The 115,343-nt window shown below is 62.1% G+C and carries 106 protein-coding genes and 1 riboswitch (2 of these 107 cut by a window edge); of the genes, 33 read left to right on the top strand and 73 right to left on the bottom strand.

The annotated features are described in order from the left end of the window. The 20 genes from hypF to BDB13_RS15380 form a co-directional block, all read right to left on the bottom strand. Positions 1 to 269, bottom strand: partial view of a carbamoyltransferase HypF gene (gene hypF / locus BDB13_RS15465; protein ID WP_094272416.1) — the beginning only. Its footprint begins 2,035 nt before the window's first position; 269 of the gene's 2,304 nt are visible here — the first part of the coding sequence; its start codon is at positions 267 to 269; the stop codon falls past the left edge of the window. Next, on the bottom strand, positions 266 to 523 hold the full coding sequence (locus tag BDB13_RS15460; protein WP_094272415.1) for a HypC/HybG/HupF family hydrogenase formation chaperone: 258 nt from the start codon (positions 521 to 523) through the stop codon (positions 266 to 268). Before BDB13_RS15460 ends, hypF begins: the two co-directional genes overlap by 4 nt. Before the next feature lie 3 nt (positions 524 to 526). Then, positions 527 to 1,015, bottom strand: a complete 489-nt coding sequence (locus tag BDB13_RS15455; RefSeq protein WP_094272414.1) for a hydrogenase maturation protease — start codon at positions 1,013 to 1,015, stop codon at positions 527 to 529. A gap of 6 nt (positions 1,016 to 1,021) precedes the next feature. Next, complete coding sequence (locus BDB13_RS33805) at positions 1,022 to 1,141, bottom strand: DUF6893 family small protein (RefSeq protein ID WP_371851312.1); 120 nt, start codon at positions 1,139 to 1,141, stop codon at positions 1,022 to 1,024. Further along, positions 1,138 to 2,538 (bottom strand): hypothetical protein, encoded by a 1,401-nt coding sequence (locus BDB13_RS15450; protein WP_094272413.1) that lies wholly within the window; start codon positions 2,536 to 2,538, stop codon positions 1,138 to 1,140. Before BDB13_RS15450 ends, BDB13_RS33805 begins: the two co-directional genes overlap by 4 nt. Next, positions 2,535 to 3,173, bottom strand: a complete 639-nt coding sequence (locus tag BDB13_RS15445; protein WP_094272412.1) for a DUF6084 family protein — start codon at positions 3,171 to 3,173, stop codon at positions 2,535 to 2,537. The genes BDB13_RS15450 and BDB13_RS15445 overlap by 4 nt, the downstream gene beginning before the upstream one ends. Then, the gene (locus BDB13_RS15440) at positions 3,170 to 3,814 is read right to left on the bottom strand and encodes a DUF5947 family protein (protein WP_094274944.1); all 645 of its coding nucleotides are present in this window, start codon (positions 3,812 to 3,814) and stop codon (positions 3,170 to 3,172) included. Before BDB13_RS15440 ends, BDB13_RS15445 begins: the two co-directional genes overlap by 4 nt. A 14-nt stretch (positions 3,815 to 3,828) precedes the next feature. Beyond that, positions 3,829 to 4,758, bottom strand: coding sequence for a NifU family protein (locus BDB13_RS15435; protein WP_094272411.1), 930 nt, complete (start codon positions 4,756 to 4,758; stop codon positions 3,829 to 3,831). 3 nt (positions 4,759 to 4,761) lie between these two features. Continuing rightward, complete coding sequence (locus BDB13_RS15430) at positions 4,762 to 6,555, bottom strand: nickel-dependent hydrogenase large subunit (RefSeq protein WP_094272410.1); 1,794 nt, start codon at positions 6,553 to 6,555, stop codon at positions 4,762 to 4,764. 51 nt (positions 6,556 to 6,606) lie between these two features. After that, positions 6,607 to 7,680, bottom strand: coding sequence for a hydrogenase expression protein HypE (locus tag BDB13_RS15425; protein WP_094274943.1), 1,074 nt, complete (start codon positions 7,678 to 7,680; stop codon positions 6,607 to 6,609). A gap of 148 nt (positions 7,681 to 7,828) precedes the next feature. Continuing rightward, positions 7,829 to 8,617 carry a hydrogenase nickel incorporation protein HypB gene (gene hypB / locus BDB13_RS15420; protein WP_094272409.1) on the bottom strand — a complete coding sequence of 263 codons (789 nt, stop codon included), beginning with the start codon at positions 8,615 to 8,617 and terminating at the stop codon, positions 7,829 to 7,831. Positions 8,618 to 8,619: 2 nt separating this feature from the next. After that, positions 8,620 to 8,949, bottom strand: a complete 330-nt coding sequence (locus tag BDB13_RS15415; RefSeq protein ID WP_169633401.1) for a hydrogenase maturation nickel metallochaperone HypA/HybF — start codon at positions 8,947 to 8,949, stop codon at positions 8,620 to 8,622. Between the two features lie 138 nt (positions 8,950 to 9,087). Then, positions 9,088 to 10,803, bottom strand: a complete 1,716-nt coding sequence (locus BDB13_RS15410; protein ID WP_094272407.1) for a cutinase family protein — start codon at positions 10,801 to 10,803, stop codon at positions 9,088 to 9,090. Between the two features lie 299 nt (positions 10,804 to 11,102). Further along, on the bottom strand, positions 11,103 to 11,831 hold the full coding sequence (locus BDB13_RS15405) for an IclR family transcriptional regulator (protein WP_254922825.1): 729 nt from the start codon (positions 11,829 to 11,831) through the stop codon (positions 11,103 to 11,105). 129 nt (positions 11,832 to 11,960) lie between these two features. Beyond that, positions 11,961 to 13,022 (bottom strand): class I adenylate-forming enzyme family protein, encoded by a 1,062-nt coding sequence (locus tag BDB13_RS15400; protein ID WP_217902128.1) that lies wholly within the window; start codon positions 13,020 to 13,022, stop codon positions 11,961 to 11,963. Next, positions 12,950 to 13,516, bottom strand: coding sequence for an AMP-binding protein (locus BDB13_RS32575; protein ID WP_217902127.1), 567 nt, complete (start codon positions 13,514 to 13,516; stop codon positions 12,950 to 12,952). The genes BDB13_RS15400 and BDB13_RS32575 overlap by 73 nt, the downstream gene beginning before the upstream one ends. Then, positions 13,513 to 14,319, bottom strand: a complete 807-nt coding sequence (locus BDB13_RS15395; protein ID WP_094272405.1) for an enoyl-CoA hydratase — start codon at positions 14,317 to 14,319, stop codon at positions 13,513 to 13,515. Before BDB13_RS15395 ends, BDB13_RS32575 begins: the two co-directional genes overlap by 4 nt. After that, the gene (locus tag BDB13_RS15390; RefSeq protein ID WP_094272404.1) at positions 14,316 to 15,401 is read right to left on the bottom strand and encodes an acyl-CoA dehydrogenase family protein; all 1,086 of its coding nucleotides are present in this window, start codon (positions 15,399 to 15,401) and stop codon (positions 14,316 to 14,318) included. The genes BDB13_RS15395 and BDB13_RS15390 overlap by 4 nt, the downstream gene beginning before the upstream one ends. 9 nt (positions 15,402 to 15,410) lie before the next feature. Then, entirely contained in the window at positions 15,411 to 16,568 is a 1,158-nt protein-coding gene (locus BDB13_RS15385) for an acyl-CoA dehydrogenase family protein (protein ID WP_094272403.1), read from the bottom strand. After that, positions 16,565 to 17,572, bottom strand: coding sequence for a Rieske 2Fe-2S domain-containing protein (locus BDB13_RS15380; RefSeq protein ID WP_169633394.1), 1,008 nt, complete (start codon positions 17,570 to 17,572; stop codon positions 16,565 to 16,567). Before BDB13_RS15380 ends, BDB13_RS15385 begins: the two co-directional genes overlap by 4 nt. 841 nt (positions 17,573 to 18,413) lie before the next feature. Between BDB13_RS15380 and BDB13_RS15375 the strand changes: the two genes are divergently transcribed. Both BDB13_RS15375 and BDB13_RS15370 read left to right on the top strand, forming a co-directional pair. Further along, the gene (locus tag BDB13_RS15375) at positions 18,414 to 19,799 is read left to right on the top strand and encodes an MFS transporter (protein ID WP_094272401.1); all 1,386 of its coding nucleotides are present in this window, start codon (positions 18,414 to 18,416) and stop codon (positions 19,797 to 19,799) included. Positions 19,800 to 20,018: 219 nt separating this feature from the next. Then, on the top strand, positions 20,019 to 21,038 hold the full coding sequence (locus tag BDB13_RS15370; protein WP_094272400.1) for a TetR/AcrR family transcriptional regulator: 1,020 nt from the start codon (positions 20,019 to 20,021) through the stop codon (positions 21,036 to 21,038). An 89-nt stretch (positions 21,039 to 21,127) separates the two neighbouring features. On the opposite strand, the gene BDB13_RS15365 is transcribed toward BDB13_RS15370, so the two are convergent. The 4 genes from BDB13_RS15365 to BDB13_RS15345 form a co-directional block, all read right to left on the bottom strand. Continuing rightward, positions 21,128 to 22,474 (bottom strand): M16 family metallopeptidase, encoded by a 1,347-nt coding sequence (locus tag BDB13_RS15365; RefSeq protein WP_094272399.1) that lies wholly within the window; start codon positions 22,472 to 22,474, stop codon positions 21,128 to 21,130. A 134-nt stretch (positions 22,475 to 22,608) separates the two neighbouring features. After that, the gene (locus BDB13_RS15360) at positions 22,609 to 24,879 is read right to left on the bottom strand and encodes a polyribonucleotide nucleotidyltransferase (RefSeq protein ID WP_094272398.1); all 2,271 of its coding nucleotides are present in this window, start codon (positions 24,877 to 24,879) and stop codon (positions 22,609 to 22,611) included. A 488-nt stretch (positions 24,880 to 25,367) separates the two neighbouring features. Beyond that, positions 25,368 to 25,637 carry a 30S ribosomal protein S15 gene (gene rpsO, locus BDB13_RS15350; RefSeq protein ID WP_094274942.1) on the bottom strand — a complete coding sequence of 90 codons (270 nt, stop codon included), beginning with the start codon at positions 25,635 to 25,637 and terminating at the stop codon, positions 25,368 to 25,370. A 169-nt stretch (positions 25,638 to 25,806) separates the two neighbouring features. Next, positions 25,807 to 26,805 (bottom strand): bifunctional riboflavin kinase/FAD synthetase, encoded by a 999-nt coding sequence (locus BDB13_RS15345; RefSeq protein ID WP_094272396.1) that lies wholly within the window; start codon positions 26,803 to 26,805, stop codon positions 25,807 to 25,809. Positions 26,806 to 26,921: 116 nt separating this feature from the next. Between BDB13_RS15345 and BDB13_RS15340 the strand changes: the two genes are divergently transcribed. Next, positions 26,922 to 27,668, top strand: coding sequence for a metal-dependent transcriptional regulator (locus BDB13_RS15340; protein ID WP_441347196.1), 747 nt, complete (start codon positions 26,922 to 26,924; stop codon positions 27,666 to 27,668). Between the two features lie 9 nt (positions 27,669 to 27,677). Here the strand turns inward: BDB13_RS15340 and BDB13_RS15335 are convergent, their stop codons facing one another. From BDB13_RS15335 to rimP, 12 genes are all read right to left on the bottom strand, one after another. Next, the gene (locus BDB13_RS15335) at positions 27,678 to 28,112 is read right to left on the bottom strand and encodes a hypothetical protein (RefSeq protein WP_094272395.1); all 435 of its coding nucleotides are present in this window, start codon (positions 28,110 to 28,112) and stop codon (positions 27,678 to 27,680) included. Positions 28,113 to 28,135: 23 nt separating this feature from the next. Beyond that, a complete protein-coding gene (gene truB, locus BDB13_RS15330) occupies positions 28,136 to 29,056 on the bottom strand; it encodes a tRNA pseudouridine(55) synthase TruB (protein ID WP_094272394.1) in 921 nt (306 codons plus the stop codon). Between the two features lie 24 nt (positions 29,057 to 29,080). Next, positions 29,081 to 29,740, bottom strand: coding sequence for a 4'-phosphopantetheinyl transferase family protein (locus tag BDB13_RS15325; RefSeq protein ID WP_094272393.1), 660 nt, complete (start codon positions 29,738 to 29,740; stop codon positions 29,081 to 29,083). Between the two features lie 13 nt (positions 29,741 to 29,753). Then, positions 29,754 to 30,677 carry a metallophosphoesterase family protein gene (locus BDB13_RS15320; RefSeq protein ID WP_094272392.1) on the bottom strand — a complete coding sequence of 308 codons (924 nt, stop codon included), beginning with the start codon at positions 30,675 to 30,677 and terminating at the stop codon, positions 29,754 to 29,756. Continuing rightward, positions 30,662 to 32,080: an MATE family efflux transporter gene (locus BDB13_RS15315; RefSeq protein ID WP_094272391.1), complete on the bottom strand. Its 1,419-nt coding sequence runs from the start codon at positions 32,078 to 32,080 to the stop codon at positions 30,662 to 30,664. The genes BDB13_RS15320 and BDB13_RS15315 overlap by 16 nt, the downstream gene beginning before the upstream one ends. Beyond that, complete coding sequence (locus tag BDB13_RS15310; protein WP_094272390.1) at positions 32,077 to 33,069, bottom strand: DHH family phosphoesterase; 993 nt, start codon at positions 33,067 to 33,069, stop codon at positions 32,077 to 32,079. The genes BDB13_RS15315 and BDB13_RS15310 overlap by 4 nt, the downstream gene beginning before the upstream one ends. Positions 33,070 to 33,081: 12 nt before the next feature. Then, positions 33,082 to 33,567: a 30S ribosome-binding factor RbfA gene (rbfA, locus tag BDB13_RS15305; protein ID WP_094272389.1), complete on the bottom strand. Its 486-nt coding sequence runs from the start codon at positions 33,565 to 33,567 to the stop codon at positions 33,082 to 33,084. A 117-nt stretch (positions 33,568 to 33,684) separates the two neighbouring features. Next, complete coding sequence (locus tag BDB13_RS15300; RefSeq protein WP_094272388.1) at positions 33,685 to 33,975, bottom strand: DUF503 domain-containing protein; 291 nt, start codon at positions 33,973 to 33,975, stop codon at positions 33,685 to 33,687. 141 nt (positions 33,976 to 34,116) lie between these two features. Continuing rightward, a complete protein-coding gene (infB, locus tag BDB13_RS15295; RefSeq protein ID WP_094272387.1) occupies positions 34,117 to 37,134 on the bottom strand; it encodes a translation initiation factor IF-2 in 3,018 nt (1,005 codons plus the stop codon). A 108-nt stretch (positions 37,135 to 37,242) separates the two neighbouring features. Further along, positions 37,243 to 37,593, bottom strand: a complete 351-nt coding sequence (locus BDB13_RS15290) for a YlxR family protein (protein WP_094274940.1) — start codon at positions 37,591 to 37,593, stop codon at positions 37,243 to 37,245. Between the two features lie 44 nt (positions 37,594 to 37,637). Further along, positions 37,638 to 38,669, bottom strand: a complete 1,032-nt coding sequence (gene nusA / locus BDB13_RS15285; RefSeq protein WP_094272386.1) for a transcription termination factor NusA — start codon at positions 38,667 to 38,669, stop codon at positions 37,638 to 37,640. Next, entirely contained in the window at positions 38,666 to 39,286 is a 621-nt protein-coding gene (rimP, locus tag BDB13_RS15280; protein ID WP_094272385.1) for a ribosome maturation factor RimP, read from the bottom strand. Before rimP ends, nusA begins: the two co-directional genes overlap by 4 nt. A 355-nt stretch (positions 39,287 to 39,641) precedes the next feature. On the opposite strand from rimP, the gene BDB13_RS15275 reads away from it, so the two are divergent. Together BDB13_RS15275 and BDB13_RS15270 are read left to right on the top strand one after the other, a co-directional pair. Then, positions 39,642 to 40,097 carry a hypothetical protein gene (locus tag BDB13_RS15275; protein WP_094272384.1) on the top strand — a complete coding sequence of 152 codons (456 nt, stop codon included), beginning with the start codon at positions 39,642 to 39,644 and terminating at the stop codon, positions 40,095 to 40,097. Next, positions 40,094 to 40,549: a ferritin-like domain-containing protein gene (locus BDB13_RS15270; RefSeq protein WP_094272383.1), complete on the top strand. Its 456-nt coding sequence runs from the start codon at positions 40,094 to 40,096 to the stop codon at positions 40,547 to 40,549. The genes BDB13_RS15275 and BDB13_RS15270 overlap by 4 nt, the downstream gene beginning before the upstream one ends. Before the next feature lie 47 nt (positions 40,550 to 40,596). Here BDB13_RS15270 and BDB13_RS15265 read toward each other — a convergent pair whose 3' ends face one another. Next, on the bottom strand, positions 40,597 to 42,018 hold the full coding sequence (locus BDB13_RS15265; RefSeq protein ID WP_094272382.1) for a DHA2 family efflux MFS transporter permease subunit: 1,422 nt from the start codon (positions 42,016 to 42,018) through the stop codon (positions 40,597 to 40,599). Positions 42,019 to 42,091: 73 nt separating this feature from the next. On the opposite strand from BDB13_RS15265, the gene BDB13_RS15260 reads away from it, so the two are divergent. From BDB13_RS15260 to BDB13_RS15250, 3 genes are all read left to right on the top strand, one after another. Continuing rightward, positions 42,092 to 42,727, top strand: coding sequence for a TetR/AcrR family transcriptional regulator (locus tag BDB13_RS15260; protein ID WP_094272381.1), 636 nt, complete (start codon positions 42,092 to 42,094; stop codon positions 42,725 to 42,727). Between the two features lie 92 nt (positions 42,728 to 42,819). Then, the gene (locus tag BDB13_RS15255) at positions 42,820 to 43,317 is read left to right on the top strand and encodes a nuclear transport factor 2 family protein (protein ID WP_094272380.1); all 498 of its coding nucleotides are present in this window, start codon (positions 42,820 to 42,822) and stop codon (positions 43,315 to 43,317) included. Continuing rightward, entirely contained in the window at positions 43,314 to 44,153 is an 840-nt protein-coding gene (locus BDB13_RS15250; protein ID WP_094272379.1) for an SDR family NAD(P)-dependent oxidoreductase, read from the top strand. The genes BDB13_RS15255 and BDB13_RS15250 overlap by 4 nt, the downstream gene beginning before the upstream one ends. Here BDB13_RS15250 and BDB13_RS15245 read toward each other — a convergent pair. Then, complete coding sequence (locus tag BDB13_RS15245; RefSeq protein ID WP_094272378.1) at positions 44,106 to 45,167, bottom strand: DMT family transporter; 1,062 nt, start codon at positions 45,165 to 45,167, stop codon at positions 44,106 to 44,108. The two genes, BDB13_RS15250 and BDB13_RS15245, sit on opposite strands and share 48 nt — an antisense overlap. On the opposite strand from BDB13_RS15245, the gene BDB13_RS15240 reads away from it, so the two are divergent. Next, positions 45,166 to 46,563 (top strand): aminotransferase-like domain-containing protein, encoded by a 1,398-nt coding sequence (locus tag BDB13_RS15240; protein ID WP_094272377.1) that lies wholly within the window; start codon positions 45,166 to 45,168, stop codon positions 46,561 to 46,563. The genes BDB13_RS15245 and BDB13_RS15240 overlap by 2 nt on opposite strands. A gap of 41 nt (positions 46,564 to 46,604) precedes the next feature. Here BDB13_RS15240 and BDB13_RS15235 read toward each other — a convergent pair whose 3' ends face one another. From BDB13_RS15235 to BDB13_RS15215, 5 genes are all read right to left on the bottom strand, one after another. Further along, positions 46,605 to 47,384 (bottom strand): nuclear transport factor 2 family protein, encoded by a 780-nt coding sequence (locus BDB13_RS15235; RefSeq protein WP_094272376.1) that lies wholly within the window; start codon positions 47,382 to 47,384, stop codon positions 46,605 to 46,607. Next, positions 47,381 to 49,123, bottom strand: coding sequence for an acyl-CoA dehydrogenase family protein (locus BDB13_RS15230; RefSeq protein WP_094272375.1), 1,743 nt, complete (start codon positions 49,121 to 49,123; stop codon positions 47,381 to 47,383). The genes BDB13_RS15235 and BDB13_RS15230 overlap by 4 nt, the downstream gene beginning before the upstream one ends. A 56-nt stretch (positions 49,124 to 49,179) precedes the next feature. Beyond that, positions 49,180 to 49,845, bottom strand: coding sequence for a rhomboid-like protein (locus tag BDB13_RS15225; RefSeq protein WP_441347195.1), 666 nt, complete (start codon positions 49,843 to 49,845; stop codon positions 49,180 to 49,182). A 42-nt stretch (positions 49,846 to 49,887) separates the two neighbouring features. Continuing rightward, positions 49,888 to 50,559, bottom strand: coding sequence for an O-methyltransferase (locus BDB13_RS15220; protein ID WP_094272374.1), 672 nt, complete (start codon positions 50,557 to 50,559; stop codon positions 49,888 to 49,890). 124 nt (positions 50,560 to 50,683) lie between these two features. Further along, positions 50,684 to 52,429, bottom strand: coding sequence for a proline--tRNA ligase (locus BDB13_RS15215; RefSeq protein WP_094274938.1), 1,746 nt, complete (start codon positions 52,427 to 52,429; stop codon positions 50,684 to 50,686). 55 nt (positions 52,430 to 52,484) lie between these two features. Here BDB13_RS15215 and yaaA point away from each other — a divergent pair, with 55 nt between their 5' ends. After that, a complete protein-coding gene (yaaA, locus tag BDB13_RS15210; protein ID WP_094272373.1) occupies positions 52,485 to 53,228 on the top strand; it encodes a peroxide stress protein YaaA in 744 nt (247 codons plus the stop codon). Here the strand turns inward: yaaA and BDB13_RS15205 are convergent, their stop codons facing one another. Together BDB13_RS15205 and BDB13_RS15200 are read right to left on the bottom strand one after the other, a co-directional pair. Then, positions 53,229 to 53,657, bottom strand: coding sequence for a CBS domain-containing protein (locus tag BDB13_RS15205; RefSeq protein WP_094272372.1), 429 nt, complete (start codon positions 53,655 to 53,657; stop codon positions 53,229 to 53,231). A gap of 82 nt (positions 53,658 to 53,739) precedes the next feature. Continuing rightward, positions 53,740 to 55,254, bottom strand: coding sequence for an MFS transporter (locus BDB13_RS15200; protein WP_441347194.1), 1,515 nt, complete (start codon positions 55,252 to 55,254; stop codon positions 53,740 to 53,742). Positions 55,255 to 55,533: 279 nt separating this feature from the next. Between BDB13_RS15200 and BDB13_RS15195 the strand changes: the two genes are divergently transcribed. Together BDB13_RS15195 and BDB13_RS15190 are read left to right on the top strand one after the other, a co-directional pair. Continuing rightward, positions 55,534 to 57,513, top strand: coding sequence for a hypothetical protein (locus tag BDB13_RS15195; RefSeq protein WP_094272370.1), 1,980 nt, complete (start codon positions 55,534 to 55,536; stop codon positions 57,511 to 57,513). Positions 57,514 to 57,766: 253 nt separating this feature from the next. Next, entirely contained in the window at positions 57,767 to 58,654 is an 888-nt protein-coding gene (locus BDB13_RS15190) for a hypothetical protein (RefSeq protein ID WP_094272369.1), read from the top strand. A gap of 75 nt (positions 58,655 to 58,729) precedes the next feature. Here the strand turns inward: BDB13_RS15190 and cobA are convergent, their stop codons facing one another. The 7 genes from cobA to mqo form a co-directional block, all read right to left on the bottom strand. Continuing rightward, positions 58,730 to 59,968 carry a uroporphyrinogen-III C-methyltransferase gene (cobA, locus tag BDB13_RS15185; RefSeq protein WP_094272368.1) on the bottom strand — a complete coding sequence of 413 codons (1,239 nt, stop codon included), beginning with the start codon at positions 59,966 to 59,968 and terminating at the stop codon, positions 58,730 to 58,732. After that, positions 59,965 to 60,366 carry a cobalamin biosynthesis protein gene (locus tag BDB13_RS15180; RefSeq protein WP_254922824.1) on the bottom strand — a complete coding sequence of 134 codons (402 nt, stop codon included), beginning with the start codon at positions 60,364 to 60,366 and terminating at the stop codon, positions 59,965 to 59,967. The genes cobA and BDB13_RS15180 overlap by 4 nt, the downstream gene beginning before the upstream one ends. Further along, positions 60,344 to 61,720, bottom strand: coding sequence for a cobyrinate a,c-diamide synthase (locus BDB13_RS15175; protein WP_094272366.1), 1,377 nt, complete (start codon positions 61,718 to 61,720; stop codon positions 60,344 to 60,346). Before BDB13_RS15175 ends, BDB13_RS15180 begins: the two co-directional genes overlap by 23 nt. After that, positions 61,714 to 62,328, bottom strand: a complete 615-nt coding sequence (gene cobO / locus BDB13_RS15170; protein ID WP_094272365.1) for a cob(I)yrinic acid a,c-diamide adenosyltransferase — start codon at positions 62,326 to 62,328, stop codon at positions 61,714 to 61,716. Before cobO ends, BDB13_RS15175 begins: the two co-directional genes overlap by 7 nt. A gap of 22 nt (positions 62,329 to 62,350) precedes the next feature. Beyond that, on the bottom strand, positions 62,351 to 64,297 hold the full coding sequence (locus BDB13_RS15165) for a magnesium chelatase subunit D family protein (protein WP_094272364.1): 1,947 nt from the start codon (positions 64,295 to 64,297) through the stop codon (positions 62,351 to 62,353). Positions 64,298 to 64,306: 9 nt separating this feature from the next. Next, a riboswitch (adenosylcobalamin (AdoCbl) riboswitch) is annotated at positions 64,307 to 64,462 on the bottom strand. Between the two features lie 123 nt (positions 64,463 to 64,585). After that, a complete protein-coding gene (locus tag BDB13_RS15160; protein WP_094272363.1) occupies positions 64,586 to 65,062 on the bottom strand; it encodes a GNAT family N-acetyltransferase in 477 nt (158 codons plus the stop codon). A gap of 11 nt (positions 65,063 to 65,073) precedes the next feature. Beyond that, positions 65,074 to 66,612: a malate dehydrogenase (quinone) gene (gene mqo, locus BDB13_RS15155; protein ID WP_094272362.1), complete on the bottom strand. Its 1,539-nt coding sequence runs from the start codon at positions 66,610 to 66,612 to the stop codon at positions 65,074 to 65,076. 146 nt (positions 66,613 to 66,758) lie between these two features. On the opposite strand from mqo, the gene BDB13_RS15150 reads away from it, so the two are divergent. Both BDB13_RS15150 and mtr read left to right on the top strand, forming a co-directional pair. Next, a complete protein-coding gene (locus tag BDB13_RS15150) occupies positions 66,759 to 67,787 on the top strand; it encodes an alpha/beta hydrolase (protein ID WP_094272361.1) in 1,029 nt (342 codons plus the stop codon). Further along, complete coding sequence (gene mtr, locus BDB13_RS15145) at positions 67,784 to 69,160, top strand: mycothione reductase (RefSeq protein WP_094272360.1); 1,377 nt, start codon at positions 67,784 to 67,786, stop codon at positions 69,158 to 69,160. The genes BDB13_RS15150 and mtr overlap by 4 nt, the downstream gene beginning before the upstream one ends. Positions 69,161 to 69,228: 68 nt before the next feature. On the opposite strand, the gene BDB13_RS15140 is transcribed toward mtr, so the two are convergent. From BDB13_RS15140 to BDB13_RS15125, 4 genes are all read right to left on the bottom strand, one after another. Next, a complete protein-coding gene (locus BDB13_RS15140; protein WP_094272359.1) occupies positions 69,229 to 69,774 on the bottom strand; it encodes an alpha/beta hydrolase in 546 nt (181 codons plus the stop codon). Between the two features lie 117 nt (positions 69,775 to 69,891). After that, positions 69,892 to 70,872: a linear amide C-N hydrolase gene (locus BDB13_RS15135; RefSeq protein WP_094272358.1), complete on the bottom strand. Its 981-nt coding sequence runs from the start codon at positions 70,870 to 70,872 to the stop codon at positions 69,892 to 69,894. Between the two features lie 27 nt (positions 70,873 to 70,899). Further along, entirely contained in the window at positions 70,900 to 72,807 is a 1,908-nt protein-coding gene (locus BDB13_RS15130) for an alkyl/aryl-sulfatase (RefSeq protein ID WP_094272357.1), read from the bottom strand. Between the two features lie 43 nt (positions 72,808 to 72,850). After that, positions 72,851 to 74,320 (bottom strand): MFS transporter, encoded by a 1,470-nt coding sequence (locus tag BDB13_RS15125; RefSeq protein WP_094272356.1) that lies wholly within the window; start codon positions 74,318 to 74,320, stop codon positions 72,851 to 72,853. A gap of 111 nt (positions 74,321 to 74,431) precedes the next feature. On the opposite strand from BDB13_RS15125, the gene BDB13_RS15120 reads away from it, so the two are divergent. From BDB13_RS15120 to BDB13_RS15095, 6 genes are all read left to right on the top strand, one after another. After that, positions 74,432 to 75,040, top strand: coding sequence for a helix-turn-helix domain-containing protein (locus BDB13_RS15120; RefSeq protein ID WP_094272355.1), 609 nt, complete (start codon positions 74,432 to 74,434; stop codon positions 75,038 to 75,040). A gap of 7 nt (positions 75,041 to 75,047) precedes the next feature. Further along, entirely contained in the window at positions 75,048 to 75,554 is a 507-nt protein-coding gene (locus BDB13_RS15115) for a CopG family transcriptional regulator (protein ID WP_094274937.1), read from the top strand. 65 nt (positions 75,555 to 75,619) lie between these two features. Next, positions 75,620 to 76,483: a DUF4097 family beta strand repeat-containing protein gene (locus tag BDB13_RS15110; RefSeq protein WP_094274936.1), complete on the top strand. Its 864-nt coding sequence runs from the start codon at positions 75,620 to 75,622 to the stop codon at positions 76,481 to 76,483. 11 nt (positions 76,484 to 76,494) lie between these two features. Then, a complete protein-coding gene (locus BDB13_RS15105; RefSeq protein ID WP_094274935.1) occupies positions 76,495 to 77,436 on the top strand; it encodes an ATP-binding cassette domain-containing protein in 942 nt (313 codons plus the stop codon). Continuing rightward, the gene (locus BDB13_RS15100; protein ID WP_094272354.1) at positions 77,433 to 78,224 is read left to right on the top strand and encodes an ABC transporter permease; all 792 of its coding nucleotides are present in this window, start codon (positions 77,433 to 77,435) and stop codon (positions 78,222 to 78,224) included. The genes BDB13_RS15105 and BDB13_RS15100 overlap by 4 nt, the downstream gene beginning before the upstream one ends. A 305-nt stretch (positions 78,225 to 78,529) precedes the next feature. Next, the gene (locus BDB13_RS15095) at positions 78,530 to 79,666 is read left to right on the top strand and encodes a thiolase family protein (protein WP_094272353.1); all 1,137 of its coding nucleotides are present in this window, start codon (positions 78,530 to 78,532) and stop codon (positions 79,664 to 79,666) included. 82 nt (positions 79,667 to 79,748) lie between these two features. On the opposite strand, the gene BDB13_RS15090 is transcribed toward BDB13_RS15095, so the two are convergent. Continuing rightward, positions 79,749 to 80,771, bottom strand: coding sequence for a poly(ethylene terephthalate) hydrolase family protein (locus BDB13_RS15090; protein WP_094272352.1), 1,023 nt, complete (start codon positions 80,769 to 80,771; stop codon positions 79,749 to 79,751). Positions 80,772 to 81,087: 316 nt separating this feature from the next. On the opposite strand from BDB13_RS15090, the gene BDB13_RS15085 reads away from it, so the two are divergent. From BDB13_RS15085 to BDB13_RS15070, 4 genes are all read left to right on the top strand, one after another. Further along, on the top strand, positions 81,088 to 83,529 hold the full coding sequence (locus BDB13_RS15085) for a glycoside hydrolase family 3 protein (protein WP_217902126.1): 2,442 nt from the start codon (positions 81,088 to 81,090) through the stop codon (positions 83,527 to 83,529). 100 nt (positions 83,530 to 83,629) lie between these two features. Beyond that, a complete protein-coding gene (locus tag BDB13_RS15080; protein WP_094272350.1) occupies positions 83,630 to 85,189 on the top strand; it encodes an LVIVD repeat-containing protein in 1,560 nt (519 codons plus the stop codon). After that, entirely contained in the window at positions 85,186 to 85,833 is a 648-nt protein-coding gene (locus BDB13_RS15075; RefSeq protein WP_094272349.1) for a DUF305 domain-containing protein, read from the top strand. The genes BDB13_RS15080 and BDB13_RS15075 overlap by 4 nt, the downstream gene beginning before the upstream one ends. Positions 85,834 to 85,905: 72 nt before the next feature. After that, on the top strand, positions 85,906 to 86,541 hold the full coding sequence (locus tag BDB13_RS15070; protein WP_094272348.1) for a TetR/AcrR family transcriptional regulator: 636 nt from the start codon (positions 85,906 to 85,908) through the stop codon (positions 86,539 to 86,541). Here the strand turns inward: BDB13_RS15070 and BDB13_RS15065 are convergent. Next, on the bottom strand, positions 86,507 to 87,136 hold the full coding sequence (locus tag BDB13_RS15065) for a TetR/AcrR family transcriptional regulator (RefSeq protein WP_254922823.1): 630 nt from the start codon (positions 87,134 to 87,136) through the stop codon (positions 86,507 to 86,509). The two genes, BDB13_RS15070 and BDB13_RS15065, sit on opposite strands and share 35 nt — an antisense overlap. Positions 87,137 to 87,250: 114 nt before the next feature. Between BDB13_RS15065 and BDB13_RS15060 the strand changes: the two genes are divergently transcribed. From BDB13_RS15060 to BDB13_RS15050, 3 genes are all read left to right on the top strand, one after another. Then, on the top strand, positions 87,251 to 88,396 hold the full coding sequence (locus BDB13_RS15060) for a hypothetical protein (RefSeq protein WP_094272346.1): 1,146 nt from the start codon (positions 87,251 to 87,253) through the stop codon (positions 88,394 to 88,396). A gap of 39 nt (positions 88,397 to 88,435) precedes the next feature. After that, the gene (locus tag BDB13_RS15055) at positions 88,436 to 89,419 is read left to right on the top strand and encodes a phosphotransferase family protein (protein ID WP_094272345.1); all 984 of its coding nucleotides are present in this window, start codon (positions 88,436 to 88,438) and stop codon (positions 89,417 to 89,419) included. A 175-nt stretch (positions 89,420 to 89,594) separates the two neighbouring features. Then, on the top strand, positions 89,595 to 92,006 hold the full coding sequence (locus BDB13_RS15050; RefSeq protein WP_094272344.1) for a glycoside hydrolase family 5 protein: 2,412 nt from the start codon (positions 89,595 to 89,597) through the stop codon (positions 92,004 to 92,006). 64 nt (positions 92,007 to 92,070) lie between these two features. On the opposite strand, the gene BDB13_RS15045 is transcribed toward BDB13_RS15050, so the two are convergent. The 4 genes from BDB13_RS15045 to BDB13_RS15030 all read right to left on the bottom strand — a co-directional run bounded on the left by BDB13_RS15045 (position 92,071) and on the right by BDB13_RS15030 (position 97,349). Next, complete coding sequence (locus tag BDB13_RS15045) at positions 92,071 to 93,696, bottom strand: AMP-dependent synthetase/ligase (RefSeq protein WP_217902125.1); 1,626 nt, start codon at positions 93,694 to 93,696, stop codon at positions 92,071 to 92,073. A 70-nt stretch (positions 93,697 to 93,766) separates the two neighbouring features. After that, on the bottom strand, positions 93,767 to 95,284 hold the full coding sequence (locus BDB13_RS15040) for a flavin-containing monooxygenase (RefSeq protein ID WP_094272342.1): 1,518 nt from the start codon (positions 95,282 to 95,284) through the stop codon (positions 93,767 to 93,769). Continuing rightward, positions 95,281 to 96,498: a serine hydrolase domain-containing protein gene (locus BDB13_RS15035; RefSeq protein WP_176459584.1), complete on the bottom strand. Its 1,218-nt coding sequence runs from the start codon at positions 96,496 to 96,498 to the stop codon at positions 95,281 to 95,283. The genes BDB13_RS15040 and BDB13_RS15035 overlap by 4 nt, the downstream gene beginning before the upstream one ends. Before the next feature lie 77 nt (positions 96,499 to 96,575). Further along, on the bottom strand, positions 96,576 to 97,349 hold the full coding sequence (locus BDB13_RS15030) for an SDR family NAD(P)-dependent oxidoreductase (protein ID WP_094272340.1): 774 nt from the start codon (positions 97,347 to 97,349) through the stop codon (positions 96,576 to 96,578). A 246-nt stretch (positions 97,350 to 97,595) separates the two neighbouring features. Between BDB13_RS15030 and BDB13_RS15025 the strand changes: the two genes are divergently transcribed. The 4 genes from BDB13_RS15025 (at position 97,596) to BDB13_RS15010 (ending at position 101,420) form a co-directional block, all read left to right on the top strand. After that, positions 97,596 to 98,486: a crotonase/enoyl-CoA hydratase family protein gene (locus BDB13_RS15025; protein WP_094272339.1), complete on the top strand. Its 891-nt coding sequence runs from the start codon at positions 97,596 to 97,598 to the stop codon at positions 98,484 to 98,486. Continuing rightward, positions 98,470 to 99,087 (top strand): TetR/AcrR family transcriptional regulator, encoded by a 618-nt coding sequence (locus BDB13_RS15020; protein ID WP_094272338.1) that lies wholly within the window; start codon positions 98,470 to 98,472, stop codon positions 99,085 to 99,087. The genes BDB13_RS15025 and BDB13_RS15020 overlap by 17 nt, the downstream gene beginning before the upstream one ends. Before the next feature lie 127 nt (positions 99,088 to 99,214). After that, on the top strand, positions 99,215 to 100,735 hold the full coding sequence (locus BDB13_RS15015) for a long-chain-fatty-acid--CoA ligase (RefSeq protein WP_094272337.1): 1,521 nt from the start codon (positions 99,215 to 99,217) through the stop codon (positions 100,733 to 100,735). An 88-nt stretch (positions 100,736 to 100,823) separates the two neighbouring features. Then, the gene (locus tag BDB13_RS15010) at positions 100,824 to 101,420 is read left to right on the top strand and encodes a TetR/AcrR family transcriptional regulator (RefSeq protein WP_094272336.1); all 597 of its coding nucleotides are present in this window, start codon (positions 100,824 to 100,826) and stop codon (positions 101,418 to 101,420) included. A 44-nt stretch (positions 101,421 to 101,464) separates the two neighbouring features. On the opposite strand, the gene BDB13_RS15005 is transcribed toward BDB13_RS15010, so the two are convergent. The 6 genes from BDB13_RS15005 to BDB13_RS14980 all read right to left on the bottom strand — a co-directional run bounded on the left by BDB13_RS15005 (position 101,465) and on the right by BDB13_RS14980 (position 107,619). After that, entirely contained in the window at positions 101,465 to 103,699 is a 2,235-nt protein-coding gene (locus tag BDB13_RS15005) for an acyl-CoA dehydrogenase (RefSeq protein WP_094272335.1), read from the bottom strand. An 8-nt stretch (positions 103,700 to 103,707) separates the two neighbouring features. Continuing rightward, the gene (locus tag BDB13_RS15000; protein WP_094272334.1) at positions 103,708 to 104,655 is read right to left on the bottom strand and encodes an SDR family NAD(P)-dependent oxidoreductase; all 948 of its coding nucleotides are present in this window, start codon (positions 104,653 to 104,655) and stop codon (positions 103,708 to 103,710) included. Beyond that, positions 104,652 to 105,464, bottom strand: a complete 813-nt coding sequence (locus BDB13_RS14995) for an enoyl-CoA hydratase/isomerase family protein (RefSeq protein WP_094272333.1) — start codon at positions 105,462 to 105,464, stop codon at positions 104,652 to 104,654. Before BDB13_RS14995 ends, BDB13_RS15000 begins: the two co-directional genes overlap by 4 nt. Beyond that, complete coding sequence (locus BDB13_RS14990; protein WP_094272332.1) at positions 105,461 to 106,474, bottom strand: TIGR03617 family F420-dependent LLM class oxidoreductase; 1,014 nt, start codon at positions 106,472 to 106,474, stop codon at positions 105,461 to 105,463. Before BDB13_RS14990 ends, BDB13_RS14995 begins: the two co-directional genes overlap by 4 nt. Further along, positions 106,471 to 107,028: a TetR/AcrR family transcriptional regulator gene (locus BDB13_RS14985; RefSeq protein WP_094272331.1), complete on the bottom strand. Its 558-nt coding sequence runs from the start codon at positions 107,026 to 107,028 to the stop codon at positions 106,471 to 106,473. The genes BDB13_RS14990 and BDB13_RS14985 overlap by 4 nt, the downstream gene beginning before the upstream one ends. Positions 107,029 to 107,175: 147 nt before the next feature. Further along, positions 107,176 to 107,619: a PPOX class F420-dependent oxidoreductase gene (locus BDB13_RS14980; RefSeq protein WP_094274934.1), complete on the bottom strand. Its 444-nt coding sequence runs from the start codon at positions 107,617 to 107,619 to the stop codon at positions 107,176 to 107,178. Positions 107,620 to 107,724: 105 nt separating this feature from the next. On the opposite strand from BDB13_RS14980, the gene BDB13_RS14975 reads away from it, so the two are divergent. Continuing rightward, positions 107,725 to 108,591, top strand: a complete 867-nt coding sequence (locus tag BDB13_RS14975) for a PhzF family phenazine biosynthesis protein (RefSeq protein ID WP_094272330.1) — start codon at positions 107,725 to 107,727, stop codon at positions 108,589 to 108,591. Positions 108,592 to 108,604: 13 nt separating this feature from the next. On the opposite strand, the gene BDB13_RS14970 is transcribed toward BDB13_RS14975, so the two are convergent. From BDB13_RS14970 to BDB13_RS14945, 5 genes are all read right to left on the bottom strand, one after another. After that, positions 108,605 to 110,125 (bottom strand): cobyric acid synthase, encoded by a 1,521-nt coding sequence (locus BDB13_RS14970; protein ID WP_094274933.1) that lies wholly within the window; start codon positions 110,123 to 110,125, stop codon positions 108,605 to 108,607. A gap of 2 nt (positions 110,126 to 110,127) precedes the next feature. Beyond that, the gene (gene map / locus BDB13_RS14965) at positions 110,128 to 110,985 is read right to left on the bottom strand and encodes a type I methionyl aminopeptidase (RefSeq protein ID WP_094272329.1); all 858 of its coding nucleotides are present in this window, start codon (positions 110,983 to 110,985) and stop codon (positions 110,128 to 110,130) included. Between the two features lie 29 nt (positions 110,986 to 111,014). Then, entirely contained in the window at positions 111,015 to 111,734 is a 720-nt protein-coding gene (locus BDB13_RS14960; RefSeq protein WP_094272328.1) for a transglutaminase domain-containing protein, read from the bottom strand. Between the two features lie 27 nt (positions 111,735 to 111,761). Further along, positions 111,762 to 113,147 carry a hypothetical protein gene (locus BDB13_RS14955; RefSeq protein ID WP_094272327.1) on the bottom strand — a complete coding sequence of 462 codons (1,386 nt, stop codon included), beginning with the start codon at positions 113,145 to 113,147 and terminating at the stop codon, positions 111,762 to 111,764. 1,023 nt (positions 113,148 to 114,170) lie between these two features. Next, positions 114,171 to 114,878 carry a GntR family transcriptional regulator gene (locus BDB13_RS14945; RefSeq protein WP_094272325.1) on the bottom strand — a complete coding sequence of 236 codons (708 nt, stop codon included), beginning with the start codon at positions 114,876 to 114,878 and terminating at the stop codon, positions 114,171 to 114,173. Between the two features lie 110 nt (positions 114,879 to 114,988). Between BDB13_RS14945 and BDB13_RS14940 the strand changes: the two genes are divergently transcribed. After that, a protein-coding gene (locus BDB13_RS14940) for a TIGR03364 family FAD-dependent oxidoreductase (protein WP_094272324.1) crosses the window boundary here: on the top strand, positions 114,989 to 115,343 show its 5' end (the start). It continues 773 nt past the right edge of the window; 355 of the gene's 1,128 nt are visible here — the first part of the coding sequence; it begins with the start codon at positions 114,989 to 114,991; the stop codon falls past the right edge of the window.

The raw sequence follows: 115,343 nt of genomic DNA, 5'->3' as shown, positions 1-115,343 counted from the left end.
TCGACGATCCGAAATCCGGACAGGCCGCGGGGTTGCGCAGGTTCGTAGTCCACCGAATCAATGCGGGCCAACGGAGGTTGCCGTAGCTGTAGCGCCGTCACGAATTCGGCAACTTCGATGTCGCGCCCCTCGAGGTCTATCACCACACCGCGAGTCGAGTTACCTACCGAACCTGCCAACCCCAATTCTGTTGCGAGGGAGTACACGAACGGCCGGAATCCGACGCCCTGAACCACCCCACGTACGATCAAACGGCTGGCAGCAATCATGGGTCGACCTCCGGCTCAGCGCGAGCCTGGCCCATCAATTCCAGGCCCGCCATCGCCTCGGCCGCACCATTCTCGTCCACCTTGTCGACCGCGAAACCCATGTGGATCACCACCCAGTCACCAGCCGACACGGAATTGTTGTCGAGCATTCCGATATTGACCTTGCGCGCCACTCCCTCGACGTCGACGAGGGCGAGTTGACCGCCGTACCCGTCCAGCAGTCGCACGACTCGTCCGGGGATCCCCAAGCACATGGCTCACGCCTCCTGTTCCGAGGTAGCGGCATCAACGGCCATCGATCTGACGAGTCCGCGGACCACCGACACCGCACCACCTACCGAACTCTGCAGTTCCGGCGTGAGGCCGATCCCCTCGTCTACCGAACGTGCGTGTGCCCCGACGACAAAGGTCCGTGGAAGCGTTCCGCCGAGCGCCCGGACACTCCCGAACACCGACGTCGGATCCAACGAGTGCGCATCGAATCCTCGAGTACTGCTGAGACTTTCGGAGTCCACCTCGAAAACCTCAACCTGCCCCGGTTGTTCGGTTTGCGGCAAGGCATCGATCAGGACCAGCGCATCCCAAGGTTCGAGTAGGTCGTAAGCCAGATGAACGCCTCGAATCCCGTAGTCCACCAACCTCACTCCCTCCGGTAGATCTTCCCGTTCGAGCACGCGCACCACCTCGGGCCCGAAGCCGTCGTCTCCGAGAAAGATGTTTCCGACCCCCGCCACCAGAACCCGCATGTGGGACTACATCTTCCGCATCCGCAGATACCGCTGAATGTCCGGCATCGACACGACCAGCACGACCGCCGCGGCGATCGCTGTTGCGCCGAGAAGTACCGTCGACAGCATTCCCATGCCTCTCATGATCCGTTCTCCTCTCGATAACCCTGCTCCTCCACCGCAGACACCGGTTCCACCTCGTCCGGAGCGAAGTACAGATAGCGGCCGTACCAGTTGTGGAGATCGGCGGCCGGATCGTCGATCAGCGTCACCCCCACATGAATGTCGCCGTCCACGTCTTCATGGATGGTGGCAACGTGTGCGATCCGGCCGTCGAAGAACAGGTCCTGAGCGTCCGCACGACGCGAAGGATGTAGTCGAACTGTGCTGCCACCGGCGACACGGACGCCACCGATCATCACCGCGTCGGTGCGGGGACTCACGCTGGTGTCAGCCTCCGGTGTCCACCAATCGGCACCATCCGGCACCTCGGGAATCAAATTCGACGAATCCCTCTGCCCCACCTGTGGATCGCGGAGAACGCCGTGTAAGTCCGCGAGACCTTCGGGGGCCAATCCTTCGCAACGATCAATGATGGCTGCGGCCTTCGGATCGGTAGCTCTTGCTTCGACTTTCTCGTCGTCGGTCATCGTCAGAATGCGAAGCGTCAAAATCTCGTCGATTTCGGTGGAGTCGAACAACGCACCCTCGCTCTGTTCGGCGATTTCCGGAAAGTCGTAGAGAATGATCGGTGACGCCAGAACTGTGCTCGACCGACCCGGCAACTCGGGGTTCTCAACTCCGGCCAGCACGGGGTAACACCGATTCTGAATCAGTGTCTGCGAGTCGTCCACGCTGAAGAGCGATATGAACGACGCTGTGTCGCACTCCAGTATGAGATGCGCCCCGAGCATCGAATACGCAGGCGCCGAACGCTTGTCGACACCCTCGACCACAGTTGTGTTCTGAGCAGTGGTGTTCCGAACACCTATCGACAGCACTGAGTGAGTGTCCTGCACGGCCTGAATCTCGACGTGCCCCGACAGAGCCCACTGGGTCCGAACGATCCTCCCCAGTTGCCGGCCGTCGGACTCGAGAACTAGTTCGGTTTCCACACCGGCCGGAACCTCGAAGGGCAATTCGATCCCCGACATCAACTCCGTCAGTGTCCACGAACCTAACTCGATCTCGCACTCACTCGCCTCGTCCCAGGAAATCCATTCACGATCACCCGAACTGAGACGGTCGACCGGTACCCACTCCCCGTGCGGACCCGGACACTCCAGAGTGCGTGCCTGCAAATGCAGAAACCTCAAGGTCACACCCACAGCGCCGGCATCAGAATCCAGAACGCACTGCACCGACATCCCCGATTCCTCGCCGACCCCGGCTTCGGCAGCACCGGGCGGTCCCAGCACTCCGAACTGCCAGCGCGACTGGTTCTTTCCCGCGGTCGCCCGATACGGGTACAGGAGATAGCCCTCGTACAGAACAGCGTCGGCAACCGCCCGGACGTCATGACCGGTACCGACTCCGCTCATGTCGCAACCTCGCTTCCGGAAAGTAGCTCCCGCACTGCAGATTCCATGTCGGTGAGCCCGTGAGCAGCCTTGAACCGGGCAAGTTCGGCGATGGTGTCGTGATCAAGGCGTACCCAGCCGGAGCCCGGGTAATGCGTCTCGATCAACTGTTTCCACGTTGCCACCGGAATTTCGTACGACGCCGACCTGTCCCAGGGAATCTGCTCGACCGAAAATCCTCGATTACCGTCGGTGAAAACGGTTCCGCTCAGCAACAGGACCACCGGCACTGTGCCGCCGGCCAACGCGTGCATGTACTTCGATGCCGTCACCGCAACGTCGTAGGTGCACGGCATGGGTAAGTGTGCGACGGTAACACCTTCGAAGCCCTGCACCACTGTCGAGCACTCCATCCAGAGGAAGGTTCGTAAAGTGCTGGACCACCGTTCCCTTCGGCCGAACAAATCCAACAGAGCTTCTTCCTCCAGCTCCGTGTACGGCCGACGATGAGGCTCGATGCGAACCTGCGCCCGCAACGACAATGCCCGAACATGAGCGCCGGTGGATTCCGAGATGCGCAACCGCACAGTGAGATTCGGCGTCACCGAATACGGATCTACGACGACGTCCACAACCGAGAATTCGAGGGCGGTCACTGCCGTTCACCCGCTACAACAGTACTGTCACCTGATACAGCAGTACTCCGCGACTGCAGGCGCTCGAAGAACCGCGATACCTCACGCTTCGCATCCTGGCCACCGTCGAATCCCCGCCAGACCGTGCGCAATCGCCCCACCAACTCGTAGCACGCGTCGATCGGCACAATGAAGCATCTCGGTACCTGCTCACCCGGAAGGATGTGGACGATCAGTGCCTCGACGTCCGACCTCACCTCGCGCAGGATCGGGTTCTCGCGCAGGACGGTCCCGAAAGCGTCGATGGGCAGTTCGGATTCCGTGGCCCCGGCCGGCCCGGGATAGAACGCGATGAATCGCTCCAGCAACGAATTTCGGAAGAAGAACGCCAGACCTACCGGAATCTCCAACGATTCCCATCGGCCCGGCCCTAATTCGAATTCGGCCAGTTCAAGATATCGGTCCGGAACGGCTTTGTATCGGAGGTCCGCGTCGACCGGTGCAAACAACAGATAGCAGGGCCGACAGACGCACAGGAGACTGCGCACCTGGACGTCGACGACATGTTGATGGGCGTCGCCGATATCGACGGCGCACATCTCGCATCGCGGCCCCGTCGATACCGGGCGCGCCGACGCTATTCGTGTGAGAACCTCTCCCACTGTCGATTTCGCCACTACATCACCGGAACCTGGGATCCTGCAACAGAATCGATCGGCACAGCGACCGACAGCACCCCGTCACGGGTCAGGATCGGCAACGGTACAAGATGCTCCGTACCGGCGCCGACTCGCGCTCCGGCACCTCGGACGTCGTAGTGAGCGGCGCAATGGGGGCAAGTCAACACCGCGGCATTGCGCGCGGATCGCCCCATCATCCGTTCCAATACAGCTCCGGCCAGCGAGCGGTCACACGCCGGACAGTGATCGTGGTACGCGTACAGGTCGTCACCCGACCGACACACCAGCAGATCCACGCCGCCGATGCGGAAGCCGGCTACTTCACCGGCGCCGACCTCGCCGAACTCCGGAACGCTGACCCACTGACTACCCGTATCGCGATGGACATGTGAGAAAAGAGATTCCACCGAAATCACACCGGCTTTCGGCTCGTGCTCGGTCGGCGTCTCGACTTCGATACCCGTGGTCTCCGGCGCTGCGGCCTGCACGGCATCCTGAACCGCCGACTCGAGGGTCACCGAGGAAGACGGGCAACTGTTACAACTGCCCAGAAGTCGCAATCGAACGACGCCGCCCGACACCTCGATCAACTCGACGTCACCGCCATGTGACCCGAGGTACGGACGCACGCTGTCCAACGCGGTTCGGACACGGGTTTCGACGTCGTGCGGGTGGAGCCCGTGGACCAACATCAAACTCGAAATCAGGTCATCGTGCACCATCTTGTCGACCATCGCCGGATCTGCAAGCTGCACAGTCTTTTCGAGGGCTGCGCCGTACAGTTGGACGACCTCGCGGACCAACTGCTCGGCGCGATCTCGCGCGACAGGTCCGCCGCCGGCGCTGCTCTGCAACAACGTCTCGATACGTTCACCCGCCCCGCGCCAGTAATCACCCGATACGCTGCGGCCGTCGGGCTGCTCCATCGACTACTCCCCCGTCACGGATTGTGTCGGTGAATGCAGTTTCTCAATGGTCTTGCCGCCGCCGAGATACATGTGCACACCACACGGCAGGCACGGATCGAAACTGCGAACGGTGCGCATGATGTCGATGCCTTTGAAGTGGTCGCGATCATTCTCTTCGAAGATCGGCTGCCCCTGCACGGCGTCCTCGTACGGTCCCGGCGTGCCTTCGTTGTCTCGCGGGCTCGCGTTCCACGGCGTCGGTGGGTACGGGTGGTAGTTCGCGATCTTGCCGTCTCGAATCACCATGTGGTGCGAGAGAACTCCGCGTACCGCTTCGGTGAATCCACAACCGATTCCTTCGTCGGGCACCTCGAACGATTCCCACGTCTTGGTCCGGCCCGCGCGAATTTCTACCAGTGCCTTCTCGGCAAAATGCAGGGCGGACGCCGCAGCGTAAGCCTGGAAATATGTACGCGCACGGTTTCTTTCGAGGGTATTGCTCCCGTATTCGGGAATATTCCACTCGAGTGACACCGGACCCTTCAACGCCGTCTTCGGCAGATTGATCTGCACGCTGTGCCCCGTCGACTTCACATACCCGATATCGACCAGCCCCGCCAGAGCTGTGCTCCACAACCGGGCGAGCGCTCCGCCGCCCGTGTCGAGTGCAAGGTTGTCCTTGCCATCGAACCAACGCGGCGACATCACCCAGCTGTACTTGTCCTCGAGGTCACGCTTCTGCGGGTGAGGGTTGGTGTGCTGATTCCACGGGTGACGCCGATCCACCGGATTCCCGAGCGGATCGGTCGTGACGAACATTTCCTGGTCTTTCCAGTCCTCGTAATACGAAGAGCCCAGCATGATCCGGATTCCGAGGTTGATGTCCACAAGATCCGTGGTGACAAGTTTGCCGTCGACAACAACACCGGGGGTGACAAACATCTTCCGTCCCCACTCGGTCATGTCCTTGTATGCAAAATTGCAGTACTCCGGATCCTGGAAGGACCCCCAGCAGCCGAGCAACGTTCGACGCAGACCGACCTTGTCGTATCCAGGGAGAGCTTCGTAGAAGAAATCGAACAGATCGTCGTGCATGGGCACAACTTTCTTCATGAACTCCACGTACCGCATCAACCGCGTCATGTAATCCGTCATCAACTGAATGGTCGCGACGGTTCCGACTCCGCCCGGGTAGAGAGTCGACGGGTGGACGTGACGCCCTTCCATCAGACAGAACATTTCCCGTGTCGAGCGCGAAACCTGAAGGGCCTCACGGTAGAACTCTCCGGTGAACGGATTGAGCGTGCGCATGATGTCGGCGATCGTGCGGTATCCGTGCTGATCCTCATGGCGGCAGCGGGTGTTCTCGGCCTGGGCCAGGACGCCGGGATTGGTCTCGGACACCATCTTCTCGCAGTAGTCGACCGCCACAAGATTCTCTTGAAAGATGTTGTGGTCGAACATGTATTCCGCAGCCTCACCGAGATTGACAATCCACTCGCCGAGGTGGGGTGGTTTGACTCCGTACGCCATGTTCTGCGTGTAGCACGAGCACGTCGCGTGGTTGTCACCGCAGATCCCGCAGATGCGGCTCGTGATGAAGTGCGCGTCGCGCGGATCCTTGCCCTTCATGAACAGGGAATATCCACGGAAGATCGACGACGTGCTGTGGCATTCCACGACTTCACGATTGGCGAAGTCGATTTTGGTGTAGATGCCTAGGCTTCCGACAATTCGTGTGATGGGGTCCCAGGCCATCTCGACCAGACCGTCACGGTCTGCCGTCGAGGTGGGTTCGGGAATGATGGCCGTCATGTTCAATGCCTCCCAGACAAGTCGAAAACTCGTGTTCTCATAGTGCGTCCTTCACCACGTGCGCCGGGCTCCGCTGAGCAACGTCGATCCACGTTCACGCCAGTGCGGTTCGTGATCCAACGTGCTTCCGGTAATTCGGCGCAAGCTGTGAATCACGTTGCCGTACAGTCCAACTGCATTGGTCGAGAGTTTGCCGCCCGGCGGTTCGTCCATGAACGGCATGAACTTGTCCGGGAATCCCGGCATCGTGCAGCCGATGCAGATACCGCCGACATTAGGACAACCACCAACACCGTTTATCCAACCTCGTTTGGGCACATTGCATTTCACGACCGGACCCCAGCATCCCAACTTGACGATGCACTTGGGTGAACCGTATTCCGTCGCAAATTCGCCTTGCTCGTAATACCCGCCGCGATCACAACCCTCATGCACGGTCGCACCGAACAACCATTGTGGCCGCAGTGATTCGTCGAGCGGAATCATCGGCGCCTGATCCGTAGCCATGTACAGCAGGTAGGTCAAAGTCTCGGAGAGGTTGTCCGGCTGGATCGGGCAGCCCGGCACACACACGATCGGAATGCCGGCTTTCGACTTCCAATCCCACCCCAGGTAGTCCGGCACACCCATCGCACCGGTCGGATTGCCCGCCATCGCGTGAATACCGCCGTATGTCGCGCAGGTGCCGACAGCCACCACGGCTGTCGCCTTGGGAGTCAGCCGGTCCAGCCATTCACTCGTCGTGATGGGTTGCCCGGTCGCCGGGTTATTTCCGAATCCGCACCAGTAGCCCTCGTCGTGCAGCTTCTCGTTCGGGATGGAGCCCTCGACGACGAGGACAAACGGTTCCAACTCACCACGGTCGGCTTTCCGGAACCACTCCAGGAAATCGTCGGCACCACCCTCGGGACCACACTCGAAGTCGATGAGCGGCCAGTGCATCGCAACCTTGGGCAATCCCGGTAACGCGCCGAGTGCGATCTCTTCGACGCTCGGTTGTGTGGCGGCGGTCAACGCTACTGAATCTCCGTCACAACTGAGTCCGGCGTTGATCCACAGAACGTGGATCAGAGTTTCTTCCGCCTTGGCTGCTGCGCTCTCAGCAGTCGCAATTCGAGTGTCCATGTCAGCCGCTTTCACGTGTGCGACGGCACCATGTGTTCCACCGGGTCTGTTCCACCGGGTCGAACTGCCGCCGGTATCGAACGCCACCCGAACCGATAATCGGCCCTCTTCTGTGGCACCCACTCATTTCATTAACTACCCGAGCACATCACTTGTCAACGGCCACCGGCGCCCAGCCCAGTCGAGTACCGATCCAGCTGTACCACTCGGACAGGCCTTCACCCGTTGTCGCCGACAAAGTCATCACGCGCACAGCAGGATTGAGCGCTTCAGCTTGCCGGACACAGGCCTCGACATCGAAATCCACATACGGCAGCAGATCGATCTTGTTGATGATCACGAGATCCGCAACGGCAAAGATGTGCGGGTACTTCACGGGTTTGTCGGCACCCTCCGGCGTCGAAATTAGGACAACCTTACCTTCTTCGCCGAGATCGAAAAGTGCCGGGCATACTAGGTTTCCGACGTTCTCGATCAAAAGCAACGACCCGTCAACCGGACGACTCACAGCAAGTGCGCGATCGATCATGTTGGCGTCCAAATGGCATCCTGCACCCGTATTCACTTGCACAACAGTCGATCCCGTGGCGCGAATTCGCTCGGCGTCCAGCTCAGTCTCCTGATCTCCTTCGATGACAGCAATGGGAAACCTGCCACCGAGATCGTTGATCGTACGAACCAGCAAGGTTGTTTTCCCGGCGCCGGGAGAACTCATGACATTGAGCGCGGAGATCCCGCGAGTCCGCATCCAATCTCGATTGCGCGCCGCCAGTTCGTCGTTCTTGGCCAATACCCGTTGTTCCAGAACCACAGTCTCGCTGTGCGGATGATGGTGCAGATCGCTGTGGTCATGGCTCGGTACAGGATGGTCATGGCTGTGTGCAGAGTCGGAAACCCGCACTCCCGCACTCTCCCCGCAGCCACACGTCGCACACATGATCAACTCACTTCCATCGACAATATTCGCAGCTCATGTCCGGCAAGAACCTCGACGTCGGCACTGCCACACGGGCACAGGAGAAACATGTCCGGCGGTGAAAACGAGTCGCCGCACGCTCTACACCGTGCACTGGCCGGGACCTCGTCGATGCACAAGCTCGCACCCTCCGCGTGAGTACCCGCGGTCACGACGTCGAAGCAGAACAACAACGAATCTGGAATTACGGCGCACAACCGACCGACCTCGAGGCGAACGGTGACAATCTTTCGATCCCCGGCGCGCTCACACACAGCGTCGACCACGCTCTGGGCAATCGACAATTCATGCACCGCAGACCCACAATTCGAGATCGATCGTGCATTCCACGATAAGCGCCACCCACTGCCGAAAACAGAGCAGAGACAAAAAACAGGCTGCGATCCGCACATTGTGCGGATCGCAGCCTGCTGCAGTGCTATTGACGAAGGTCAGTTGGCCGGAGGCTTCGTGGTTGTCGTCGTCGTTGTCGTCGCGCCGGTGGTCGACGTGACTGCTGCGTCCGAGCTCGCAGCCTGCGACGTCGGGGCGCTCGTGACGGCCGCACCCGAGGTCGGTGCTACCGATCCGGTCGGTGAAGCGACGGCACTCGACGTTGCCGAAGCCGATCCCGCAGCAGGTGCCTGCGACGGCGTTGCGGCAGCGCCCGAAGATTCCGTCGAACCGGTGGTCCCGCTGGGAGCCTGACCGGACTCGGATGTGGTGCCGGTCGTCGTGCCAGTTCCGTCAGTGGCTCCGCCCTCACCGCCACCATTTGCCATGTACAGATCCACGGCAGCTGCAAGCTGTTCGGGGGTCGGCTTTACCGTCGTGTCAACGGGCTTGCCCTCCTGCGCCTGCTGAGCAAGGTACGTAAGCCACGCTGCCGAATACTGCGCCGACGTCAACTGCTTGCCGTTGGCAGTGTCAGCGTCAGTCCAGTAGTCGAAGTGATGGCCGACACCGGGAGCCAGTGTCATCTGGTACGGATCGCTCATGATCACCGGAATCGTGTTCTGGTTGGTGGCGATCAGTCCTACGATCTCCTTGAACAGCTTCTGCGGCAGGTACGCCAGCGGCGACACGTTCTCCGCTGAAATCGAGCCGTCCTTGGCGACCGGCGCCACGGTGTCCGTCGTACCCGGCTTGTACCCCGGAGTCGAGACCTTCAGCAGCACGTCCATGAACGTCTCGTCGCTCTGCATCCAATTCGGCTGCGACGAAATATCGTTGAATGCCTTGAACATGATCCCACTGAATACAACCGCGACATCTTGACCCGTCGTCGGCGTGAGGCCCTGCGATTCCAATTGGTCGACATTCAATTGCCGACCTACGTTCGCGGCCAAGATCAGCAAGGAGATGTTCTCCGGAGCCGAACAAGTGAAGTCACCGTCGGAACAGAACGAAGCGACCTTGCCGTTCAACTTTCCGAAACCGCCTGCGGTATCCGGGAGTGCACCCTGGCCCGGTGTCGCCGACGTTCCGTTCTGGTACTTCGTGTCGAAGTTGTCCGGGTTCGTGAACGGATCCTTCGCGCCGAGGAACGTACCGTCGCCTTCCTGGCGGCCCGCGTCGGCGAGCAGCACTACACCGACAACCTTGTCGGCGCTGACACCGAACTCGTTGTCCTTCTGCGTACCGATATCCATGGCAACGCGGCGGACGACGTCTGCGCCTTCGCTGTATCCGACGATCGAGAACTGGGTGTTCGGGCATGCTGCACTGATCGCACTCATCACGGATTGAGTATTGGCTGCGCCTGCAGCCACGGCATCCTCATACGTCGCCATGTTGGCCGGATAGGCGATGTACATCGCAGCGTAAGAGCCCGGCTTGGTGGTGTTGACCGATCCGGCCGGATTGATTACCTGATCGACGCGATCACTCTTGTAATCGCCCGACATCGCGGCCGGCAATAGCTTTCCGTCTGCGCCTTCCAACATCAGGACTGTGTTCGGGTCCGGTGTGTCGTGGCGACCGGCAACTGCAATGCTCACCATGTCGTGGCATTCGGTGACCGATGCCGTCAGTTCGGTGTCGATAGTGCGCGACTGCGGCGAGTCCACGGCAACTGCGACCGCTACCAGCGCAGCCACGCCGAGCGCTGCGGGCGCAACTGCCCCCGCAAGTATTCGATGTCGTGAAAAGAACCCACGTACAGCCATATCTACTCCCCAATTCACTCCGGATAACGTACCGACCGACCCCCAGGGCAGAACGTAACGTCACAACTGAAGTCGTCGCGTACATCGATCGCGTTACAGCGGGTAACACTCGAGCGAACGGTTTCGGCTTCGATCGTCCGAACACCCCGCGGCATTTTCGCCGGTGAAGGGGGATAAGTGCGCAGATCAGTCGAACAGGATTACTTGCCGGATCAGCTTCTCCCCCTAGATCCCGCGTGGACAGAATTGACGCCGTACCGAACCCGACTGGTACCCACCACCCCCGGAGTTGAGGCTGGTCAAACGCCAGCTCGCACGTTCGCCGCGGTTGATATCGACTGCAATAGATTTCGCCGTTGTAGCGTCGGAGAAATTCCATTGAGTGAGCGCCAGATTGCTGCTGCTGCAAGACGAACAGGTGTGATCATTCTCCGATCGAACGCGAGCTGATGCAGCGGACCACAGATCGAGATCGCGGCATCGGCTTCTCCGATCGGGCCGATCGGAGAAGCGATACATCCGAATCCCTGAACGACGCTGTTCATTTCGACAGCGATTCCTCGTTCTCGAATCAGACCGTACCCAGATTCGCAACTGCCGTTGTACGCCAGCAACGACTGACCCAACGCTGAGACCGTCGCCGGCAGACGTCCGCCGATCCGGGTGGGCACAATCCCGTTCATAGGCCCACCGACCTTGTCCAGGAAAACGATATCCTGCGCGTCCAGGACCGCGAGGTGCACGGTCATGCCGGTCGTACGGTACAACTGGTACAGATACTGCGACGCAGCTGTATGTACCCGGTTCTGGTGAACCGCCGTTGAACCGAGTTCTACGAGCCGTAACCCCAAGCTGTAGTCACGACCGCGCTTACTCAGCCAACCCATCTGCACCAACCCCTCGACCATTCGATGCGCAGACGATCTGGGCAGCTGTGTCACCAGCATGATCTCGGCAAGCGGGAGGCTGCTCCGTCCTTCGAACGCACCGATGACGAGTGCAATTCTGCCTAGGGTTGAAGTGGGCACCGATCCCTCGGCCCCAGCGGCGGAATGCACGTGAATAGTCCTCCTCGGACACTCCCGATACACCCTGAACAGGGTGTACCGGGAGTGGATGTGAATGAAGGCGGGACGAATTCGATCGACCAGCTCCTATCAACTTGGTGATGCTGCCGAGAACGTCGAGCGCAACTCCTGCTTTCGGGTCTTCATCGTCGGCGTCTTGGGCATCTCGGAGATGATCTCGATCTGTTCCGGCGATTTGTTCGGAGACAGACCGGCCCTGCGGCAGTGCTCGCGAATTTGGGCGAGATCTGGTTGCGTAGCAGCGGGATGCAACTCGATGACCGCACAGATGCGCTCCCCGCGAGCCTCGTCGGGAAGGCCGATCACTGCGACGTCCGACACCGCTTCATGCTGCGCAACGACGTCTTCGATCTCCATGGGACTCATCGACTCGCCTTTGCGGATGATGAGGTCCTTCTCTCTGCCGACGAGAGTGAGATTGCCGTCCGGCCGCAGATGGCCGATGTCGCCGGTGAAGTACCACCCGTCGTCGTCGAACGGCTCGACAATTTCGCCGCGGTCGAGATAATGCTTGAAAAGCATCGGACCTCGTACCCACACGCGCCCATCGGCGCAAGCAGGCAGGACATCTCCATCCTCTGCACGGATCTGCACCTCGCACCCCAGTACCGGCCTCCCTGCCGTACCCGCCAGCTGCTCGACAGTGTCATCCGGGCGACCTAGCGTGATCATCGGGCATTCAGTCATGCCGTACCCGTGCAGGATCGGAACTCCCAGTTCCGCTCGGGCCTGGTGGAATAGCGCTTCCCTCATCGAAGCCCCACCGCCAACCATTGCCCGCAGCGACGGAACCAGGACTCCGTCTCGATGCTTGCGTTGCTCTGCCAACAACAGCTCGTAATGGACGGTCGAACCACCGTAGAGCGTGGCATTGTGGTGTCGTAGGTGCGCCGCCGCAGCTGCCGGATCAAAGATTTCCATGATCACCAACCCCATACCCGACGCCAGTGACGCAACCATCATGTCCGGGCCGGCAATATGAGCGAATGGGGACACGATCGTTCCGATGTCAGTCGAGCGGGCCGCGACCGCATCCGCGAGGCTGAGCCCCCCGGCGATCAACGTACTGTCGGTGTGACATACACCCTTTGGTGCCGACGTCGTCCCCGACGTGGTGTAGATCCAGCGCACCACATCGTCCGTGCCTGCCGGCGCTGCGGGCAGGGTGCACCCTCCGGCAGGCCGTCAACGATAGTCAATACCTTCAACGCATCATTCGATGCGGCACGCAATTCCTCCGCCATCACGCGGTGGTCGAACCCACGGAAGTTGTCGAGCGTGATGAGCCACTCCGAGTTGCACTGACGAATCATCGCACCCACCTCACGGCTTCGGTAGATCGGGATGATCGGGTTCTGTATGACGCCCAACCGAGACAACGCCAACGTCAGGACGATCGTGTCGATTCTCGTGGGAAGTTGCCAGCTAACCGTCGAACCGGGCGTGATCCCGAGGGCGAGGAGCCCGGCCGCAACCCGTTCGGCCGCTCGGGCGACCGAACTGAACGTCTCGGCGCGATCGTATTCGTCAACGACCATGGTTTGGTCTCCGGTGGCACGCATTCGACGAATCACCAAGTCCCACAGGGAATCAGATTCGATGTCGAAATTGTTCGGCGTTGTCATTTCACCTCTCGCTTTTCTCCGGACGAGGTCAGCGGCTGATCGCTCAGCAAGGGGTAGCCCGTGGTGATCAATGCGTTAGCGTGTCCCAGCCAGTGCATGTCGAATGCCGACTGCAGCGCAGCCTGCTGTCCCATGATGTCGAGCGTCTGATTGACCGCCCGCTTTGCCTGCGCAAGGGCCCAGGCATCCATCGCGGCGATCTCGATTGCCAAATCCATTGTCCGCAAGTCGAGTTCATCGAGGGGAACCACCCTGTTGACCATCCCGGCATTGTGGGCCTCGACCGCCGAGATCTTGCCGGCGGTGAACAACAGTTCCTTCGCACGGCGAGCGCCCAACTCCCAAGTGTGGGCGTGATATTCCACGCCTCCGATTCCGAATTTCGCCACGGGGTCGCTGAAATATGCGTTTTCCGCCGCAACGATCAGGTCGCACGGCCAGATCAAGTTCAGAGCCCCGGCCACGCACGCGCCCTGAACTGAGGCAATCGAGGGTTTCGGGATATTGCGCCACCGCTGGGAAAACCCAAGGTAGTGCTCTGTTTCCCAGTCGTATGCACTCTCGAGCGCACTCTTCCCCTGCCGGAAGTACCCTGAGGCTTCGGACAACAGGTCGTGACCAGCGGAGAAATTCTTGCCGTTGGCCCGAAGGACGATCACCTTTACCTGGTCATCCTTGGCTGCCTTCCGCCAGCAAGAGTCGAGATCTTGCAACATCGACTCGTCCTGGGCGTTGTGTTTCTCCGGTCGATCGAGGGTGATGACAGCAACCGCACCCTCGACTTCGTACTTCACTGTTTTCACGAAATCTCTCCCGAGTACGCGCGATCGAGAACCGTTGAAATGGTGTGGTCATGGACCTCATCAGATCCGAAGTCGAACTGCCACCGTTTCGCGGCCTTGGTGAACAAATGCACGTTGGACTCCACCATGTAGCCGATTCCGGCGTGAACCTCATGAGCCGCATGCACCATCACCTGCGCAGTCCGGCTAGCCTGCTTCGACATCAGCGCGACGTCGAGCTGCGGGTCGGATCCACTGTCGATTGCAAGCGCCGCACTGCGCGCGTATGCCGAGGTCAAGTGAACATTGATCGCGATATCCGTGCACAGATACTGCACAGCTTGGAATCGACCGATCGGCCCGCCGAACTGGTGACGGTCCTGCGCATACCGGACCGTAATGTCGAGTAGTCGACTCCCGGCGCCGTATACCTGCGCCGCCCGGAGGACCGCGGACCTCTGCTGCGCGATCTCGACGGCACGGTCCGCATCGAGTCCCCTCGCCAACACGACTTCTTCGGTAACCGCGACATTGGAGAAGGACACACTGAACATCGGATACTCCCCGATATTCGGCAGTGACTCAATGCGGACCGCGTCGGTCTTGTCGATGAGCAGAAGTGCACGCTCGCCACCGTCATCGGCGAGCACCAGATAGCCGTCAGCCTGATCGGCGAACGACACTGGCATCGCGGTCCCGCTCAAGACATCATTCCGGATCTCCAACGGGCGACCCCACCCACTCAATGGAAACACGGGCATCACCGATGCGGCGCCGTTCCCAATCCTCGACGCAAGGCTGACTGCCTTCGCCGTACCGATGACGATGGATGCATCCCGGGACATCGTGAGATCCAGCAAGGGAGTGTCGACGAGGGCCCTCCCCATCTCCACGAAGATCCCGGCAATACTGCCCAAAGCTGCACTGTCTGAGGACAATCCGGCCGGGTCCCCGAGTTGCAGCCAATCCAGATCGCGAAACTGTTGAACGTGATTTTTGTAGTCGATTGTGGTCGCCCGATCGGTCAGCGGTGAGCAACGAGCGAACACCGATTTGGCGACTTCGGTGAGAATTGAGAAATCTTCACCCCAGGTCAATTCCATGTGTTACTCCTATCGGGGAAGGCCCAGGCCACGTGTGGCCAGAATCATTCGTTTGAGTTGGGTGGTTCCTCCTGCATGGTTTGCGAACGATTGTCGATACCACGCCTCGGGCCTTCCATTCAGGAGCGCATATCCGGACTCTCCTGTGAGCTGGCTCGCCGGCCCCAGTATTCGGTCGTAGACCTGCGAGAACAGCGGCTCGAACTCCTTGGCCACGACCTGCTGGATTCCTCCGCCATACGGCTGCAGGCGTCCTGCAATGTTGTTGCCGACGACTTCGTAGGCCAACAGTCGCTGCGACTGGATCATCGACGCGAGTTCGGCGATGCCGGCCGATACACGCGAATCTTCGAGCGCACCCGGTATCGACCTGCAATGCGCAAGGAGTTCACGAAGCCTTGCCTCCTGCATCGCATAGATCGGTTCAACCGTCCCTGACGCATAGAAGGCGCGCATGATGTACTGCCAACCCATTCCTTCTTTCCCGATCAACGCATTCCCCGGCACGCGCACGTTGTCGAGATAGGTGCTGGACTGCACGCCTCCACCGAAATTCCGCATCGGATGGATCGACACCCCCGGACTTTTCAGGTCGACCCAGAAGATGCTGACCGCGCCGCTGGTCGAACCGGCGGACGAGGTTCGGGCGGCAACGTAGAGCACGTCGGACATCGGACCCCACGAGGTATATGCCTTCTGTCCGGTGATCACCCAGTCTTCGCCCTCCTTCACCGCCTTCGTCTGCAGCGACCCGAGGTCCGAACCAGCCTCGGGTTCTGTGAGGCCTTCCGCCCAGAGCGTGCGCATCGACGAGATGTCGGGCAGCAGTTCCCTCTTCTGCTCCTCGCTCCCCCCGACCAGGATTGTGCCGGCGGCAAGGAAGATCCCGACGGAATTGACCATAGGGGCATCTGCGGCGGCGAATTCTTCGAGCAGGATTTGATTGTCCACGGCGCTGCGCCCCGCGCCTCCGTACTCAACCGGCCACGTCAAGCCGATCCAGCCCTTCTCGGCAACCTTCCGGTTGAACTCGAGGGCGGTCTTCCAGCGCTGCGGTCCGTCATCGAATTCGGTATTGAACGCATTCTCGGGCGGAAGCTCGGCCGCAAGAAAGTCCCGAACCTCAGAACGCCAATCATCTTGATTGACAACTAGTTTGGTCGTCATGTCACGAGCTCCGATCCTGCAAACTGTTCCTTGGCGTCGTGGCCACGCTGACCTTCGGGATAGAAGCGGCGCGCCCACTGACGAATCTCGCGGAATCCGGCAGCTTCCGCAGTCGCGAGGCCTGGCGGCTCGGTGTAGCGCTGATGCTCCCAGATCGCCACGTCTGCCTTGAGCTGACTGATCGCGCTCCGTCTGCGTTTGGCAAGCATCTGGTCGTCATCTGCCTCCCGACTCGCCCACGCCGAGAACCGGACGACGGACTTTTTGTCATCGATCGGAGTTACGGCCGTCAGACTGCATATCTCCCCGACGCCACTGGCGTACGAATACGAGATACCGACTCCGAGTAGATACCCTTTGGTAATCCCATGCACGGTGACGATCTCGCCAGATTCGTTGCGGTGCTTATATTTCAATGCGAGTTCAGTCTGCAGTGTGTGCTCCCCGAACTCCCGCATGGTGACCGTGGGAATCTCGTCGGTGCGGTGCACATACTTGAAGTGGGCGAAGTCCACGCCGTTCTCGATCACATACTGAGGGTGCACCGGAAGTTCACCCTTTTCGAATATCCCGTCAGGGTAAGTCTCGTGATACCTCTCGCGCGGACCAGATTCCTCGAAAAGGCCGAATACGCTCGGCACAGGATACTGCGGAGAATTCCCCTCGGCATCGTGCCAGAGGTACATGACGCCATCCATCTCCTGCACGCTCCAGGACTGAATGCGCCTGACGCGATTTGTCGAATCCTGGTACGGGATACACGTATTCCGACCTTCCGGACTCCAGCGCCAATTGTGAAACGGACACTCGATGTCGTCGCCCTGAACCTTCCCCCCGTAGGCCAAGTTGGCCCCGAGATGCTCGCAGTACGCATTGAGCACAACCAGGCGACCAGACACGGTTCGGTAGGCGACCAGGTCCTGCCCAAAGTAGAGCATGGGCTTAACCTCCCCCACCGCGAGTTCGGCCGACCATCCAATTTGAAACCATCCAGTTGGTTTCATTGACAGCGCCATTGACGACACAGATTCTTCCCTTCACTACGGCCGCGACCGCGACCCGCACACCCTTGCCGCCTATGCCGACCAACACGCACATATATACGGCCCAAAATTATTGCTACACAGATAGATACAGATTCTCGGGCCGAGGAATACGCTCTTCGGTCGACTCCGAAGACGCTTCAGAACCGCCCCTCGATTCCATGACACCCTCACCGTAGCCATTGGCTACGGTGACGTCAACCACTACTTTTCGAATGCAGACCGCGTAGTGACCGAATCGTCCCTGGGTTCACCTGGACCAATGTGGCGCGCGGACTTAGTTCGCCTCTCCGCCGGCTCGGTTGGCTCCACCAATCACAACGGGCAGAGCTTTCACACCAATCGGAGATTTACGGACATACCGCCCATAGCTCGGAAATACGTTGCCCGGCAATGCGTTCAAGTTTGAATACCGTTGACAGCCAGAGACATACACGCGCCGCCGCATGCTTGACGAGCGAATCAGAATCTGATTACCTCACTGCGGAGTATCCCGACGAGGATCCCTTCGCCTCACGTACAACGGCCAACCTTGCCGACTTCTCACTCGCCCCATCCGGGCCCGCAGCACGGAATCACTACTCGGACACGCACTTACGTTCACCAGCCAACTCACCGTCGACGACTCCTCGTCGTCTCGGGAGCTCGTCGCCGAGCGCGACCACATCTGTCCGTCGATCCGGCCGAACCACGCCGACTCCGCAGTGTCCACACACAGTTTCGGGCGGTTCGTCAACGGATCGCCACCGCACGCAACCCCTCAGTTCAATTCCTTGAACGGTTGACAAGAGAGTAGATACCAATGAATGACGCTGGTCCGTTAACACCATCGCGCACAGTCGTCCGTAGAGCGTCGATCGCAGGATTCCTCGGCACGGTCGTCGAATCCTATGACTTCTTCGTCTTCACCTACCTGATCGTCTACACGTCCCCGCTGTTCTTTCCCAGAGATGATCCTGCAGCAGGGATCCTCATCTCGCTGGCCGTGCTCGGCACCGGATTCCTGGCACGGCCGTTGGGCGGCATCATCTTCGGGCGCCTCGGCGATCTCCGCGGACGACGCACAGCCCTCCTGGTCACGATCCTGGGTATGGGCGCGGCAACCTTCCTGATGGGCTTGCTACCCACCTACCAACAGATCGGCATCGTTTCCCCGATCCTCCTTGTCCTGTTGCGACTCCTCCAGGGCATTTCGGCGGGCGGCGAACTCATGGGGTCGGCCACATTCATTTCCGAACACGCCAACAAGCGCAACCACGGCTTCCTGAGCACTATCACTCCGCTCGGCTTCGCAACCGGCACTGTGTTGGCTCCCGGTGTCGTTGCGCTCGTGACTATCGCTCTCTCGGAGGAGACCATGGCCGAATGGGGCTGGCGCATTCCACTGCTGCTATCCCTATTGCTCACCACCACATGCCTACTGCTTCGCCTACGCCTCGAGGACTCACCCGAGTTCCGACGCCTGGCTGACGCTCACGAAGTATCGAAGTCGCCGGTACGCGAACTCATCTCGAGCCACTGGCGGACGCTGATCAAAATAATCGTTCTCAGCGCGACTGTACTGATGATCGGCTACATCTCTGCCGCCTACATCCCGATCTACCTCCAGCGGGAACTCAACTTCAGGCCGGGAACCACAGCCAACATGGCAACCGTCACTTCCGCGTTCGCAATTGCGTTCCTGATTGTCACCGGACTGGTCATGGATCGGTTCGGTCGGCGCGCAACAATGACAGCAATCATGGCGGCGTTGGGTATTGGCGTCCTCCCCATCATGTACTTGATGAAGGTGGCCGACGGAAACCCCGTCATCACCGTGCTCGCCTGGTCCCTGTTCGCCGGTCTGGCCGGTGCCGCTTCAGCTCCGGCTTACGCCACGTTCACCGCGGTCTTCCCAGTCCGAATGCGATACACGGGAGCAGCAATGGGTTTCGGGCTCGGCTCGGCGATCGGTGGTGGATTCGGTCCTTACCTGGCGGGCCAGTTGACTGTCTGGACCGGCAATCCGTACGCGCCGGCCTTCATGGTCGGAGTAGCGGCCATTGTCGCGATCGTCATCATCACAACAATTCCCAGTCGCGGGATCGTCGACGATGACGGACGAATGGACGGAAAACAGGTTGACCGCAATGCCGCCGGCTCGCAGCTGACGGGAAATCCGGAGGTTGGCGCCAACAGAGTGCACTGATCCGCAGGGCCGACTCCACTGCCAACCGACTCACCAGAAAAGGCAATGTCTGCACATGGCGAGACGCATCGCATCCTTGAATTCCTCCCCGGCACCCACCTGCCGGGGCAAGAATCCGAATCATTCGGCGTCGGTTCTCACAGGCCGCAGCTACAGGAACTCCGTCAACTGCCCCCGGGCATATCCCCGTCCTGCGCGGAGTGACAAGATGACTGGACTATGAACGACGATCGACTTCTCCCTGTCGCTACGGACCGCGAGGAATGGACTACTCCGCAAGTAGCCGAGTTCATGGGAGTCAGCCGCCAAGCAATCAATCGACGGATACACAATCGCACGTTGCTCGGATACCGAGACAAGGCGATAACCCGGTTCCCCGCCTGGCAGTTCGATGTCGACACTCGATGGTTGCGCCCCGAGGTCGAGGAACTGCTCGAAGCACTTGGCGACGAAGTCACCCCCCGCGACGCCGCCCGCTGGTCCACGACACGCGTCCCGAAACTCGACCACACCCCAGCAGAACTCCTTCTCTCCCCGGACGGTAAGGAGCTGGCCCTCGAACTCGCCCGCCGATACGACGGTCGCGACACCTCCCCGACCCCGGCGGAGACCGTGTCGCCGTCAGAACGACAAGTAAGTTTCGAGTGGTTCCCGGACAACCCCGACGACGACGATCCACGCAGCGCGATCCTCCGCGCCGCAATCAAACTCTTCGCCCAGAAGGGGCCCGCGAAGGTATCACTACGCGAAGTCGCTGCGGCTGCCGACGTCTCCTACAGTTTGATCTACCGCTTTTTCAAGACCAAGGAGAACCTCTTGGTCAGCGTGATGCAACTCTTCATACAGCAAGGCGGCCAACGTCTCTCCGACGAGGACGATGTATACATCGCGATCGAGAAGTCTCTCGGATCTGACGCCGGGCAATACGGCCGGATGCTCTCGTGGGCGGTCCTGGACGGGGCAACTCCGGAGCGTCTGTTCCCCGCTGGTACCCGGACCAGTGGGTATCGCACGCAGATAGAGGCGCTGTGGCGCGACCCCCGGAAGCCAGTGGTCCGGGACCAGTTCGACCCACGAGTCGTCGCGTCGCTGATCCAATTGGTGGCGATCGGGTGGGATCTCTACGAGCCGTACATGACCCGCCTGGAAGGTAGCCAGGATCGGGCCACGTCGGACCGACGCGACGAATTGATCGAGATGCTCAAGGTTCTGGTGTATGCCACAAGCCCCAAGCATTAGCTTGCGACGTTGACCGAAATTCACCGTTCCGGTGCCACCACCAAAGATTCGTGCGCGAACTCCTCAAGGTTCCCGGCGAATGTTCGGGATTACCCGACGATCCCGCGCACCGAGGCCGGGAGGTCCCGCACGCGCTTGTACGGTCCGACGACAGCAGCCGCGAACGGACGCGTCAGCAGAACCTGAGCTACTTCGAGAACTTCTTCGGCAGTGACCGCGTCGATGGTGGCCAAGGTTTGCGCCACACTGCGATGGTCGCCGTAATTGAGTTCACTACGGCCGATCCGGGTCATTCGCGAACCCGAATCTTCCAGGGACAGAACCAAACTGCCCCGCAAAGCACCCTTGGCGCGAGCAATTTCGGCATCGGTGATGCCGCCCGCCGCAACCTGCGCCAGAACCTCGCGGATTACCGTGGTGACCTCACCGAGGTTTTCGGGCTGGCAGCCCGCGTACACCGAAAAAGCTCCGGTATCGGCAAAAGTGTCGACGCCCGAGTAGACGGAGTACGCAAGGCCCCGTTGTTCCCGAATCTCTTGGAACAGACGAGAACTCAAGCCGCCGCCCACAGCGGTGTTGAGCACGGACAATGCCCAGCGATGACCTTCGTGACGACCGAATGCCCGCACTCCGAGCGCCAGATGAACCTGCTCGCTGTCGCGATGGGTCAGGCTCAGTTCGGGCATCGTGCGCAGTCGCAATGTTCCTTCACGACGCGGAGCAGGCTTCACGCCACGCTCGAGATGCCCGGCAAATGCACGTCGGGCCAACGTCACAACCTGCTTGTGGTCGACGTTGCCGGCCACAGCAAGAACCATCCGCTGCGGGGTGTACCGGCGCACGTGGAAAGAATGCAACTGGCTGCGGGTCATCGATTCGATCGATTCCACACTGCCGATAATGGGACGGCCTATCGGATGATCACCGAACAGCGCCGTAATGAACGCGTCGCCGAGAAGGTCTTCCGGATCGTCGTCGCGCATCGCGATCTCTTCGAGAACTACCTGCCGCTCGACATCGACATCCGCGGTACGGCACCGACCACGAAGAACCACATCCGAAACAAGATCCACTGCCATCGCCAGGTCCTCGTCGATCACATGCGCGTAGAAACACGTGTGCTCTTTGGAAGTGAATGCGTTGAGCTCGCCGCCGACACCGTCCATGACCTGTGCGATATCGAGCGCAGTTCGCGACGGAGTCGATTTGAACAGAAGGTGTTCGAGGAAGTGTGCCGCGCCGGCAACACTCGGCTGCTCGTCACGCGATCCGACACCAACCCAGACGCCAACCGAAGCGCTGCGCACGCCCGGAATGAACTCGGTGACTACACGGAGTCCACCGGGCAGGACCGTCCGCTGGACCCCGGACTCGGGAGCTTGCGCGTCGATCGGGGATTTCAGTGCAGTTGTACGACTGCGCGCGGTCTTGGCCATGAAGTGTGTCAACGGTCCTTGAAGAAGTTGGGGTGAAAATTTTGGGAAGAACACCGCGTGGTCGCCACGGCGAAAGGAACTTTACGCCAGCGGCCCCGTACGAAAATCCGCACGGGGCCGCTGAGTGAACATGCTTACTCGGAAGCAGCCTCTTCAGCTACGGGAGCTGCAGTCTCGTCATTGCCCTCTTCGACGGGGATCAGCGAGATCTTGCCGCGAGCATCGATGTCGGCGATCTCGACGCGGATCTTGGATCCGACGTTGACCACGTCTTCGACCTTGGCAATACGCTTGCCACTGCCCAGCTTGGAGATGTGAACCAATCCGTCGCGACCCGGCAGGAGCGAAACGAAGGCACCGAAGGCGGTGGTCTTGACGACCGTGCCCAGGAACCGCTCGCCGACCTTGGGGAGCTGCGGGTTGGCAATGGCGTTGATCATGTCGATCGCGGCCTGTGCAGACGGTCCATCGGTGGCGCCGACGAACACGGTGCCGTCGTCTTCGATGGAAATGCTGGCACCGGTCTGCTCGGTGATGGAGTTGATCATCTTGCCCTTGGGGCCGATGACCTCACCGATCTTGTCGACGGGGACCTTGATGGCCGTCACGCGGGGAGCGAACGGGCTCATCTCGTCCGGGGTGTCGATGGCCTCGGCCATGACCTCGAGGATCGTGGTGCGAGCATCCTTGGCCTGAGCCAAAGCGCCGGCCAGAACCTTGGACGGAATTCCGTCGAGCTTCGTGTCGAGCTGCAGAGCCGTGACGAAGTCCTTGGTACCGGCAACCTTGAAGTCCATGTCACCGAAAGCATCTTCGGCGCCGAGGATATCGGTCAGTGCCACGTAACGGGTTTCGCCGTCGACCTGGTCGGACACGAGGCCCATGGCGATACCGGCAACCGGAGCCTTCAGCGGCACACCGGCGTTGAGCAGTGCGAGCGTTGAAGCACACACGGAACCCATCGAGGTGGAGCCGTTGGAGCTCAGAGCCTCGGAGACCTGGCGGATTGCGTACGGGAACTCTTCGACGCTGGGCAGAACCGGCATGAGAGCGCGCTCTGCGAGTGCGCCGTGGCCGATTTCGCGACGCTTCGGCGAACCGACGCGACCCGTCTCACCGGTGGAGTACGGCGGGAAGTTGTAATGGTGCATGTAGCGCTTGCTGGTCTCGGGACCGAGCGAGTCGACCTGCTGAGCCATCTTGACCATGTCGAGGGTGGTGACGCCCAGGATCTGGGTCTCGCCACGCTCGAACAGTGCGGAGCCGTGTGCGCGCGGAATGATCGCAACCTCGGCGGACAGCGAACGGATGTCCGTGATGCCGCGACCGTCGATGCGGAACTGATCGCGCAGGATGCGCTGGCGAACCAGCTTCTTGGTGAGCGAGCGGAACGCTGCTCCCAGTTCCTTCTCGCGACCCTCGAAGTTGGGTGCAACGAGCTCGAGAACCTCGGCCTTGACCTCGTCGGTCTTGTCGTCGCGTTCCTGCTTGCCGGCGATTGTCAGTGCGGCATTGAGCTTTTCAGCTGCAGCAGCCTCAACAGCAGCAAAGACGTCGTCCTGGTAGGCCGGGAAGACCTTGTAGTCGCCCGTGGGCTTGGAAGCCTTGGACGCCAACGCCTGCTGTGCAGCGCACAGACGAGCGATGAACGGCTTGGATGCCTCGATGCCCTCGGCGACGATGGCCTCGGTCGGTGCCTGAGCGCCGTCGGCGATCTTCGCGATGACGTTGACGGAGGCCTCGGCCTCGACCATCATGATCGCGACATCGGCATCGTCACCGCTACCGGAAACGACGCGGCCGGCGACGACCATGTCGAAGACAGCGTTTTCGAGCTGATCGACCGTCGGGAATGCAACCCACTGGCCGGCCTTGTTGTCGTCCGAGACGATGAGTGCAACGCGCACGCCGCCGACGGGACCGGAGAACGGCAAGCCCGCGATCTGCGTCGACGCGGAAGCGGCGTTGATAGCCACGACGTCGTACAGGTCCTGCGGGTTGAGGCTCATGACCGTGACGACGACCTGGATCTCGTTACGGAGACCGTCGACGAACGACGGGCGCAGCGGCCGGTCGATGAGGCGGCAGGTCAGGATCGCGTCGGTGGAGGGGCGTCCCTCACGACGGAAGAACGAACCGGGGATACGGCCCGCTGCGTACATGCGCTCTTCGACGTCCACCGTCAGGGGGAAGAAGTCGAAGTGCTCTTTGGGGTGCTTGCTGGCGGTCGTGGCGGACAGCAGCATGGTCTCGTCGTCCAGGTATGCAACGACGGCGCCGGCAGCCTGCTGAGCAAGGCGTCCGGTCTCGAAACGGATGGTGCGGGTACCGAAGGACCCGTTGTCGATCACGGCGGTGGATTCGAACACGCCTTCGTCGACCTCTACTACGGAATTCTCTGTCATCTTTTTTTCTTCACTTCCCTCTCGTCTTCGCCGTACCCGCGCGGGCGTTTCCACCCTCCTGGTGGAAACTGCGCACCGAGGGACGTCCCCCTCTTGAATTGCAGAGGTTCGCGATAGCTGCGAACTTTTCTCTGCTTCGGGACGTCACTGACCTTCGGGCGGCCGTCGATCGAAGTTCGCCGGAACACGCCGGACTCGAGAATATTGACGGACTCGAGTCCGATCCGGAAAACCACTACCGACAACCGACACCACGTTCTCTGGTGCATACGGTGTGCTGACGGCGCTTTCGCCCGCCAACTCAGCTGTCTGGCACAGCCAATCACTGCTGCAGTTGCAGCCGATCACTGTCCTATGACAGCCAATCACTACCTTGCGGCAGTTAACGCCGAAAGCCAGCGAATCCCAGTCTATCCGTGGATTCGCCGGCTGACGGAGTGTTGAGCAAACGTGAGTTTGCCGTGTTGCTTTCGATCAGCGTCGTAAAACTAGCGACGCAGGCCGAGACGCTCGATGAGCGCACGGTAACGAGCGACATCGGTCTTTGCTACGTACTTGAGCAGACGACGACGACGGCCGACCATGAGCAGCAGTCCACGACGCGAGTGGTGGTCATGCTTGTGCATCTTGAGGTGCTCGGTGAGATCGACGATGCGCTTGGTGAGCATTGCCACCTGAGCCTCGGGCGATCCCGTATCGGTCTCGTGCAAGCCGTACTCGCCGAGAACGGTCTTCTTTTCTTCGGTGGTCAATGCCACTTGATTCACTCCTGTGATGACGATTGCGCAAAAGGATCTAGATCGGATGCGGCCGCCGCAAACCGCAGCACACACCGAGAGATGATCCTACCAGGAGCAATGCGGCCAACTCGACGGTCACGGAGAAGTGTGGCGGTCGACACTCCGGACGGTCAGGAGGTGAGCAAAATCAGCCGACGCTACGCTCGGTGTCCTCGTCCAATATCTCGCGCGCACGCTCGACATCTCGGTTCATCGCCACGATCAGCGATTCGATGGAATCGAACTTCTCCATCCCACGAATCCGCTCGACCATATCGACTGCGACGTGCTGGCCGTACAGATCTGCTTCTGTGTCGAGGACAAATGCCTCGACGGTACGGGTGCGTCCGGAGAACGTCGGATTGGTTCCCACCGACACCGCCGCCTTGTACTTGCGACCTGGTACGACGGTACCCAATTCTGCGCCGGGAGCGACAGAGTCACCGATTCCGAGAACGCTGAACCAGGCCGCGTAGACACCGTCAGCCGGAATGGCCGAAAACATCGGCGGCGCAATGTTTGCCGTGGGGAATCCCAGTTCACGTCCACGCTTGTCTCCGTGCACTACAACGCCTTCGACGCGATGCGGCCGGCCGAGCGCTTCAGTTGCCGCCGCCATGTCTCCGGCGTCGACGCACGAGCGAATGTAGGTGGAAGAGAACGTCACTGCATGCTCGACGAGCAACTGGACGTCGTCAACGGCGAACCCGAATCGAGCGCCCATCTCGCGCAACAGATCAACGTTGCCGAGGGCTTTTTTGCCGAAGGTGAAGTTGTCCCCCACCACTACCTCGGCGACATGCAGGCGCTCCACGAGGATTTCGTGGACGTAACGCTCAGCGGTCACCTTCATGAACTCCGCGGTGAACGGTATGACGCAGAAAACGTCGATGCCGAGCTCCTCGGCCAGTTCCGCCCGGCGGGCAAGCGTCGTCAACTGAGCCGGATGACTGCCCGGGCGCACTACTTCCATGGGGTGCGGATCGAACGTCATCAGAACACTGGGAACACCCCGCTTGCGCGCAGCGGTAACCGCCGTCGCAATCAATTGGGCATGCCCACGATGCACACCGTCGAATACACCGACAGTGAGCACACAACGACCCCAATCGGCCGGAACTTCGTCGAGACCACGCCACCTCAGCACGAATGGCAGCCTACGGGTCGTGTCGGCGACTCTCACCTTCGGACCCGCCGAGCGGCTCACACTGAATGCTCGCTCGCGTACGCACCTTCCGGAATTCGTAGCCTAAGCTAAGTGTCGTGGCAGCTCACAAGACCGAACCCTCCGGCGATCCCTCCAATGCGGACAACGCTGTCGAACAGACATCGAATGCATCGATCGACACACTTGCACTCTCCTCCGTCGCCCAGGACTACTTGAAGGTGATCTGGACCGTCCAGGAATGGTCGCATGAACGGATCTCCACCAAGCTGCTGTCCGAGAAGATGAGCGTCTCCGCATCGACTGTGTCCGAGGCTATTCGCAAACTGTCGGATCAAGGACTCGTCGATCACGCCCGGTACGGATCCATCGCACTGACGGACACCGGACGCGCGGCCGCAGTGTCCATGGTGCGACGCCACCGCTTGATCGAGACGTATCTGGTTCAAGAACTCGGGTACGGCTGGGACGAGGTCCACGATGAAGCCGAGATCCTCGAACACGCCGTCTCGGATCTGATGATCTCGCGCATGGACGCCAAACTCGGATTCCCCGAGCGCGATCCGCACGGAGATCCCATTCCGTCCGCCGACGGTTCGGTACCGACTCCCCCGGCCCGGCAACTGAGCGACTTCGCCAACGGTGAACGCGGTCGCGTAGCTCGCATCTCCGATTCCGATCCGGAAATGCTCCGTTACTTCGATTCCGTCGGCGTCAGCCTCGACGTCGAAATCACGGTGGAAGAACGACGCGATTTTGCCGGTACGGTGTCCGTTCGCCTCGGCGACAACCCCGAATGCATCGACTTGGGAAGCCCTGTCGCCCAAGCTATCTGGCTGGTTTAGCTTCGCCTGTCATCTGAGTTCACCGCTGAGTGCGGCCAGCCCCATACCCAGAAACCCGAGCAGGATCAGCGCACAGAGCAGCCCGAGCGCGCCGACAATCAGCGCCTGAGCGATCAACCCGTGCGAACGCGTGGTGCCCGATGGCCCCAGATCACCTTTGAAGCTCTCCTGCGCCGGTGCCGAATACTCCACCACCCGACCGATTCCGGGAGGAACGACGGCGTCGCAACGCCCGAAGGTCCATCTCTTCGATTTCGGATCTCGCACGTTGACATAGATATCGATCGACAACGGTTGCGCGTCCGGAATCGACACACGGTGCTCACCCCACGGAAGTACGTCCGTGTGGCCGTTGATCGTGACGAACGGGCGGTAGGCGCCGCTCCGCAGGAACGAGATCCTCGACCGTTTCAGGACGATGAGGACAGTGTCGGGAGCGCTCATTGACCCAGAGTCTCGGAGCGCACTCATTGACGCAGGGTTGCCGGCCGGACGACCATTACCGAACTGGCGCGCTTGCCCTTCTCCTGGAGCAACGCAATGGTGTGACCGGTGGGATCGATGGCCGCATAGATGCCCTTGACGCCCATCGGTTCGAGCCAACGGCCCTGACTGATGGCCTCGGCCTCGTCAGTCGTGATCTGACGGTGCGGAAATGCTGTCTGCGCAGCCTCGTCGATGTCCAAACTGACGCTCGGAGCCTCGGCAAGATCCTCGAGGGTCAGAGCATGATCGAGTGTGAACGGACCGACCCGCGTGCGACGCAACGCCGTCAGATGGCCACCCACTCCGAGTTCGCGTCCCAAATCCCGCGCCAGCGAACGGATGTAGGTGCCTGACGAGCACTCCACTTCGACGTCTAGGTCCACAAAACCACCGTCGACATCTCGGCGAGCCAGAACGTCGAACGTCGATACCGTCACCGGGCGCGCGGCAAGCTCCACGGTCTCGCCGGCCCGTACCAAAGCATGAGCCCGCTGGCCGTCCACCTTGATTGCGCTGACGCTGGCCGGAATCTGTTCGATGTCCCCGGTCAACGTCGCCACGACGGCGGCAATGTCCTCATCGGTGACAGCACTCGCGTCGGCCGTCGTCAGGATCCCGCCTTCGGCGTCGTCGGTGTCCGTGGACGCGCCCAGACGAATGGTGGCCGAGTACGCCTTGGTTGTCAGGGCCAGCAAGCCCAGCAACTTGGTTGCGCGCTCCACACCGAGCACCAGAACACCCGTCGCCATCGGATCGAGCGTGCCGGCGTGACCGACCTTTCGGGTGTTCAACAGTTTGCGGCACCGAGCCACAACATCATGGCTGGTGAGACCTGCCTCTTTGTCGACGATCAGGATTCCGGCGCCGACAAGTCCGGAGGAAGGCTTTTCGCGAGCTGACACGTGTCCCGATTCTGCCAGCCGAACTCACTGCACCGAAATTGCCGTCAGAATCAGGCCGCCGGAGACCATCCATTTGCCGTCGAATTCGGTGAGCGGCGCACCCGACGTCGCCTCCCCGGGAACCAGCAGCTTCGACCTGAACGTGCCCGACGTGGCGGACTCGGATTCGAAAGTGATGTGCGCGTCCTCGAATCCCAACCAACGCTGGGTGAGCGGGAACCATGCCTTGTACGTGGCTTCCTTGGCGCAGAACAGGACTCGATCCCAGTGGACGGGGCCATCCAGATCCACCGTTCCGAGCCACGTTCGCTCGTCCTCGATGCTGACGGCCGGCAGTACACCCTTAGGTAAAGGCGCATGCGGTTCCGCGTCGATCCCGAGCGAACGAACCTGCATCGAATAGGCCAGCACGGCGCCGCGATATCCGTCGCAGTGGGCCAGCGAGCCCACAACACCCCGCGGCCAGAGCGGCGAGCCTCGCTCGCCCCGCATGACGGGCGCCGGCGGGACGCCGAGTTTGCCCATCGCCGTGCGGGCAAGATGGCGCGTTGTCACGAACTCACGACGACGCTTCTCGACGGCCCGGCCGATCAGCGCCTCTTCACTCGGGTGCGGAACGAGCCCGGGCGGATCCTCGAAAGCTTCAGCCGTCGCGATGCCACCGGGAAGAATCTGTTCGATCACGTGTCGGTACCTCTCACTTCCCCGAGCGCATGCGCTCGACTTCGGCTTCCTGCTCCGGCGTCACCTTGAAGTGGCCGCCCCACTTGTTGAGCGTTCCCGGCGGATACTCCGGCACGGGCAGAATCTGACGCAACAGCTTTTCGGGCAATCCTCGCCGACGCCATTCGCGCGGGTATCCGAGGGAGACTTCCTCGAAGCGGACGCCGTCGTAGTACGTCGTACGCGGAATGTGCAGGTGCCCGTAGACCGAGCACACCGCGTTGTATTTCACGTGCCAGTCCGCCGTCATGGTCGTACCGCACCACAGCGCGAACTCCGGGTACATCAGAACATCTGTGGGCTGACGAACCATCGGAAAGTGATTGATCAGGACGGTCTTCGTACCGGCGGGCAGAGCATCGAGCCGAGCCTTCGTGTATTCGATCCGGGCATGGCACCACGCGTCGCGCGTCGCGTACGGCTGCGACGACAGCAGGAACTCGTCCGTCGCCACCACATTCTTCTCGCGGGCAATCTCGAGTCCGTGAGCCTTGTCCCGTGCCCCGGCCGGCAGGAAGGAGTAGTCGTAGAGAAGGAACATCGGCACCAACGTCACCGGACCGTCTTCACCGTCCCAGATCGGGAACGGATCTTCCGGCGTGATGACGTCGATCTCGCGGCACATGTTGACCAGGTACTCGTACCGCGGCGCACCGTGGATCTGAACCGGGTCCTTGGCGGTGGTCCACAACTCGTGGTTGCCGGGAATCCAGATCACCTTCGCGAAGCGAGAGCGCAGCAGCGTCAGCGCCCAGCGAATGTCGTCGGTCTTCTCGGAGACGTCACCGGCGAGAATGAGCCAGTCGTCGGGTGAATCCGGAAACAGTTCTTCCGTCATCGGCTTGTTACCGTTGTGACCGACATGAATGTCGCTCACCGCCATCAGCTTTGCTGCCACGATCCCTCTGTTTCCTCGCTCGGACGCTCGATGTGAAGTGCAGTTGTCCGGGTTGCTGTGGGTTGGGTTCCCGTGACCGCCCACTTACCCGAGAGGGCGCGCCACAGGACTGCAACCATCCGCAGTACTACGAACACTGTCAGGCCCGCCCAGATTCCGGCCAATCCCCAGTCGAAGGCCAGAGACATCCAGATCGCGGGCAGGAAACCGACGACGGCACACAGCATGGTCGCGTTTCTCAGGAACTTGACGTCGCCCGCGCCCAGTAGAACGCCGTCGAGTGCAAACACGATTCCGGCGACAGGCATGATCGCGACGAAGAACCACCACGCGATCGACATCTGAGCGAGTACGTCCTCGTCCGCTGTGAACAATTGCGGGATCACCGAGTGCCCCGCTGCAAACACCACGGCCAGAAGTATCGCGAACACCGTCGACCACGCCGTGATCCGCCACGACATCTTCTTGGCCGCTGCCGCATACCCGCCGCCCAAAGCTGCACCGACCAACGTCTGCGCGGCAATCGCGAGTGAATCGAGTAGTAGCGCAACCAGGTTCCACAATTGCAGAACCACCTGATGTGCACCCACAACTGCGGCGCCGAATCGCGACGCCACCGCAGCTGCCGAGACGAAGCATGCCTGAAACGCGAGACTACGCAGAATCAGATCGCGCCCCATGACCATCTGGGCTCGCATGATCGCGACATTCGGACGGACCGATACCGGTTCACGAAACAAGGCCCAGCCGAACAACGCACCGGAGATGCTCTGGCCCACCAGATTTGCGACGGCAGATCCTTCGAGTTCCAGACGCGGCGCGCCCCACAAACCGTGGACCAGAATGGGGCACAGTATTGCCGAAATTCCGAGACCGACAAGCACGAACCGCAGTGGCCGGACGGTGTCCTGGACGCCACGCATCCAACCGTTTCCCGCCAATGCCACCAATATCAGCGGCACACCCAGAACCGCGATGCGTAACCAACTCTCCGCCGCATCCGCGATATCCGAACCACCGGCGACTGCCGACGTCAGCGGCCCGGCGATCACCTGCACGATCGCGACCAGCATCAGTCCGATCGCCAACGCCAACCAGGTTGCCTGCACCCCTTCACCGACGGCGTCCCGCTCGCGACCGGCGCCGTGCAGACGCGCAGCGCGTGCCGTGGTTCCGTACGACAAGAACGTCAGCTGAGTACTCACCAAAGACAAGATGAGTCCGCCCACCGCCAGTCCCGCCAACGGAAGTGCACCGAGTCGTCCGACAACCGCAATATCGAACAGAAGGTATAGGGGTTCCGCGGCCAACACACCCAATGCGGGGAAGGCCAGCGCAAAGATTCGACGGCCGGTCACCTCGAAATCGGTGCCGGCATCGGGAGCGACTGACCCCGAACTCACCCCAGCGCCGCAATCAGCGCCGCGACGGTCTGCTCACTCGAATCCGACGAGGTATATCCGGCCGAGAGCCGGTGTCCCCCGCCGCCGAGACTTTCCGCAACAGCCGACACGTCAATTTCGGACTTCGCGCGCAACGAGATCGACCAACCACCACGTTCTGATTCCTTGAGAACCGCAGCAACTTCCGCGTCAGCCGTCGTTCGCACGATGTCAACGACGCTCTCGATTTCTTCCGAACGAAGGTTTCCGACGTCACTTCGGCGGATCACGGCATACACGAGCCCGCGGCCATCCGCAGCCTCGCGCACCAACGTCGCCGATCCCAGAACGGACGACAACATCGGCAGCCAACCGAACGGATGGGTGTCGAGAAGTTGACGGGCAATGGCGTCTCCGTCAATGCCGGTCTCCAACAATCTGGCCGCCAGAACATGCGTCGACGGGCCGCCCCATCGGAAGGAACCGGTGTCGGTCACCAAACCGGCGTAGAGACAATGCGCTACATCCCGATCGATCTCCACACCCCAGAAATCGAACAATCTCGCCAGGAGTGCCGTGGTCGAGGCTGCAGACTCGTCCACGACGTTGATCGCGCCGAATTCGGAATTCGACCGATGGTGATCGACGACGATGGTTCGATCGGCACCGTCGAGACGGTTCGCAAGATCACCGAGCCGACCGATACTGCCGACGTCGACGGTGACAAGAACATCAACCGACGCGCGCACGCTCGCCGGTGGAACCAGCAAATGCAGTCCGGGCAAACCTGCCATCGACTCCGGAAGTTCCTCAGGTCGACTGAATGCAACCTGAACCGAGACGCCTTTGCGTTCGAGCACCAGGCCGAGTGCCAGCCCACTGCCGATCGTGTCGGCGTCCGGCTGGACGTGGCACAGGACGGTTACCGTCTGTGCCACGTCCAACACCTCGACCACCTGGGCGAATTCTGCCTCGCAGAGGTCTTCGCCAGTGGGCGCGGTGATCGTCATCTTCGCTACGCGTCAGTCGTTGTCACGAGCGTCCGAGGACACTACGTCGTCCTCGTCGTCGGCTACTGTGCGGGGCTCTTTGTACGGATCTGCGTCGCCGGCCGGCTGCGCGCCTTCGCGTGCCTTGGCAACTTCGATATCGGCTGCACGTGCACGCGCCAACAGTTCTTCCATGTGCCGCGCCGTGTCCGGAACTGTGTCCGCGACAAACGTCAGAGTCGGTGTGAAACGGACGCCCGTTCCAGCTCCCACCTTTGAGCGCAGTGCGCCCTTGGCCTTCTCGAGACCGGCCGCGGCAGCTTCGACGTCCGGCGCGGAGTCGACCTTTTCACCTCTGACGGTGTAGTAAACCGTCGCGTCGTGCAGGTCGTTGGTGACCTTGGTATCGGTGACGGTCACATAATCGAGCCGCGGATCCTTGATCTCGTGGTCAATTGCGGTTGCGACAATCGTGCCGATTCGTTTTGCGAGCTTACGGGCCCGGGCTGGATCCACCATGACTCTCTGTCTCCTTCTCCCTGGACATTCGATACGAGCTGACTCGATCGATCAAAGTGCTGATTAACAAGAATTATTACCGACAACAGTCTTGTGCATCGCAGCCTGGCAACCAAATCAGTCCTCGGGACCGAATATTCGTCGTCGCACCGCGAGGAGTTGCATCTCAGGTCGCGCGGCCACTGCACGCTCGCAATGATCGAGGACATCGTGCAGGTGATCGACCGACGAACTGACAGCAGCCACCCCGACCAGAGCCCGACGAAACCGTCCCTGCTCACCGGCTTCGGCAGCACTGACACCGAACCGACGCAGCTCCGTCAGTATCGGCGACACCAGCGAGCGCTTTTCCTTGAGTGAGTGGACATCTCCGAAAAGAATGTCGAACTCCAATGCTCCTACAAACATTTTCCCCCTCGAAATCCCCGAGAAACTCTACTGCCACCAGCCTGGAGATAGCCGAATGGACCCTCCCGGACATTTTGTCAATGTCCGGGAGAGTCCAGTCAGTCAGTACTCACGAGCGCCCCCAGCGCTCGTGGGCGACTATCAGTCGCGCGGCTTCTCACGAAGCTCGTAGCACTCGAGAACGTCACCGATCTTGATATCGGAGTAGGTGACGGTCAAACCACATTCATAGCCTTCGCGAACCTCGGTGACGTCTTCCTTCTCCCGCTTGAGCGAGGAGATGGTGACCGTCTCGGCGACAACCATGCTGTCGCGGATGAGACGTGCCTTGGCGTTGCGACGGATGGAGCCCGACGTGACCAAGCAACCGGCAATGTTGCCGATCTTGGACGAACGGAACATCGCACGGATCTCCGCCTTGCCCAGCTCGACCTCTTCGTAGACCGGCTTGAGCAGACCCTTGAGAGCCTTCTCGACCTCGTCGATGGCCTGGTAGATCACCGAGTAGTACCGGATGTCGACGCCCTCGCGGTTCGCCAGCTCGGTCGCCTTGCCTTCGGCACGGACGTTGAAGCCGATGATGATCGCGTTGGAAGCCGCTGCCAGGTTGACGTTGGTCTCCGTGACGCCACCGACACCACGGTCGATGACGCGCAACTGCACCTCGTCGTCGATCGGGATTGCCAGCAATGCCTCTTCGAGAGCCTCGACGGTTCCCGAGTTGTCACCCTTGAGGATCAAGTTCAGCTGTGAATGTTCCTTCAGAGCTGCATCGAGATCGTCCAGGCTGATGCGCTTGCGGCTCTTCGCTGCCAACGCGTTGCGCTTACGTGCATTGCGGCGGTCTGCGATCTGACGGGCAGTCCGGTCGTCGTCGACCACGAGCAGGTTGTCGCCTGCGCCGGGAACCGACGTGAAGCCGATGACCTGAACGGGACGTGAAGGCGTTGCCTCGTGGACGTCCTCGCCGTGCTCGTCCACCATGCGGCGGACGCGGCCGTAAGCATCACCGGCAACGATGGAGTCGCCGACCCGCAGCGTTCCGCGCTGGATGAGCACGGTAGCAACGGGACCACGGCCACGGTCGAGGTGTGCCTCGATGGCGACACCCTGTGCGTCCATGTCCGGGTTAGCGCGCAGATCCAAGGAAGCATCAGCCGTCAACAGAACAGCTTCGAGAAGCTGGTCGATGTTCAGACCCTGCTTCGCCGAGATGTCGACGAACATGGTGTCTCCGCCGTATTCCTCGGCAACCAATCCGTATTCGGTCAGCTGCTGACGGATCTTGTCCGGGTTCGCGCCTTCCTTGTCGATCTTGTTCACCGCGACCACGATCGGCACGTCGGCCGCCTGGGCGTGGTTGATCGCTTCCACCGTCTGCGGCATGACACCATCGTCGGCTGCGACAACAAGGATCGCGAGGTCGGTGGCCTTGGCACCACGAGCACGCATAGCCGTGAAGGCCTCGTGACCCGGAGTATCGATGAACGTCACGAGACGCTCGTTGCCCTCGAGCTCGGTGAGCACCTGGTAAGCACCGATGTGCTGCGTGATACCGCCGGCTTCGCCCTCACGGACGTTGGCCTTACGGATCACGTCGAGCAGACGAGTCTTACCGTGGTCGACGTGGCCCATGACGGTAACCACAGGCGGACGGGCGTCGAGGTCTTCTTCTCCGCCGGCATCCTCGCCGTAGGTGAGGTCGAAGTGTTCGAGCAGCTCACGATCTTCGTCCTCAGGGCTGACGACCTGAACGACGTAGTTCATTTCGCCACCGAGAAGCTCCAGCGTCTCGTCGTTTACCGACTGAGTTGCCGTGACCATCTCGCCGAGGTTGAACAGTGCCTGTACGAGCGCTGCGGGGTTCGCATCGATCTTGTCGGCAAAGTCGGAGAGCGACGCGCCGCGAGCGAGACGGATGGTCTCGCCGTTGCCGCGAGGCAGCCTGACGCCACCGACTGCGGGAGCCTGCATGCTCTCGTACTCGGCGCGCTTTGCCCGCTTCGACTTACGTCCACGACGAACTGCTCCGCCGGGACGACCGAATGCACCTGCTGCTGCGCCGCGCTGACCGGGACGGCCACCGCCACCGGGACGACCGCGGAAACCACCTGCGGGAGCTGCTCCACCGGGAGCACCTGCACCAGCGCCGGCGCCGGGAGCGCCGCCACCGCGGTATCCACCGCCACCGCCGCCGCCGCCACCGGGACGACCGCCGGGAGCGCCACCGGGACGACCCGGACGTCCGCCGCCACCGGGCGCGGGACGAGCGGAACGAGCAGGCATTGCACCCGGGTTCGGGCGAGGAGGCATGGAGCCGGGGCTAGGACGGGGTCCACCCTGACCTGCGGGCGGACGGGGTCCACCCTGACCCGGAGCCGGACGAGGACCGCCCTGGCCGGGAGCCGGACGAGGACCGCCCTGGCCGGGAGCCGGACGCGATCCGCCCTGACCCTGGCCCTGAGTCGGACGAGGTCCACCCTGACCCGGTGCCGGACGCGGTGCGCCGGGAGCCGGACGAGGAGCCGGACGCTCGGTCGGAGCCGAGGAGTACGGGTTGTTGCCGACGCGCGGAGCCTTGGGCATCGGACGCGGTCCACCGGGCTTTGCGCCGGTCGACGGTGCGGCCGGAGCTGCTGCTGCGGGTGCAGCCGGTGCCGGAGCTGCGGGTGCTGCCGGAGCCGGAGCTGCGGGAGCAGCCGGAGCCGGACGACCGGGCTTCGGTGCGTTGAACGTGGGTGTAGGCACTGCCGGAGATGCGACGGCCGGAGCTGCCGGAGCCGGAGCTGCCGGAGCTGCGGGTGCAGCCGGAGCTGCCGCCTTTGCTGCGGGAGCAACAGGTGCTGCCGGAGCCTCGGGAGCAGCCGGAGCGGGTGCGACCGGCTTGGGGCCGGGACGCGGAGCGCCAGGCTTTGCCGCAGACGGTGCCGGAGTACCGGGCTTTGCTGCGGGCTTAGCCGCTGCAGCGCCGGACTCGGACTTGGTTTCTGCGCCGGCGGCAGACGGGAATGACTCCCGCAGACGACGGGCGACGGGCGCCTCCACTGTGGATGACGCAGACTTTACGAACTCGCCCTGCTCTTTGAGCGTTGCGAGTAGTTCCTTGCTGGTGACACCGAGTTCTTTAGCCAACTCGTGTACGCGGGCCTTGCCTGCCACTGCTCTCCTCACTGATGAGGTCGAGCAGGAGGCTTCCCACAGATGTGGGTCCCACACGACCTCGGGTTATAGCCGATGGACGTTCATCGTTGGTGCTTCACGGTGTGCTCATGAGTGCTTGTGCCTGTTCTTCTCGAGAGGTACTGCTTTTGTGTGAACTGCGTCGACCAGTTGGTCGACAGCGGACGTGTCCAGATTTCCGGACACTCGCAGTGCTCTGCTGAATGCTCGGCGCCGCTCTGCCAGGCTCAGGCAACTCGGATCGAGGTGCAGCCAAGCACCTCGACCGGGAAGCCGTCGCAATACGTCGGGGACGAGCAAGGAACCCTCCGGCCCCTGCTCACCAACCACGACCCTCAACAGATCGGCAGCCGACCCTTGTTCCCTGCATCCCACGCATGTCCGGACCGGCGAACCGGGCCTCACGTGCGCAGAATCCGAGGACTCACGTCGAACCATCGTCCACTCTACCGTCGAACCGTCTCGAACACTGCATTCCACCGTTATCCGTTGGACGCGCCGGAGCGTTCCGACCCCTCGTCGACGGGTGCGGCATCGCTACGGATATCGATGCGCCAGCCGGTCAACCGTGCAGCAAGGCGGGCATTTTGGCCCTCCTTGCCGATAGCCAGCGAGAGCTGGAAATCGGGGACGATGACCCGGGCTGCACGAGCATCCGGATCGACGACAGTGACAGAGACCACTTTCGACGGCGAGAGGGCATTGCCCACAAACGTCGCGGGATCCTCGTCGAAGTCGATGATGTCGATCTTTTCACCGGCGAGTTCGCTCATGACGTTGCGCACACGCTGACCCATCGGGCCGATGCACGCGCCCTTCGCGTTGAGTCCCTGAATTCGCGAGGCAACCGCAATCTTCGAACGGTGACCGGCCTCGCGGGCTACGTTGATGATCTCCACGCTGCCGTCGGCAATTTCGGGTACCTCGAGCGCGAACAGTTTCCGAACGAGGTTCGGGTGCGTACGTGAGAGTGTGATCTGCGGGCCGCGCTGTCCTCGTGCGACACCGACCACGTAGCACTTGATGCGCTCGCCGTGCTCGTAGGTCTCGCCCGGAACCTGCTCGGCGGGCGGCAGTAGACCTTCGGTGCCGTGCGCGTCGCTACCGATGCGAACGACGACCATGCCGCGCGAATTCGCGCGGGTGTCGCGCTGAATGACACCACCGACGATTTCACCCTCATGCGTGGCGTACTCGCCGAAGCTGCGCTCATGCTCGGCGTCACGCAGACGCTGGAGGATGACCTGACGCGCAGTGGTAGCCGCGATCCTGCCGAATCCCTCCGGGGTGTCGTCCCATTCCTCACCGATCATGCGTCCGTCGGAATCGGTGTCGTGTGCCATGACTCGCACCGATCCGGTCTTGATGTTGACGTCGATCCGAGCGTTCTGCTTGTGACCCTCGGTGTGCCGGTACGCCGTCAGCAGCGCGGTCTGGATCGTGGCGATCACCGTTTCGATCGGGACGCCCTTTTCTGCCTCGATCGCCCGCAACGCTGCAATGTCGATATTCACTTGTCGAACCCTTCTTCGTTTTCTACGTCTTCTTCGTCTTCTTCTGAACCGACCACGTGGGAATCATCGGTCTCGTCTATATCCGCGTTCACATCCGAAGGAACAGCGCGCCCTTCCAGGATGCCACCGGCCAACTCGAGTTCCTGCTCACCGGGCTTCGAAAACTCGACCTGGACAACAGCTTTCTGTACGTCGACGAGGGGAATCTCACGCACCGTGAAGCGGCCCCGACTGTTCAACACGACCGCAACCGAATCGTCACCGAGCAGCCCGATACGGCCGACAACCGTTTCATCAGCGAGGTCGATCCGAGCCTTGCGTCCGCGCGCCCGACGCCAATGGCGCCCCAACGTCAACGGACGATCAATTCCGGGTGAGGTGACTTCGAGTGTGTACGGCGTTTCGCCGACCTCCTCGAGGCTGTCGAACAGCTCGGACACGAGCCGACTGATGTCGGCCGCCGCATCGAGCTCGATCCCGGAATCGCTGTCAACCATGATGCGAACAGCACTGTGCTTGCCCGCTTGAGTGACTACAACGTCCTCGACGTCGTAACCCTGGGCCTGCACGAGTTCGGAGACCAGCTCGATAACCCTGTCCTTGGATGGCACCGGCATCTCGCGAACTCCTCGTTTCAGTTGTCGTCGACCCAGTCGACTCGGTGTAATTGACAAGCGGTGTGCTTGAAACTGCTGCGTCCAATGTGGCCTGCGGATGTGGCGTGCAGTATCGACCGTGTACCCAACTACGGGCATGACGAGACCACAATTGCCCACGTTCTCGGCCAAGCATCCAAGAGTACCGCCCATTCGGGGCCACTGCGACCACGCCATGACGACACTGCGACCAGGCTCACCGGTTGCACGTCACACTCGAACACGATCGCCGGATTCGAACGATTCGCGCCCTACCTGGCACCATGGACGAGTGCTGACGTCCTTATCCACCACCCCGCACTCCCGTCGGAGTGCGATGAAGATCGCAGGCGCGGCATCAATCGGCGCCGTCGCTGTCACCGCTACTGCCTGCAGTGACAACGGCACCGCAAAAACTGCCGCCGAAGTCGACCAACTGATCACGCAAGCCGCCCGCGCACGGGCTGACGCGAGCGCAGCATCCTCTGCAATCGCGTTGGCACCGGAACGAGTTTCCGCACTCACCACGATCAGCGCGGAGCGTAAGGCTCACGCAGACGCCTTGGACGCCGAAATTGCCCGGGCTGCCGGAACAACCCCGAGCGCTACCACCGCACCGTCTTCGTCGACTGTGGCGCCACCTCCTACCGGGGTCGACGCCCTGCGCACAACCTTGACGGAATCGGCACGCAGTGCCGGAGATCTCGCGCGCACCGTATCGGGTTACCGTGCCGGCTTGCTGGGTTCGGTCAGTGCCTCCTGTGCGACGCAAGTTGCGGTGTTGCTGCCATGAGCGTCATTCGTAGATCGAAAGCCGGCGACGACGCCGTGCTCGCAGCAATCGAATCCGAGAATGCCGCGATCTTCGCTTATGGCGTCGTCGCAGCATTTTCGAATCCGGCTCGCGTCAACGAGGTCGCCGTTCATACAGCCACTCACCGTGCTCGGCGTAACTCTCTGATTGCGATGGCAACCCAGGCCGGACTCACTCCCCCGATTGCCGCCGCTGCCTACGCGATTCCCTTCCCGGTCACCGATGCCGTTACCGCAGCTCAGTTGGCGGCGCAGATCGAAGCCGACACAGCGATCACCTATCGCGCATTCATCGAACAGGTTGATACCGACGAACTGCGGACATTCGGGATCGATGCGCTCACCGACGCTTCCATTCGCGGGGCCGGGTGGCGTTCAGCTTTGGGGACAACTCCGGTGACAACGGCATTTCCGGGAGTTCCGGCGTCGTAGCCCCTGTGCGCCTTTTCGGTAGTACTACCAAAAGGCGCACGGGCGGTTTACCGCCTCCTGGTCGGAACAAACCACGCCGCTACCAGCGCTATCAGCACAAAGCAGCCACCCACCCGCAGGGCAGGAGTGAGGGCCTCGCCGTACCCGAGCGGTGTCAGTGCGCCACCCGCCGCGAGGAAGACGGCTGTCAGTATCGCGATTCCCAGCGCGACGCCGATCTCGCGAAGCGTCGCGTTGGTCGAACTGGCCGTACCGTGATCGGGCGCGTCCATGTCCGCAAGGACCGCAGTCGCGTTCGGAGCGAAGGTCAGGCCCATGCCGACGCCGGCCATGAGAAGTGCCGGGACCATCGAACCGTAGGTCACGCCAGGCTCGATGAGCGCTGCCAACCAGAACAAGGCGCCGGCTTGCAGACTCAGACCGGCGAGCAGCAGAGAACGCAGTCCTAGCTTCGGCGCGAGCAGTCCGGCCAGCGGAGCGAAGATCATCGGTGCCGCCGTCCACGGGAGCGTCCGCAACCCTGCTTCGAACGGGCTGAAACCCATGGCGATTTGAAGGTACTGCGAGAGCAGGAACACAGCACCGAAGATGCCGATCGAGAAGGTCAACCCGATTACGTTCGCCATCGAGAAACTGCGCGAGCGGAACAAGCGCAACGGCATCACCGGATACCGGGTCTTCAACTCCCGGAGGACGAACAACGCCAGCGCAACCGCTGAACCCACCAGCGAGGCAACAACTCCGAACGAAGTCCACCCGTCGTCGTTGCCGTGAACGATGCCCCAGACTGCCAAGAACACACCCAGCCCGGCGAGGACAACTCCGGGCAGATCCAAAGGTTGTGTGCGCCCCGTCGATTCACGCAATGCATACATCGCGAGGGGAACAGCGACGATTGCCACCGGCACGTTGATCCAGAAGATCCCTTGCCACGAGAATCCGTCGACCACAGCGCCTCCCACCACCGGCCCCAGAGCGATACCGAGTCCCGACACACCGCCCCACACGCCGATCGCCATGGCGCGCTTGGCTTCCGGAACTGCAGCGACCAGCAGCGTCAGTGAGAGCGGCATGATTGCAGCAGCACCGACACCTTGAACGGCACGTGCTGCGATCAACAGGCCGGCCGATGTCGACAATGCAGACGCGATCGATGCTGCCGTGAACAAACCGATTCCGCCCACGAACATGCGTCGCCTCCCCCAGCGATCTCCGAGGGTCGTTGCCGACAACATCAGCGTCGCAAAGGCGAGCGTGTAAGCATTCATGAACCACTGCAACTGGCCGACGGATGCGTTCAGATCCTTCTCGATCACCGGCAATGCGCTGGTCATCACAAGATTGTCGAGAGTCGCCATGAACATCGGGAGCGAGGCCGCGAGGATCGCTATCGCGACCGGCACAGTTCGTCGGCCATGCGCCTCCGACCCGGGGGTTGCCCCAGCATCGGCATTCGCCAAAACAGTCATCGCATTTTCCTCGCCTTTAGGCATCGTTTGATTACTTAATTGACGCTAAGGTATCAACTGATAACCTGTCAATATGTCGAGCGAAGAATCCCAGCAGCCCAAACGCAGGATGAGCGCACCCGCGCGCCGGGCACTCGTCCTCGCCGCGGCCACTCGGGCCTTCGCTCACGGCGGGTATTCCGGCACCAGCACCGACGCCGTCGCCAAGGAAGCCGGAGTATCCCAGCCATACGTCGTTCGGATGTTCGGAACGAAAGCAGATCTGTTCGAGGCCGTGTTCTCACGCGCGCTCGGCGAGATCGTCCGCACGTTCACCGACAAGCTGGACACACTGCGCATAGAGCCGAGCGATCCGCAGTTCTGGGCAGAACTCGGCTCCTCTTACGGTGAGCTGGTCCTCGACCGCGATCTACTACTTGTCATGTTGCACGGATTCGCCACCAGCACAGACGATATCGCCGCCGCCTCGCGGTCTGCGATGTCGGAGATCTACACCTTGCTACGCAATCGCACCGGCTGCACTCCCGAGCAAGCTCGACTGTTCATCGCCAACGGCATGCTGATCAACAATCTGCTCGCAATGAAAGCGCCCGAAAACGTCGACGGGGATCCCGCCCTGGGAGAGCTGTGGACCAGCGTTTTCGGCGAATCTGCTGCGGCGGCACTCGCAGCCGCCGGGACGGCGCCTGAATCTGACGCAAATTCCTGACCGACCACTGGGAATTCCGCCACAATTGTGACTGCAGACACCATACAGTCGATCCGACACATCACGGGAAACCCTGACGAAAAGGACCGACGTTGGATCTCGCACAACGCATCGACGCACTCGAGCAGATCGAAGAGATCAAGAAGCTCAAGTACCGCTACTGGCGCGCCTGCGACGCCAAAGACCCGGTCGGGTTTCGCAACAGCTTCATCAGCCAGGGCGCATCCATCAACTACGGCGGACTCGGCGCGTTCGACGACGCCGGTCCGATGGCCGATATCTTCACTGCGGTTGCCCTGCGACAGGTTGAGGGCAGTTACGCGGTCCTCGATATGCACCACGGCCAGCATGCCGACATCGAATTGACCTCGGAGACAACCGCACTCGGACGATGGACTCTCAAGTTTCGTCAGATCGACACGGTCCGTCGAACCGAGAAGCTCATGACCGGCGAATACGACGACGCTTATGTGATCGAAGACGGGATCTGGAAGATGAGTCAGTGCCATTTCACGGAGACGTGGTCGATCACCACTCCCCTGCACCCCGAAGCCGTTATCGCCGAGGGCACGTTCGGCGGTAAGCGATGAACGCGCAGAAGGTCGCACTGGTCACCGGCGCGAGTCGGAGCGTCGGCAAGGGAATTGCTCTCGCCTTGGGCAGCGACGGATGGACCGTCTATGTGACTGCCCGCGGCGAGGTCGGCACCGGCGGCGCCTTGGACAAGACTGCCGCCGAAATCACCGAGCGCGGCGGGCACGGAATCGCTGTACAGGTCGATCACAGCGACGACCAGCAGATCGTGGACCTGTTCGCGCGTATCGCCGACGAGCAGTCCGGCCAACTGGACCTCCTGATCAACAACGTCTGGGCCAATCCCGCCGGATATGCAGGGTTCAGCGACCCGTTCTGGAAACGACCTGTCGCGGACTGGGATTCACTGATCGGAATCGGCCTTCGAGCCCACTACGTCGCCTCGGTGGAAGCAGCGAAGTTGATGGTTCCACGCGGTAGCGGTGTGATCGGCAATATCTCGTCCTTCGGCACCCGCGGATATCTGCACTCGGTTCTGTACGGCATGTCGAAAGCCGGACTCGACAAAATGGCTGCGGACATGGCAGTCGATTTGAAGGGCACCGGAGTCACCGCACTGTCCTTCTGGCTCGGTTTGATCCGCAACGAGCGGATGGAAGCCAGCGGAATGACGGACTTCGAGGGCTTCTCACTCGCCGAGGCGGAAACCCCGGAGTTCGTCGGGCAGGTCATCACCGCTCTCGCCAACGACCCCGAGGTCAACACGCGCAACGGCCACACCCTGATCACGGCGGAGACCGCACTCGACTACGGAATCACCGACGCCAACGGCAAGCAACCGGCTTCACATCGGAGCGCATTTGGCGGTGGACCGCTCTTCGGACCCGCCTAGATCCGACGCGGTAGCGGCGCCGTCAACATGCGGCGCCGCTACGCGCGCACTAGCAACATGCGGCGCCGCTACGCGCGCACCAGCAACATGCGGCGCCGCTACGCGCGCCTTGAGCGCGAGCCAGGCACAGCCGATCACCACGACGCCACCCGCGACAACAGTGGACGACAATGCCTCACCGAGGATCATTGCGGACCACGCGATAGTCAGCACCGGCTGAACCAATTGCGTCTGGCTGACCGTGGAAATCGGTCCGATGGCGAGGCCGCGGTACCAGGGGAAAAACCCGAGAAACATGCTGATTACACCCAGGTAGGCAAACGCGAGCCACGAGTTGGTATCAGCGTTCACGGGCGAATTCACTATCGATACGACGGTGAGCGTGATCGTGACGGGAAGTCCCAGAATCAGCGCCCAGGCGATTGTCTGCCACGATCCGATTTCTCGCGCCAGCAACGCGCCTTCCGAGTAGCCGAGTGCCGCACACAGCACCGCCCCGAAGAGCAGCAGGTCCGCAAGGTGGAATGAACCAAGTCCACCGTTTGCGAATGCGACGAACAGTGCAACCGACAATGCACCGGCCGCGCTGGCCGACCAGAATGACCTACTCGGACGCTCCTTCCCCCGGACGACGGCAAATACTGCTGTCGCGGCCGGCAGCAATCCGATCACCACGGCTGCATGGCTAGCCGGCGAAGTCTGCAAAGCGAAGGTCGTCAGCAAGGGGAACCCGAGAACCACTCCGGCGGTCACGAGTGCGATATGCGCCCACTGCCGAAGGCTGGGGATGGTGGTGCGGGTGGCGAACAGGACGGTGACGGCCAATCCGCCCGCGAGCACTGCACGCCCGGCGCCGATAAACAGCGGATCAAAATCGGCGACGGCAACCCGGGTCAACGGGACAGTGAACGAAAATGCCAGAACTCCCAGCAGTCCCCACCACAGACCGGCACGCGAATGTTCGTCCGGTAGCGGTGTGCTTCGGCGCGCGATAGCGCTACTCTCTATACTCATGTTCCACAGTAGCAGTCCCCAGCGAGTTGTCGACAGCCTGCGCACGCTGATCAGAGCGTCGACTGCCGGAGCGCAACTACCGTCCACGCGAACTCTCGCAACGACGCACGGCGTCGGACCTGTGACGGTACAGAGGGCAATCCGAGAACTCGTGGGCGAAGGATTGGTGGAAACGCGTCCGGGATCCGGAAACTTCGTCGCCCGCAAACGCGTTCCCCAGGTTTCGGATTTCTCTTGGCAGACAACCAGTCTCGGACCGAGCCGCAGCGACGCCAATCCCATCGGATCGAGCATGCTGGCGGTCACACCGGACACGATTCCGCTGCACAGCGGCTATCCCTCGGACGAACTGCTTCCGCTTCGGCAGGTTCGCGCCGCATTGTCACGGGCGGCGCGGAGCCCTCACGCGGCACGTCGGGCGCACGCCTCCGGACTGGGCGAACTCCGCGAGTGGTTTGCACATGAGCTGACCCGAGCGGGCGCTACTACTGTTCGCGGCTCCGACGTACTGATCACCCCGGGCGCGCAAAGCGCATTGGCTTCGACGTTTCGAGCACTTGCGGGCCCCGGAGATGCCATCGTGATGGAATCACCCACCTATTGGGGTGCCATTGCCGCAGCCAAACAGGCAGGGTTGATTGTCGTTCCCGTTCCCCGTGCATCAGGGGCTCCGGATCCGGGCGATCTTGCCGCCGCATTCGAAACATCCGGGGCACGTGTCTTCTATGCGCAGCCTCATTTCGCCAACCCGACCGGCACCTATTGGTCGGATGCCGAGAAGGAATCGATCATGAAGGTCGTGCGTGATCACGGCGTGTTCTTGATCGAGGACGATTGGGCACATGATTTCGGTATCGACGCCGACGTCACCCCCCTGGCATCCAACGACCCGGACGGTCACGTGATCTACATCCGCTCACTCACCAAGAGCGCCTCGCCCGCATTGCGCGTCGCGGCAGTTGTCGCCCGTGGTCCGGCACGGCGGCGAATCGAAACCGATCGCACTATCGACGATCTTTACGTCTCCGCGATTCTGCAAGCGGCAGCAGCGGACGTCCTCACGCAACCGGCGTGGATTTCACATCGGCGCACCGTTCGCGAATTACTCCGTGAACGCCGCGACCGGTTGATCAGCGAATTGGACACTCATGCACCAGAACTCACGCTCACGCACAAGCCTGCCGGCGGCCTCAACTTGTGGCTCCGCATGCCGGACGGTTCGGATTCCGAAGCCTTCGCCGCAAGCTGTCTTGCGCACGGCCTCTCCATCTCCCCTGGCGCCGAATGGTTTCCGGCCGAACCAACCGCCGCGTACATCCGATTGAACTTCGGCGGTTCGCATCCTGATCGCTTCGAGGAAGCTGCGCGCATCCTCGCGCAGGTGTTGAAAGCGTGACCAGGTTCGGCGCACCAACCGGTGCGCCGAACCCGAGCACGTCAGCTTTCGGTAAAGAACTGCACCCGATTGATCCGATGCCCCTTGGGCTCGAATCCGAACAGCGCAATGCCCGGTTCCCCGCACACGACGACGCTCACCGTGACGGTGCGGCCCGCAGCGAGGACCTTGCTCCGAGTCATGCCCGTCAGGAGATCGTTGACGTCAGCCGGGGACAGGTGCGTCCCGGCCGGAAGTTCAACGGGGATGGGTGGCGTCCGCCCGACAGCAGCAGCGTCGAGGAATCTCGTCGCGGCCTGCTTGCCTTTTGCTCCAACGCCGAGGATGCCCCGGGAGAAGCCGAGTGCTCCCCCGATCCCCTGATTGGACAGCAGTTGCGGGGTCAGCTTGGCCCCGGCCTTGAGACCGTCAAAACCTGCAGCGGCGAGCTGCCGCAACATCGTCGCCAATTCCCAATGGGCATAGAGGCTTCCGATGCGGAGCTCACCGGGTTCACCCACCACGTCGTAGCGCAGATGCATCGGAACATTCAGCACCACCCCGGTCGACATCTCGGTGGCGAGGCTCAGGTCACGCCACACCGTTTGTCCGGACACGATGTCGCGTTCGACGTAGAACGTGATGGTGTTCGGTGCGATAAAGGTGTCGTAGAAACTCTCGATCGCCGACGTTCCGTTGTGCGGGCGTGAGCCCACCGGATCGTTGATCTGGCCGTCACCGGCGAAGAGTGCCACCCACGTCGACCGATCGTGCGCGCCTACGGCTTTGGGAGATCCCTCCACCACCGCCATCAACTGGTCGCGGGTCACCGGGGCGGTCATGGGCGCATCTCGTAGGCGCCGTCGTAGGCCTTGACGTGCTGCCAGACGCGATCGAAACGCTCACCGTCGACGTGTGGCTTGCGCACCGAGGCCAACGCCCACGCCTGCTGCTCGGGCGTCGACGACGGCTTTCCGTGCAATGCAATCGCGTATCCGGAGAAGTCGCGAATCTGGAAGTCAAATATTTGATCGATGATGTCGGTATCCAATCCCGTAATTTCTGCTTGCTCGAGGATCAAATGACCATAGACGACCAATGAGAAGAGATGTCCGATATTGAGCATGAAATCGAGGTCTTGTCGCTGCTGCTCGTCCGGCGCTGCCGCGGTGAGCAACTCGGTCAATGCGATTGCCTGCTCGTAAAAACGTGCGACGTTCGGAATCTCGGAGTGCTTCTCGTAGACCGGCTTCCACTCGTGAAACCTGATCTTCGCGGCGCCGCGAGTCGGTCCCTGATTCCAGAAGAATTCGTCGTCGGCAGCGTCCAGCCGGGTACCGACCTCGGGGAACTCTGCCGGATTGAACAGGTAGTTCGGCAGGAATTTGAGGATCAGGCCGACATTGACGTGGACCGTTCCCTCGAGCTTGGGCAGGGTGCCGATCACCGCAGCGGCCTCGCGGAAGTACGTCGACTTCTCGTATCCCTTCGCCGCAATCACGTCGTGCAGAAGGCCGACCACGCGCTCACCCTCGGACGTGACCTTTGCCTTGGTCATGGGATTGAACAGCAGGTAGCGACGGTCGTCGAGACTTGCGCTCCGGAAGTAGTCGACGGCCCGGCCGCTGAACTGCTTCATCGCGATCAGCCGAGAGTAGGCGTCGACGAATGCCGCACGAACGTGAGCGAAATCGGTGACGGGATTGCCGTACAGAATTCGGTTCTGCGCGTGAGTGATCGCTTCGAAGAAGGCGTGTTCGGTGATGCCGATCGAACCGGTGCAGAGGTTGAACTTTCCGACGTTCACGGTGTTGAGCGCGGCTTCGAATGCTGCGACGCCGGTGTGAAGGATGTCCTCCTCCCGAACCGGGTAGTCCTCGAGACGGAATGTGCTGACGTACATCTGACCGCGCAGGATGTTGTCCACCAAGTGGTAGTTCGGGTGCGCGCTGTCTGCGACGAAGAATACGTACCCTTCAGGTCCGTCGACGTCGGTACGACGCCCGAAGACCGACACCATGCCGGCGATGTTGCCGTTTCCGATGTAGTACTTCTCGCCGCTCGCGCGGAAGGCCGAATCACCCGCTGCATCATCCGGGGAGGGAGTGAGCAGCATGTCCGTCGAGTACACGTCTGCGCCGTGTTCGCGTTCGGAGAGTCCGAATGCCATGACCCCGCCGTCGGCAAGTTCCTGCGCGGCACGCTTCTTGGCGGCCACATTGTCGCTCATCCAGATCGGGCCGAGACCGAGGATGGTGACCTGCCAGGCGTACCAGTACGCAAGTCCGTAGAACCCGAAGATCTCACTGAGCGCAGCGTTGCGGGCACCGTCCCAGCGCCTGTTCTCGTCGCCGTCGGCGAAAGCTGACGGTGTCTGGAACATCGCGAACAGCTTCTCCTTCTTGACGAAGTCGAGGAAGTCGGAAACCCAGACGGCGTCGAGATCGTCTTGGAGCAGTTGCTTCTTGCCGCGATTCTCGAACCACTCGATGGTGGCTTTCAGCAGTCGCCGGGTTTCCGGATCGAACTGCGCGAAGTCTGCGGTGTGGGGGTTGAACAGCAATCCGTCAGTGTCAGACACGTCATACCTTTCGTCGATTCCGCCAACCTACCAGCCGGTAACTTAGCGTGCCGAGTTCACGTGACGCCAGCACCACTTCGCGACGGCAACAAGTCCGTCGGATTCCACACCGCCGGCCGCGCGCGAGTGATCGGGTAGCACGCCAACCCGAGAAGCAAGGCGGACATATGCCCTACCGCCGTGAAATTGGTAGCAAAAATCAATGGCACAGCATAGAAAATCAACGCCCCGGCCAGATAGACGTAGCGCCAAGGCTTTGCGATCAGATAGACGAGTACACCGATGATTCCCGCCAGCCCGTAGCTGACTCCGACATCGAGTGTATTGACTGCCGACGGGTCCACGTAGCCGTGCCGAATGCCTTCGTAGAGAACACCTTCACTGAGGTACGTGGCTCCGACATGGGCCACCACGACAACAACCAACCAGCGCCAGGTACCGAGCCACCGCTCCGCCGTTGCATGAAAAATGGTGAACAACACGAGGTAACCCAGCCAGCCGCCACCTTCGAGCCAGAATGCGCTCGAGAACAAGACTCGGATCGGATCCTCGGCGAGGTGGTGCAGATTGGTCGACCGCCGACCGAGGAAATGTTCTTGGACATTTTCGGGAAGACGTCGTAGGAACAGCGTCGTGAACAGCAAAGCCAGCAACCAGATATACGTTCCGGGCGCACTGCGAACCCATGCCCACACCGACTTTGCCGTCTGCCGCAGTCTCACCGTTTCGAGTGTGCGCTCACACGTTCACTAGTGCAATAACGTTCACTCGTTCACGAGCGCAATGGCAAACCCGTCCCAGCCCTTGGAGCCGACGGTCTGAATGGCGGTGCCGTCGAGTTTCGGCTCAGCAGCGATCATCTCGAGCACAGCGCGGCTGGCTTGAACTCGCTCGTCGTCGATGTCGGGATTGGAGACGTGTCCCCCACGCACGACGTTGTCGACGACGATGACGGTGCCTGGGTGCGAGAGCGCAAGGGCCCATCGCACGTACTCACAGTTGTTTTCCTTGTCCGCGTCGATGAACACCAGGTCGAAGGGACAGAGTTCCTCTTTGACGATGCTCGGAAGGGTATCGAGCGCCGCTCCGACTCGAATGTCGACGCGATCGGCCAAACCTGCTCGTTCGATGTTCGCGCGCGCGACATCGGCATGGGCCGGTTCGAACTCGAGGGTGATGACGCGTCCCGACGGTCCGACCGCGCGTGCCAGCCAGATGGTGCTGTATCCACCCAGCGTGCCGATCTCGAGGACGTTGCGCGCCAAGCACATTCGAGCCAACAAATGCAGGAGCTTGCCCTGATTCGGGGCCACGTCGATAGGCGGCAGACCGCCTTCGGCATTGGCGGCGAGTGCCGCATCCAAAGCGGGGTCTTCACCTACCAACGTGGACACGAGATAGCCGTCGACTTCTGCCCAATCCGGTTCGCGGTCCATGGATACAGATTGTGGCAGAAAAACAGAGCAGCCGCAGATACCTCGAAAGGTATCTGCGGCTGCCACGGTCGAGCGGAGCGAGGGGAAATCTGGAACCGGGCTCGAGCGGGGTCAGTTTGTCGAATCAGCCACGCACGGCGCTGATGATTTCATCGAGCGCCGACGCTGCATCGATCTCGCGGCTCTCGCCGGTGAAACGGTCGCGGATCTCGACCTTGCCGTCGGCCCAACCGCGGCCGACAACAACGACGGTGGGAATACCCAGCAGTTCCGAGTCCTTGAACTTCACTCCGGGCGAAGCCTTACGGTCGTCGAGGATGACCTCGAGGCCCGCGCGATCAAGCTGCGCCGCCAAGCCTTCGGCACCTTCGCGAGCGGTTTCGTCCTTGTTCGCGATCACCAGGTGCACGTCGGCCGGCGATACCTCGGCCGGCCAGCGCAGGCCCTTCTCGTCGTGATGCTGCTCGGCGATGACGGCCACGAGGCGCGAGATACCAACGCCGTAGGAACCCATCGTCGGGCGAACCGGCTTGCCGTTCTCGGCGAGGACGTCGACGGTGAACACGTCGGTGTACTTGCGGCCGAGCTGGAAGACGTGACCGATCTCGATTCCGCGGGCGGAGACCAGCGCGCCGGCGCCGTCGGGAGAGGCATCTCCGTCACGGACCTCAGCGGCTTCGATGGTTCCGTCGGGCGTGAAGTCACGGCCGACGACCAAGTCGACAACATGCTTGCCGTCTTCGTCGGCACCGGTGATCCAGCTCGTACCCTCGACAACCCGCGGGTCCACGAGATAGCGAATGCCGTTGGCCTGCAGGGCCTTCGGCCCGATGTATCCCTTGGCCAGGAATGGGTTGTTCTTGAAGTCGGTTTCGGTGATCATGACGAACTCAGCGGGCTCGAGCGAAGCCTCGAGGCGCTTCTCGTCGACCTCGCGGTCGCCGGGGATGCCGATACCGAGCAGTTCCCACTCGCCGCCGGGCAGACGGGTCTTGACCATGATGTTCTTGAGTGTGTCCGCAGCGGTGACGGTACGGCCGAGATCTGCGCCGTTGGCCCAGTCGACGAGGGTGTCGATGGTGGGCGTGTTCGCGGTGTCGTAGACCTTGGCCTCGGGCAGACCGTCGATCGGAAGCGCGTCGGGAACAACCGTCTTCACGGCCTCCACGTTTGCGGCGTAACCGGACTCGAGGCAGCGCACGTAGGTGTCTTCGCCGATCTCGCTCTCGGCGAGGAACTCCTCCGACGCACTGCCGCCCATCGCGCCGGACGTCGCGGAGACGATGACGTACTTGACGCTCAAGCGCGTGAAGATCTTCTCGTACGCGTCACGGTGTGCCTGGTACGACGCGGTCAGTCCCTCGTCGGTGAGGTCGAAAGAGTAGGAGTCCTTCATCAGGAATTCACGTCCACGCAGAATGCCGGCGCGCGGACGCTCTTCGTCGCGGTACTTGGTCTGCACCTGGTACAGGGTGACCGGGAAGTCCTTGTACGAGTTGTACTCACCCTTGACCGTCAGAGCAAAAAGCTCCTCGTGAGTCGGGCCGAGCATGTAGTCGTTGCCCCTACGGTCCTTGAGACGGAACAGGTTGGGGCCGTACTCGGTCCACCGGTTGGAGGCCTCGTAAGGCTCGCGCGGCAGCAGAGCGGGCAACAGGATTTCCTGTCCCCCAATGGCATTCATCTCTTCACGGACAACGCGTTCTACCTCGCGCAGCACCCGCAGACCCAGAGGCAACCACGAGTAGACGCCGGGGGCGATACGACGCACGTAGCCGGCACGGACCAGCAGTTTGTGGCTGGCAACTTCGGCGTCCGAGGGGTCGTCACGCAGGGTACGCAGGAACAGGTGGGACAGACGGGTAATCACGAGGTCCAAGGATAGTCGGCGCACTCGGTTATCCGGGCGTCGGTACGGTATCGGAGTGCTTGTATTGCTGCCTCCCTCAGAAACCAAGTCCGACGGCGGCAAGGATGCGCCCCTGGATCTGGCCGAACTGTCGATGCCCCAGTTGACCGAAACCCGCGAATTGCTGGTGCAGACGCTGGTCGATCTGGCGGCTGATGTCGACGCGTCGTGCGCAGCGTTGGGCCTCGGACCGACTCAGGCCGACGAGGTAGAACGCAACGCGAAACTCTGGGTCTCGGCAACTCGGCCCGCTTTGCAGCGGTACACCGGCGTGCTCTTCGACGCCCTCGACGCGAAGTCGTTCACTCGCGCCCAGAAAGCCAAAGCTCTCGAACGAATCGCGATCGGTTCCGCATTGTTCGGCGCAGTTCGCGCCGGTGATTTGATTCCGGCATATCGACTCTCCGGCGGATCCAAGCTGCCCGGACTGGGAACGCTGCGTTCACTGTGGAAGCCGGAACTACCGAAGGCCCTGGCGGCCGAAGCCGACGGCCTGGTCGTCGACCTGAGGTCAGGCACCTATCAGGACCTCGGACCGATCCCCGACGCCGTGATCGCGACGGTTCTCACCGAAAAGCCGGACGGCACTCGTACCGTCGTGAGCCACTTCAACAAGCATCACAAAGGACTGCTCGCGCGGGCTTTGGTGATATCGCGTGCCGAACCGACCGACGTCAAGGGCGTCGCAAAGGTGGCGTCGAAAGCTGGTTTGCGGGTGGAAATCGCGTCGGAACGCGAGTTGATCATTTTGACGGAATGATCAACCCTGGTCGATGTACGACTCGAGTTGGTCGCGCTCACTCTGCAATTCGTCGATCCGACTCTTCACGACGTCGCCGATGCTGACGATGCCGAGCAAGCTTCCGTTCTCGATGACCGGCACGTGACGGATACGACGCTCGGTCATGATCGCCGCGATGCTGTCCACCGAATCGGCAGGCACGCAGGTGAACATGAGCGCGGTCATCACATCGGATACTTCGGTGGACAGCAGTTCCGGGCCACGCTCGTGGAGGCGTCGCACAACGTCGCGCTCGGAGATGATTCCGACTACCGCGTCGTTGTCCAGGACGACCATGGCACCGATGTTGTGGCGGGCGAGGTCGCACAGTAGCGCGTTCACCGTGGCATGGGCGTCGATCGTGACAATGCTGTTGCCCTTGTTGCGCAAGATATCCGCAATCCGCATCGTGGCACTCCGATCATGTAGAGAATCTCGGCTCCCCTTGCAACGATCGTAGCCAGTAAAGACTCTCAAAAATAGGGCCTGATCAGTCGATACCCTGAGCAACCTTCTCGGCAGCCTGCGCCTGCGCAACGTCAGCGGGTGTGAACTTGATGAACAGGGCGGAGATTGCGGCAAGCGCCGCGAAGATCGCGCACCCGAACAGAGCGAATACGTATCCCTCGCTCAAGGCCGACAACTGTGCCTCGTTCATGTCTGCGGCAACACCGCTGACACCGCCGAGCGAGAGGGTGCGAGACGTCGCCATTGCTCCCACGATGGCCAGGCCGACCGGGCCGAAAAGTACCTGCGCAACCTGGGCAATAGCGGTGAGAGGGCCGATGTCCTGCGAGCCGACTCCCGCGATCGCGCACAGCGGCAGCGGCACGACTGCCAGTCCGACGCCGAAGCCGATACCGACAACAAGCACAAACAGATTGCCCATGTACGTGGTGGATTGGTCGAGCGTCGAACCGTAGAGAAGTCCGAGGAACGTCATTACCGCACCGGTGACGATCAACCAGCGAGCCTGCACCCGAACCACTAGTTTGGACGCGACAAATGCTGCGGCGCCCAACCCGAAGGCGAACGGAACAAAGGCCAGACCCGCGTGGAGCGGGCTGTAACCGAGAATGTCCTGGACAAAGAGTGCAACGAACGGGGCCAGCGAGAACATCACCGCACCCATCAATGCGAGCGAAATGAACGTGAAGACGCGATTCTTGTTCTTGAACAGACTGAACGGCAGTAGTGGATTCTCGGCACGGCGCTCAACCATCAGGAAGATGACGAACAATGCGACGCCGCCGATGAGCGCACCCAGCACTGGCGCGCTGGTCCAGCCCATTTCGGGTCCCTCGGTAAATCCGAAGACAATTCCGGTACAGCCGAGCGTCGCGAGGATCGCTCCCGGTACATCCAACGCCAGCCGCTCCGCCCCGGTTTCCACCAAGGCACCGAACGCGAGCGCGATGATCAACAGGCCGATCGGCACGTTGATCAGGAAGATCCATCTCCACGACACCTCGGTGAGTGCGCCGCCGATGATCAGGCCCGTCACGGATCCGATGCCCGTCATCGCGGCAAAGATGGCGATCGCCTGATTCCTGACGGGTCCCGGCGCAAACGTGGTTGCCACCAGAGCCAATGCCGTCGGCGACGCGATTGCAGCACCGACACCTTGGAGGGATCTCGCCGCGATCAGCATCGCTTCGTTGGTGGCCAGACCGCACGCCAGGGATGCAAGCGTGAACAGGATGACACCGCTGAGAAAGACTTTCTTACGCCCGAAAGTGTCGCCGAGCCGACCACCCAACAGCATCAAACCGCCGAAGGTGAGCGCGTACGAGGTGATGACCCAGTTGCGTCCGGAATCACTGAGGTCGAGATCCTCCTGGATCCGAGCGAGTGCCAGTGAAGCGACGGTGCCGTCGAGCACCATCATCAACTGCATACCGCTCAAGACGATGATGGCCAGACCGAACGCCCGGGTGGTCACGGGGTATTTCACAGCAAGGTTTTCGGACCCACCGGCATTTTCGGATCTCAGGGAATCAGACACAGGGCTCCACGTTACCCAGGGCTTCGGGAAAAGCTCGTCACCGGTCCGATGACCACGATGGCCACCAGCCTGATCTCGTCGCCCTTGGCCAGCACTGCGAGGGTTGCGAGACCACCCGGTGATCCCCGGCACAACCGTAAAGAACCTCCATAGATTGCCCAAAATGGACCAAAATGCAGTAGCTTAGGCTTGCCTCTGCTAGCTTAGGCTAACTTACTCGAGCATGTGTTCGACGGATCGTGCTGTGACTGCGATTGTCGCCAGAAGGAAAGAAGAAAGATGCGAGCGTTGAGCAGGGCTGCTTTCGCGACTATGGCCGTCGCCGTGGCATTGACGACATCGGTGAGCGTCGCCATCGCGGCCCCTGGAACCTCAGGTGACGCCCCGGCCGCCCCCGCTATCTCGGGCACTCCGGATACGACGGTCTCGAAGACCACCGGGCTGAAGGTCAGCGGTGAAACCATCACCGTCTCGGGTACCGGATTCTCCGGCAGCGAGCCCGGCATCTATGTCGGCCTCGTTCAGGACGACAAATTCTCGGCCACGGACGCCAGCGCCTGGATGACGACCGCGTTCATCCGCCCCTCCCAGATCACCGGCGGCGAGTGGTCGACACCGGTTGAGGTCAAGGCCATTGCGGGCACCTCGGACTGCACCAAGAATTCCTGCTCGATCTACACCGTCGCGGCACACGGCTCGAGTGACCGCAGCCAGGACACCCAGACGCCGGTGACCTTCGCAGCTGCACCGACAACAACCACCACCACGAAGCCGCCGACGACAACAAAGCCTCCCACCACGACCACCAAGCCGCCGACCACCACCGAAGATCCCGAACCGACGATCGACGTTCCGGTCATCACCACCACGACAAAGCCGACGACGCCGACCCGCGGGCCGAGCGTGAGTGCGGACCGAACCAGCGGACTGAACGCGGCGGGCGACACGATCAGCATCAGCGGCAGCGGATTCTCGACCTCGGGAACGGGCATCTACATCGGAGTGGCGCAATCGAACCGGTACTCGTCCACCGATGCCTCGGTCTTCCAGGACGCGAAGTTCATCAAGCCCACCGATATGCCCGGCGGTTCCTGGTCGACGTCACTCAACGTGTCGTCCATTTTCACCGGTAGCGACTGCCAGGCCAACGCCTGCGCCATTTACACCCTCGCAGCACACGGTTCGAGCGACCGTAGCCAGGACACTTCCACCCCCATCAGTTTCGTCGGCACCCCGGCGCCCGGTGCAACCACCGGACCAGGAACCGGCACAGGTGCCGGGACTGGCACCGGGACTGGTGCCGGAGCGATAACGACCAATAGCGCCCTGTCGGTGACACTTTCGAAGTCCACTGACATCACGCCTGCTGGTGAAACTGTCACTATTTCCGGTTCCGGGTTCTCCGGCGCATCGCCCGGCCTCTATGTCGGAATGGTCCAGGACAACGTCTTCAGCGCCACCGATGCCTCGGTCTGGATGACAACAGCCTTCCTCAAGCCTGAGGCAATCTCGGGCGGCAACTGGTCCACCACCATGGAACTTGCAGCCGTCCAGGGCAACTACGACTGCATCAAGAACACGTGCTCGATCTATACCGTCGCCGCTCACGGCTCGAGTGACCGCAGCCAGGACAGCCGCACCCCGGTGGGCTTCGTCGGCGGCGTCGCACCGGGCACCGTCACGGCGCCTCCGGCCAATAACGGTGCCGCCAACAGCGACGCCGCAAAGACTGGGGCCGTGACCCTGTCCAAGTCGAGCGGCATCAAGATCGAGGGCGAAGAGATCACCATCTCGGGCACCGGATTCTCCGGTGCGCAGCCGGGCATCTACGTCGGCCTCATCCAGGACGACAAGTACTCCACCACCGACGCCGGCGCCTGGATGACCACGGCTTTCATCCTTCCCAGCAAGATCAAGGACGGCGCGTGGTCCACCACCATGAAAATTATGGCCGTCAAGGGCGACTCCGACTGCACCAAGAACACGTGCTCGATCTACACCGTTGCCGCCCATGGCTCGAGCGACCGCAGCCAGGACACCAAGACTCCGGTCACCTTTGGCGACAGCCCCGGTGAATCGTCGGAGACTGCGGCATTGGCTGCCTCCAACGGCGGTTCGGGTGATTCGAATGCAGCGATTCGCAACCTCTCGGACTCATTCACCGAAGGCTTTGGCTGGATCGCACCACTCGTGGTCGGCGGCCTCATCGGAGCAGGAAGTGCGATAGCAACGACCTTCGCGCTCCGCCGACGGACCTAGAACCAGCGTTCTCACCGGTCGGATGTCTCGCCGCGAGGCATCCGACCAGCAAAACCGATTGCATGACGTGACAACGGATTCCCTGAATCGGGGCCGGCGGTCAGCGCCGCCCACATGTGCAGGCGCGACACGAATTCCGTTGTCCCACAAGGTGGATCACAACTAGACAACCGTTCACTAATTAGGCTAGCTTTACCTAACTTAGTTCGAATCAGGACGCCGAAAAGGGCGACTCACACAAGAGAGCAGGACCATGCGCGTATCCAGCAAGGTAGCGATCATCACCGCAGCCACCGCAATCGCCGCGACAATGTCGATGGGCGTCGCCGGAGCACAGAGCACGCCGTTCGGCGGACTCAACACCGGCTCGCTGGGCAGCCTCGGCGGCAGCGAACCTGAAGAGCCCGCAGACCCCACACCGGCGGTCACCCTGTCGAAGGCAACCGACCTCACTGCTGCCGGCGAGACCATCACAGTCTCGGGCACCGGATTCTCCGGCGCCGGATCCGGCCTTTACGTCGGACTCATCCAGGACAACAAGTACTCCGCCACCGACTCCACCGCCTGGATGACCACCGCGTGGCTCAAGACCGGCGACATCGTCGACGGCAAGTGGACCGCCACCGTCGATGCAGTCGCCGTCAAGGGCGCGTCGGACTGCCTCGCCAACACCTGCTCGATCTACACCGTCGCCGCCCACGGCTCGGCTGACCGCACCCAGGACACCAAGACCCCGGTCACCTTCAAGGCACCCGTGGTTGTTCCGACAGTCACCGTTTCGAACGCCACCGGCATCGCTGCTGCCGGCGAAACCGTCACCGTCTCCGGCACCGGATTCTCCGGCGCCGGTGCGGGCATCTACGTCGGACTGGTCCAGGACAACAAGTACTCCCTCACCGACGCCGGCGCCTGGATGACCACCACCTGGATCAAGGCCGCCAACATCGTCGACGGCAAGTGGAGCACCACCGTCGATGCAGTCGCCGTCAAGGGCGCGTCGGACTGCCTCGCCAACACCTGCTCGATCTACACCGTCGCCGCCCACGGCTCACCTGACCGCACCCAGGACACCAAGACCCCCGTCGCCTTCACAGCGCCGACTCCCCTCGTCGCAGCTGCTCTCATCGGTGCCGCGCGCTAGCCCGACACCACCTTCACAAAAGGTCTGGCCTTCACTCGTGCCGAGTGAAGGCCAGACCTTTTGTCGTGCAACGTATTACTGGACGAGCGAGAAGCCCGCGGTCGGTCCGATCACCACAATCGCCGGAGGCTTGATCTCCTCGTCCTTGACTCGCTGAGCGACAGTCGCCAAGTCGGCCCGGACCTCACGCTGCGTGCGCAACGTGCCTTCCTGGATCACGATCACCGGAGTGCTCGCGGGGCGCCCACCCTCGATCAGAGCTGCGGCAAACAATTCGATGCGCTCGACTGCCATCAGCAGAACGATTGTGCCCCGCAACTTCGCCAGAGCCGACCAGTCGACCAACGAATCCGGGTGGTCCGGAGCAACGTGACCGCTGACAACCACGAACTCGTGGGTGACGCCGCGATGTGTGACCGGAATACCGGCCGCCGACGGTACCGAAATCGCGCTCGTGATTCCCGGAACGACTGTCACCGGGACACCTGCTGCGGCACAGGCTTCGAGCTCTTCGTAGCCACGGCCGAACACGTACGGATCGCCACCCTTGAGCCGGACGACAAACTTTCCGGCTTTGGCATTGTCGATCAGCGCAGCGTTGATGGCTTCCTGAGCCATGGCCCGACCGTACGGAATCTTCGCGGCATCGATCACCTCGACGTCGGGGCCGAGTTCTGCCAGCAATTCCGGCGGTGCCAGGCGGTCGGCGACGACGACATCGGCACGCGCCAACAGTCGTCTGCCACGCACCGTGATCAGGTCCGGATCACCGGGGCCGCCGCCGACGAGTGCCACACCGGGCGCAGCCGGTTCGGCGGTGTCCGCGAGAAGACCCGATTGCAGCCCTTCGACCACAGCGGTGCGAACAGCTGCCGAACGACGGTGATCGCCGCCGGCAAGGATGCCGATGCTCATGCCGTCGTACTCGGCGCTGGCAGGCGTGACAGCCGTACCGTGCTTCGCGTTGTCCGCGCGCACACAGAAGACTCGACGACGCTCTGCCTCGGCGACGATCGCCGCGTTGGTCTCCGGTTCATCCGTCGACGCAATCGCGTACCAGGCACCCTCGAGGTCACCATCCTGGTACGGACGCTCGTCGACCGTGATCTGGCCGGCCGTCGCCATACCCTCGATTGCCGGTGTGACCGCACGGCTGATGACGTGCACGCGGGCGCCCGAGCTGATCAGCAAGCCGAGTCGGCGCTGGGCGACCGTCCCGCCGCCGAACACGACAACGCGTCGATCGGTCAGGTTGAGTCCGACCAGGTAGTTGGTCTCGTCTGCGGTGGGCTCGCTCACTCGCACTCCATTCATTTCTGGATCGTTGTACACGCTGGTAGAACTTTACGGGCAGCAGCCACGGTCACCGTATTGGTGGATGTCTTGCCGACGACCAACGGTCCGTGATCGGCAGCGAGGATCGCGGCGGCTTCCGCCACACTCGCCACACCCACCGCATTCTCGACTCGTCGCGACGGCGACGGAACATTCACCGCGACCAGACTTTCCGATTCGAATGCGACCACCGGTACCGCCAGCTGGTCAGCTGCCGTAGTGAGCGCCGACGAAGACGCCTTTGCAGTAATGGTGGCCAGAGCCGCAATCATCTCGCCCGCTGTCACCGCTCGCACTGCGTCGACAATGTCAGTGGCGGTGGCCGCAGTGGTAAATCCGACGCCGACGTACACCTCACCCACGGGCTGCGTCGACAAACCGTGCGATCGATGTCGGCTGACCCGCCGGATGTGTATGCAGATAGGAGGCATGCACACCGCCGCGAACAAAGCCCTCACGCTTGGTTCCGCCGTCCCAGGGCCGCCAACCCCAGGCACCTACGTGCCCGTCCGCCGATTCCGAAACCAGCGACGTTCGATGGAACTCGTGCCCGGCAACCCTGGATCCCGCTTCGAATAGGCTCGAATCCCCCAGTGCCACAGCTTCTCGGTATCCGAGAGTCAGTTTCTTGCCGAACTGCGCGTCGACGCCGATCACACCGGCCATCTCGTGTCCGTCGAGACTGCGCGCGAGGTAAAGGAGGCCGGCGCACTCGGCGTGAATCGGGGCACCGCCACCGGCGAGGTCTCGAACCTGCTGCAGCAAAACGGTATTGGATGCCAGATCAACGGCATGTTCTTCGGGAAATCCGCCGGGTAGAACCAATGCCGCCGCGCCGGAGGGCAATTCGTCCTCGAGAGGATCGAAGACCTGCACGTCGGCGCCCGCCGCGACGAGCAGTTCCCGATGCTCGGCATATCCGAAGGTGAAGGCCGGCCCGCCGGCCATCGCAACCACAGGCCTCGAAGCGCGATGGTCCCCCACTTCCACGGCAGGGTCCCAGGAGGCTTCGCTGACCGTCGAGGTAGCCAAAGTACGCACGGCATCAAGATCGACGTGCGTTGCAATCAACTCCGACATCGCATCGACTGCCGCGACCGCTGCCGCTCCGTGTTCGGCCGCCGGAATCAATCCGAGGTGGCGGGACGGTACTTCCAACTCCGCCAGGCGCGGAACAACACCGAGAACCGGGATCCCGACCTTGTCGCACGCGTGTCGCAACACCTGCTCATGACGGGCACTGCCGACGCGGTTGAGAATCACTCCCCCGATGCGCACACTCGCGTCGTAGGTCGCGAAGCCGTGCAGCACCGCAGCGAGGCTTTGACTGTGGCCGCGGGCGTCGATCACGAGGACAACCGGTGCGCCGAGAATCGAGGCAACCTGCGCCGTCGATCCCTCGGCCGACGCCTGCGCGTTGGCTTCGTCGATCTTGCCGTCGAACAGACCCATGACACCTTCGACGACTGCGATGTCGCAACCGGCGGTGCCGTGGTTGTAGAGCGGCCCGACGCGATCCGTCCCCACCAGCACGGTGTCGAGATTACGTCCCGGACGCCCCGCGGCCAGTCCGTGATAGCCGGGGTCGATGTAGTCTGGCCCCACTTTGAACGGCGCGACGCTGCTACCCGAACTGCGAAGAGCACCGATCAATCCCGTTGCCACCGTGGTCTTTCCGCTCCCTGACGCGGGGGCGGCAATCACGACGGCGGGAGTAGAAGAGCTCACCATTCGATGCCCCGCTGGCCTTTCCGGCCCGCGTCCATGGGGTGCTTGATCTTGGTCATCTCGGTGACAAGATCGGCCGCTTCGATCAAGGCCTGCGGAGCGTCACGTCCGGTGATGACAACGTGCTGATTACCCGGTCGGTCACGCAGAGTCTGCACAACCTCGTCGACGTCGACCCATCCCCATTTGAGAGGGTAGGTGAACTCGTCGAGTACGTAGAAGCGATGTTCCTCGTTGGCAAGGCGACGGGCGATCTCCTTCCACCCCTCGGCAGCAGCGGTGGCGTGATCTTCTTCGCTACCCGCCTTTCGGGTCCAGGACCAGCCTTCGCCCATCTTGTGCCACTGCACCGGACCGCCGACGCCGGTCTCGTCGTGCAGGTTTCCGAGCGCACGGAACGCAGCTTCCTCGCCGACCTTCCACTTCGCGCTCTTCACGAACTGGAAGACGCCGATGTCGAAACCTTGGTTCCAGGCGCGCAGCGCCATACCGAACGCTGCGGTGGACTTGCCTTTGCCCGGTCCGGTGTGGACTGCCAGCACCGGCGCGTTACGACGCTGACGTGTAGTCAAGCCGTCGTCGGGAACTGATTCGGGAACGCCCTTGGGCATGGTGATCTCCTGGGGGGAAACGTTAGGCGGCGGCGCGGACGACGCCCGCGACCTGCTGCGCTGACAATTCGGCAAGGCGGACGCATCCGCCGCGTAGTTCTCGGGCCAGTTCGGCGGCCAATCCCAAACGGACAAGCCCGGTTTCGCAATCCACGACGATGGACGCCACCGAGGCATCGGCCAACAGATGCGCAGCAACTCTGGCACGGTGCAGTGCGTCCTTGCCGCCGGTAGCGCGGCCGTCGGTGAGTGCGACTACCAGTGCGCGGCGCTGCGGATCCCGAAGCCGTTCACGCAGAACAACTTCCCGGGCCCGCAGGAACCCTTCTGCCAGTGGCGATTTACCGCCCGTGCGCATGGATTGCAGCCGACGAACAGCGATATCCACCGAGGACGTCGGCGGCAGAACGATTTCTGCCTCGCGCCCGCGCACCGTAATCACGGCAACCTTGTCGCGGCGCTGGTACGCGTCACGAAGAAGGGAAACCACCGCCCCCGTGACAGCAGACAGGCGATCACGCGCCGCCATCGAACCCGATGCGTCGACAACAAAGACGATCAGATTGCCTTCTCGCCCTTCACGAATCGCGCCCCGCAGATCCGTCGGCGCCAGCCGAAGCCGTCCCGTAGTGCGGCCGCGAGCAACCTGGGATCCCGCAGCCGCAAAGACCGTGCTTGTCAGGTGCAGTCCGTGGCCGCGATCGGAAGTGGACCGCACGACGCGTCCACGCGAAGACTCGGACCGCGAACGGCGTCCGGGCGCACCTTCGCCCACACCGGGAACTTCGAGGAGTTTGGTGGCAAATTGGCTGCTCGGTGGAGCAGACGGTCGGTCGGCGGCGCGCACTCCCCCGCCCGGACCGTCAGGATCCTCCGGACCGTCATCGTCAGGTCCGTCATCGGGGCCAGAATCATTCGGGCCACCGTCTTCAGGGCTACCATCTTCGGGGTTTTCGGGAGACTCAGGCTCACCAGCGCGCGCATCGTCGTCTGCCTGCTGCTGCGCATCTTGGTCGGCCTGCCTCAGCGCGTCGTCCAACTGCTGCTGATCGAGGCCCGGCTCATCGAACGGGTCGCGTCGACGACGGTGTGGCAGAGTCAATTCCGCGGCAATCTGCACGTCTTCTTCGGTCACCTCGGTGTCCCCGCGCCACGCGGCATGGGCAGTAGCGGTGCGAGCGAGAACCAGATCGGCACGCATACCGTCGACGTCGAAAGATGCGCAGAGTGACGCAATTCTGCGTAGCTCACGGTTACTCAACTCCACGGAATCCAATTGCCCACGTGCCGCAAGAATTTCGGCCGCCAGTTCCTGATCGGCCGGCGCGTAGCGGGCCGCAAAAGCCTGCGGGTCGCGTTCGTAGTCGAGGCGGCGACGCACAACGTCCATGCGCACATCGACATCCCGAGAAGCTGCCACATCCACTGCGAGACCGAAACGATCCAACAACTGTGGACGCAGTTCTCCCTCTTCGGGATTCATGGTTCCCACGAGAACGAACTTCGCTGCATGCGAGTGCGAGATTCCGTCACGTTCGATGTGCACCCGGCCCATTGCCGCAGCGTCGAGGAGAACATCCACCAGATGATCGTGGAGCAAGTTCACTTCGTCGACGTACAGAACACCCTGATGGGCTGCGGCCAGCAACCCGGGCTGGAAAGCTCGTTCACCGTCGCGAAGAACCTTCTCGAGGTCGATCGAGCCGATCACCCGATCTTCCGTCGCACCGACGGGAAGTTCCACCAGCCGCGCGGGACGGCTGACACCGGCATCGTCGACCGCCGGCAGCAGCGCCGTCAAAGCGCGCACCACCGTGGACTTGGCCGTACCTTTTTCGCCGCGAACCAGCACCCCGCCGATTCCCGGGTGCACCGCACACAGGATCAACGCCAGCCTCAATTGGTCCTGGCCTACAACGGCGCTGAACGGAAAACCCGCTACCGCGCTCTGATCATCTTCTACACGCACGTCGACATCCCTCCACCTCTCGGTTTCCTCGCCGAGAACTTGGCTTATCCGAATGTCGCGGCAACCTGGCTGAGATCTCGTTTCGCAGATGAGATCTTTCACAGTGGCGGGACCGCGCCTGAATCGAACAGGACTTCCCCGCGAGCATTCGGTATCGAAAAAACCCTAGTCGGCTCACTTTTCAGCGAGCCGACCAGGGTCAATTGTCGCGGCGCGACCAGGGTCAATTGTCGCGGCGCGACCAGGGTCAATTGTCGCGGCGCGACCAGAGTCAATTGTCTTACAGAACTAGCTGGCGACTACAAACGCTTCGCCGCCGCCACGACGCATCGGCGTGTGGGGAATTCCGTCTTCGAGGAACTCTTCGCCGTCCGTCTTGAAGCCGTGCTTGCTGTACATCTCGACCAGATAGGTCTGGGCGTTGATGCGACACGGTGCCTCGCCGACCTCGGCGAGCGCTGCCTGCAGCAATCGCGTCGTGTGACCTTCGCCACGAGCCGAACGAGAAGTGCAGAGTCGTCCGATTCGGAAGCTCTTCTTGCCGTCGTCGTGCTCTTCGAGAAGACGAAGGGTGCACACCACTTGGCCGTCCTGCTCGAGCCAGAAATGGCGCGTCTCTGTCAGCAGGTCTCGCCCGTCCAGCTCGGGATACGGGCAAGCCTGCTCGACGACAAAGACCTCCACTCGAAGCTTCAGCAACTCGTAAAACGTCTTGTTGTCGAGATCGAGTGCCCACGAACGTTTGAGTGCTGCTGTTGCCGTCATGGACTCGACTATCACACAGCTGCTGCGGTATCCGCGACCGGAGAAGCCCCGGTTGCGGCGGCCGAATCGAGCTCGAGCACCTTCGAAGACCAATCCCACACCTGGTCGAACAGGCCCTCGTTGTCGGCGAGCTTAACGCCGATGGACGGGATCATCTCGCGAAGCTTGCCCTTCCAGCCCTGGAATTCGGTCGGGAAGCAGCGCTCGAGGACGTCGAGCATGGCCGGAACAGCCGTCGACGCACCCGGGGATGCGCCGAGCAGGCCGGCGATCGATCCGTCTTCGGCGGCCACGACGGCAGTACCGAATTCGAGGACGCCGCCCTTGCCCTTGGCCCGGCGGATCACCTGGACACGCTGGCCCGCGGTGATGAGCTCCCAGTCCTGAGCCTGTGCCTTGGGGGCAAACTCACGCAGGTCGACGATACGGCCGGCTTCGCTCTTGGTGAGCTCGCTGACGAGGTACTTGACCAGGCCGAGTTCGCTGACGCCGACGCCGAGCATCGAGAGGATGTTGTTGGGCTTGACCGAACCCGGCAGGTCCGTGACGCGACCCTGCTTGAGGAACTTGGGTGACCAGCCGGCGTACGGTCCGAACATCAGTCCCGGCTTGTTGCCGATGACGCGCGTGTCGAGGTGCGGAACCGACATGGGCGGAGCGCCGACAGCGGCCTTGCCGTACACCTTCGCGCTGTGCTGCGCGATGAGTTCGGGGTTGGTGCAACGCAGGAACGCACCGCTGACCGGGAAGCCGCCGAAGCCCTTGGCTTCCTTGATGCCCGACTTCTGCAGCAGGTGCAGAGCGCCACCGCCGGCACCGACGAATACGAATCGTGTACGGACGACGCGCTTTTCACCGGTACGCGTGTTGGTGACCTTGACTGTCCACGTCTTGTCGGAGTTCTGCGTCAGGTTGGTGACCTCGTGGCCGAAGTACATCATGCCGCCGGTCTTGCCGATATGGCCGACGAGCTGCTTTGTGAGCGCTCCGAAATCGACGTCGGTACCGTCCTGGCTCCAGTTGAGAGCAATGGGGTCCGAGAAGTCGCGGCCCTTGGACATCAGCGGCAGACGCTTGGTGAACTCGGCCGGATCGTCGATGTACTCCATGCCGCGGAACAGGGTATTGCCGGCAAGTGCGTCGTAGCGGGCACGCAGGTACTTGGCGTTGGCCTCACCGTGGACAAAACTCACGTGTGCGACGGGATTGATGAATTCCTTGGGCTGCGTCAGGATGCCCTGCTCAACCGCGTGCGCCCAGAACTGGCGGGACACCTGGAACTGCTCGTTGACGTTGACGGCCTTCTTGATGTCGACCGTGCCGTCCGGGTTCTCGGGGGTGTAGTTGAGCTCGCAGAGCGCGGAGTGACCGGTTCCTGCGTTGTTCCACGGGTCGCTGCTCTCGGCTGCGACGGCATCGAGGCGCTCGAAGGTCGAGATCGACCAATCGGGCTGCAACTGGCGCAACAGGGCGCCCAGCGTCGCACTCATGATGCCTGCGCCCACGAGCACTACATCCGTCTTCGTCTCTACCGCGTTCTGATTCGACACTGGAGAATCGACTTCCTTGTCATTTGCCGTGCGCGCATCCGCCTGCTGTGTTACGCCGAACAGGTTACCTGGGCGTAAGTGCGCCGTTAACCACACCCAATTGTGCGCTACAACGCGGACGTGAAACGACGATTAGATTGTGATCTGTGACTACATGGGTTCCAGACGTCCTCGGAGACGGATATCAGCAGCTGACCATTCCTCTCGGAACCGATCCGGACGGTGAAGGTGAGGTGGATGCCACACTCGTCCGCTATCAACCGCCAGGCGACGCCGCCCGCGCAACCCGTGCAGTTCTGTATATACACGGGTTCACCGATTACTTCTTCCAGAAACATCTGGCGGAGCACTTCGCTGCGCAGGGTTACGCGTTCTTCGCGCTGGATCTGCGCAAGTGCGGGCGATCGCTGAAACCGGGCCACACCGCCCACTACGTGTCGGATCTCGCGTTGTACGACGCGGAACTCAACGAGGCACTGCGCATCGTCAATGCCGAAACCGACGGCAGTGAACTGCTGCTGATGGCTCACTCGACCGGCGGATTGATCGCGCCGTTGTGGCTGGACCGACTCCAGCGCAGGCCTGGCGGAACCGCCGGACTCGGCATCGCCGGCATCGTGCTCAACAGCCCGTGGTTCGACCTCCAGGGCCCGCCGATGGTTCGATCCGTCGGCACGGCGGCCATCGATGCAGTGGGCCGAGTGTCCGCGAAGACCGTCATTCCCGGTACCGGATTGCCGACGTACGGCTCGAGCCTGCACGTCTCCGCCAACGGCGAGTGGGACTACAACCTGGACTGGAAACCCCTATCCGGTTGCCCCATCACGTTCGGCTGGATGCGAGCAGTTCGTGCCGGACACGCGCAACTGCATCGCGGCCTCGATATCGGAGTGCCCGCCCTGGTCCTGCGCTCCAAGAAGTCACAATTCGCCAAGTCCTACAACCCGAGCGTCGACATCGCGGATTCGGTCCTCGACGTGCGGCAGATCGCGCGGTGGGCCGGCTGCCTGGGCGACCGCACTACCATCGTTCCTATCGACGGCGCGCGCCATGACGTCTTTCTCTCCACCGAGAAGCCTCTGGCCGCAGCTTTTTCCGAACTGGATCTGTGGCTGGAGTGGCTCGAAGGCCACCTCGCCGCAGACGCTGACATCACACAGGAGACTGCGCAGTGACGCATTACGACCTTGCCATCATCGGCAGTGGTTCCGGAAACTCGTTGCCCGACGAGCGTTTCGACGGCAAGAAGATCGCCATCCTCGAAGAAGGCACCTTCGGCGGCACGTGCCTCAACGTCGGGTGCATCCCGACCAAGATGTTCGTCTACGCCGCCGAGGTTGCCAACACCATCTCGCATGCCGAGAAGTTCGGTGTCGACGCCACCCTGGACGGCGTCCGCTGGTCGGACATCGTCAAGCGCGTTTTCGGGCGCATCGATCCCATCTCCGCCGGCGGTGAGCGTTACCGCAGCGAGGATCTCCCCAACACCACCGTCTACCGCGGCCACGCCACCTTCACCGGTCCGAAGACCATCGACACCGGTACGGGCGAAACAATCACGGCAGATCAGGTAGTCATCGCGGCCGGGTCGCGCCCGATCATTCCCGCGGAGATCTCCGCGAGCGGTGTGAAGTACTACACCAACGAAGACATCATGCGTCTGCCGGAACTTCCCGAGCATCTTGTGATCGTCGGCTCCGGATTCATCGCTACCGAATTTGCACACGTGTTCTCCGCGTTGGGTTCTCGCGTCTCTATCATCGGCCGCAGTGGGCGGCTGCTGCGTCATCTGGACGACGAGATCTCGGAGCGTTTCACCGAACTCGCGACAAAGAAGTGGGATGTCCACCTCGGCTCGCCGATGCAATCCGTCAAGGCTGACGGCGACAACATCGCCGTCGAGCTGGACAACGGCACAGTCGTTTCCGGCGACGTCCTCCTGGTTGCGGTGGGCCGCAAGCCCAATGGCGATCTTCTCGGCCTCGACAAGGCCGGCATCGAACTCGACGACAAGGGTTCCATCGTCGTCGACGAGTACCAGCGCACCAGCGTTGAAGGCGTCTACGCGCTCGGTGACGTCTCATCGCCGTATCAGCTCAAGCACGTCGCCAACCACGAGATGCGGGTCGTTCAGCACAACCTGCTGCAGGACGCCTGGAACGACACCTCCGGGCTACGCAGCACCGATCATCGCTTCGTTCCCGCCGCCGTCTTCACCGACCCCCAGATCGCCGACGTCGGCATGACGGAGAAACAGGCCCGCGACGCCGGCCTCGACATCACCGTCAAGGTCCAGGCCTACGGCGACGTCGCCTACGGCTGGGCGATGGAAGATCAAGAAGGCATCTGCAAGGTCATCGCGGAGCGCGGGACCGGACGTCTCCTCGGCGCCCATGTCATGGGCACCCAGGCGCCCACTGTCATCCAGCCGCTCATCCAGGCCATGAGCTTCGGACTCTCCGCTCAGGACATGGCCCGCGGCCAGTACTGGATCCACCCGGCTCTGGCCGAGGTTGTCGAGAACGCACTGCTCGGACTCGATATCTGATCGGCTTTTCGACAGATAAAGGCGGGCACTCCATTAAGGAGTGCCCGCCTTTGTCGTCTGTCAGATGTTCACCAGGAACTGGTGCGAAGCACGATCTCCGTCGCAAGTTCTGCCGGAGCCGACTTCACGATGTCGTCCACACCGGGCACTTCTGCCACCCGGAAATCGGAGTACACGAACCGGCCGCTGGCGTCCGCAAGTGCACGTCCGGCGCTACCCACAACAATCGTGGTCGGCACCTCGACCGGAGGAACTCCAACAACGTCACTGGCCGCCGGATGACCACGATCCACCGAAATCAGACTCGCAAACCGTCCGAACTGACGTGCCGCCAACAACCACGCAAGATCCGCGCCCTCCCGGTGCCCCACCAAATTCACCCACGCAATGTTCAACTCGTCCAGAAGGACCACAGCAGTCGTTTCGTCGAGATTCTCGATCGATTCCACCGCTACGGTGCGCAAATCCGAATTGTGCAGGCGCTCACACACTTTGTCGTACACATCAACAGGATCACCCTTGCCCGGAAGCAACAGAACCGCATGCTTGCTGACCGGTCCGTCGATCCGAACGGTGCACGACCCCTTGCCCACCGCTACTCGAGTCAGTTCCATGAAAGGAAACGGTACGCGATCCAATCTCCGCGGCTGCGAGCAGCGGACCGAATACGACCGGTTGTTCCTCCGGCCTGCGGCCCTCAAACCCTGCCGGCCCTCAGCCCCTGCCAGCACTCACAGTCCGGCAAAGACGAACGGTTCAGCCTGCGCAAACTGATCAGTGGAATCTCCCGAATAGACGATGCTCTCGTTAGGCCCGAGGTCAAGCTTGCGTACTCCCGACCCCTCACTCAGATCGATCGATGACACGTCCACCCAGAAAGTGTTCGGTGTCATCGCCGACTCGAAGAAGTACAGCCCGCGTTTGTGGTCGACGACGGTGCGCCACCGCGTCGACGAGATATTCGGCTCGTCGGGAGTGGAAATACCCAGGGGCACGGAGACATTCCTGATGACACTGAACGTCGCGGCCAACGCGGTCCGAGCGTCGTCGGTCTTCGGAATTGCGTCGACGTAGAAGGAGGCCCGCGCAAATCGGTCCGCAGCACGATTGGTTCCGGGCAACATGACGGTTCCGTTGATCTGCTTCCAGTACTCGTTGACAGCGAGTTGCTTGTCGAAGGTCGGGGAATTGGTCATCACCTGATAGTCCCGGTTGTGATGAATTGTCGGACGGCCATCGATGTATTCGACTATCGCACTGTCACCGCCGGCATCCGAGAGCGACATGTGCAATGTCGCAAGCCGGTCTTCTCCGGGAACGGACGCGGTCACAAGGGTGAAAGGTTCCGCCGCTAATGCCTCGACGGCTTCTTTCACACTCGCGTATCGATCCAGCACGTACTGAGCCCACAGCGCGATGGACAAGCCGGGCGTCGATCCGTCATAGGTTGGGTACTCGGACTCGACCAGCCACAGCAGATTGGCCGAGAGCCCCGCATCGTTCACCCCGTCCGTCGTGCACAAGTCGTAGGCGGTGGCAATAACGCTGCCGTACAACGATGTCCACGTTATCGAAGTCGGCCCGGCGCACCCCGCACGCTCCATGCCACGGGGAAACGCCCACAGGTTGGTTCCGAGATCGACCTTCCAATCCATCGATCGGGCCGTGATCACAGTGTCGTTCGGCCCCAGATATACCAATCGCGTACACATCGAAAAATCTGTCCCTTCGACTACGAGCTACGGCGTGACGATATTGAAGCTGGGATCGAAGGTATCCAACAACTCTCCCAACGTCTTCAAAGCAGAATCGTCGCCGTCGAGCGAGATCTTCCCGGCCCGAGCCAACTCAGGCGCTGCACCGGGTTGCAAAAGTGCACCGATCAGCGCAGGTTTCGGTCCCGACACCGTCAGCTGGGTGTTCGATGCCGCTCCCCGTCTGGCATTGAGTACGCCACGCTTGACCCACGTAGTCCACGTTTCGTTGTCGTGATCGGTGAAGACGAAATCAATGCGGAGATCGACGTCCGTTGCCTTGTCTCCGATGAGATGTATTGCGACGAAGTCGAACAGGATGTCGATGGGCATCGCGAGGACACTGTCCTCACTCGCCGTGATGTAGGGCGGAGGCTGCGAGCCTTCACGTAATTCCAGGGCCGCCGACAAGTAGATTCCGCGCCACTGCGGCCCTTCGGCTTGATACCCCATCTGCTCGTAGACGTCAGCCTGGAGGTTCTTCGCCTCGGTGTTCTCCGGTTGTGCGAACACCAACTTGTGCAGGATCTCAGCGGCCCAGCGGTAGTCTCCCGCATCGAAAGCCCGCTTGCCCTCGTCCAGAATCTTCTGTGCACCAAGGAGATCGACAAAACGTCTGGCCGACTCCACCGGCGGATGTGGATGTAGCGACACCGGATCGCCGTCCCACATTCCCAACTCCTTGGTGTAGACGGCTCGAACGTCGTGGTGCAGGGTTCCGTGATATCCGCGGTTGTACCACTTACGCCCGAGTTCCTCCGGTAGCTCGATGACCTCGGCAGCTTCGAGTGGTGTGTATCCCTTGTTCGCCAGACGCAGCGCCTGGTCGTGAATGTATTTGTATGTGTCTCTTTGTGATTCGATGAACGGCACCAGGTTCTCGTTGCCCCACACCGGCCAGGTGTGCGGACCGTAGTGAACTGCTGCGTCGTCTCCCCATCGTTCGAGAGTCTCATCCAGATATCGGGCGAAGTTGCGGGCGTCGCGCGTACGTGCCCCCCGCAATGTCTGGATGTTGTGGAGCGAATGATTGGCGTTCTCCGCACAGGTCAGCGCTGCGAGTTCGGGGATCCAGATATGCATTTCCTCCGGAGCCTCGGTGTCGGGTGCGTAGAGGAATTCGAACTCCAGACCCGCAATTTCTCGTTTCGTTCCGGTCTCGGTGATGCTGTCCGTGGGGGAAATGTACGAGACCAGTGGACCTTTGGTGCTGATCGTTCCGATCCCGCACGTAACCATCCCCTTCGGCCCGAGGTCGAGCAGTCCGCCGAATGCGTAGAACGAACGCCGGGCCATGGCATTACCCGCAACCACATTCTCACCGATTGCGAACTTGTCGAACGACGCGATCGTGCCTGGCGCGATGATCGGTACCTTCCCCGACGCGACGTCGTCGACATCGACGATTCCCTTGACGCCGCCGTAGTGGTCGATGTGTGTGTGCGTGTAGATAATTGCCGCCACCGGTTTGTCGCTGACGTGCTCACGAATCATCTTCATGCCCTGGCGCGCCGATTCAACGCCCGCCATGCAATCGATGACGATCAGGCCCTCATCGCCTTCTACGACCGTCAGGTTGGCGAGGTCGTTGTTTCGCACCTGATATAGGCGATCCGTGACTTGGTACAGCCCGCCCCGGCGCATCAATTGGCCCTGACGCCACAAGCTCGGATTGACGGTATCCGGCGCAGAAGTATCGTCGGTGAGGTAAGCCATCGCCTCCGGGTCGAACACCACGTGACCGTCATCGCCCAACACCTTTCCCGGCAACGGCGCGATCAAGCCACGATCCGCATCCACGAAATCTTGCCGGTCCTCCATGGCATACCGCGCGATTGCTTCGCGATTCACCGTCACAGTGGCCGGTGTTGCGTCCTGATGGTTCTGGCACATGGCACTCCCCGTTCGGTTACGACGATCGGTTACACCCACATCTCTATCCGGCCGGAAGGTTCGGTGGAATCACCCGTACTGGGTGAACCGCTGCCGGTTGAACCGCTGCCGACTGAGCCGATGCCGACTGAGCCGATGCACCGGCGATGACAAGAACCACCAGCCCACACCCGACAACGAGCATCCACCCCGCGTGTGATGCCTGCGCGACGTCCGACTCGACAGTGTTCGCGACAAAGCCGCCGGCCAATGCGACGCCGAGAGCAGCGCCGAACTGTCGTGCACTGGAGGTGATTCCACCGGCAAGTCCGGCTTGCGATTTCGGCAGTCCGTTGACAGCAGTGTTGGTGATGGGGGCATTCGAGAAACCGAAACCGATACCCAGAAACAGGTAGGCGACCAGCACAGTTGAAAGTCCGGTGTTGTTGTCGAGAGATACCAGGCACAGACCACCCAATGCAGTGAAGCTGCCCGCGATCAGAAGCGGTAACCGCGGCCCGACGCGTCCGACCAGAATGCCCGACAGCGGCGCGCACACGGTTGCTGCAACGGCCATCGGGAGGATCATGACGCCCGCGGCAGCCGGGGTCATACCGCGTGCTTGTTGCAGATAGAACGTGCCGAGCAGCAGTGTTGCGTTCAATGCAACAAACACCACGACTGCGCCGAGAACCGCTGCAGGAAAGGGTCTGTGCCGAAACAGTGCAAGATCGACGAGTGGTTCGGTTTTCCTCGATTCGACAGCAACAAACGAGGCCAAAGCTAGTGCGACTGCAATGTATCCGGTCACCGCACTTGGTGACGTCCATCCGATTCGTGGGCCCTCGATGAGCAGTCCCACCGCGCCGCCCACAACAGCGACCAACAATAGTTGCCCCGGCAGGTCGAGCCTTCGCGGCTGCGGAGCGCGCGATTCCGGCACGAACACGGCAGTCAACATCAGAACAATCACGATCACCGGGACGTTGACCCAGAACACGGATCGCCAGCCGAAACTTTCGATGAGCACTCCGCCGATGATCGGCCCGATGGCCATACTCAGACCGAACACCGCGGCCCACACGCCGATCGCCTTGGCTCGCTCCTTCGGGTCGGTCATCACGTTGACCACGATTGCCAGTGCAACCGGACTCAACATCGAACCACCCACGCCCTGTGCAATTCTCGCGGCGATCAGCACGCCTACCGACGGCGCAAGTGCGCACGCTATCGACGCGACTCCGAAGACGACCAGTCCGAGCTGGAAAACGCGTCTGCGGCCGAACCTGTCGGCCAGGGTTCCGGACGAAATCAGCAAGCTCGCCAGAACGAGTGTGTATGCGTTGACGACCCATTCGAGACCAGCGATCCCGACGTGGAAACTCTCCCCGATCGTCGGCAACGCGACATTGACGATGGTCGTGTCCAATCCGACCACGAACAGGCTGGTGCAGCAGATTGCCAGGACGCCCCACCGCCGTCGGGTATGCATTCCGATCGCCGGCGGTCTATCGATTCCGCTCGAAGGTCTCATGGTTGGACTCCCTTTGTGCTGATGCTGTGCCGTGGTCGCCTGTCGAAAGGATCGTCGCAACCGGGCACCCGAACTCGGTAGGAAATTTGCGGAAACTGCAAAGATGAGCGCATGGATGCCGAACTGGAGAAGATGCTCAGCGATATCGGACCGAGATTGCGGGCACTTCGACGCGATCGCGACATGACCCTCGAAGCTCTGTCCGACGCCACCGGCATCTCCGTCAGTGCACTGTCACGACTCGAGTCCGGCAAGCGCCGCCCTACCCTCGATTTGCTTGTGCCTCTTGCCCGAACCCATCGTGTGGCACTCGACCAACTGGTTGGAGCACCCGCGACCGGGGACCCCCGAGTCCACCTCACACCGAGTCGCCGCCGGAACGGGAGTGCCGTAGTGCCGTTGACGCGCTATCCGGGCCGAGTTCAGGTATTCAAGCAGGTAATCGGGCCCCGTCCGCCGAAACTTGTCACACATGCCGGGTACGAGTGGCTCTACGTTCTCGCCGGCGAACTCCGCCTGATCCTCGGCGAAAACGAGGTTGTACTCCGGCCCGGAGAAGTCGCGGAATTCGACACCGCGGAACCCCATTGGTTCGGCCCGACAGGTGACCAGGTTGTCGAGATCTTGCACTTGTTCGGCCCCCACGGCGAGAAGGCCCGCGTGCGCACGCAACATTCGATGCCACCAAACTCTTGTGATGGCACACGAATGGTGCCATAGTGGTGCCATGGACTTGAGACCGTACGTCGACAACCTCCGTCACGAACTGGCAGTCGCAGCACAAGCCGGCGGAGACGATGCCCGGGCGCTCGCCGAACGATTGACGGCGCCACTGGAATCAGCGACCCGACTGACGCTCCTCGACGCCTTGTCTGCAGCTGCTGCTGAAATCACCCGCGACCTGGCACCGGGTTCCGTCGACCTCCGCCTCCGCGGAAATGAACCCAGCTTCGTCGTGACGCCGGCACCGAACGAGAGCGCGGCGGTTGAACCCGACTTCACTGCGCCGCCGCCGATCACGCAAGCCGACGACGGAACTATGACGCGGATCAATCTGAGGCTCGGCCAAGAGCTCAAGGATCGGGTCGAGGCCGCCGCACGTGACGCCGGAATCTCCGTCAATGCGTGGCTCGTTCGCTGCGCGGCAACAACTTTGGACGGCGGCGCCAGCCGAACCGCTCCGAGACAACGCGCATCCCAGGGTGCCGAAAGCTTCACCGGATGGGTGCACTGACACTCCGCCCTGCCGACGCGCCAACCTTTTTCGCAACCGAAGACCACATCATCGGGAGTATCACCATGCCCACATTCAGCACCCCCAGCCCCATCTCGGTCAGCATCGACCTCCCCGTCGGGAACGTCCGCATCACTGCCGGCGACCGTGTGGATACCCTCGTAGAAGTGTTGCCCAGCAACAGCTCTCACGAAGCAGATGTTCGAGTGGCAGAACAAACTCGAGTCGACTTCGCCGGTGGAAGGCTTCAGATCAAGGCGCCGAAGCAACGCGGACTCGGCATTTTCGGCAAGACCGGTTCGATCGAGGTGACAATCCAACTACCCGTCGGTTCTCAACTCGACGGTAGCGCCTCACTCGCGACGTTCCATGTCACCGGAACCCTCGGGAAGTCCCGCCTGAAGCTCTCGAGCGGTGACTGCACTCTCGGCACCACCGGGCCCCTCGACGTCAGCACCGGCGCCGGCACTGTCTCCGTCGAACACGTCAGGGGCGATACCGATACAAGCACCGGATCGGGGACCATCCACCTCGGCACCATCGACGGCAGCGCGGTGGTCAAGAATTCCAACGGCGACATCAGGATTGGAGTGGTAGCCGGCGCTCTGAAGGCTAAAACAGCCAACGGCGATGTTGTCGTAGACAGCGCCCAATCCGACGTCACTGCCGCTACCGCCAACGGCGACATCCGTCTCGGCAGCCTCGAAAGCGGAGTTGCCTCAGCTAAAACCGCTGCCGGGAAGATACACATCGGAGTGCGATCAGGCACCGCTGCCCGATTCGACGCCCACACATCGTTCGGCCGCGTCGACAACCAGATGACCACCACCGACGGACCGGCCTCCACCGAGCGCCGGGTCGAGGTCCACGCACATACCAGCTACGGCGACATCGTCATTCGACGTGCGGAGCCCCCCACCACCCAGTGAAAGGAACGCTGATGACCAGCACCACTGCCATCACCGCAACAGACTTACGAAAGTCCTACTCCGACAAGACGGTACTGGACGGCATCGATATTTCGGTCGACCGCGGAACGATCTTCGCGCTACTCGGCCCCAACGGCGCCGGTAAGACAACGATCGTCGAAATCCTCTCCACCCTCACACCGGCCGACGGTGGCGACATCCGAATCGCGGGCTACAACCTGTCCGACGATCCCGATGCCATACGTTCGAGTATCGGTGTCACCGGCCAATTTTCAGCAGTCGACGACTACCTGACCGGCGAGGAGAACCTACTCCTGATGGCCGACCTTCATCACCTGAGCCGAGACGAACGTCGCAGTCGCACTTCCGAACTCCTCGAAAAGTTTGACCTGGTCGAATCTGCGAAGAAGCTCGCATCCACATATTCCGGCGGAATGCGTCGACGCCTCGACCTCGCAATGACATTGATCGGCCGGCCCGAGATCATCTTCCTGGACGAGCCCACTGCCGGACTCGACCCTCGTAGCCGACGCACCATGTGGCAGATCATCCGCGAGTTGGTCGGCGACGGTGTCACGATCTTCCTCACGACTCAGTATCTCGAGGAAGCCGACCAATTGGCGGATCGCATCGCCGTACTCGATCAGGGCAGGATCGTCGCCGAAGGCACGGCCGCAGAACTCAAACGACGTATCCCGGGCGGACATATTCGACTTCACTTCGCCGACAGAATCCAATTCGATTCGGCAGCAGCAGTTCTCGTGGAATCATCGCGTGACGATGCCGCCTTCGTCCTGCAGATTCCCAGTGACGGCGGAGTCAGTTCACTGCGCTCACTTCTCGATCAACTCGACGCTCACTCGATCGATGTCAAGGAACTCTCCGTCCATACCCCTGATCTCGATGACGTATTCCTCACCCTCACCGGCACCGAAAGGACCCCGACGCGATGACCACCATGACTTTTGCCTATCAGGATTCCAAAACCATGCTGCGCCGCACACTCCGACGCATCGTGCGATACCCGTCGATGACGTTGATGCTGGTGGGAATGCCCGTCGTCTTCCTACTGCTGTTCGTTTACGTCCTCGGCGGAACGCTCGGAAACGGTCTCGGCCCGGGCGGCGGCGGCCGGGCGGACTACGTCAATTACGTTGCACCGGCGATCATCTTGATGACCGTGGCGTCAGCGGCGCAAGGGACAGCCATTTCAGTGGCGATGGATATGACGGCGGGAATCATCGCGCGATTCCGCACCATGTCCATCACCCGCACGTCAGTCTTGACCGGACACGTTCTGGGCAGCATTCTACAAACGGCGGTGAGCCTCGTGATCGTGATCGCCGTGGCCATCGCCGTCGGGTTCCGCCCCACGGCCGGACTGGTCGAATGGATCGCGGCCATCGGTCTACTTATTCTGGTCACGACGGCCCTCATCTGGCTGTCTGCCGCACTCGGCCTCGTCAGCAAGAGCGTCGAGACTGCAAGTAATCTCCCAATGCTGTTGGTGCTCTTACCTTTTCTTGGCAGCGGGTTCGTTCCGACCGAGTCGATGCCGACCGGATTGCGATGGTTTGCCGAATACCAGCCCTTTACGCCGATCATCGAAACACTGCGAGGCCTACTGCTCGGCGGTCCGATCGGCAACAACGCGATCCTGGCAATCGCGTGGAGCGTTGCGATCGCCGTTCTCTCCTACGTGTGGGCTCGGCACCTGTTCAACCGGCGACCGGTGCGGTGAACGCCCGAATCCGGCACGGTGATCCCCACCCTATTCCGAGCGAACGTACCTTCCGTCGCATCCAAGGCGATAGGCGTACCTTTCGCTCAGGTGAGGAACTCAGAATCAGATCCCTCCATTACGGAGCGAAACGTTACGGAAGTCGCTAACGTGGAAGTCCCGCCACGAGACCTGGACGGCTCTGCGATGGCACGGTGCACGTTCCCCGGCACCACATAAGACGCTATGCGGTCCAGTCGAACCAGCTCGCATGCGACGACCGATCACCACTTCGAGATTCCCACCCACAATCAGTAGGAGCACCCATGCACGACGCTGTCATCGTCGACGCCGTTCGGACACCCATCGGAAAGCGAGGTGGGTCCCTCGCCGACGTTCACCCCGCGGACCTCTCCGCACATATTCTCAAGTCCCTCACCGCCCGTACCGGCCTTGATCCTGCGGAGATCGACGACATCATCTGGGGATGTGTCATGCAGGCCGGCGATCAGGCGGGAAACATTGCTCGAACCGCCGCACTGGCTGCGGGCTGGCCCGAGTCGGTTCCCGGCACGACCGTCAACCGTGCCTGCGGGTCGAGCCAGCAGTCGGTGAGCTTCGCTGCGGCATCGGTGATCGCGGGGCACGCCGACTTCATTATCGCCGGCGGAGTCGAGTCCATGACCCGAGTGCCGATGGGCAGCGCAGCCAAGGAAGGTAGCTCGGCCACACCGCCGAGTGTTCAGACTCGCTACGGTGTCGACAGTTTCAGCCAGGGCCTCGGGGCCGAGATGATGGCTGAGCGCTGGAACCTCGACCGTCGCACGCTCGACGAGTACGCGCTACGTTCCCACGAGCTCACCGCTGCGGCTATCGACTCCGGCGCATTCGATTCACAGCTCGCACCGATCGAGGGCAAGCTCGCCGTCGACGAGGGCCTGCGGCGCGGCGGCTCGATCGACAAGCTCGGAACACTGAAGGCCCCTTTCAAGGCCGACGGAGTCATCCACGCGGGCAACGCATCCCAGATTTCCGACGGCGCTGCTGCACTGCTGATCACCACCAGCAAGATCGCTGCGGAACGCGGTCTCGATCCGATTGCCCGCATCCACACCGTCGCGGTCACCGGCGACGACCCGGTGATGATGCTCAGTGGTCCCATCTCTGCCACGGCAAAGGCGCTCTCACGCTCGGGACTGTCCATCAACGACATCGGCGCCTTCGAGGTCAACGAGGCGTTCGCTCCCGTGCCGCTCGCCTGGCTCGCCGAGACCGGTGCGGACGAAAAGCTGCTGAACCCGCTCGGCGGCGCCATCGCCGTTGGGCATCCACTCGGAGGATCGGGCGCAATTCTCATGACGCGCCTCGTACATCACATGCGTAACAACGGAATTCAGTACGGTCTCCAGACCATGTGCGAGGCCGGCGGAATGGCCAACGCCACCATCGTCGAACTCATCTGACCGAGACACACAAAAAGCGCGATCGGTTCCCACCGGCCTACTTCAGGCTGGTGGGAACCGATCGCGTTGAGAGTTGCCGGTATCAGCCGGCGATATTGCTGGCCTGATTGATCCAGGCCGGAAGGCCGAACATCGAGCCGGTGCCGGAGACAAAAGCTCCCTGCGCGTGCTCATCTCCTTGAAGTGTGGCCATGTTCCAGGCAGTGAGAACACCGAGGAATCCCTGCACTCCGTTGACGCAGCCCAGATCGTTCGGCGGGCAGCCCGGCTGACCCTGAATGTCGTTGTGGTTCGGGCCGATCAGAGTCGCCTTTGCCTTCTGCACCGAGTTCGGAGTGGCGTCGAAGTAGCCCTGCATGGACTGAACACCGATCTGCTCCCACGGAAGCGGTTGTGTGGACGGCGAAATGGGGCTGGCAGAACCGTTGATGTACAGGACCGAGCCTGTGGTGAGCGCCTGAGGGTTAGTGCAGACCACCATCGCCGGGTCGGGCTGGGGCGTGTTGAGCGCGCACATGAACTGGCCGGGAAGCTCGATCGGGACCGCGGTCTTGATTGCGCCACCGGCACTGATTGCAGCATTGAGTGTTCCGACCGCACCCTGGGAGTGCCCCATTGCGCCGACGTTGTCGGTATCCAAGCTCTGGTAGAAGACGCTCGACGGGTCGTTGTCCTGCCCCTTGAGGAAGTCGACTGCCTGCAGCATCTCTTGCCCCGAGCCGGTGTTGGTGTTGTCGGGCGCGATGACGACAAAACCCCAAGACGCCAGGTGCGAAAGCAGATAGTCGTACTGGAAGGGATGCGCAAAGGTGCCGTTGCCCCAAGTGATGATCGGGTGCCGGTCGCCGTGTGCCCCCAGGTCTGTGGGGTACCAGACGTCGAACTTGTGACCGGAAGAGTCGCAGCAGCCGAACCCTGCCTGCTTGGTCACCTCCCACGGTCCACGTTCGGAGTACATGTCGTCGACGGACTTGCTGATTTCGACAGTTGCCACCGGCTCGGCGCCGGAGACGATTCCGCCCGCCTGCGCACTGGCACCGGATCCCAGTAGAACCAGGGTTGCCGCGGCGAGGAGCACTACACCTTTGCTCATCAGACTTTTCATAGGCTGCAGACTAACGACGGAACCTAGCAAGACTTAGGCTTTGTTATTTGATTGTTACAAACACGAATTGCCATGCCGGAGACGAATCTTCGGCACGAGGCGTAGACCAGTAGGCAGGTTGCAATGCAGCAAGCATCTCCATATCCGGACAAGCCTTCACGGGTACACCCCATCCCCTATCGCCCTTTTGATAACGTTTCAATAACAACACCTAGTAATCACTAGGCTCAATGGCAGTATCACCTTTCAGCAGACCGGTAAGCCGACGACCAACCCTCGGGCCGACGCAGCAAACCCCATGGTGAAGGAGTACACAATGCACGACGAATCAACTCACGAGGCCGTCGAATCAGCCCTCGCCAAGTTGGATCTGGACGCGAAGGCGCGACTGCTCCAAGGCCAAGACATCTGGACACTGCCCCCACTCCCCGAGGTGGGACTCGGCTCGATCGTGATGTCCGACGGCCCCGTCGGCGTCCGGGGTGCCACCTGGGGACCAGAGGACCCGTCCGTCCTGCTGCCGTCGCCCACCGCCATGGCCGCATCGTGGGATCCGGACCTGATCGCACGGGCCGGCGTTCTGCTCGCGCAGGAAGCTCGCCGCAAAGGTGTGCACCTACTGCTCGCTCCCACCGTGAATATGCACCGCACGCCGGTCGGCGGCCGACACTTCGAGGCGTACTCCGAGGACCCGCTGCTCACCGGCGCTATCGGCTCCGGCTTCGTCCGTGGCGTGCAGTCCGGGGGCGTCGGGGCCACTGTCAAGCACTTCGTGGCCAATGACGCCGAGACCGACCGCATGTTCGTCGACAACATCGTGTCCCCGAACGCGTTGCGCGAGATCTACCTCGCTCCCTTCGAGGCGATCGTGCGCGACGCCGAACCGTGGGCGATCATGTCCGCCTACAACAGCGTCAACGGCACCACGATGAGCGAGCACAGTGAGCTCCTCAAGGGCGTGCTCCGCGACGAGTGGGGCTTCGACGGCATCGTGGTCTCCGACTGGATGGGCACGCGTTCCACGGTGGGCGCCATCCTCGGTGGCCTCGACGTCGCAATGCCCGGTCCGGCGAATGTCTACGGCGAGTTCCTGGTCAAGGCAGTCCGGAATGACGAAGTAGACGAGTCCGTGGTCGACGACGCTGTGCGTCACGTCCTGTTGCTCGCGGCGCGCGTCGGCCTGCTCGAGGGAGCACCGGCTGCGGTCACCGAGTTCCCCGCCGAGATCGACGGCCGCGAGATCGCGCGCGAGGTTGCCCGCCGGTCGTTCGTGCTCGCCCGCAACGCCACGATCGACAACACTCCGGTCCTGCCGATCGCCCCGACCGAGTCCACCGTCGCCCTGATCGGCCTGGCCGCACGCGACGCCCGGGTACTCGGCGGCGGATCCGCCATGGTGTTCCCCGAGGCCGTCGTCTCCCCCCTCGACGGGCTGAGGGCCGCGCTGCCTGTGGACGCGCTGAGCTACACCGTCGGCACGGTGCTGAGCGACGACATGGGTGTCGCCGATCGCGGGTTCAGTCTGGTGGCCCGCTGCCTCAATGCCGACGGCTCGCTGCAGCGCGAGCTCCCGCTGGCGGACGGCAACATCATGTGGATGGGAGACCTCCCCGAGGGCATCGACTACCCGTCACTGCAGACCATCGAGATCGCCGGCACCTTCACACCGGAGCTGTCCGGCCCACACCGCTTCGGCACCAAGGGCATCGGCCAGTTCAGCCTGACCGTCGACGGCCAGACGGTGTTCGAGGGTGAGCAGACGCTGGAGAGCTTCGACCCGTTCGAGATGCTTTTCGGCTCACCGAAGGACCGTGCTGTCGTCGAGCTCGAGGCAGGCCGCACCGTCGAGGTCGCTCTGCGATACGAGCCGATGAAGATGGAGGGCTCCCCCATTGCCATCGTCAGCACCGGCCTGGGCCACCTCGAGCCGCAGCGCGACCCCGAGGAACTCATGGCCGAGGCGGAAGCCGCCGCAGCCCAGGCCGACGTAGCCGTCGTCGTGGTGGCAACCACCGACAAGGTGGAGTCCGAAGGTTTCGACCGCACCACCCTGAAGCTGCCCGGACGCCAGGACGAGCTGGTCGCCCGCGTGGTCGCTGTCAACCCGCGCACCGTCGTTGTCGTCAACTCCGGTGCCCCGGTGGAGATGCCGTGGCGCAACGACGTCGCCGCGGTGCTCCTGACCTGGTTCCCCGGCCAGGACGCCGGCGCGGCGCTGGCCGAGGTGCTCACCGGTGCGGCCGAGCCCGGCGGTCGGTTGCCCACTACCTGGCCCGCCACTCTCGCGGACTGCCCGGTCACGGACGTCACCCCCGTCGACGGCAAGGTCACGTATTCCGAAGACCTGTTTATCGGCTACCGCGCCTGGGACCGCCGCGATGTCGCACCCGCGTACTCGTTCGGACACGGCCTCGGCTACACCACGTGGGAGTACGAGGGCGTCGAGCGGGACGGCGACACCGTCACAGTCCGCGTCCGCAACACCGGATCCCGGATTGGCCGCGAGGTCGTGCAGGTCTACCTCGCCCCGGTCGACGGCGACCCGTCTCGGCCGGCCCGAGCGCTGGCCGGCTTCGCGAGCATCGAAGCAGATGCCTGCGAAACTGCAACGGCAACAATAACTCTGCCGCGTCGCGCCTTCGAGATCTGGGACGAGGAGAGCCGGGACTGGATCTACCGACTCGGCTCGTACGACCTCCAGGTCGGCACCTCGTCGGCCAACTGCCCTCTCACCCTTCGCATCGAGGCAGCCGACTGACGGCGCGCTGAAGCGTCCACGTACGCGAAGACCGCATAGATCCGACGTATCGGTACAACTTCATCCGGGCCATGGTGTCCGCTTCGCGGGAGACTCAAACATGAAGTCCTTGAACATTGTTCGCGTTTTCGCCGTCGCGGCCACCGTGGCACTGATACTGCCCGTCGTCAGTTCAGCCGACCCCCGAACCGACACCTCGGGGGCGGTGATCGAGTCGCACGATGTCAGCCGGAGCGTGGCCGCGCCGGCTGACTGTGGACCGGGCTCGAGGCCCGAGTCGGGGCTGCAGGGCGACGTCCCCGCCGCCGACCGGGACAGCGGACGCAGCACCGAGGGTTACAGCTGCAACATCTCTCGCATCGGAGGATTCGCCGGCCGCGGCGCCGGCATCGTCTCCGCGGCCTTCGACCACTGCGCTTACCTGGGCACAATCTTCCCGGGCAACCTTCTCGGGCCGGCGCCCGGCGTGCAAGTCCTCGACGTCTCCGATCCTGCCAACCCGGTTCCGACGGTGAACCTGACCGAACCGGCCATGCTCGCCGGTACCTGGGAAAGCCTCAAGGTCCACTCCGGACGAAAGCTACTGGTAGGCACGGGAGTTCCGGCACTCACCGGGTCCGGTTTGCTCTCGGTCTACGACATCTCCGACTGTGCACATCCCCGGCTGCTCAACCCGGGAGCGGGAACCAACCTGCAAATGCCGTTGCCCATCACGTCCCACGAGGGCGGGTTCTCCCCTGACGGCCGTACCTACTGGTCGTCAGGTGTAGCCCCGGGACTGGTCAGCGCAGTCGACCTCGACGATCCCACCAACCCTCGGGTGATCTGGCAGGGCATGTCCGGCCCGTCATCACATGGCTTCGGCTTCAGCCCCGACGGCAATCGGATGTATCTGTCGGACAACGCCGGCGGCCTCAGAGTCCTCGACACCAGCGCTGTACAGCGACGCGACCCGAATCCTCAACTGCCCGTGTTGGCTCAGATGACGTGGACCGACGGAATAGCAACCCAGCACAGCATCCCGGTGACCTACGACGGGCACCCCTACCTGTTCACCGTCGACGAGGCCGGGTCAGGCGGGGTGAAGTTGATCGACGTCGCCGATGATGCCAACCCTGAGATTGTCGGTGGCATCAAGCTGGCAATCAACCTTCCCGAGAATATCGACAGCCAGATTGCTTCTGCCTCTGGCGGATCGGCGTTTGCCTACGACGCCCACTACTGCACTGCGGACCGGCCGGTGGATCCGACGGCACTCGCCTGCGGCTGGGAATCCTCGGGCATCCGGGTCTTCGATGTGCGGGATCCATTCGACGTACGGGAGATCGCCTACTTCAATCCGCCCGCAATGACGGGCCGCAACGTCGAGCGATGGAACTCGCCGCACGCGTTGGCATCGATCATCGGGTTCCCGGCGCTCGCACTTCCGTCGGCGCTTGCGGCCAACAGTCGCGGGGAGTTTGATCCCGCCCAAGCGATGTCGCCGCGCACCGGCATGCTCGCCGGCGGCGACCTGTCCACCGACTGGTGCTTCTCACCGCCGGCATGGCATGGCAACGAACTGTGGGTTACGTGCTCCGACAACGGTTTCCTGGCTCTGCATCTCGACAATGACGTGTACAGCCCGCCCGCGAACCAGCAGTCGACCATCGGGTCATGACACGATCCGCCGTTGTGCGCGCGATTGCCTTCACGTCGCTGGCAGTGCTGCTGCTGGCGATCGGGGCAGCCCTGCGCCCGTTGCTCGCGCCGGTGAACCCACCCGTCGCCGACCCGGTACTGAACGCCACCGAGATCGGTTTCATCCAAGACATGGCGGCCCACCACCAGCAAGCCGTACAGATCGCGCAGCGCCTCGATCCGGACGTCGACCCCGGTATCGCCGCACTGGCCCGACAGATTCGCGATGCCCAGTCCGTGGAGATCGGCACGTTCCTCGGCTGGCTTCGCCTCGCCGAAGCACCACCCACCAACCGGCAGCCCATGTCCTGGATGTTGGCAGATACCACTGCTGCGCATAAGCATTCACCTTCCTCCCGCCCATCTGACTCGCCGACCGAACTCATGCCCGGAATGGCGACCATGACGGAACTCGACGGCCTCGCTGCCGCCCGCGGACACGACGCAGAAGTGCTGTTCCTCCAGCTGATGTACCGCCATCACCTCGGCGGCGTCGAGATGGCTCTAGCCGCCGACGCTCTGCTCACCCATGGCCCGGTCAAGCAGGCAGCTCGCGACATCATGGCGACCCAGAGCCAAGAGGCCGGGCTGATGGCCGCCGTACTCTCCCAGAACGGTCCCTGATGGACTCCGAGACATACCCGATCCTGACGGGGCGCCGCGCCCGACCAGCGCTCTCGTCGCTAGGCTCACGTCATGACTGAGCGACAAAAGGGCGGCCGCGCGGCAAAGGCCGAGGCCCGACGCGAGGCCATTCTCGACGCGACGATGGCCGAGATCGCGGAGCGTGGATATCGCTCGACCACCATCGCCGCGGTGGCCGAGCGCGTCGGCCTGACTCAGCCGGGTGTGCTGCACTATTTCCCCAGCAAAGAGCATCTGCTGATCGGCGTGCTCGAAGCGCGCGACCAATGGGATACCGCCGCACTTCTCGCGAACACGACGGATGTGCGACTATCCCACCTTGAACAGGTCGTGGAGTTCAACGCCGAACGGCCCGGGATGGTCCAGACATTCACTGCACTTGCCGCTGAGAGCGCGACCGGACAGCACCCCGCGCGTGAGTTCTTTACCGAGCGCTACGCCTCCCTACGGGCGGGCATGGCCGTATTGCTGCGCATGGAGTTCGGCGACCAACTGCCGGGCGGACTCACCCCCGAACAGGCTGCGCCATTACTGATCGCGGTCATCGACGGCGTACAGATCCAATGGCTACTCGCACCGGACGAGGTGGACATGCCTGCCGCATTCCGCAATTTCGTCACACTACTCACTGGCTCGGATCGGCCGGAACCCGTCAATTCCCGTGGGGCTCAGCGCGAGTCTCCGTAATCAGTAGAAGCAACGAGCCGGCGGTACGGGTGCAGAACGCATCGGCGCCGGCGAGACCACTGGTAAGCCCGCGCATGATGGTGGCAGCGACCAGGAAGTCGAAGGCAACATCGGCGCCGGCAACGATGTCCGCATCGGAACGCTCGGGGAACTCGCTGCGCACACGATCGGCCAACGCATGTCGGGCCGGATCCTCGGACCGATGAACCAGCCTTTCGTAGGCCCCGTCCTCGTGGTGATAGGCAGAGAGCAAACCCGGGATAGCGGCACGGGTCGCGGGTTCTGCAACCTGCGTGAGAAACCATCGCGTCCAGGTGACCAGATCGTCGCGCAGGTTCGAGGTAGTGACCGGCAATGCGGAGTCCTGCATACCGAAAACCGCGTCTTCGATGATCGATTCCCGGGTTGCCCACCGTCGGTAGATCGCAGCGGTACCCAGGTTCGCCCGTCGCGCGATCGCGGTGATGGTGGTCTTCTGATAGCCGTCCTCAGCCAGTAATTCCCGGGTAGCAGCGAGAATTGCCAGGTCTACCTGCGGGTCACGGGGTCGCCCTACTCCAGCGGTGCCACTACGACGATCTCTGCGTTCATCCACATTCGCGGACACTACCTGACGAATTTCACCGAAACCATTACGTTGCGGTGTGCTCCGTAATAGATTAGCTTCAGTTCATCGACTTCACCCGTTCACTTATCGAAAGGTCCGGCAGTGATCACTCCGCACGACGAATTGCTCATTCACCAACTCCCCACCACGCTCGACCACGTCTCGCAGAGCGACCTACGCTGGACCGAGCGCATCGTGATGTACGGCTTCGACAAAACCGGCGAGATCAGCATCATGACCGGCATCGCCAAATACCCGAACCGCAACGTCCTCGACGCCTATGCGATGGTCACCCGCAAGGGCGAGCAGGCTCGCGTCGTCCGCCTGTCTACCGAACTGAACCCGCAGACCGGAGCCCTGAACGCGTTCAGCGTCGGGCCGTACACCTACGAAATCGTCGAGCCTCTGCGCAAGGTGAGCTCCACCGTCGAAGCCAACGAACACGGCCTCAGCCTGCAACTCGACTTCACCGGCGACTTCCCGGTCTATGAGCAGACCGCGGCCTTCCACCGCAGCCGCGGACGGGTCCGCGAGGACGCGCGCCGGTTCTACCAGAACGGCACCATCACCGGCTGGATCGAGATCGACGGCGAGCGCATCGAAATCGACCCCGACAACTGGTGGTTCGGCCGCGACCACTCGTGGGGCGTGCGCCACGGCGGCGGCGGCGGCAGCCTGACCGAGGGCGGGAACATGCAGCCCTCCGAGGTACCCGCCGGCGTCCTCTACTACATGGGCATCTTCCAGTTCGACGACGAAGTGGTGCACTTCGCGCAGCGCGAGACCCACACCGGTGAGCGCTGGCAGTTCGAGGGCGAGGTGCTCTTCCCGATCGATTCCGGCAAGGACCCGCTACCGATCATCGACGTCGAGCACGACCTGGACTTCCGCGACGACCTCCGCGTCGTCAAGTCCGGCACGTTCACCGTGCACCGCGCTGACCGCTCCACGGACGTCATCGAGGTCAAGCCCGTATGTGACTTCTGGCCGGGACTCGCAGGCTACGACGAGTACAAGGGCTACGCGTCAGGCATGTACCGCGGCAAGGACTTCAGCGACAGCTTCGACGTCGACCTCTCCGACCTGAACGAGATCAGCCAGGTCAGCATGCTGTCCGAGACGCTCTGTGAGGTCAAGATGGGCGACAAGGTCGGATACGGTCTGGTCGAGATGGTCTTCATGGGCGTCAACCCTCGCTACGGTTACACCGACTGGAGCAATAACCGAACCGGTCAGAACAATGGCTGATCGTATCGCCCCGAGGAACTCGCGGCCGCCCTCGAACCCATTGTCCGGGAACGCATCCCGGGCGCTCAGGACGCGAAGATTGTCAACTTCAAGCGCACCGAACGCGGATTCTCCACGGAGACATACCTGTTCGATCTCGAAGGCTCCACCTACGAGTCGTCGGGATTCGTCTTCCGACGCCCGCCCGAAGTTTCCCTGTTCCCCGATTACGACCTTCGCCGCCAGTTCCTGGTGGCGCAACGCCTCGAACCGACCGACCTCACAGTCCCCCACATGCGTTGGATCGAGGAAGGCGACAACCCGCTCGGCACCCCGTACTACGTGATGGATCGCATCGCAAATGCCGAGGCCCCCAGCGACTTTCCGTCGTACCACACCGCCGGAAACTACTTCGAGGCCGATGAAGCCGGCCGGGCGAAGATGTGGTGGGAGTGCGTCGAAACCATCGCGCAGATTCACCGCCTGGACCCAGCCGAACTTCAACTCGGATTTCTCGCGTACCCCAAGTTCGGTACTACTCCCGTCGAACAGGCCGTGAACTACTTCGACGCGGCGCTGCCGTGGGCGGCGCCGGACCTCCCGCCCATCTTCACGAAGGCCCTGGCCTGGCTCAAGGACAATATCTACGAGCCGGAGCACGTGACTCTTGTCTGGGGCGACGCACGCATGTCGAACATCCTCTACAACCAGGATCTCGAGGTCTCCGGAGTGCTCGACTGGGAGATGGCATACCTGGGCGACCACGAGGCCGACCTAGCCTGGCTGGTATTCCTGGACTGGGCATGCAGCGAGTTCGAGGGACACCCGGCCCTTCCCGGCACCCCAACCCGGGAGGAAACCGTCGCTCGATACGAGGAGCTGACGGGATGGAAGGTCCAAAACCTGCATTTCAACGAGGTGCTGGCGGCAGTGCAACTCTCACTGCCCCTGCTGCGCCTGTCCACTCACCTGCAACTCGGTGAGCACATGGACATCACCGCGTTCTGCAAGCACCGGCTCGAGCAATTGTTGGCCGACGCCTAGCGCGTCAAACCTAGAAGCCCCTGACGACGCCACCACGCGACGTCAGGGGCTTTCTGATGCCCGGTGAGTGGGCATCACCGATGTTTCTCAAACTGGACAATCGTATAGTTCGGGGTATCCGCAGGCCATCAGCCCTATAGGCTCGGCAATCACCCCTCAGTGAACGGAAGTACCAGTGTCCCCACATCGCCTGGCGTGGCTCGCCACCGCCGTATTGGCCCTCTTGGTCATAATCCAAGCGGCCGCAGATCCCAGCGGTTTGTTGAGCTTGCTCGGGTGGACGGGCGCTCATCTCTGGCCGATCAACGCGCCGTGGCAGATCGCACCCTTCGTCGTCTACCTGCCGGTGCTGCTCGGAGTCACCTGGTGGTCGGTTCGCTCGATCGCGGCATCCCGATGGTTGTTCGCGGCCACCACGTCCAGCGTCATGCTGGCAGTGCTGCTGGCCAAGTTCGCCATGTCGCTGGTGGCAACCGGAAATCTCGGGGCAGCGGCGTGGGGCAGCGGATTCGCCCTCGCCAAGGCGATTCCAGCCGCGTTGATCGTGGCGGGCGTCGTGACGGTAGCCGGACGCCGACGAGAACTACCCGACATTCTCGCCACAGCTCCGTCAGTTCGGTTCGGGGCCTTGGCTTTCGGCGCCCTCGCACCTTTCCTTGCCGGGCAGTGGTGGGTGGGCGCTCCGTACGACCGGTGGATGCCGGCACCCAATGTGCTCAACGGATTTGTCGCCGCAGTCGGCGGGGTTGTTGTGCTGGTCCTCGGCGCAATCGCCTGCCAACGATTTCTCGGCCGGCGGGTGAGCGGCGGTACCGCTGCAACATTCCTCTCCGGGTGGTTCGCGGCGATGGGAGCCGGCGCGGTGCTCGCACTGGCTGCCTCACTGGTCGGCCTGATCACCGACGACAGCTTCGCCGGCGATCTCTGGCCGCTGATGGCTACGTACATCCGGCTCGCGGACGGTATTTCCTACGGAGCCTGCGTCGGCTGGATCGTCGGACTCGCGGCAGTGTGGGCGCAGCGTCGTTCGGCGCAGCCTGCCACGGAAGCCTCCCGGGCTCGGCGGGCAGAATTGGTGGGAGCCGGCGCGCTTGTCATGGCCGCCGTCGTCGTTGCGGTGCCATTCCTCGCGTCTGCGGATACCGAACCTGCACCACCCGTCACTACTGAAGCGATCGCTGCCGCCGAGACTGGTGCTCTACTCCCCCTTCGCGTCTCGGGCGACACGATCACCGATACGGCAGACCGCCAGGTCCTGTTGCGCGGTGTGAACGTGAACCAACTCGTCGACTTCTACGCGCCCCGCCCCGAGGTCCCGTCGACGGTGCCGCTGACCGAAGAAGACTTCGCCGGCATCGCAGCAGACGGATTCAACGTCGTCCGCCTTGCGCTGTCGTGGTCCTCCCTCGAACCGCAGCGCGGTCATTACGACGAGGCGTACCTCGAAGAAATCCGGACCGCCGTCGCGCAAGCCAAGGCACACGGCCTGTACACGGTGCTGGACATGCATCAGGACGGTTGGTCAGCGGCACCCTCTCCCGACGACGTCAGCTGCCGGCCCGGCACCTCGCCGATGTGGGGCTACGACGGCGCTCCCGAGTGGGCCACCATCACCGATGGTGCGCCGCGCTGCCAGTTCACCGGCCGCGACATCTCGCCGGCGGGTGGCCGCGCGTTCAACAACTTCTTCTACAACACCGACGGCGTCCAGGATCAGCTGGTGAATGCGTGGTCCATGCTGGCCGGCAAGTTCAAGGATGAACCCGCCGTCGCCGGTTACGACTTGTTCAACGAGCCGAACTTCGGCGAAAGTGCCCCGCTCACTTCGTCATTGCTGCTCGGCCAGTTCTACGACCGGACCATCGACGCAATCCGCGATGCGGGCGCCGAGCAGATCGTCTACTTCGAGCCGAGCATCCTGTGGTCCGGCCTCGGCTTCGACAGCGGCCCGCCCCCCGGATTCACCGATGATCGCAACATCGTCTTTTCGCCTCACCTGTACGCCGAGTCGATCACGATGGACGCATCTTTGGGCCTGCCGACCATCGTGAGCATCGAGCGTGGCTTCACCCTCGCCGAGCGAGTGGCACGGATGTACGGCGTCCCGTATTGGAGCGGCGAGTGGGGGTTCTGGGGTGACGATCTTGTCGACCAGGCGGCTCGCTTCACGAAGGCGCAGGACGCCCATATTCAGGGTGGCGCGTACTGGGTCTGGAAGCAGTCCTGCGGCGATCCCCAAAACGGCATCCAGGAACTGGGCGACGGACTCATGCCCATCCTCTGCAGTACCGGCGAAGATGCTCCGCGCAAAACGGCACTGCTGGAACAACTCACGCGCGCCTACCCGAGACTTGCGCCGGGCCGGATCACGCACCTCGAAGCCGAGGGTGACCGGCTGGACCTGACTGGCACCGCCGGCGACGGCAGTTGCCGACTCGAGGTCTGGTTCCCCAGCCCCATCGGCACCGGAGGGTCGAGTACCGACACGTTCGGCATCGACAATCTCGAGATCACTCCGGTTCCCGGCGGCCAACTGTTGACCGGCTGCGCCACCGGGGAGTACGAGGTTCACGCCTCCGGAATTTGAGATACCGACAACTGCAGCGAGTTCATCTGAATCGGCCCCGGGGTACATCCCCGGGGCCACCTCACTACGCGTACAGAGCGTCGAACACGTCGCCGTACTTCTCATGGACGACGCGCCTCATGATCTTCAAACTCGCGGTCATTTCGCCGCCTTCCGGAGTCCACTCCGTCGGAAGCACCCGGTAGCGCTTGATCTGTTCCACCCGAGCGAGATCCTGGTTGGCGATCTCCACCGCGCGGTCGATCTCCGCGACTACGCCCGGATGCGAAGCCAGCTCTGATGGCGTGGCGACGACGATTCCCTGCGAAGCCGCCCACGCCGTCGTCGCATCCAGGTCGAGCACGATCAGGGCGACAACGTAGGGCCGACGATCACCGTAGGCCAACGACTGACCGACCAAGGGATGCTTGGTCAGCAGCGCCTCGAGCGCGGCCGGGGCAATGTTCTTTCCGCCCGACGTGATGATCAGGTCTTTCTTGCGATCGATGATGTAGAGGTGTCCGTCCTCATCGATCCGTCCGATATCACCCGAGTGCATCCAGCCCTCATCGTCGGTGACGGGGAGAACGGATCCGTCGTCCTGGAGGTATCCCGACGCCACGATCGGACCACGCACCAGAAGTTCGCCGTCTTCGAGCAGCTTGATTTCGGTGCCCCGGATCGGGCTGCCGACCGAGCCGAAGCGGAAGTCGGTCTCGGTCGTCGATGTGGCGACGCCGGTGGTTTCGGTCATCCCCCAGGCTTCGATGATCGCGATTCCCTGCTCCCGGAAGTATTCCTGTACGTCCACCGGCAGCGGCGCGGCGGCGCTGCATGCCCAGGTGACCTGGTCGAGGCCGACGTCAGCGAGCGATGACCCCGGTCGAGCACGCAGTGCTGCGGCAAGTTTCTCCCAGATTCTGGGGACGCCGAAGACGCTGGTCGGGCGTGTCTGGAGGAGTACGCCGACCAACTGGCTCGGGTCGGGACAGAACGTCAAGTAGCCAGCCTTGTGGATGGCCATGTAGACCGAGATCATACGTTCGGCAATGTGCGCCAACGGCAGATAGCAGACGCTGCGGAAATGCTGGGGTATTGGCGCCCCGGCATCCCAAGCCTCGGCGTTGGCGATTACGTTGCGGTGAGTGAGCAGCACGCCTTTGGGGATGCCGGTGGTGCCGGAGGTGTAAATCAGTGTCACCGGATCGTCCGCGGTGATCTCCCGCCAACCGGCCTCGAACGTGTCGAGGTCCGTCTCGTCCGTTACGACGTCCGACCACTTCACGAAGCGTTCGTCGTCGGCCACACAGGCCTCGGGATCGAATACGACGACACGCTCGAGCGCGGGCAACTGGTCGAGAACCGGCAGCCAGCGTTCGACTTCACCGGCACCTTCAAGTACGGCTACCTTGGCCCCGCTGTGGTTGGCGACGTACGCAATCTGGGAGGACGGCATCGTGCCGTACACCGTCGCCGGAAGCGCACCGAGATGCACGAGCGCCTGGTCCGTCAACCAGTGTTCGGGGCGACTGGACATCATGATCGCGACGCGATCACCCTTGCTCACTCCCAGCCGGGACAGTCCGAGCGCGATCTGGGCGATACGGGTCCGGGTCTCGCTCCAAGTCAGGATGCGTCCGTCGTGGGACAGCGCTGGCATGTCTCCGTACTGCTCGGCGTTGCGGTGTAGTAGTTCGGGAATCGTCGACATTGCAGAACCTTTCATTAAAGGTGCGGCCGGGGCGCGCTTGGGTCGGATCGAACAAAAAACGAACAGTGCACTAGCCGGCAGTCACCGACTGCTGAGTAGTTGTGGTGGTCACGCTCCGGAGGTAATCGGTCCGCCGAAGGAAGCGAGTGCGCAGCCAGTACGACAACGTCGACTTCGGCCACAAGAGCGTGTTACGCCCGGTGACGGGATCCTGGTACCAACTCTTACAGCCGCCGGCCTGCCACACGGTCGACGAGAGCCTCCCTTGCAGAAACTGGTTGAAGCGGTCCTGGGCATCCTGACGCACCTCGATCACGCCTCGGCGACCGGCGTATCGCAGGCACCGCCTCATGTACCTGGCCTGGGCCTCGATCATGAAAACCTGCGAGTTGTGCCCGAGGCCCGTATTCGGGCCGCACAGCAGGAACAGGTTGGGGAATCCTGCCACCGTCGTCCCCAGATACGCCTCGGGGCCCGACGCCCACTGCGAACCGAGTGCGACGCCGTCGCGTCCGCGAATCGGGACCCGGCTGAGGCTGTTCTGCGCATCGAAGCCGGTTCCGAAAATGATGACATCGGCATCGTATTCGGTTCCATCCGTGTCGATTACGGACTGCGCGCGAACCTCTCCGACGCCGGCGGTGACGACGTCGACGTGCGGCTTGGCGAGTGCCGGGTAGTAGTCGCTGGAGATCAACAGTCGCTTGCAACCGATCTCGTAGTCCGGGGTAAGTTTTGCCCTCAGCTCGGGGTCACTGATCTGCTTCGCGAGGTTACCCGACGCCAACGCCTTGGTGGGCCCCATCTTCGAGGTATCGGAAACGAATCCCTTGGCACGCTTCTCGTGAATCCAGAACAGACGAGCGCGTCGGTTCCATCGCTTGATCGGGTTGCGGCGCATCTCTTCTCGTTCTTCCTCGCTGAACGCGCGGTTGAACTTGGGGGCGATCCACGGGGCGGTCCGCTGGAAGAGCGTGAGCGTTGCGGTTTGGTCGACGATTGCGGGAACGAACTGGATCGCACTCGCCCCGGTGCCGACGACGGCCACCTTCTTACCCTCGAGATCGCACGAGTGATCCCAGTGCGCGGAATGGAAGACCGGGCCCTGAAAGTTTTCGAGGCCGGGCAGCTTCGGGTAGGAAGCGTGGTGAAGTAGTCCCATTGCGGAGACCAGGAATCGCGCTCGGTACACCGAGCCGTCCGCCGTCTCGACCGTCCAGGTACCGTCTTGCTCGTCCCAGACTGCACCGATAACTTTGGCGCCGAAACGAATACGCTCGGTGATCCGAAGCTCGGCGCTCGTGTCACGGAGGTACTCCAGGATCTCCTGCTGCGGCGCGAAGAGATACCGCCAGCCCGGGTTCTGCCGGAAGGAGAACGAGTAGAGCGGTGACGGGATATCGCACGCGCACCCGGGGTAGGTGTTCTCGCGCCAGGTGCCACCAACGTCGTCGCCCTGTTCGAGGATCAGATAGTCGAGTCCGCCCGCGCGGGAGATCGTCGCGGCCGCCGCGAGGCCGGAGAATCCGGCGCCGAGGATGAGCACGTCAGTCCGTGTCGAATTACCTTGTGTGCTTTCAGAAGTCATAGTCGATCCTGTTCAAATTGCGACTCTAGTGGCGCCGGCGTCGGGACAGACTGTCCGAGCGAGCGATAGATGGCATCTACGAGGGCCTGCCCGCGCTCGTTGAGCAGCGTTCCCGGGCCCTGCTTGTTCATGGTGTAGCCGACGCTGAGGCCGAGTGCGGGGTCTGCAAACCCGATCGAGCCACCGGATCCACAGTGGCCGAAGGCATTGCTACCGATCCGCATGCTCTGGCCGGCGCCAAGTTGCGCAGTGTTGTCCATCGACAGCATGAATCCGCCGCGGAATCTGGTCCGCATCAACAGTGTTGCGTCGAATCCGTCGGACATGTGCATCTCTTTCGCCGAAGACGACTTGGGTTCGGCGAGGCACCGAACGGCGGGGTCCCGAAGGGCGTTCGCGTACATCTTGGCGAGGCCCTTTCCATTGGTGACGCCGTTTGCCGCGGGAATTTCCGCCGCCCGGCCGGCACGGGTGTTCACCCCCGCACGAGCCCAGTTTCCCGAGTTGAACACAAAGAGGTTCGGGATCGAACCACGTTGGTGGAGTGCGGCATCGAGGAACGGTGTCGGGGCGACCTCACCGGCGATCCCCTTCACGATCGGAGCGACACGCGGTTCGATTTCCGGCGGTAGTCCGATCCAGAAGTCGAGCCCTTGCGGACCCGCGATCTCTGATGCAAAGAACGTGCCGATCGTGGAACCGGCGACCCGGCGCACGACTTCACCGAGTACAAAACCGAAGGTCACCGGGTGGTAGCCGTGCTGCTCGCCTGGCAGCCAGAACGGCGCCTGGTCCGCGATCCGGTCGGCCATGAACTCCCAATCCTCGAGCATCCCGGATCCGAGCGGCTCACTGAGCACCGGAATCCCGGCGGAATGATTGAGCAACATTCCGATGGTTATGTCGCCCTTGCCATTCGCGGCAAACTCAGGCCACACCTGTGCCACCGACATGTCCTCGTGGAGGTCACCGGATGCCAGGAGTCGGTGGACACACAGTGCGACTGCAGCTTTGGTGGCCGAGAATACGACACTGACCGTGTCCTGTTCCCACACTCGCCCCGTCTCGGGATCGGCGACACCACCCCACAGGTCCACGACCGGCCTGCCGTCGACGAGCACATGCAGGGACGCTCCCACTTCACCTCGCTCGGCGAAATTCCGATCGAACTCCTCTGCCACCGCAGCGAAGGCCGGGTCTGCAACGCCTCTCATCAACGTTGCAGCTCCTGCTTGATCGCAATTCGTCATTGCGACAGCTCCTTTCACGATTGACGACGGGGAACGACGGATCAGCGGTAGAGGCCCTGGGTGTTGATTCCCGCGCCCCCGTCAACTCGCAACGACTGGCCGGTGATGGCGCCGGCGCCGGACGACATCAGGAACAACACCGACGCCACTACCTCGTTCACCTCGACCAGTCGTTTCATCGCAACGTTGCGCAGCACCCGATCCCGCGTCTCTGCCGGCATCGAGAGAACCTTGGGGGTCGCGACCAGTCCGGGGACAATTGCATTGACCCGGATACCTGAATCTGCCCATTCGGCCGCAAGCGTGCGGACCAACCCGAGCACTCCCGCCTTGGCAGCCCCGTATGACACCTGCCCGGGAAGACCGTCCAAAGCCCCCGTCGAAGAGAACAGGACCAGATTCGCCTGATCACTCTCGGCCAGCGCGGCATAGGCGGCCTGCACGGTCCAGAACTGGGACAACAGATTCGACTCGATGTCCTGACGGAAGATACTGGGAGAGAACGACTTTGCGCGATGCAGGGTCGCGACGCTGGCTGCGGCGCCAATCAGGCAGTCCAGTCCCCCGAGCTGGGACACTGCTCGTTTCACTGCCTCCGCCGCTGCAGCCTCGTCGGCGAGGTCGGCCTCGAAGAGCGGGATCGACCCGAGTCCTTCCGGCAGCGCCGTTCCCGGCCGGTCGATTCCGGCGACCTCACAGCCGAGCGCCGCCAGGGCTCCGATCAGTGCGGCGCCGATCCCTCCGGCCGCGCCGGTGACGATGACCTTGGTCCCGGGACCGGGGGCTGTTGCGGGACTGACTGATGTTGACTCCATGACGGACGAGCCTCCCTATCGATATCTACTTGCTGGATGATGTTTGTGCACAATGCCATTGGGTCGATCAAATGATCGGCCGCTCGAATAGGCAACAAGTTACCCACGTCACTACAGCTACGTCAATGCGGCACCCGACACACCTCATCCCGGTCGGCGAGGCCGGAAACGAATTCACCGGAAACGGTAGACAAGCGCCTCATTTTGAAGCTAAAGTGAATTCAGTTCATCAACGAAAGGTCGAAAATGTACGAGACTCTGCTGTATTCGGTCGCCGGTCCGGTTGCCACGATCACGTTCAATCGCCCCGAGCGCCTGAACACCATCGTTCCTCCGATGCCCGATGAATTCCAGGACGCCATGACCAAGGCGAACCGCGACGCACAGGTCAAGGTCGTCGTCGTCCGTGGCGCCGGCCGATCCTTCTGTGCCGGATACGATTTCAGTGGCGGTTTCAAGCACTGGGAAGATCAGATGAACACCGACGGAGAGTGGGACGCGGGCAAGGATTTTGTGATGGCGACCGCTCCATCAGAATCCCCGACGCAGAAGTTCATGAGTATCTGGCGCAGCCCGAAGCCGGTTATTGCTCAGATCCATGGCTGGTGCGTCGGCGGTGGCAGCGAAATGGCCCTCGGCGCCGACATCGTCATTGCCTCCGAGGACGCTCGAATCGGTACGCCGTATGCTCGCATGTGGGGTTGCCACCTCTCCGGCATGTGGATCTACCGGCTCGGGATGGCCAAAGCGAAGGAGTACGCACTGACTGGCAAAGCAGTGTCTGGCGTCGAGGCGGAACGTATCGGCCTGATCAACAAGGCTGTTCCGTTCGAGGATCTCGAAGCTGAGGTAGCCAAGATGGCCGCCCAGCTGGCGAGCATTCCCGTTTCCCAGCTTTCGGCCATGAAGCTGATCGTCAATCAGGCCTACGAGAACCAGGGGCTCGCGAGCACCCAGATGCTCGGCCCGATTCTCGACGGCCTCATGCGCAACACCCCCGAAGCGAAGAAGTTCATCACCATCGCCGAACAACAGGGCGTCGCAGCGGTTGTCGCGGAGCGGGATACACCGTTCGGTGACTACAGCGCTGCGCCGGCCGACGAGCAGCCGAACCCGAACAATGTCATCCACGTCTGACAAAAACACCCCCCACACGCTGACGGCCCGCGGTGACGCCACCCGATTGAGGCTCATCGCGGCCGCCCGCGCGGAACTTCTGGAAACGGGAGGGACCCTGGAGGTTGCAAAGGTCGCGGCACGCGCCGAGACATCTCCCGGGTTGCTCTACCGGTATTTCGGCGCAAAGGACGGCCTGGTCGCCGCCGTTGTCCACGGCTTCTACGACTCCTACGACGACGCCGTCTTCGCGGTCCCTGTATCGCCGGAACTCGGCTGGACCGAGCGTGAACGCTTACGCCTGTCCCGCGAGATAGATTTCCTGTTCGAGGACGGGCTCGCACAGATCGTCATGGGTCGGCGAATGCGCGAACCGTCAGCCGCTCAAGCGGATGCAGAACGCCTCGCCGCCCAGATCGACATGGCCGCACGCAACGTCGCGTACGCACAGCGCAACGGCGAGGTTGATCCCGCGGTCGATGCACGCCTCGTCTCTGCCGCATTCCTCGGAGCGTTCCGTGAGCTCATGGCCGAGGCCATGAGCCGCGAGGTCACACCCTCACGTCAGTACCTGTTGGACACCATCTGGCGACTCGGCGCCAGCATCATCCCCAGCACCTGACACATCTGAAAATTGCTTGGGGCACAGTCGATTTAACCAACAATCGACTGTGCCCCAAGTTTCAGGACCCACGAATCGTCACCGCACGTGAGGCACGTCCACGCCCGTGCGGCCACAGGAGAGAATTATGGGAAACCTCGCACTCAATCTCGCGGCCAGTGCCGCGAATACCCCCAACGCTCCCGCCCTGAGACTGGGCGAGACGACGTTGGATTACGCAGCTGTCGACGACGCCACCGCACGGATCGCCGGGTTGCTCCGGGATCGTGGAATCGGGCCGGGCGATGTCGTCGGGATCTGTCTGCCGAACGTGCCGTCCTTCGCGATCTGCTATTACGGCGTCCTCCGAGCCGGCTGCATCGTGGTCCCGCTCAACCCGCTCCTGAAGGAGCGTGAACTGACCTACCATCTCACCGACTCGGGCACCAAGGTTCTCTTCGCCGGGGAGGACGTCGCGGACACTGCCCGGGTCAGCGCCGCCGCGGCCGGAACCGATCCGATCACCGTGACGGCCAACGGGTTTGACGAACTCCTGGCGCAGACCGTGCCGGCGCACGAGTACGTGGAACGCGACGACAACGATACGGCTGTCATCCTTTACACCTCCGGCACCACAGGCAAACCCAAGGGTGCCGAGCTGACCCACGCGAACCTTGCTGCCAACTGCGACGTCGTGGCATCGACTTTGCTCGAACTCTCGTCCCAGGACGTAGTGCTCGGTGCGCTTCCGCTCTTCCACGTCTTCGGCCAAACCTTTGCACTGAACACAGTAATCAAGGTCGGGGCTTTGCTCACTTTGGTTCCTCGCTTCGACCCCGCTGTTGTGCTCGAGGTGCTGGAGCGCGACCGGGTCACCGTGTTCGAAGGCGTCCCGACGATGTACAACGCACTGTTAAACCACCCCGATGCACAAGCTTTCGACGTCTCTAACCTTCGACTCTGCGTCTCCGGCGGATCTGCGATGCCGGTCGAGGTGATGCGCAACTTCGAGGAAGCATTCGGTTGCACGGTGCTGGAGGGATACGGACTTTCCGAAACCAGCCCGATCGTCTCGTTCAATCTCCCTGACCGCGAACGCAAGGCAGGCTCGATCGGACTGCCGGTAGTCGGCGTCGAGATGCGACTGGTCGACGACGCCGGGCACGACGTCGATGCCGGGGAGGTCGGAGAGATCGTCGTCCGCGGCCACAACGTGATGAAGGGATACTGGAGAAACCCGTCCGCGACCACCGCGGCGATTCCCGACGGCTGGTTCCGCACCGGTGATCTGGCCCGACGCGACACCGATGGGTACTACTTCATCGTCGACCGGAAGAAGGATCTCGTGATCCGCGGAGGATACAACGTGTATCCCCGGGAGATCGAGGAAGTTCTGTACGAGCACCCGGATGTAGCCGAGGTCGCTGTAATCGGTGTTCCCGACGCAAGACTCGGCGAGGAGGTGTGCGCTGTCGTGGCACTCAAGCCTGGCCGTACCGCGACAGCCGACGAACTTGCCGATTTCGCCAAGGAGCGCGTCGCCGCCTACAAGTACCCACGTCACGTAGTCCTCGTCGAGGCACTGCCGAAGGGTGCGACGGGAAAGATCCTCAAGCGGGAGATCGTCGTGCCGTCCGAGATCCGAAACGGACAATCCGCCGTCCGCTGAGCCGCCGACCGGTTCCGGGCGTCGGTCCCCTGCTACATTTTTCGAGGATGTACCCGGAACCGGATCACTGTTCACGTCGGAGGTGAAAATGGCGAGAAACCTCGGACTCGAGGCCGGCGTGGACGTGGCCGAGCAGATCAGAGTCGAAGCAGCGCGGTTGTTTCACCACCGTGGTTACGGAATGACCGCGATCCGCGAAATTGCCGACGCCGTCGGAATTTCGTCGTCGACGATGTACCACCACTATCGAAATAAACAGGATCTACTGTTCGCCATATCCCTGCAATTCATGCGCGAATTCAACGACGCAATACTCCCTGTCCTGACCGACTCGACGCGTGCGCCGCAAGATCGCCTTGACGAAGCAATCACACTTCATCTACATATCAGCAGTGCACGGAGTACTGAACTGCTGAGCATTCGGGGAAACCGCGGCGCACTCTCTCCCGACCAGTTGGACACCATCGTGGGCATGCAGGCCACCTACCAACGTGCCGTTCGCGACACGGTGGCCGACATCCGGGGCCCGGGCGCCGAGACAAGCGATGTCGAGATCACGACCCTCGCACTGATGGATCTGATCAACGGGGTCTGCCAATGGTTCGACCCGTCCGGACGCCTGTCGATGGACGCGATCGCGGACCGCTACCGGGACATCGCCCGATCCTTGGTGATCGGCTCCTAGCCGACGGACGTAAGGTCCGCCGGCTACGAGTGGATGTCGGTGTCTCAGCGCGGCAACCCCAGCACCCGCTGCGCAATGACATTGAGCTGAATTTCGATGGTGCCGCCGCCGATCAGAACGGCGGGAACCCCAAGGTAGTCCTGAACATACGGCTCCTCCGGGCTGCCCACCGCGCCCAGCGGCCCGAGCAGGCCGACCAACGCACGGGACCCGTCGCGCTGCGCTATTGCGTGGAAGACCTTCTGCACGCTAGTCGCCGATCCAGTCGTGTCCTCCGTCCCGTGCAATCGTTGCAGGACGCTCATCAGATTCATCGCACCCACGGACAGCTCGCGGCCTGTGTTGCGTCCGAGAACTCGAACCACCTCGTCGCGGGTGCTCCCGTACTCTCCCCCGTCGAGCAATTGCCGGACGGTGTCCGCGGACCCGTGTCCGAACTTGGCCGTGCCCATCTTGAGTCGCTCGTTCGACAACGTGGTGACGGCCAGTCTCCAGCCGTCGCCCGGGCCGGCGACGACGCAGTCGTCGGGTACGAACACGTCGTCGAAGAAGACCTCGTTGAATTCCCAGACTCCGGTGGCCTGCTGCAGCGGGCGGACGTCGACGCCGGTGGAGTTCATGTCGATCAAGAAGTAGGTGAGGCCGGCGTGTTTCTTCACGTCCGCATCGGTTCGGGCCAAGCAGACGCCCCAGTCCGCTTCCCGCGCTTGCGAATTCCACACCTTCTGACCTGAAAGCACCCAACCTCCGTCGACCTTGCGGGCCTTGGTGGACAGACCGGCGAGGTCCGATCCCGCTCCCGGCTCGGAAAACAGCTGGCACCACACGAGTTCACCTCGCAGCGTCGTGGGCACGAACCTCTTCTGCTGTTCCTCGGTGCCATGCGCGATCAGAGTCGGCAGCACCCACTCGGCAATTCCCGTGTCGGGCTGAACAAGTCCCCGTTGGGCAAACTCGTCACCGATGACCGCTTGCTCCAACGGTCCGGCGTCGAGGCCGTAGGGCTGCGGGTAGTGAGGCGCGGTCAAACCTTCGGCAGCGAGTCGGCCACGGCGGGCGCCGCCGCGTGACGGCGCCCACCCTTCCGTCGCGACCTCGTCTTCCGGGAGTGCGAGAACATCGTCGAGAACCTCGCCGACGCGTACTCGCAAGTCCGGCAACGTGTCCTGGTCCACAAAAGAAAAGTCGCGAGTGGCATGTTGCGCGACCTCGCCAAGTCGCTTGGACCATTCGTCTTCGGTGCCGACGACGGACGCGATGCTCACGGCCCGCCGCCAGTACAGGTGCACGTCATGCTCCCAGGTGAATCCGATGCCACCGAGCAGGCTGATGCAATCGAGGGCCTGGTCGATGCCGGATGGGGCGGCATTGAGCGCCGCCTGGGCTGCTACCAGTTGCTGCTGATCGGACGTTCCTTGGGCCGCCCGGGCTGCGTCCCACGCTGCAGCACAAGCAATCTGGGATCGGACGAGCATAAGCGCAGCCTTGTGCTGGACTGCCTGGAAGCTGCCCACCGGACGCCCGAACTGGTGTCGAGTGCGCACATAGTCCACCGCGGTTTCCAGACACCAGGCTGCGATCCCGCTGGCCTCCGCCCCCAACAACGCCGTGACGATGAGGTCGACACGCACCTGGTCAATGCCTGCCAGTACCTGGTCCTGAGCAATCGGGTGGCCGGCAAGTTCGAGCCGTCCGACTGACCTTGTGAGGTCGAGGGCGTCGCAAGGTGTCACTGTCGCAGTCGCCGACTCCCCGGCCCCGCCGAGCCAGAACCACAGGTTCACGTCAGGCGCATCTGTATCTGCCGCACGCACGAGAATCTTGGCCGCACCGGGCAATCCGAGTGTCGGATCCGAAATACCGGCGACCACCCAGCCGGTGGCCGTTTGGCGTGCCGTCAATCGGTTCCCCGCAACGATCGCGCCGGTGGAACCCTCACTGAACGCGAGGAGCAGATCGCCGGCACCACTCGAGGCCGTCGCCGCAACAGCACTGGCAATCACGGTCGGCACATAGTGTCCGGGGAACATGGACTTGCCGAACTGCTCGACCACTACCGCGAGAACATCAAGCCCACACTCCGAACCGTCAACGGACTCCGGCAAATGCATGTTGTGCCATCCTTGCCGCACCACCGCATCCCACACCAGGCCGGGTCCGCTACCAGCAGACAAAGCGTCGGCATGAGTCCTGGTCTCGGCGATCGGCGCGTTCCGTCGGGCAAATGCCGCAACAGAATTCGCCAGCGCCTGCTGATCCTCGTTGATCGGTAGAGCCATCAGTCCTCCTATTTCACGTGCATGGTGGTGAGCTTGGTGGAGAGTTCCCACAGATCGGCGGCGGTCGCGGGGTCGGTCGCATGGGCACTGGCCGCGCCGACGCTGCAGTCCGCGAGATAGCCACCGCCGATGGAATCGAGCTCGGGCGCGATTGCACCCCAGACCGATGTCGCTGCGGCAGCCGGGACGGACTTGAGGTTCGAGAGCGAATTCGACGTCCCCGACGCCAGACGCTTCATCTCGGCCATGTCTTCTCGAGACATGTGACGCGCGAGCCCAGTGGCACACACCCCCGGATGAACTGCGAATGCATGCACACCGTCGCCGCCGACCTGCCGTTCGAGTTCGACGGTCATCAGCACGTTCGCCGACTTGGACTGCCCGTAGGCAACAAACTTGTCGTAGGCGCGACGCTCGAAATTCGGATCGGCAAGATCAACCGGGTGAGTCCGATGTGCGTCCGAAGACACCGTGATCACTCGGGCAGCTCGACCGGATTTATCGGCGGCGGCCACCAACATCGGCAACAGCGCGGTGGTCAGCGCAAAGTGGCCGAGGTGGTTGGTACCGAACTGAAGCTCGAAACCGTCCCGAGTGTGCTCGAACGGCGTGTACATCACCCCCGCATTGTTGATCAGAACGTCCACTGTCATGGATAGATCCGACAGTCGATCTACCAGTGCGCCAATACTTTCCACGTCACCGAGATCAACCCCGAAAACATCCAGCTCGGCGGTGGGGTGCGCGACCCGGATTCGAGTCGCCACTGACCCTGCCGCAGAAATGTCACGCGCGGTGAGGACGACGTGGGCACCAGCACCGGCGAGGGCTTGGGCTGTCTCCGCGCCCAGCCCACTCGACGCGCCGGTGACAACAACGGTTCGACCGGTCAGGTCAACGCCCGCGAGGACATCGCCGGTGGTGATCGCTGGAACGTCGGTAGGCTGCGACGTCATTCCGGCGCAACCTCTTGCCATTCCTCGGACAGTTTCGAAACCCATTGTGGGTCACGCCTTTCCAGATAGGCACGAACGCCCTCAGCTGCGTCGGGTTTGCCCATGACCCGCAAGTGCAGTTCAGTCTCGAGTTCCGCCACCCGTTCAGGTTCGAATCCGCGCCGTGCGGTCTGCCACAGGAGGCGTTTGGACAGCGCCACCGACATCGGCGCAACATTTACCGCGATATCACGGGCGATGTCCAATGCGGCGGGCAACACCTCGTCGGCCGGCAGACAACGGCTTCCCAGTCCCAGTCGCACGGCCTCGGCGCCGTCGAATGTGCGGCCCGTCAACAGAATATCTGCGGCAACCGCCATCCCCGCGATGTGCGGAACCGTCCAGTGCGACATGACGTCCGGCAGCACCCCCCGCCGAACCTGCGGTATCGAATACTTGGCGTTGTCGGCGAAGATCCGAATGTCTGCCTGCATCGCGATAGTCAAGCCGATTCCGATCGCATGCCCGTTCACCGCGGCGATAACAGGCTTACGAAGATCGAAGGCGGGCGGATTCACGGGAGACGCCGTGAACGTGTCGGCCGGAGCATCGAAGGTATCTGCGCCGCCACCGAGATCCGCGCCCGCGCAAAATGCCGGAGGTGCGCCGGTCAGCACGATCGCGCGAACCTCGTCGTCGTTGTCGAGGTCACGGTAGGCCGCTCCCAGCGCCTGACCCATCGCCCGGGTGAACACATTGCGCTGCTTCGGACGGTTGAGCGTAATGACGGCGACACCACAGTCCACCTCCACCGACAGCCCAGTTGTCATCGATCCGCCTCGAGCGCCGAAATCATCTCCGCGATATGTTCATCCACCACCGGATAGCCCGGGAAATAGCAGCACACACGATCGGCATGGTCTCCGAATCGCGCGATGATCTTCGCTGCACATTCTTCGGGAGTTCCCACCACCGCAATGGCGTTCATCATGTCGCGATCAATCAGGTCCCTCATCGCGTCGAATTCGCGATTCCGCGCCAGCGAATTAAGTTCTGGTTGAATGTCTTCCCAACCGTCAACCTCGAGCACCGGCCGATACGCCGGGGTGGATGCGTAGAACCCGAGCAGGCTTCGGACCCCACGCTCGGCGGCATCAAGTTCGTCAGGTGTGCGACCGACACCGACCAGAACCTGGGGGTAGATCGCCAGGTCCGATTGCGTGCGCTCGCCCAGTGCGAGCCCCTCCTCGATCGCGGGCATCGTGCGTTCCCGGAAGTGCCGGGCACTGTTGAAGGGCATGACGAGCAATCCGTCCGCCACCTCCGCTGCCGCCCGAGTCATCAAGGGACCCAACGCTCCCAGACAAATTTCCGGAGTGCCGTACGGATTTGGCCCGGGGTCGAATGTCGGGGGCATGAAGGTGTGCCGCGTAAACTCGCCGGCGAAGTCAAGCGGTGAACGCTCCTCCCACGCAGTGAAGATCGCCTTGATCGCCAAAACCGACTCCCGCATCCGAGCGGCCGGACGCGACCATTCGGTGCCGTAACGTCGTTCGATGTGCGGACGTACCTGCGAGCCCAAGCCCAGCCGGAATCGCCCCCGACTCAAGGACTGTAAGTCATTCGCGACATGAGCCAGATGTAACGGGCTGCGGGGCAACGCAATTGCCACGTTTGTCATCAGGTCCACCTGGACGGCACCCGACGCCGCGACGAGCGGCACGAACACGTCGTGCGCTCCCTCGAACGTGAAAAGGCCGTCTGCACCCAGGGCGACAAGTTCTTTCGCCCGTGCTGCCGCATCCTCGGGCCGGCCGTTCAACTGAAGGTCGATCTTCACTCGTGCACCGCTTTCATCTCACGCGTCTCGGTGGCATGCGCAGCCAGAACGAACAGGGAACCCGCAAGCGAATCGACAAAGCCGTCTTCGTCCTCGGTACCCCTGGTCAACCCGCGCATTGTCGTTGCACCGGACATCAAGTCGAACAGGAACATTGCGTCTACACCGGCCGGGATTTCGCCTCGGGCTGCGGCACCTTCGAGTAGACCTTGGAAGGCCTTGCGGACCGGCGCACCGATCGCCAGCAGTCGTTGACGGGCCTCGTGGCTTTGCGAATCGGCAAGTAGACCCGGAACACCGGCCCGCGCAGCCGGACGCGCAGCACGAACAAGGAAGACACGTACCCAGAGGGCAAGGTCGGTCCGAAGGTCGCCGGATTCATCCGGCAGGGGGTGCCCGCCCGTGCCATGCACGGCTTCCTCGATCAGGGCTTCCCGCGTAGGCCACCGACGATAGATAGCAGGCGTATTCACGCCGGCCATACGCGCGATCGCCGCAATCGTTGTCTGTTGGTAGCCGACATCTGCCAGGAGTCGACGTGCTGCCACAAGCACTGCCTGATCCTTGCTCAGGTCACGAGGACGTCCAGGGCGGGGTTGAATCTCGAAATTCACAATTACATAGTAACCCGTAACGTTATTATTCCGTGGAGATTTGCAACTATTTAAGTAGCGTGCCTGAAGCCTTCACCACTCGTTCGCCTACTTTCCGGGCGCTCCGTACACATGATCCGCGCGCAGGCTCAGAATCTGGCGGCGCTCGGCGACCATGGCGCGGCGGTAGTCCTCCCAATCAGGATGCTCCTGGCCACTGATACCGCGATACAACTCGACCAGCGCATCAGCAACCTCGTCATTCGGATCCGCCGCCACGGGAGTCAGTTCGGCCGACCCCTCGATCACCGCGTAACTCCAGAAATCCGGCGCGCTGACATGCAGTGATACGCGCGGGTCCCGGGCAGCATTTTTGCTCTTCGCGCGGTCTGCCGTTATCGACACCGATGCGGTTCGCGACTCTGCGTCCCACAGAAAAATGACGTTGGACAGTTGAGGTCGGCCGTCGCGCTTGATTGTCACAAGAACGCCCTGTTTCCCTTTGGCAACAAGCTCGAGCAATGTGTCCCGGATTTCTGTGTTGTCAGTCATAGTTCGATCAACCACGACGGAGTTCACGTTGTTCCGGGCGCCGCGCAGTCCAGTTCCGAGAATCCGGTCCTTCCCCCACCACATTTCCTCCGTGAGAATAGATCCATGGCCCTCGCACCCGACATCCTTCGCTACACGGCGTTCAGTTCCGATCCTGCCGGCGGCAATCCAGCAGGAATCGTTTTGGATGCCCGCGGAATCGACGATGCAGAGTTGCAGGCCATCGCGACCCGCATCGGATACCCGGAAACCGCCTTCATCACCGAACCTGGATCTGCAGAGAACCAGCAGCACAGCCCAATTCGATACTTCTCCCCCATTTCGGAGATCCCGTTCTGCGGTCACGCCACCATCGCCACCGCCGTGGCACTCACCGAGCGTGACGGCGCCGGCACTTTCGTGTTCGAGACTTCCGTCGGGCCGGTGCCGATCACGACCCAGGTCGACGAATCAGGCATCCGTGCCACTTTCACCAGCGTCGAACCATCGGTCACGGATATCGATCACGCGGTACTCACCGCCCTATTAGGACTCGTCGGTCTCGACTCCTCGGCCATCGATACCGACTTCCCTCCTCGACTGTCCTATGCCGGCAACACCCATCCCGTCGTGGTTCTTCGGGATCAGTCGACGTTCGACGAGTTCATCTTCGACCCGTCGACAATGCGCGCACTGATGGATGCGCAAGGCTGGCCTGGGACGGTGACTTTCCTGCATCGATTGGACGACAACACCTTCGAAGCCCGGAATCTTTTCCCTGCCGGCGACATCACCGAAGATCCCGCTACCGGATCTGCCGCAGCCTCGACAGGCGGATACCTTCGCTCACTGGATCCCGCGAACACTCCCCGCCGCATCACCATTCACCAGGGCCGGCATGTCGGCCGGCCAAGCATCCTGCTGGTCGACATTCCGACGCAAGGAGGAATCGCGGTCACGGGAACAGCCGTCCCGATCGCGGAGGACGACTGATCGCCGCAGGCAGTCAGCCCTTGTGCGCCACGACGCGAGAAGTGATGACGGGCAAGCCATTCGGCACTCCCCCGCCGATCAGTTTGTCGAGCGCATCCTGATCGACATATTTCTCGACGAGGTCGGCCAGGAGGTCGAGTTGCTGTTCACGGACCTCAGCGACCGAAACATTCTCGGCAACAACAAATCCATCACCGGCAACATCCATCAGTAGCATCCGGCGGTAGTCATCGCTTTCCAAAAGCCCGTGCCAGTGAGTCCCCCGAACCGAGCCTCGAACGCTTCCCTCCGGAGTGCCGTCGGCGTTGTGCAGGAGTGGTGAGTCTCCGTTTCGGATCACCCGTCCATGATGAATCTCGTACCCGGACACTGCAACACCGTCGGCATGCCCCTCTACCTGGGCCAGTACCTTGTCCGCAGCGAACTCGATTTCAAGATCCAGCAAGCCGAGACCCGTCGTAGTGCCGGATCCCGATTCCACGTCGTCGACAATCGCCTTACCCAGCATTTGGTAGCCGCCACAAATACCGAGGATCGACTGCCCGCGACCCGCTCGGGCAATGATCTCCTCCGCCAGTCCGGTACTACGCAACCATTCCAGATCGCTCACGGTGGACTTACTGCCCGGGATCACCACGAGGTCGGCGTCGCGAACCCGCGAGGGATCAGTGATCCACGAAACCGCAACGCCCGGTTCACAAGCCAGCGCTTCGACATCTGTCGAGTTGGAGATGCGAGGCAAGCGGATTGCGGCAACGGTCAGCCATGACGATCCGACCGGTGGCCCGGGTCGACCTACGGGAGCATTGCCGGTCACGCCCAAGGAATCCTCGGCGTCGAGCCACAGGTCTTCGGCGAACGGAATGACACCCAGCGTCGGACGCCCGGTCAACTCGCGCAGTTGCTCGAGTCCCGGTTCCAGCAGTCCGACGTCGCCGCGAAACTTGTTGATCACAAACCCGGCGATCAAGGCTTGGTCACTTTCCGACAGAACCGCGACAGTCCCGAAGAGATGCGCAAGGACTCCCCCACGGTCGATGTCACCGACCACGATCACCGGAATCTGCGCCGCCTCGGCCAACCCCATGTTTGCGAGATCTGTTGCCCGCAAATTGATCTCGGCCGGAGATCCTGCTCCCTCGCAGATCACGACGTCGTAGTCCTCGCGCAACGACGCCAGATCTTCCGCCACGACGCCCCGCAACCACGCTCGATGCTGCATGTAGTCACGAGCACCGACCGTCGTCACCGCTTTGCCGCGTACCACCAGCTGCGACGTGCGATCACTTCCCGGTTTGAGCAGCACGGGATTGAAACGCACACTCGGCTCGAGCCCGCAGGCCCGTGCCTGAAGTGCCTGCGCACGACCGATCTCGCCACCGTCCAGGGTGACGACGGAGTTGTTGGACATGTTCTGCGCCTTGAACGGCGCGACACGAACACCGCGGCGTGCCAACATCCGGCAGAGACCGGCCACAAGCACGCTCTTACCGGCATCCGACGTCGTGCCGGCTACGAGCAGGGCACCGCGCAGGGTCAAGGCAGGGTCAGGATCTCGGCACCGGTGTCGGTGACAACCAAGGTGTGTTCGAACTGCGCCGTCCACTTACGGTCCTTCGTGACGACGGTCCAGTCGTCTTCCCAGATCTCGTAGTCGATGCCGCCGAGGTTGATCATCGGTTCGATGGTGAAGACCATGCCGGGCTCGATGATGGTCTCGACCGTGGGCTCGTCGTAATGCAGGATCACGAGGCCGTTGTGGAATGTCTCACCGATGCCGTGACCGGTGAAGTCGCGGACGACGCCGTAGCCGAAGCGATGAGCGTACGACTCGATGACACGGCCGATGACGTTGAGTGCGCGACCCGGCTTGACTGCCTTGATTGCCCGCATCGTGGCTTCGTGGGTGCGCTCGACGAGCAGTCGATGCTCTTCGGATACATCGCCGGCAAGGAATGTTGCATTGGTGTCGCCATGAACGCCACCGATGTACGCGGTGACGTCGATGTTGACGATGTCACCGTCCTGAATGACCGTGGAATCGGGGATTCCATGGCAAATCACCTCGTTGAGGGAAGTGCAGCAAGACTTGGGAAAGCTCTTGTAGCCCAACGTCGACGGGTAAGCGCCGTGGTCGATCATGTACTCGTGGGCGATGCGATCAAGCTCGTCCGTGGTAACGCCGGGAGCAACCGCTTTGCCGGCCTCTTGCAGCGCCTGCGCAGCGATCTTGCTGGCGATACGCATCGCCTCGATGGTCTCCGGAGTCTGGATCCACGGCTCGTTGCCTTCCTTGGCGGTCGGCCTCCACGCGTACTCGGGCCGCTCGATCTTGGAGGGCACGGCAAGTACAGGTGAGACGGTTCCGGGGACCAACGGTGTGCGCACAGACATGCAGAACAGCCTAGACCTCGATCCTCGAGCTAGCCGGACGCACTCCAATTCCGGAACACAGGATCGATGACAGCCCTGATCGGAGCAGACATCGTCTGGCCGAATTCCGCAAAAAGCGCGTCGCGGGAATCGAAGGTTCCCAGCTCCTTTTCGACGAACTCGGAGAAGTCCAGGCAATCGCACGAACTCGCTTCGGTCCACCTGATCGGGGCCCGCGAGAGTGCGTCGAACAGGGTCTCGGCTCCAGCGTTGGCGAACGGCTCGAACGACGTCGCCTCGGTCGGTTCCACCAGCACCTCGGATACGTCACACCAGTTGCCGTCGATCAGGAACTCCGGCCAGGCCAGCAACACGCGCTCGGGGATGAACGCATGCAATCTACGGAATCGTGGGTACCAGAACTCGCCACGCAGGATCAGCCCGGTCACCCGTGTCCTTATCCCGTGGCGACGCGCCAACGCCTCGAGAACGGCCAACCGCTGACTGCACGAGCCACGTTCCCGTCGGAGAGTGACCGAAACCGGTTGAGTGTCGTCGAGTGCGTAGACAGCGCGAATTCTCTGTTGGATCGCCCGGTGAGCCGCGACGAGAAACTCGCGCGCGGATGTCGTCTCTCGCGCGGCTTCGGCATACAACTGTTCGACGCTCGGGTGACCCCAATCCAAAATCTCCGACGCGTGGACGCCACCCGCCGCGTCACCGCGAGTCACATCGCCGATTCGAAGGCCTGACATCACAGCGCACGTCATGCCTGCACAGTAACCACGTTCCGCCTGTCACACCCACACTCGACCGAAAGCGTCCGGTGATTGTGATCTCAACCGTCGGATGCCGCCGGTTTCCATGATGTCCAGGTGCATCGAACTCAGCAGTGTCGGCGCGCCTCGCCACAACGCAGGTTGACCATCGCGATTGAAGAGGCCGAAGCGTCGAGCGCACACAACGCCGCGCAATTCCGAAAGTTGGAATGTCACCAACACAGTGGTGAACGGGAACCATCCTTCGATCTCCACGTCGATCAAGCCGAGGTCCCTGTTCTCCTCGATGAGTCGCGCCCGTTCTCGGCAGGCCCACACTTCGGGATCGCCAACTTCCGCTGGTGGATTCACCGGCAGGTAGGGCATGGGGAGGTCCTGTTGATCCGCTTCACGCAACTCGATTTCACCGCCACAGCGCAACGAATCCGGTTCGGAGACATACAGATCCTCGGTCGTCGAAATCCACAATTGCCCAGAAGACGCCAGCACTGCAAGGTCTTTCGGAAATCCCGGCGCGAACGCCCAAGCGGCCGGACGGGTGAGGTGACGGTCGAGCCGATAGTAGGCGAAACTCTCAGCCCGAGAGTTGAACACGACGTCGAACCGGTCGTCGCGATATGCACTCGCGACATGACTCCCAGTTGCCGCGAACCACGGCCCACCCACCACAGGCCACGGCCCGAACGAAGAACTCAAGCGAATCCTCAACGCTGGGAAGAGATTGTCGTCGAGAACTTCAGCGGACATCGAGGACCGTGACACCGCCAACGGTGCGCCGATATCCACCAACTTCACATCCATCGTCTCCCAGTACCGCCGCGGCCACGCTGTACCGATCGTGCAGGTTCCATCCAACGACACTCTGGCGCACCAACATCCGCGGTCGAATAGTGCAGCACTCGTTCCTTGCACACCGGTTCGCATGAATACCAGAAATCCAGACTGCTCGACGCCGATACTCTGAACATCAGCCGGTACCGTGACCTCTTTCACGCTCCCCTGAATTGTCCGGAGCCGGATCAGCGTCGGTGCGCCTTCATCGCGTCCATCTCGATGGGTCGTGTATGCGAGGACACCGTTGACCAGTGCCGCACTTCGGACCGGAGCCTCGTCGAGCACTCGCACCACGCCTGTGGAATCACAGTGCGCGATTCCGTCCCGACCTGTGATCCAACATCCGGACTCGTCGGCCCACAGTGACCGAATCTTGTATCCCACGATCCCCGAACCACGTATCGGTCCCGGTATGACGTGCTCGGTAACCTCGCCGTTTCCGACCCGACGCAGCAGAAGCGGGTGGCTGACGTCGAGTACCCAGAGAACATCGCCGTAGCCGGCCATCGAACCTGCCTTGAAGGCGCGTCGCGCCGGCGCAGCGCGGTAATCGTCTTGCGGGGCGCTCATGCGCCTTTCGTCGTGTCGCATTCACTCATAGCGTTCACCATACCGATATCTACGCGCTATTCGCAGAAAGCGCTCGATTCGAGTTGACGGCGACCGAATGTAACTGCGACGCTCACCCACATGCAAACCCAATTCATGCCATACGCAATTAGGGGAACCTCCGGTTGCACTACACACGATGTTTCTCCGAAACCTCATGAAGGATTCGTCAACAGCCAACTCGCACATCTCGGCAGCACACCTGATCTAAAATTACGTTCCCTCATCATCGACGCACTGTTTCCCGGATCAGATAGCAAATGCTGCGGAGTCACGTGCGCAGTACGGTCCACCGGAAACGACGCCGACTTCATGCTCAGGTGTTCCGTCTGCGACAGACTCCTCGCGCTCACCGAGAACAAACCGCGTTACACACCGATCCAATGGTCCGATGCTGCTATCACTGACTTTCAGTCATCTGCGGTGGTTGCCCCACCGTTGTGGGTGGAAACCGCCCCTCTGTGGATCGAGAGCAAGCACAACGAAACGGTGGCCTGCGTCGACCTCCATCCAAGAAAAGGCACACCTTGCCGACTGGTCGCGCCCCAAGTGCTTATATACACGAACAGACACAAAGCAATGCCGGTATCCGTAATAACCGACCGAGATATTTCGATAAGTGAACTATATCGGACAATTCGGAACGATTCTCCGGAGCAGGGGTTCGAACTCGAGGAAACGCGATTTCCCATCATCCGATCTTCAACGATAGTCAATAAGCTCGCCGAAGCTGCACCCGAATTCTCGCCAGATGTCATCGAAACACTCCATGGCATCGTCCATGCATTTTGGATCTGGGCGCCTCGCCTCGTGGACCCGAAATTAAGTACGCAAGCCCGCTCATGGATTCCCGACAACCTTCGTGAATGCGCAGACAAAAACGGGTGCAGCAACCAACCGTGGGAACAGTTCGCTGCAGCCCGCCTCGAGGCTCGGAAAAGACGGGACCTCAAATCCGGACAATGACAGGCTGTTGATATCTCGTCACTCCCGCAGGGTTGTCAGGAACGCAATCCGATCACCGCGGTAGAGGGACCGCACACGCTCAATGGGAATGCCGTCGGGATCCACCGACGTCCGGTGCAGCAAGAGCATCGGCATCGAGGTCGTGGATTCCATCAGTGTCGCCTCGCGGGGCGAAGCCAATACTGTTTCAATTCGTTCGGTAGCCGAGCCGAAGACAACGCCGATGGAACGAATGGCGGCATAGAGCGAAGTCGTGCCGTCAAAGGTGTCCAGCATTTCACCAAACCTGCTGTCCGGCATATACGTTGATTCCAGTCCGATCTTCTCACCGTCCGCAAGCAGGACGCGTTCGAGGTGAACGACGGAATCGCCGACGTCGATTCCCAACTCGGCCGAAAGCCCGTCGTCGGCGAGGATGCGCTCAAATGTCACCACCCGTCGTCCCGGGACACGCCCCGCGCTCACGGCACCTTCTGTGTAGGACCGCAGCGAAAGCGGTTGCACCAGCTTGGGACTCGACACAACGGTTCCGCGCCCGCGGCGTTCGATGCGCCCCTCGACCAGCAGATCACGCAGTGCCTGACGCACGGTTTCGCGGGCGACGGTGAATCGTGCGGCAAGTTCCCGTTCGGACGGAACCGCATCTCCTTCTTCGAGCCCATCCAGAATCGTCTCGATCTCGGTGCGCACGCGGTAGTACTTGGGTTCCGATTCTGCAACACTCATCTGGCGATTCACAGGGTTCAGATTACGCGAAAATTGGTCTATACCAAACGTTAACCTACTGTTCGCCTCAATTATCCCCATTGGTCTAGACCAAATGTCATGGTCTCTACATGCGAATTTTGATTGTGGGTGGAGGAATCCTCGGAACGGCCCATGCCGACGAGGCAATCCGCCGCGGACACGAAGTTATCCATCTCGAACGTGAGCGTGAAGCCCGCGGTGCCACCGTACGGAACTTTGGATTGGTCTGGGTATCCGGGCGCGCTCCCCACGAACTCGAGGCTGCCGTGCGGTCACGTGAACTGTGGGCTGACCTGGCAGTTCGAGTACCGAAGATCGGGTACCGCGCAGCCGGTTCGATTACGTTGATGCGCACCGACGAAGAAGTGGCCGTCGCAGAGGAAGCCTTTGCTCGTCCCGACGCCGACACTCGCGGTTTCACACTCCTCGACGCCGACGGTGTCC

Origin of the sequence: Rhodococcus sp. OK302, from assembly GCF_002245895.1 — a bacterium.
Lineage (GTDB): Bacteria > Actinomycetota > Actinomycetes > Mycobacteriales > Mycobacteriaceae > Rhodococcus_F.
Note: the sequence above shows the minus strand (reverse complement) of the source record. Positions and strands in the feature narration are given on the sequence as shown.

Excerpts from the sequence above, each read along its gene's own strand:
- BDB13_RS15260 (WP_094272381.1), top strand. The coding sequence starts at position 42,092 with ATGTCGAGCGAAGAATCCCAGCAGCCCAAACGCAGGATGAGCGCACCC.
- BDB13_RS15270 (WP_094272383.1), top strand. The coding sequence starts at position 40,094 with ATGAGCGTCATTCGTAGATCGAAAGCCGGCGACGACGCCGTGCTCGCA.
- BDB13_RS15125 (WP_094272356.1), bottom strand. The coding sequence starts at position 74,320 with ATGAGACCTTCGAGCGGAATCGATAGACCGCCGGCGATCGGAATGCAT.
- BDB13_RS33805 (WP_371851312.1), bottom strand. The coding sequence starts at position 1,141 with ATGAGAGGCATGGGAATGCTGTCGACGGTACTTCTCGGCGCAACAGCG.
- BDB13_RS15040 (WP_094272342.1), bottom strand. The coding sequence starts at position 95,284 with ATGACTTCTGAAAGCACACAAGGTAATTCGACACGGACTGACGTGCTC.
- BDB13_RS15425 (WP_094274943.1), bottom strand. The coding sequence starts at position 7,680 with ATGGACACTCGAATTGCGACTGCTGAGAGCGCAGCAGCCAAGGCGGAA.
- cobO (WP_094272365.1), bottom strand. The coding sequence starts at position 62,328 with ATGCCCAAGGGCGTTCCCGAATCAGTTCCCGACGACGGCTTGACTACA.
- BDB13_RS15140 (WP_094272359.1), bottom strand. The coding sequence starts at position 69,774 with ATGGAACTGACTCGAGTAGCGGTGGGCAAGGGGTCGTGCACCGTTCGG.
- BDB13_RS15335 (WP_094272395.1), bottom strand. The coding sequence starts at position 28,112 with ATGAGCGCTCCCGACACTGTCCTCATCGTCCTGAAACGGTCGAGGATC.
- BDB13_RS15370 (WP_094272400.1), top strand. The coding sequence starts at position 20,019 with ATGAACGACGATCGACTTCTCCCTGTCGCTACGGACCGCGAGGAATGG.
- cobA (WP_094272368.1), bottom strand. The coding sequence starts at position 59,968 with ATGAATGGAGTGCGAGTGAGCGAGCCCACCGCAGACGAGACCAACTAC.
- BDB13_RS15360 (WP_094272398.1), bottom strand. The coding sequence starts at position 24,879 with ATGACAGAGAATTCCGTAGTAGAGGTCGACGAAGGCGTGTTCGAATCC.
- BDB13_RS15205 (WP_094272372.1), bottom strand. The coding sequence starts at position 53,657 with ATGCGGATTGCGGATATCTTGCGCAACAAGGGCAACAGCATTGTCACG.
- BDB13_RS15380 (WP_169633394.1), bottom strand. The coding sequence starts at position 17,572 with ATGAAACCAACTGGATGGTTTCAAATTGGATGGTCGGCCGAACTCGCG.
- BDB13_RS15130 (WP_094272357.1), bottom strand. The coding sequence starts at position 72,807 with ATGTGCCAGAACCATCAGGACGCAACACCGGCCACTGTGACGGTGAAT.
- BDB13_RS15235 (WP_094272376.1), bottom strand. The coding sequence starts at position 47,384 with ATGACCGCCCCGGTGACCCGCGACCAGTTGATGGCGGTGGTGGAGGGA.
- BDB13_RS15090 (WP_094272352.1), bottom strand. The coding sequence starts at position 80,771 with ATGAAAAGTCTGATGAGCAAAGGTGTAGTGCTCCTCGCCGCGGCAACC.
- BDB13_RS15015 (WP_094272337.1), top strand. The coding sequence starts at position 99,215 with ATGGGAAACCTCGCACTCAATCTCGCGGCCAGTGCCGCGAATACCCCC.
- BDB13_RS15190 (WP_094272369.1), top strand. The coding sequence starts at position 57,767 with ATGCGCGTATCCAGCAAGGTAGCGATCATCACCGCAGCCACCGCAATC.
- BDB13_RS15290 (WP_094274940.1), bottom strand. The coding sequence starts at position 37,593 with ATGGTTCGACGTGAGTCCTCGGATTCTGCGCACGTGAGGCCCGGTTCG.
- rbfA (WP_094272389.1), bottom strand. The coding sequence starts at position 33,567 with ATGGTGGATCCAGCCCGGGCCCGTAAGCTCGCAAAACGAATCGGCACG.
- BDB13_RS15460 (WP_094272415.1), bottom strand. The coding sequence starts at position 523 with ATGTGCTTGGGGATCCCCGGACGAGTCGTGCGACTGCTGGACGGGTAC.
- BDB13_RS14955 (WP_094272327.1), bottom strand. The coding sequence starts at position 113,147 with ATGAGCGCCCCGCAAGACGATTACCGCGCTGCGCCGGCGCGACGCGCC.
- BDB13_RS15390 (WP_094272404.1), bottom strand. The coding sequence starts at position 15,401 with ATGGAATTGACCTGGGGTGAAGATTTCTCAATTCTCACCGAAGTCGCC.
- BDB13_RS15220 (WP_094272374.1), bottom strand. The coding sequence starts at position 50,559 with ATGGACCGCGAACCGGATTGGGCAGAAGTCGACGGCTATCTCGTGTCC.
- BDB13_RS15385 (WP_094272403.1), bottom strand. The coding sequence starts at position 16,568 with ATGACGACCAAACTAGTTGTCAATCAAGATGATTGGCGTTCTGAGGTT.
- BDB13_RS14945 (WP_094272325.1), bottom strand. The coding sequence starts at position 114,878 with ATGAGTGTTGCAGAATCGGAACCCAAGTACTACCGCGTGCGCACCGAG.
- BDB13_RS15080 (WP_094272350.1), top strand. The coding sequence starts at position 83,630 with ATGAAGTCCTTGAACATTGTTCGCGTTTTCGCCGTCGCGGCCACCGTG.
- BDB13_RS15410 (WP_094272407.1), bottom strand. The coding sequence starts at position 10,803 with ATGGCTGTACGTGGGTTCTTTTCACGACATCGAATACTTGCGGGGGCA.
- BDB13_RS15030 (WP_094272340.1), bottom strand. The coding sequence starts at position 97,349 with ATGGAGTCAACATCAGTCAGTCCCGCAACAGCCCCCGGTCCCGGGACC.
- BDB13_RS14960 (WP_094272328.1), bottom strand. The coding sequence starts at position 111,734 with ATGACGTGCGCTGTGATGTCAGGCCTTCGAATCGGCGATGTGACTCGC.
- BDB13_RS15195 (WP_094272370.1), top strand. The coding sequence starts at position 55,534 with ATGCGAGCGTTGAGCAGGGCTGCTTTCGCGACTATGGCCGTCGCCGTG.
- BDB13_RS15085 (WP_217902126.1), top strand. The coding sequence starts at position 81,088 with ATGCACGACGAATCAACTCACGAGGCCGTCGAATCAGCCCTCGCCAAG.
- BDB13_RS14995 (WP_094272333.1), bottom strand. The coding sequence starts at position 105,464 with ATGACAACTGGGCTGTCGGTGGAGGTGGACTGTGGTGTCGCCGTCATT.
- BDB13_RS15100 (WP_094272354.1), top strand. The coding sequence starts at position 77,433 with ATGACCACCATGACTTTTGCCTATCAGGATTCCAAAACCATGCTGCGC.
- BDB13_RS15010 (WP_094272336.1), top strand. The coding sequence starts at position 100,824 with ATGGCGAGAAACCTCGGACTCGAGGCCGGCGTGGACGTGGCCGAGCAG.
- BDB13_RS15110 (WP_094274936.1), top strand. The coding sequence starts at position 75,620 with ATGCCCACATTCAGCACCCCCAGCCCCATCTCGGTCAGCATCGACCTC.
- BDB13_RS15435 (WP_094272411.1), bottom strand. The coding sequence starts at position 4,758 with ATGGAGCAGCCCGACGGCCGCAGCGTATCGGGTGATTACTGGCGCGGG.
- BDB13_RS15375 (WP_094272401.1), top strand. The coding sequence starts at position 18,414 with ATGAATGACGCTGGTCCGTTAACACCATCGCGCACAGTCGTCCGTAGA.
- BDB13_RS15300 (WP_094272388.1), bottom strand. The coding sequence starts at position 33,975 with ATGTTTGTAGGAGCATTGGAGTTCGACATTCTTTTCGGAGATGTCCAC.
- BDB13_RS15455 (WP_094272414.1), bottom strand. The coding sequence starts at position 1,015 with ATGCGGGTTCTGGTGGCGGGGGTCGGAAACATCTTTCTCGGAGACGAC.
- BDB13_RS15025 (WP_094272339.1), top strand. The coding sequence starts at position 97,596 with ATGTACGAGACTCTGCTGTATTCGGTCGCCGGTCCGGTTGCCACGATC.
- BDB13_RS15005 (WP_094272335.1), bottom strand. The coding sequence starts at position 103,699 with ATGGCTCTACCGATCAACGAGGATCAGCAGGCGCTGGCGAATTCTGTT.
- BDB13_RS15430 (WP_094272410.1), bottom strand. The coding sequence starts at position 6,555 with ATGACGGCCATCATTCCCGAACCCACCTCGACGGCAGACCGTGACGGT.
- BDB13_RS15070 (WP_094272348.1), top strand. The coding sequence starts at position 85,906 with ATGACTGAGCGACAAAAGGGCGGCCGCGCGGCAAAGGCCGAGGCCCGA.
- BDB13_RS15175 (WP_094272366.1), bottom strand. The coding sequence starts at position 61,720 with ATGGTGAGCTCTTCTACTCCCGCCGTCGTGATTGCCGCCCCCGCGTCA.
- BDB13_RS15035 (WP_176459584.1), bottom strand. The coding sequence starts at position 96,498 with ATGAGAGGCGTTGCAGACCCGGCCTTCGCTGCGGTGGCAGAGGAGTTC.
- BDB13_RS15365 (WP_094272399.1), bottom strand. The coding sequence starts at position 22,474 with ATGGCCAAGACCGCGCGCAGTCGTACAACTGCACTGAAATCCCCGATC.
- BDB13_RS14980 (WP_094274934.1), bottom strand. The coding sequence starts at position 107,619 with ATGACTGACAACACAGAAATCCGGGACACATTGCTCGAGCTTGTTGCC.
- BDB13_RS15045 (WP_217902125.1), bottom strand. The coding sequence starts at position 93,696 with ATGTCGACGATTCCCGAACTACTACACCGCAACGCCGAGCAGTACGGA.
- BDB13_RS14975 (WP_094272330.1), top strand. The coding sequence starts at position 107,725 with ATGGCCCTCGCACCCGACATCCTTCGCTACACGGCGTTCAGTTCCGAT.
- BDB13_RS15250 (WP_094272379.1), top strand. The coding sequence starts at position 43,314 with ATGAACGCGCAGAAGGTCGCACTGGTCACCGGCGCGAGTCGGAGCGTC.
- BDB13_RS15115 (WP_094274937.1), top strand. The coding sequence starts at position 75,048 with ATGGACTTGAGACCGTACGTCGACAACCTCCGTCACGAACTGGCAGTC.
- BDB13_RS15245 (WP_094272378.1), bottom strand. The coding sequence starts at position 45,167 with ATGAGTATAGAGAGTAGCGCTATCGCGCGCCGAAGCACACCGCTACCG.
- rimP (WP_094272385.1), bottom strand. The coding sequence starts at position 39,286 with ATGCCGGTGCCATCCAAGGACAGGGTTATCGAGCTGGTCTCCGAACTC.
- BDB13_RS15120 (WP_094272355.1), top strand. The coding sequence starts at position 74,432 with ATGGATGCCGAACTGGAGAAGATGCTCAGCGATATCGGACCGAGATTG.
- BDB13_RS15240 (WP_094272377.1), top strand. The coding sequence starts at position 45,166 with ATGTTCCACAGTAGCAGTCCCCAGCGAGTTGTCGACAGCCTGCGCACG.
- BDB13_RS15160 (WP_094272363.1), bottom strand. The coding sequence starts at position 65,062 with ATGACGGCAACAGCAGCACTCAAACGTTCGTGGGCACTCGATCTCGAC.
- BDB13_RS15020 (WP_094272338.1), top strand. The coding sequence starts at position 98,470 with ATGTCATCCACGTCTGACAAAAACACCCCCCACACGCTGACGGCCCGC.
- BDB13_RS15275 (WP_094272384.1), top strand. The coding sequence starts at position 39,642 with ATGAAGATCGCAGGCGCGGCATCAATCGGCGCCGTCGCTGTCACCGCT.
- BDB13_RS15265 (WP_094272382.1), bottom strand. The coding sequence starts at position 42,018 with ATGACTGTTTTGGCGAATGCCGATGCTGGGGCAACCCCCGGGTCGGAG.
- BDB13_RS15450 (WP_094272413.1), bottom strand. The coding sequence starts at position 2,538 with ATGAGCGGAGTCGGTACCGGTCATGACGTCCGGGCGGTTGCCGACGCT.
- BDB13_RS15000 (WP_094272334.1), bottom strand. The coding sequence starts at position 104,655 with ATGACGTCGCAGCCTACCGACGTTCCAGCGATCACCACCGGCGATGTC.
- BDB13_RS15135 (WP_094272358.1), bottom strand. The coding sequence starts at position 70,872 with ATGTGTACGCGATTGGTATATCTGGGGCCGAACGACACTGTGATCACG.
- map (WP_094272329.1), bottom strand. The coding sequence starts at position 110,985 with ATGTCTGTGCGCACACCGTTGGTCCCCGGAACCGTCTCACCTGTACTT.
- BDB13_RS32575 (WP_217902127.1), bottom strand. The coding sequence starts at position 13,516 with ATGACAACGCCGAACAATTTCGACATCGAATCTGATTCCCTGTGGGAC.
- hypB (WP_094272409.1), bottom strand. The coding sequence starts at position 8,617 with ATGTGTGCGACGTGTGGCTGCGGGGAGAGTGCGGGAGTGCGGGTTTCC.
- BDB13_RS15095 (WP_094272353.1), top strand. The coding sequence starts at position 78,530 with ATGCACGACGCTGTCATCGTCGACGCCGTTCGGACACCCATCGGAAAG.
- BDB13_RS15310 (WP_094272390.1), bottom strand. The coding sequence starts at position 33,069 with ATGACGATCACCGCGCCCACTGGCGAAGACCTCTGCGAGGCAGAATTC.
- BDB13_RS15075 (WP_094272349.1), top strand. The coding sequence starts at position 85,186 with ATGACACGATCCGCCGTTGTGCGCGCGATTGCCTTCACGTCGCTGGCA.
- BDB13_RS15105 (WP_094274935.1), top strand. The coding sequence starts at position 76,495 with ATGACCAGCACCACTGCCATCACCGCAACAGACTTACGAAAGTCCTAC.